Here is a 115,343-nt window from a genome sequence, read left to right on the forward strand (position 1 = left end):
TTTGGTATCAGCGTTAATAGGAGAAGCGCTGCACTTGTCGCCAATAACACTCGACCAAGTAAAATGTACTGTTGTCTATCAGCTTCGAAGCTTTGAGGCGAATCTTCTACAATTACTGGAGTTTCTGCATTACTAAAGAACTCTGCGATTTCTTCAGCACGCTTACCTGTTGGCTCTTTATAGAAAAGTTGAGTCAGCAAGAAGAAACCACCTGTGATAATAATGTGCCCTGTTACGCCCATGGTTATCGATTTCATTTCAGCGAATTCACGACTAGACAATGGTTCAGATAAATTAAACAGGCTTTCGATCATTGGTGCATTTGTTGAAGCAATAACGGCTGAAACACAAGCGCCTACGGCAATGGTTGCCCAACATGACCAATCTGGAGTCTTCTTGATAAAGAAACAAAGCAGTGACGGAATAAGCACAGGGAACGCGACAAGCGTACTCACCATCATAAGTGCATCAAATAGACCAAAATCTTGCAGTTTGCTCATGAACAAGCCACAAACAATAATCAACAAGCCGAATACCACGGTAGAAACTTTACTTGCAAACAAGATCGATTTATCTGATTTGTCTTTTGCCATGTAAGGTTCATAAACGTTTTTAATGAATATGCCGGCATTTCTATTTAATGCAGAGTCCATTGACGACATGGTTGCAGCAAACATAGCTGACATCATCAAGCCAACCATCCCAACGGGCATCTCGTTACGAACGAAGACAAAATAGGTGGCATTAGAAATATCTTTGCCTAGAACATCGAGGCCCCATGTAGACATATCTGGGTAATTTCCGCTTACATACCAAGCAGGAAGGAACCAAATGAAAGGTCCAAACGCCATTAGACAACACGCTAGGATTGCAGCTTTACGTGCATTATTAGTATCTTTTGCTGCAATATAGCGGTAAGAATCAATCATATTGTTTGTACTGAAGAACTGTTTGATGAAAATACAGATAAACCAGCCAACAAATAAGTAGGTATAGCTATACCCTTCTCCAACAAACCCTTGATCAGGCAAACCCGCTTCTAGGATTGGTGCTACACCACCAGATTTGTATATCGCTACGATTGTCGCTATGAAGGTAACAACAGTAATGATGATCATCTGTATAAAGTCTGATGCAACTACAGCCCAACTTCCGCCGACCAGAGACATAAGAAGTACAACCATACCCGCAGCAACTATCGTTGTTTCAATTGGGATATTAAATACCGCACTTGCAAAGATCGCTAATGCATTCAGCCATAGCGCAGCCTGAAGTACACTCGACGGTACCGTCGCCCACGTTACAACTTGCTCGCTAACAGGACCAAAACGTTTGCGAATGCCTTGGATTGGACTGATAACTCGCATCTGTCGAGCTCTTGCAGCAAAGAATAAGTAGTTACAAAAGTAACCAAGAGCATTCGCAAAAAAGATAACAGAGATGGATAAGCCAACATCAAGAGCTTTTCCCATTACGCCAGTAAACGTCATAGCACTCAGTGCTTGAAGAAATGCTGTGGACCCAACCATCCACCACAACATTTTGCCTCCCCCCCTAAAGTAATCACTTGTCGATGACGTTGCTGATCGAAACATCCAACCTACTCCGAGGAGGAAAACGAAGTAGCCTATAACTATAAGTATATCGATATTCATAATGAGCCCTAACCGTGATATTTAAAAACTAAACACCTTTCGCTTTCTTTTATATCGCCCCTAGATATTGGCTGTCAAAATTGGTCTACCAATTGGTTGACGCTTCTCACAAAAAAATAAATCTCTGATGATATGCCGTTTAAATAATACAAATGAATGTTACTCTCTAATGGTAATTTTTATAGCCGTCTGATTTTAAAAATTGGAGTGAGAGTGCGGAAGTATGAATAAAAATGTTTTAAATCAATACTTAAAAGAAGAACAGAGAATTGTTCACATTGGCTTAGGGGCTTTTCATCGAGCTCATCAAGCTTTATATACAAGCGAATTGTTAGACAATAAAAAGTCTAACTGGACAATCTGTTCCATTAACTTATTTGGTTCACAATCGCTTATTCAGCAGTTAAGAGAGCAAGGTCATTGCTACACTGTTTTGGAGAGAGGTGCGACAAGCGAACAAATAAAAATATCAAAGGCAATCACTCAATCCTTACATCCAGATCTAGACGGTCAGTCGACTATCATCGAAAAAATTGCGAATCCAAACGTTCGTATAGTCTCAATGACTATCACAGAAAAAGGCTATTGCATTGAACCAAGTACTGGCTCTCTTGATGTTAACAATCGTCTCATCCAGCTCGATCTCGACTCACCTTCTCGTCCAGTGTCCGCCATCGGTTATATCGTTGAAGGTTTAAGACTCAGAAAAGAAAGGAATATTAACGCGTTCACCGTATTGTCTTGCGACAATATTCAAAACAATGGAGAAGTAGCGAAGTCGGCTATTCTTAGTTTTGCAAAATTGGTCGACTTGGAGTTGTATTCTTGGATAGAGGCTAATGTCACATTCCCAAACACTATGGTAGACCGTATTGTTCCAGCGGCAAGTAAAGAAAGCTTATCTTATATAGAAACAGCTATCGGCTACTCGGATCCATGTGCCATCGCTTGTGAACCTTTTCGACAATGGGTAATAGAAGATAAGTTTGCAATTGGTCGACCAAATTGGGATGAAGTGGGCGCGCAATTTGTCGATGATGTCATACCTTTTGAAGAGATGAAGCTACGCATGCTAAATGGTAGTCACTCACTTCTTGCGTACTTGGGATACTTGAGTGGTTATAAGTATGTGTCAGAAGCGATTTCAGACCCATATTTTAAGAAGGTGATTCTAGACTTCATGATGAATGAGCAAACGCCTTCATTGTCGTTACCAAAGGAAACTGACATTGCAGCTTACGCAGATTCGCTGATTGAACGTTTCTCTAACCCAAATTTAAAACACCTTACCTCTCAGATAGCAATGGACGGAAGTCAGAAATTACCACCACGATTTTGTGAATCTCTCAAATATAACCGTGAAAATGCTGTTCAAACAACTTGGTTAGAGTTGGGCATTGCAGGGTGGATGGCTTATGTGATTGGCATGGATGACAACGGCGATGCTATCGAGGTTCATGATCCAATGGCTGGCGTGTTCAAGCAAATCAAACAAGAAAGTAAAACGCCTCGTGAAGCTGTCATTTCTTTATTAAGCATTGATGGTATTTTTGAATCTAGCCTTCTTGCAGATGCCGAATTCGTAAATAAGATAGTCGACCTTTTCGAATGTATTCAAGAGGTTGGTGCAATGCAAACTTTACATAACTTAACAAAAACACTGAACTTAAAGGGCTAGGCATGGAATACAAAAATAAGTTGATTCGATTTGGTCAGAACCGCGTTTGGCGCTCTTACAGTGGTGGTAAGGTTTTAGACCAAATTAATAACGAAAGCGTTCCGGTCGACTCTCATTTTCCTGAAGACTGGATTGCATCGGTCACTAAAGCCGTTAACCCAGGTCGAGAAACAATCAGTGAAGGTCAATCAACTGCGATTATCGGCGATCACTCACTCGATTTCGCCGAATTATTAGATCTAGATCCTGAGTATTTTTTAGGTAAAGAGCACTTCAGTAGATTCGGTCCTAACCCTATGGTTTTGATTAAGTTTCTAGACTCTTCAATTCGCTTACATTTCCAAGCACACCCAACCAGAGAGTTTGCCCAAAAGCACCTAGATTCAAATTCAGGCAAGGCTGAAGCCTACTATATTTTACAAGTTCGTGAGGAGATTGATGATCCTTATATTTATCTCGGATTTCAGACGCCTCCGACTAAAGAAACGTTGAAAGAGATCATTGTTGAACAAGACATTAACCGACTGAAAACTTGCTTCGAAAAAATCAAAGTATCTCCTGGTGAGTGTTACTTTATTCCAGGAGGAATGCCTCACGCGATTGGCGAAGGCATTCTAATGATTGAGATAATGGAACCATCGGACTGGGCTGTTCGATTTGAGTTTGAACGAGCTGGTTATACACTTCCTGAAGAAGCTCGCTACATGAAGCGAGATTTGGACTTTTGCCTTGATGTTTTTGACTATTCAGAGAAGTCGGTTGAAGCTGTGGCAACTCAGAACAAAAAGACACCTCAACTATTAACAGCTTATGCTGACGGATCGGTAAAAGAGTCTCTCATTGATGACAAAACAACCGACAGATATCGAGTTTGTCGCACAAAAGTCATTAGCAGCATCACCAAATCTGAGAACGACTTTTATGTCGGTGTTATTGCTGCTGGCAGTTGTACGATTAAATTAGACGAAGAAATTTTAGTACTCAATAAGTACGATAAATTTTTCTGCCCGGCTGGCATTGAAAATATCACGATAGAAACAGACGATGGCGTCGAGATTATTGAATGCTACCCACCATTAACGAATTAATCCTGAGTTAACGTATTGAAATGGAAACAATAAAACTTTATTACGACGCCTTTATCTTTGATATGGATGGAACATTAGTAAACTCCGAGCCGCTCAAAGGCCAAGCATTAGCGCTGACCTGTAAAGACTATGGTTCCATCGTTGACCACCGTATTTATCAAAATGTAATGGGTATGAAATGGGAAAATGTCGTTCAGTATTTTTTCAAAGTTGGAGAAATCGAACCAGAGAGACAAGAGTTTAACGATAAATTTAAGGAACATTATCAATTACTCCTTTCACAAAGATTATCTATCAATAAAGGTGTCGTTGGCCTCCTACAGCAACTAAAATCTTCTGGGAAGCGATGTGCGGTTGTAACTTCTGCGCAACAGTGGATGGCTAACCAAATACTGGAAGCTTGTAAACTTGAGCACTTGTTTGATCTTGTCATCGCTAAAGAGCATGTTTCAATGCACAAGCCAGATCCGGAAGCTTATTTGTTGGCGCTATCTAGATTAAATGTAACCGCAAGTAAAACCATTATCTTTGAAGACTCGGCTCCAGGACTTCAGGCTGGTTTAGCTAGTGGTTGTGAAGTCATTGCATTTCAACATTCTTTCAACATAAACAATGATTTTTCAGGTGCGTTAAAAATCATTGATGATTTCTCACTTGTCAGTTAAGACCAAAATGCTCACCCTAAGTTTATTTGACTTATTGTATGACATATATCACAGCAACTTGTACCCAAATGATATTAAAATAGAAATCCCCCACTCAAAGATAAAGAGACGAATGAACACTACCACCACTCTTGTTTATGACACTTTGAAAAGCCTTGCTGCTCACGCTCCTGAGCAACATGCCGAGATTCGCCAGCGTTTATATGAGCAGTTGAGCCTGCCATTTAACAAGCAGCTCTCGTTATACGCTAATGTGCTTGGTCCTATCAGCTCAGGTAAGTTAGCGGGATGCGACAATATTGATAAAGCGGTTGAACTGGCACTGGATGTGCTGGAAGGCCGAAATAAGTAGTCCCCCCTTTAATACGTAATATAACGGCCCAGATCTTCCCCCAGATCGGGCCGTTTTTTTATTCTCGTCATTTATCTATTTGAATTTCAGGCACAAAAAAGGCGTAGATGATCCACGCCTTTTGTTTTAGTAAGTTCTATGTTGTTTATGAAGTCTTGAACTGCGCGACCGCTTGGTCCATATCGTTCGCTTGCTCTGCTACCTTGTCCACTTCAACTAAGCAATGCTGCGCCGAAGCGTTATTGTCGTTCGAGATAGTGTTCAGCTCAGTAATTGAGTCACTCACTTGCGCCATTACTGCGCCCTGCTCTTCAATCGCTGAAGCAATACGTTCTGAATTACCTTGGATGCTTTCCATGTCGCTCAAGATAAGTTGCAAGCTCGCATCCAGCTCTTCCGAATCTTTCAGCGTTAGTTGACCTTGTTGATTACACTCGCCAATCTCTGCCATCGACGCCTGCATCTGGCTTTGAATTGCACTCACCACTGAAGTTATCTCTGTGGTCGATTGATGCGTTCTGCTTGCTAGTGCGCGTACTTCATCGGCAACTACCGCAAAGCCACGACCTTGTTCACCCGCACGTGCTGCTTCAATTGCTGCGTTCAATGCCAATAGGTTAGTTTGTTCTGCAATGCCTTGGATGATGTTTACTGCATCGCCGATCTGGTCAACATGATGGTTCAGTGAACTGATCGAATCTTGGCTGCTTGAAAGACGTTCAGACAACTGGGTGATGTTGCTGATGGTTTCAACCACCACTTCACGGCCTTTATCGGCATTCACTTTCGCTTGATGTACACCTTCAGCGGCAACCGATGTGCTTTCAGAGATCTCGCCAATGGTGAGTACCATCTCTTGAACTGACGTTGTCATTGTAGATGTGTGATTTGCTTGAACTTCAAACTGTTTGATTACTGACTCTAGCTCATCATGCATGTTCGATGTGCTTTGTGTCAGTTGCAGTGACTTAGATTGAGAGGCAGCGATAAGCCCTTCCAGTTGATCCAACAGTTGGTTGAAGTATTGGCCTAGCGTGCTGAGTTCGTCTTTACCATCTAGGTGAGAGCGAATAGACACGTCGTTTGAGTTAACGATATTACGGATAACCGAAAGCAGTGACTCAATTTTGCCAATGATAGAACGGACGATTAACCAGCTGAACAGAATGATCGACACAAGTAGTGTGACGCAAAGGATGTTGTTGATCAGCGATAGTTTGTCCATCTCTTGCTGCGTTTGTTGGTCTAGCACCGCCGAGAATTCTTTAAACTGAGTCTCGATAACGTGCGAACCAGAACGCGCTTCGCCTAGCAGGCCTTCGTTATGCTTCAAACCGATCACGCGCTTTTGCTCAACCACTTGGCGAGCAGCGTCTATCAAAGCAGCTGAGCTACTCATATTTGAAGTTATAGAAAGAACACTCGGGTCAAACTCCCCCTTCTCAATTAAGTCATTGAACAGGTAAAGCTCGATTTTTTGTTCCGCACTGGCTGTCGCGCTGATGTTATCGAGCAAAACATGAAACTCGCCTAGCATACCTTTGTCACGTGATAGCCCATAGACTTCGCTCGCTTTAACTAAGTTAACAAAGCTGGTGTGGTAAGTTTCGATGTCTTCACGTAGGTGTGTGCTGTTGGCTAAACCTAAATCACTGAGCACTGTATCTAGCTCAGATTCAGACGCTAAGAATTTTTTGTAGTTTACGTCGAACTTGTCGAGGTATTTCATATCGCTACGCAGTAAAAAATCTTTCTCGTTACGGCGAAGGTTGAGCAAACGCACTTCAAGCTCTTTGGTAATTTGTTTGGCTTCGCTCATTTGAGCGGTGGTGTCTGCAAATTGTGATGTGGTAAACAGCAGTGAAATCATGCCGAAGATGGAGAATATCCCCAACGAATAGAGCTTTTTCTTTATGTTCATATACGTGGCTCGTCTTTACTAAATTAACTATGAGTATCCAAATAAATCGCATCAAAGAATGGATATCCAACTTGCGCGACCTGATTATTGTTATATTTTTTGTATCAGTAATGAGCACTAAATCTAGCGACTGTTCAGCCCACCAGCAGTGACATTCTCAATGGTATTCAAACAGAGAATGAATCTTTTCACTAAAGATAAAAGCATCAATAACACAAATTGAATACATGTACATTAGTTGAATGATAAAAGTGAGAGACAGCTATTTGACAGAACATAAATGGCTTGAATGTTATGGTATACAAGGCATTGAATTAAAAGACTTTGACGCACATTTGGATGCATTATTTATGATGACATTTTTTTGGCTCTCCAGAAGAGCACGAGCGAAGCGCAATATTGGAGGTTTTGACTTGGTTTTTAAACAGTGAATCCGTCTATTGATGATTGTACAGTAGAGCGTAAACGGCGAAAAAAATGGACCTACTCAATTCGAGTCAGGTCCATCTTTTGATTTTCTAGTCAATCGCTTTGCAGCTAAAGAGTTAGGTGCGAATTCAAGGCTGGCTAAAACGCTTTTACCATCTTGGTTAGGCACTTCAATAACACCGCTTTCTCGTCTTCTTCGATATCTTGCGTCAGCTCATTAACCAAATTCAAGTGAAGCTGATTGTGGTGAACGTGTATCTTCTGCCCTTCATCCGTCAAGGCAACCACAATCGCACGACGATCTGTTGGGTGTTCATGGCGCTCAATCAATTCAGCTTTAACCAACTTTTCTATTTGAACAGTAAGTGTACCCGTGGTAATACCCAATTTTTCAGCGAGCTCTTTCATTCTTAACGCACCATGCATACCAAGTACTTCAATGGTGTGTACTTGAGCCAGGGAATAACCCGTCTCTTTGACAACAGACTGCTCCCACGAAGACATTTTATCGTAGAACTCAGTCAGTATTTGGTTAAGCTGTTCTATATTTCGCATGGTCGTTTGAATGCACTTCAAGAGTAAGATGATTAATCTTATCAAACTTGGCGAGCATTTGTTTATATTCAGAGACGGTTTTATCACTGTTTGATTCAAGAGTAATCGCTGCTGAATAGTGATGTCCACTCACCTTCCACATATGGAAATCAGTGACCGATGCATATGGCGTTAAGGTTTCGGTCACTGAGTCACGATAATCTTGGTCGATATTCTCATCCAGTAAGATTGGACTGGTTTGTTTCATAAGGTTCATCGTCCACTTAGCAATCACGAATGCGCCAACCATTCCCATTGCTGCATCTAACCAGTTCCAACCGTAAAACTTACCAAATAGCAGCGCAACAATCGCAAGCAGCGAAGTTAGAGTATCCGCCAACACATGCATGTAGGCTGCGCGTAGGTTGTGATCATGATGGTGTCCGTGATGCTCGCCATGTTTATGACCATGGTCGCTGTCGTGCTCATGGCTATGTGAATGACCGTGATTCTTACTATGATTGTGGCCATGCTCGTGTCCGTGATCATGATGATGATCGCCGAGTAAAAACATACTTACCACATTTACGGTTAAACCAATACAAGCAACGATGATCGCTTCATTGAACTGAATCGCTTGTGGGTTAAACAAACGATGTACTGACTCCACCAGCATCAACAATGCCACAATCCCCAATGCAATCGCGCTGGTGTAGCCCCCTAACACGCTGACTTTGCCAGTACCGAAAGAGAAACGTTCGCTCTCGGCATGTTTCTTCGCATATCGGTATGCAAATAAAGTGATACCAAACGCTGCAGCATGCGTCCCCATGTGCCAACCATCGGCAAGCAATGCCATCGAGCCGTAAATAGTACCTGCAACAATTTCGACAACCATGGTAACGACGGTCAATAACAGGACATAGAACGTGCGTTTCTCACCTTGACTGTTATGTGAAGAAAAGTTGTGTTGGTGACGTGTTGGAAAACTCAAAATGGCGTCCTTAGCTTGTGTTTGTGGTTAGATGATCGTTGCAAATAAAAGCCCTTTGATTGACAAGTAATTTGACAATCAAAGTAATAATTTGAAATTTAGTTTGATTATCAAACTTTGTCAACGATGAATTTTGAAACTCTGATTTGCGGGACGAATAGTTGATGGTGAGCGCTAGTTTGTTCCAAAGATTATTGATTCAGTAAAAACGAGGCTTTCCAGGGACAAAAAAGCCCACTCGAGGTGGGCTGATTGAGTCAAACTCAATGATTGTATTTATTTGTTTTGCAATGAAATAATCTCATCATTCACCCAACCTAACAGCTGCTTGGTTGCTTTCGACAAGACTTGGTTCTGCCGAACAATATAACCAAGACTGGTGCTCGAGAAGTTGGTCAATGGTGTCACTTTCGAATGCAGGTACTGCTTGGTTGATACCGCAAACTCCGGGACAATAGCCACACCAAATCCCGCTTCTGCCCAGTCGATTTGAGCATCGACACTCCCTACTTCCATCACCCTATAATTAGGTAGATTAAGGCTTGGTAAACCTTCATCAATAAAGTCACGCGTTCTCGTATCATGACCTAGTAGAATCAAAGTGAGCTCTGCATCAGAGTCTCGGATATCAACCCCATCGCCAAGCGCACACCAAGAAAGCTCTTGCAGCTTAGTGAAATACAAAGACTCGTTGTGCTGCTCTTTGGCGATAACAAAACCAATATCCGCTTGAGCATTTTTAACTAAATTCGATGCCTGAGATGACGTGGTATTCAAGAGCGTAAGGTCAATACCGGGATACTGCGCTTTGAACTTCTGGAACGGACGAATTAGCAAAAATCGAGAAATGATGTCACTTACGGCAATGGTTAACGTCCCTATTTTAAGGTCGTTAATGGCATTGAGATCGGCCTGACAAATCTGCAGTTCGAGTAGCGTTCTTTGGCTTGTTTCCAATAGCCGTTCTCCCGCTTGAGTCAATTGAAAAGGGCTTCTCTCTATCAACTTTATGCGTGTTTGTTGTTCCAGTTGTTTTAGGTGCAAACTCACATTGGGTTGTGTCATGTGCAGTGCATTGGCCGCTTTCCCAAAATGCTTGTACTCCGCAAGCGTCACAAACGTCTTCAACAAATTAATATCGAGCATCATGTCCTCTCTCTCGTGTCACTAATATCATTCCCTAAAAGTAAAGAATGCCCCATCGTCATTCCCTACAGTGAGGAACGAACGTGATAGGGAATCTCGTTTGTAGCTTAAGACTTTAAGGATATATGAAATCCTTATCAAGATAATAAAGATAATTAATTTCTCTTATCCACCTTGTAGGCCTAACATGATTCCTCAATCAGTTAGGAGAAAAATTATGCCATCTATCGTTGTTGTGGGCGCAAACTGGGGTGATGAAGGCAAAGGCCGCATCGTCGATTTTTTAGCAGACCAAGCTTCTGCTAGCATTCGTTTCCAAGGCGGAAACAATGCAGGTCATACTGTGGTAAATGACTTCGGTACATTCAAACTGCACCAACTACCTAGTGGTATTTTTAATCCTAATTGTACGGCGGTTCTTGGCCCTGGCATGGTGATCAGCCCTGCTGCGCTAACTGAAGAGATTGCAGAAGTTCAAGAGGCTGGCATCAAAGTGAAAATGGCGATCTCAGATCGTGCGACACTGTGTCTCCCTTTACATGCTCTTGAAGATACGCTTGAAGAAGAGCGTTTGGGCGATGGCGCTTACGGCTCTACACGTCAAGGCATTGCACCAGCGTACGGCGATCGTGTAATGAAGAAAGGCATTCTTGTCGGTTGGCTGAATCAACCTGAAATTTTAGAGCAGCGTATTCAATTCCTACTTGATTGGAAGATGCCTCAGCTTAAAGCGCTCTACCCTCAATGTGACTTCTCCCAGACTGCTTCTGAAATGACAGAATGGCTACTTGAAGTAACTAAAGCGTGGCGCCCGTTCATCTGCAACGTAACTGAGCCGCTTAAAGCGCTGCAATCACAAGACGCAAACCTACTGTTTGAAGCTCAGTTAGGCGCAGGTCGCGACCTTGTCTACGGTGAATACCCTTGGACAACATCTTCGAATGTAACCGCAGCTTATGCTGGCATTGGTAGCGGTTTACCTGCACTTCGTCCTGAACGTGTTATCGCTGTTGCTAAATCATTCAGCTCGTCTGTTGGTACTGGCACGCTAGTAACTGCAATGGAAGAACAAGACAGCTTCCGCGAAAGCTCTAACGAATACGGCGCAACTACGGGTCGACCACGAGATATGGGTTACTTTGATGCAGTGGCAACTCGCAACGGTGTTGACCTGCAAGCTGCAACGGAAATCGCACTGACTAAGATTGATTGCCTGTCTGGTTTGTCTGAGCTTAAGATCTGTACTGCTTACTCAGGAGAGCACACAGAGAACCCGATTTGGCCACAAACGGCTGAGCTAAAGCCCGTATATGAAGATATGGCTGGCTGGGATGAAGACATCACGGGTTGCCGCACGTTTGAGAGCCTTCCTCAAGCAGCGCAAGATTACGTTACTCGTATCGAAGAGCTGATGGGTGTGCCAATCGTGATGGTATCGGTAGGTCCTGAGCGCGAGCAAATGATCATTCGAGCTTAGCTTAGAAGACGACAAGATCTACATCAAAGCCCACATTCAGTGGACTTTTTTGATTGTTCATAAAGAACGAGATAAAACAAGGAATTACAGGCACAAAAAAGCCCACACTAGGTGGGCTCTTTCGTATAATGTGGTGCCCGCTACTGGACTCGAACCAGTGACACCTTGCATGTCATGCAAGTACTCTAACCAACTGAGCTAAGCGGGCGATGTTCAAATTTCTTATTACTACCATTGTGACAAACTCAATAGTTATGCAATAAAAACTAAAGAAGGAATGGTGCGTCCGAGTGAACTCGAATCACCGACCCCCGCCATGTCAAGGCGGTACTCTAACCAACTGAGCTACGGACGCATTCCCTTAGAACGCCAACGATGATATCCATGATAAACAGATGGTGCAAGTATTAACTGGCATCTTGCGATTCGTTTGCTCACTTTGCAATCAAAGACATAACAACATGTCGATTTTACACCCAGATTATCGTCAAACCGCTGAAAAACAAAGTTTAGTTAGAAAAATTCTAATCCTTGATGACAACCAATTAACTAACCTAATGTGTTCAATTTGGGATTTTTGTTATCTATACCGTTTTTCTTGGCCTTTACAGTAACCATACAGGTATAGATCAATGCCTATATTTAGTGTCAAAAATTTTGCTTGCCCACTGGGTTACCGTAGTATTTTGATCATTATAAGTGAAAGGCACGCAGAGGCTTTGTAACTCACTGAAATACATCATTCATAAAAATCACCACGATTTTGTAATCGTCGTCATCGAATTACTAGGCCGCAATGACTAAATTCGGATTTTTCATATAAAGTGGCCGGGTTATTACCAACATACATAAATACGATAGCACTCTATAGTCGAAAAACATCAGCTACAATTAATCTCCCTCAAGAGCAACAATCTATAAGCAATTCAAAACCCAACCCCACACATCATAGCTATTTTGAATACATACAGCACAGTAATACATAATGAAATTTGCATAATGGTAAAGCGCGCCTATATTCATAACCTGTAGGAATCAATAATCTAAATTCAATGCCATACGTGAATCTATGGTTTGCGATAAATACAAGTGTGAAAAATAGGGAATAAATTATGAAAAAATCACATATCGCCATTGCAGTGGTGAGCATACTATCGACATCTGCCGTATCGGCGGCGACCATTTATGAGACAGATGAAACAGTATTCAATATCGGCGGCCGCGCAGAAGTTCGAGGGAATTTCTCTGATGCGAATAAAAGTGCTGGTAATAGTAGCACCTATAGTGATAGATCACGTGTCCGCTTAAGTGTCGATGGCACACAAAAAGCGTCGGACGATGTTTCCTTTTTTGGGAAATATGAATTCGAACTAACAGAGTCTGAAGATGGCGCATCAGATGATATCGGCATTAACACTCGATTCTTATATACGGGTGTTCAAACCAATCACGGTAACGTCTATTATGGCCACCAAAATAATGCCGTTACCTACTTAACCGATTGGACGGATATGGCTGAAACCTTCAGCGGCTATATCAATGAATACACGGTGTCGACTGCTGATCGAGCAAAAAATGTTTTACGTTATGAACTGACAAGCGACAACATCACCTTTCAAATTGATGGCAATTTCAATTCAGATAGTGAATCAGCACAAAGTGACGGCTTCGGTGCAGTTGTCGCCGGCAGCACTTCGATTGGGTTAGATATTGGCGTCGGTTATGCGTCAAGTGATGAAACCTATGGCGTTGGGACAGATACAGAAACTTCTGATGCCTATATTGGTGCGGTTAAGTACACCAACGATCAGGGGGTTTGGTTCGCCGCACTCTATCAATTTGGTAGTATTTCAGGTCTAGGCGTAAAAGATTCAGACTACGATTCTGCCGATGCTTACTTGGGATACTCGTTTGGTGTCAACACCGTCAACCTGACCTACAGCTACTTTGAAGCTGACGATATTGCAGATTACGACATTAACTTTATCGGTCTAGAATACGCACGTTATATTGGCGATGTGGCCTTCTTTGGTAGTTATAAGTTTAACATGTTAGACGAGGGCGAAGGTGGGCAAGGCGATAACGACGAAGATGAGCTACAGCTCGGTATGCGTTACGCGTTTTAGTCTAAACCAATCCACTTAATATTAGTAAAGCCGAGCATAATCAATGCTCGGCTTTTTAGTTTGTATAACTTATTCGTATCTAAGCGATTGAATCGAGTCCAACCGGATGCATTACTATCGATACCAACTATTCTTCAACATCGAATACAACGTTGTAGTTTTCGGTATAGGTGCAGTTTGGCTGGCGGCTACAAGTGAAGAAGCGTCGGCCTTTGTAATCGCCTTGGCTTGCCAGTTTGATGATCATTGGGCTACCACACTTCTTACAAAATCGCACTTCTTTTGATGGCTCGATTAAATCGATGTGTGCTGCCAGTAAGCTCTTCAAACGGCTCACTTGGTAGCTGTGTTTAATAGATGCACCAATCAGAGGTAAACCTGCCGATTTACACACGTGAATTAGTAGCTTTTCGCGATCGACTTTCCCTTTATTGAGCTCTTTGCCGTTATCAAGTTCGATAATAACGCGGGGCTCTAGCGTTCGCGGGTCGCAAACAACAAAGTCGAAGTAACTACGTGAGATCTTGTTGTTGGCGATAAACCAATTCTTCTTATTGTTCGTCTTAGCAGGAACAAGTACGTTCGACATGCTGACTTTAGCAAACACTTCCCCATGGTTGCCCACAGCTGATTTTAGCGCATTATAGAATGTCGCCTGTTGCGCCGACATCAACGCGCCTTTCTTCTGATAAGCGTGGTCTTTGGTGTCATCGTGTTTCACCACATACTTTTGAATAAAGTAAAAGAACACAACCAGAACAATTACAACGATAAAGATATTAGTCATTTTCCAACACAATCAAGTCTGTATAGGGATTAAGAGAGTAGCTAGCGTATGTAGAAAAGCATCACCTGGCAAGCAAAAGAGCGAGAGTTGCCAACCAGAATCACGACCTTTGAGCGCAGTGCCCAACGAGAGGTCGCTCCTTCGCTAGACACACCTCTCTTATTTTGATAATTAAATCATCAATTACACTCTAGATTGATTTAGATCAATTTACCTAGATTTGTGATCAACTAGTCTGAAAAACGTTAGGTAAATGTTAATAAGGAAATTGATATGGAACTTAAACAAGACCCAAGATGTTATACCGACGTATGTGTAGATGGTAAATGGTTCCACTATGACCACTGCGGAACCCAAGCCTACATGTTAAAGGGAGGAGCTTCGGCTGTGATTGAACTCGCTAGCGAACCAGCGACAGAAGGCGAATTGGTTGAAATGCTTCAAGGTGTCGCTAAGTAACTCATTTAGAAAATGTTGATATAGATAAACTCGACATATCGCTAAGTAAACCCCACTTCTCACTCAAATTTTGATATTAGCGATCTCAGAGTGTTCCAGAAGCCATTCTTATCTCACGAAGATCAGAATGGCTTTTTGTTTCCAGATTAGCGATTAACTTTCAGCAATGATGACTTGATTCCTACCCGACTCTTTCGCTTGATATAGTGCATCATCCGCGGCTTTGAGGTACTTCTTGTAAGTATCTTGATTGAGTTGCTCATGAACAATACCAATCGACGCTCCTATCGATGTGGTGAGGTCTAAAGAGCCGGAGTGCGTATCAATGGGTGTTTCAGAAATAGCTAAACGGATAACGTTCAACTGTTGCTCAGGATCAATGGAACCAGACAGCAACAAAACAAACTCTTCCCCACCCCATCTTGCCACTACATCGTTTGTTGATAAGATTTTCTCTAAACGCTTAGCGACTTCCACCAGCACTTGGTCACCAATATCATGGCCATAAGTGTCATTAACTTGTTTGAAGCGGTCTAAATCTAGAATAGCGAGCGTATACCCAAACGACGACAAATGATGTGGCATCGGCTGAGTTAACCGTTGCTCTAAGTAACGCCTATTGTATAAGCCTGTCAGTTCGCATCTTGTTGATTGCTTAAGTAGTTCTTTGTTGGTCTTCTGGATCGAGCGTAACCTTATCAATAGTAACGTGGCGCTTATCATCACCATGATACCCAAAGCGACGACGATTCGATTCCGTAATTGCTGCTTATCTAATGTCAGCTCACCCAACTCTTTTTCTGCGTTAAGCAGTTCGTTTTCTTGAGCTAATGATGCCGTAGCGAAATCTTGCTCGAGTAAAAAGATATCACTCTGGCGCTTATCAAATAGCAGCGCTTTATTACCCTTGTAATAGAGCTTGAAGTAGCGAAGTGCGTTCTCGCTGTCGCCTCTTGAATCATAGTATTCAGCAAGTGTTCTTAAGCCGAGGACCTTCCAGCTGCGAGTCCCCACAACATCGAACATTGCAGACGATCGCTTTAGATCAGCAAAAACAAAATTATCTCGGTTCAAACCAATGTTCGCTAAGGCTCTATTTAGGTAACACTGCCCCAATTGAAGTGTGTATTTGTCCACGCCTGGGTATCTAAGACACAAGTTTGCGACTTGTCGTGCTGACTCAAAGTTCTTTTCCGCCAACAACACATCACTCTCTGCTTTTAATAGGATGATTTTGTATCGTTCACTCACGTTATCGCCATTTAGCTTAGCCGCACTTTGATATGCTTCTCGGCCTTTGACTAAATCACCACTGCGCAGATAAGCAAAAGACTCATTCACATGCAGCACGCCGATGGTAGACGCTTCGAGTAGTCCACTCTTGTAATAGAGCTTTTTGGCTCTTTTAATCAGCTTGAGCGCTTTAGGCCAGTCTTCCAAATAGATATAAAGCAGTGCCATATTTGACACTAACTTGCTGTTGTAGATGTGATGAGGGTACTTCTTACCAAGGTCTAAACCTTTATGGAAAAAGTATTGAGCTTCAGGAAAGTCATTGCGGATGTTATTGATGACACCAGCCGTGTTATAGGCCTTAATCAACAACTCTTCATAGTGAAGCGATTCTGCGATATCTATCGCTGCTCTGATTTGGATTTCAGATTCCGCTAGCTCACCCGTACTGATGTATTCGATCGCTAATTCAACGAGAGATTGGGCCTTTAACCAACCCATATGTTCGTGTTGTGCGAGTGCTTTAATCTGCCTGACGTATTCGGAAACCGCTTTGGTATCCAACTTATGTTGCGCGAGGTTCGACAAAATCATCAATTCGTAAGCACGATAGATGGCTTTATCTTGGTCTGGGAACTTGGCTTGGAGAGCCTCAAGTTGTAGGGAAGCTAAATTAGGGTCACCACGAGATACATCGAGAATATCGATCAACGCAGATCCATATTGAGAGAGTGATAACTCTTTCTCTGGACTATAAACACTCGGGTTTTCAGGGCGAATATGCTTTAAATCGTCGTCATAAGTTGGATAGAGCAAATACAGCCCCAGCACAATACTCATCAGCACCACGAAAAGGAATGAACCTAACACATTGTTTCTATTCATTTATCAGGGCCATTATTGATTGAATTCCAATTTTATTGACGTTTTTTAAGAGCGGTCAAACATTATACCCGACAGATATACAGATTAAAATCCTGCGCACTGGTGGATCTGAATTGGGTTTTTCTCATTAATTAGAATAATCAGGTAACTTTCTTGATTTAACTCAGACAATCATCTACCTCATTGGCGTTATAGTGATTTTCCTGTTCCTACCTCCGCGGCTTCTTTTTGAACAAGCGGAAGCATAATGAGAATTAACAATGACCCAAATTAATGAACAACGTCTTGTAGAACATTTCTGCGATCTAGTGAAAATTGATAGTGAATCTCGTAACGAAAAAGCGATTGCTGAAGCTTTGGCTGAGCAACTCGGTGAACTAGGTTTTGAAGTTCACAAACTGGCGGTTCCTGAAGAAGTGTCTAATGGTTTCAACATCTACGCTCGTCTAGATGGCACTCTTCCAGGTAGCACAGTGTTCAGCTGCCACATGGACACAGTAACGCCAGGCATCGGCATTGAGCCAATCATCGAAGACGGTATCATCCGTTCAAAAGGCAACACAATTCTAGGTGGTGACGACAAGTCTGGTATCGCAGCTATCATGGAAGCGGTTCGTTGCATTAAAGCTGAAGGACAAGAGCACAAAACTATCGAGATTGCATTTACTGTATTCGAAGAAGGCGGTCTGTTCGGCTCTTTGAACTTCGATATGTCTTACATTCAATCTGAGCACGCAATCGTACTTGATACAGGCGGTCCAATTGGCACTATCGTAAACGCAGCGCCTGGCCAGCAGAAGATTGTTGCTAAAATCAAAGGTCGCCCTGCTCACGCTGGTTTAGCACCAGAAGAAGGCATCAGCGCAATTCAAGTTGCTGCAGACGCTATCACTAAGATGAACCTACTTCGTATCGATGAAGAAACGACAGCAAACGTTGGTATTGTTGAAGGTGGTCAAGCGACTAACATCGTAATGCCAGAGCTTAAAGTCGTGGCTGAAGCACGTTCTCTAAACGGCGAAAAGCTAACGGCTCAAGTTGAACATATGATCTCTACATTCCAAGAAAGTGTTAAGCAGTTCGGCGCTGAAGTAGAAATCGAATCAACTCGTGCTTACGATGCATTCGTTATTGCAGACGATCATCCGCACATTCTTTCTATCAAATCGGCGTTTGAGAAGCTTGGCGTCACAGCGAACACTAAACGCACTGGCGGCGGTAGCGATGCAAACAACTTCAACGCAAAAGGCCTGACAACAGTTAACCTTTCTACTGGTATGGCGAAAGTTCACACCACTGAAGAGTACATTGCAGTGAAAGACATGGTCGCAATCACTGAGTTTGTTGTGGCTTACGTAACGCAATAATCGAATCCATTAGTTAGGTAGTCACTTCTATCTAGCACAATGAAAAAAGCCGAGACATCATCACGATGCTCGGCTTTTTGTTGTTTAGGTGAACATAGAAGGTCGAACCTAAAACCCTCTACGCTTCCAGAATTGGCCTTCGTCTTTTGCTACTAGGTCGAATGTCTTGTCGGCGATGATGTTGCCTTTTAGCTCAACCGTCATGCGCCACTTTCCTAGCTTGTTCGTGACAGGAGCCCAGATAGTGTCACCTAAGTAGAAATCCCAGTCATTGTTACCGACATACTCCTCACCATCAAACGGTTCGAGCACTTCACCTTTGTCTGTGGTGATGTTTGGGTGATAAATGCAGTAACGGATCTTCTCACCTTTGGCTTTTTTGATATTCAGGATATAGCCAAACTCTACGTCGATTTCAGCATCAACGGTGGTGGTGAACTCTTGGATTTTTGGAAGATCTTTAGATTTTGAATCCCATGTGGAATAGATACCATAAGAAGTCATGTCGACCACAACAGAGCGCTTTGCCATTTCAATCGTTACCTTGAAGTTGTTCTATTAATTTGATTCAATTTTCCATTCAGCCAAGCTGGATAAGCACGAGGCTATTCTTGCCAGTCTTTCGCCATACGTTTAATCACCGACGGCTCAATGTCGTGAATCGTGCCATATTGCTCTCGGCACACTTCGATAATTAATTCTGCTTTATATTTGCGTGCAAGTTGGCGGTAGGCTCTCATTTCCCAATGCTTAATAAAGGTATTTGAAACAACCACATCAAGCCCTTGCTTTAAGCCGTTTTCAGCTGTGTTTTGACACCACTCATGAGCTTGTTGCAGCTGCCTAGGATCAAAATGGTACTCACCTTGCTCATTCACATAATACATATCGGCTTCGACATGCAATACATCGTAGGTTTTTGCTTTTGTTGATTTGCCAGAGCCGGGCAACCCTCGAATGAGTATTAACTTCATCTGTCACTTTACAGGCTAATTTGAAAACATGAGTTTATCGTAAATAGTAACGAGTTGCTCTGATAACTGCCTCTGCTCAGCATACGAAAACCAAGTACTTACACACGACTCAGACAATCACTGAATACAATGAGACTCCCCTCGAAGCGCGTGGATTGCTTCTGATAGAAAACACAAATAATTTACATCTATCCATTTTGCATATCGACAAGCGTATCAAACTACTATAGATTTAGATGTATAGACGTCTACATATCTAGCTTAGGGAGAAAGCTGTGCCTATTCGCATTCCAGACCAATTGCCAGCATCCGATGTTCTTCGTGAAGAAAACATCTTCGTTATGCCGTTATCAAGAGCATCGACACAGGAAATTCGTCCACTTCGAGTCTTGATCCTCAACCTAATGCCGAAGAAGATTGAAACTGAAACTCAATTTTTACGCCTACTATCGAACAGCCCATTGCAAGTGGATGTAGAGCTGCTGCGCATTGATGACCGACCAAGTAAAAACACACCGACTGAACACCTTGATAACTTCTACCGCCAATTTGAAATGGTCAAAGAAAGAAACTTTGATGGATTGATCATCACTGGTGCGCCGCTTGGCTTGGTTCAATTTGAAGATGTGATCTACTGGGATCACCTGAAAACCATCATGGAATGGGCAAACAAGCACGTTACTTCAACGCTATACGTGTGTTGGGCGGCTCAGGCTGGTTTGAAGTTATTATATGATTTGCCAAAACGCACTCGTAAAGAGAAGCTGTCTGGTGTTTATAACCACGAGATACATAACCCATACCACCCTATTTTACGTGGCTTCGACGATACATTCTTAGCTCCGCACTCTCGCTATGCGGACTTCTCTCAAGAGTACTTAGCGGAACATACTGACCTTGATGTTCTTGCAACTTCTGATGTTGCAGGCGTATACCTAGCAGCAACCAAAGATAAGCGAAACGTGTTTGTAACGGGTCACCCTGAGTACGACTCTCACACACTTCACAATGAGTACATTCGAGATTTGGGTGAAGGCATGGAGCCTGTGATACCAATCAACTACTACCCGAATAACAATCCAGACAACAAACCGGTTGCAAGCTGGCGCAGCCACGGACACTTGTTGTTCTCAAACTGGCTAAACTACTGCGTTTACCAACAAACGCCTTACGATCTGGATCATTTCAGCGAAGACAACTTTACCAAAGACGATTAAGTTCTTTCTTCCGATTCACAAACACATAAACCGTGTTCAGTATGTTGTTGATAAAACGACGAATTGGACGCGGTTTTTTTATGGTGTGTGGGTCGCATTCCATGATAGATTTACGACTTCAATGGGTTTGATTTCATATGATGGGTTGGTGTTCATAAGGAGCTTCACATGCCTGCCAAGCCATCATTTTCAAATCCGATTTCGTTGTCCCGCCCTCTTTCGTTATCAAGTGTGGTACTACTTGCCTCGCTTTCCTTGGCCGGTTGTGTCTCTGTCACTGAAGGACCGCCAAAGATTGAAAGTGATCCTATCGCGATGTCTGAATCTCGAATCGAATTAGGTTTGGGCTATATGGGACAAGGCAATATGGTGAGAGCGCGTGAAAACCTTGAGCTCGCGATTAAACACGCACCTAGCTACTACCGTGCTCGGCTTTCAATGGCGCATTACTACGAACAAGTGGGTGAAGTAGATGAAGCGAGAAGCACTTACCGCAAAGCACTCAGTCTTGATTCAAGAAATGGCAATGTATTGAACAACTACGGTACCTTCTTGTGTAAACAGGGCGAATACGAACAAGCCGATAATTACTTCAATCGCGCCATCGACCAACCCTACTACTACTTGGTGTCTGCAAGTTATGAAAACGCCGCGTTTTGCGCATTTAAGGCTGGCAATACCGACCAAGCGAAGTACTACTTCAGCAGAGCGATTGACCACGATCCAAACCGCGTAAAATCGATACTACAGTTATCAAAAATTGAAGTGAGTGACGCCGATTACAATGACGCTCGAATCCGTTTATTCAAATTCCACCAGCGTTATGGCTATCAAATTCCATCGCTTAAAATCTTGGTCGATCTCGAAAACAAAGCAGGTAACAAAGCTCTAGAGCAGAAATATCAGAGTAAGTTAGATGAGTTGCTTTCTGCTTAGGTTATATGCAAAACACAAAAAAAACGGGCTTGTTGCGTTAACAACAAGCCCGTCCGTATTTCAGCTTAATATCTTAACTAAGTGCAGCCGCTATTTTAGCGCGATCCACTCTTGTCTTTGCTCATCGTCCATAAAGGTCCATGCGATAAAGCGACTTACCTTCTGGCCTTGTGACATCTCGACGACTTTCACTTGTTTAGCTCTAAGCTTGCCAAGCTCTGAACGAACCATATCGACGTTATCTTTCTTAGAAATCAATGTCGTAAACCACAAAACTTGAGTAGCAAAAAGTTGACTCTCTCTCGCCATCTTCATAATGAAAGCGGCTTCACCACCTGGGCACCAAAGCTCGGCTTTTTGACCACCAAAGTTTAAGGTTGGTTTATCTTGCTTAGTTGATTTATCTAACTTAACTGGCTTCTTGTTCGTTTCAGGCTTGAACGACTGACCGGCTTTCTTAGCACGGTTCGCCGCTAGATTATCCAGTTTACGTTGTGACCCCTTTTCAGCCTCTTCAAGAGAGCTGTGGAATGGCGGGTTACAAATAGTGACATCGTAACGTTCATTATCCTTAATCACGCCCTTAAAGATAGATTCAGAGTCAGCTTGTAGGCGAGCGCGGATCTTACCTTTTAGATTAGGGTTGCTTTCCGCTATGAAGTTCGCTGTTTTGATGGAGACTGAATCAACATCTGTCCCTGTACAACGCCACTTATACTCTGTCGCACCAATGATTGGGTAGATACAGTTTGCACCGACACCAATATCTAATGCTTTCACAGACGCGTGGTTATAGGGTTCACCTTGGCCATCGCTATTAAGGATGTCGGCCACTCTGTGAATGTAGTCTGCACGACCAGGAATTGGCGGGCACAAGTAACCAGCAGGAATATCCCAATGTTTAACGCCATAGTGATGCGCCAACAAAGCTTTGTTGAGTAGCTTAACGGCCAATGGATCAGAGAAATTAATGGTGTCTTCGCCAACCGGATTCTTGATCAGATGCTCTTTTAGCTCAGGCAAGGCTGCAACTAGTAACTCGAAGTTATAGCGGCCAGTGTGCTGGTTTCTTGGGTGTAATCCACCTTGAGGTTTTTCAGCCGAGCGTCTTTTCTGAGCTGCGTTCTTGTTAAAAGCCGTTTTATTGAAAGAACCCTTATTCGATGATCCTTTATTGGCACCCGGTTTACCTCTGCTATCTTTTGCAAAAGGTCGCTTTGCTTTGTTATTGCCCGCGCCTTTAGGTGCACTATTCTTGCGGCTTTTATCAGATGTGTTCTTTGTAGAAATACGCTTGTCGCTGCTTGGCTTAGCTGTACTTGGCTTAACATCAGCTTGGTTGTCTTTTGTTTTTGCTGATGAAGTGCTGTTTTTCGACAGGCTTAGCGTCGTTCTATTTTGTGATTGGCTCATTGGGCTACTTCTTTAAATCTAAATACATCATGAATAAACGGGCATCCAACTCAAGTTGATGATATTCCGGTTCCATGTGACAGCATAGTTGGTAAAAGGCTTTGTCGTGCTCTTTCTCTTTGATATGCGCCAGTTCGTGTACCACCAGCATTCTTAGCAAAGGTTCTGGTGCATTTTTAAAAACACTGGCGATACGAATTTCATTCTTTGATTTGATCTTTCCACCGTGATTCTTAGCAACGTAAGAATGCAGACCTAACGCATTATTGATTAGGTGTATCTTGCCGTCGTAAATCACTTTTCTGATCGGTGGTGTTTTTTTCATGTAGCGATTTTTTATCTCAATCGCATAGTCAAACAGGGCTTTCTCGCTTTTTATTTCATGATTCTTTGGGTAGCGAGCTTCAAACCAAGGCACCAATTTACCCGACTCTACAAGTTGAGTAACAGGATCAAGAATGTGCTTAGGATAGCCTTGAATATAGCGTAAAGAAGGATGCATGCTGAAAGACCGTACAAGTTACACCACGACAATACGTTGTGGTCTTGAAAATTGAGCCGCATAGTGTAACTGATCACACTTTTCTAATCACCTAGGATTCGTTACACTTTAGCGAGATTCACCAAGAGAATGAAAAAATGAAACGTGTTGTATTGTACGTCGCAGACAAATGCCCGCACTGTAAAGATGCCCAAAGGTATTTAGACTCTAAGAAAATTGTTTACCGCCTGACGAATGCAAAGATGCAGCGTGGCCGTAAAGAATTGCAAGCAATGGGTGCTCGTTCTATCCCCGTGCTTAAAATCGGCGATCAAGTGATGGTCGGCTGGAATCAGAAAAACTTCGATAAGATGTATAACTCAAAGAACACCTAACGTGCTCTGAGCCAGTCATACTTCTATACAACAAAGCCCGAATATCCAATCTAGGATGTTCGGGCTTTGTTTATTTAAATCTTACTAAATCACACATACCGCTTAACGAAATCAATAAAGGTTCGGTCTGCTTTTGACAGATACCCTTCCTTTCTCCACGCCAAAGATAGGTTCAGTTTCACAGGGTCTTTAAATGGCACGCCTACGACATCTTCCTCGTATTCTGTCACCAAGCTAAGCAACGCGGTGATGGCAAACTCTCGCTTCACGATAGAAAGAATCATTGGCAATAAATTGGTTTCGAACGCAATGGTCATATCGAGATTGTACTTCTTACAAGTCGCATCGATAAAATCGCGGTGGAAGTAGCCCGATTTGAACATGATCAGCTCTTGAGCAAAAAATTCTTCAAAGGTGATGGATGGTTGCGTTGCCAGTGGGTGATCTTTGCCAACTACAGCTAACATTTCTGAGCTTAACAGGTGGTCAGTTTCAAGATCATCAGGCACGTTTTCATGGTTGATTACGCCAATATCGAGTTCGCCGTTTAACAGCATTTCACGAATAGATGCGGTGCCTGCATCAATCAAGGTCAACTTTAGGTTTGGGTATTGGCTTTTAAAGGCCATCACGACTTGGGGAAAAAAATAACTGCCCATCATACTTGGAGCGCCTAATCGAACCTCGCCTTTCTCTAACCCCTTTAGCTCATTCATCGCGAGTTGAGCGTCATCAAACTGCTGGGCGATTCGCTTCGCATGCTCAAACAGTACCTTTCCCTCTTCCGTTAAGGTGGCGGATTTATCTCCTCGACGGAATAGAATCAACTCAAGCGTCTGTTCTAGTTTTTTAATAGAAATGCTCAATGCGGGCTGCGCGATATGCAGCGCTTTGGCGGCCTGAGTGAAGTTACCAAACTGCGCAACAGCCAGAAAATGTCGAAGAGGTTTTGATTCAAGCATGGCGATATATTTAATATATAGAGGTGATATTTTTAATATATTTCTTTAATCACACTTGTGCTGATAACTTGTTCACAAATAGCTTACTAACTCGTGCAGGCACAACGTAAATGTTTGATAAAGGCAGTCTTCAATACAAACGCATCACCCAATCATTGGCGATTGGCTCGTTTATCATTTTCTGTAACCTTTACCTCTTTCAGCCAATCTTGCCGCACATGGCGGAGCACTTCCAAGTATCTGAAACTCAGATCAACTGGTTGTTTGCTGCTACAACACTCGGCCTTTCGATTAGCTTGGTACCTTGGGCAATTGCCTCTGAAACCTTTGGTCGTAAACCCATTATTCTGTTCAGTCTGTTCGCTATCCCATTAATAGGGTTAAGCATGGTGTTCACGACTACCTTGTTGCAACTCGTTATTGCCCGCGCATTTATGGGCATCGCTGTGGCGGCGTTTGCTGGTGTGGCGGTTGCCTATATGGTTGAGGAGTTAACACCCAAAGCCTTTGCTGTCGCGATTGGAGGTTATATTGCGGCCAACTCATTGGGTGGAATCTTCGGACGTGTATTAGGCGGCTTAATTACAGACTATTTCGATTGGCATGCAACTGTACTGTTTTTCGTTGTCGGTTCATTGCTTGGTGCACTCTTTATTGCCTATCGCCTACCTGACCAACAGAACTTCAAACCTCAAAAAGGGCTGTTCTTTCATCACAACCGCTCCGTTGTAATGCACTTAAGAAACCGTACCTTGTGGCTTGCCATGTTGATTGGTGGTGCTAACTTCGCGCTGTTTGTTAACCTGTACTCTGTAATGGGCTTTAGGCTAGTATCCGAACCTCACTCGGTACCCGTTGGTTTAGCTTCACTGATATTCCTATGTTACTTGGCCGGTACGGTAAGCTCTAAGCTCTCCAACAAATGGACACTTCGCTTTGACCCGTTAAGCGGAATATTGATGGGCGTGTGTATTAGCTTAATCGGAATGCTAATTTCTGCAGTCGACAAAGTTCCGTTCATGCTAGCAGGCTTGTTATTGATTAGTGGCGGCGCGTTCTTCGCCCATACCCTTGCCTACTCTTGGGTAAGTCAAAAAGCACCGAGCGCTAAGGCAACGGCAACCGCTCTTTACTTAGTACACTATTACATAGGCGGGAGCTTAGGTGGTTTCTTACTCTTGTATTGCTGGCAACTGTTCGGTTGGAATGGCGTGATTGCGGGCGGTTCAATCTTCTATGTCGCGATATTTGCTTGGGTCTACCAGTTGAAACAGCTACAAGTATCGGCGTCTAAACTTGCACAAGCATAAGTACGACTAAGGTTGTAACTCAATTATTGCTTTTGATTGACGTCCGTTCTGATATCCTACGCAAAATTTCATTTCGGAACCTGTTATGTCGAACACTCAAAGCACAGATCTTCAAACCATCCACGACCAAGTAAAACAGTGGTTAGACGATGTCGTTATTGGCCTAAACCTGTGTCCATTCGCAGCCAAGCCACAACGTAATAAACAGATTAAGATCTTTGTGAGTGAAGCAAATACGGAAGAAGCGTTGTTGCAAGACATCATGATGCATTTCGTAGAGTTAGATAACACGCCAGTCGCTGAATTAGAGACGACTTTAGTGGTGGTTCCTAACATGCTGCAAGACTTCTTCGACTACAACATGTTCATTGATTGGGTTGAAGCGTTGATCAAACAGCAAGATTGGGAAGGCGTTTACCAAGTGGCAACCTTCCATCCAGACTATTGCTTTGGTGGTGCAGATCCAGAAGACGATGAAAACCTAACGAACCGTTCTCCGTACCCGGTTTACCATTTGATTCGTGAAGCAAGTATGGAAAAGGTGTTAAAGCACTACCCTAACCCTGAAGCGATTCCTGATACCAACATCGCGAGAGTTGAGTCTTTAACACCAGAAGAACGCCGTAAACTGTTCCCTTACTTGTTTAGCTAATAGTTCAGTTAATCGCTAACAAGATGGTTCAAATTCCTGAGCGCTCTTGATGATATGGACGAGAAATGAACTGATCTCGTCCATTTTGTTTCGCAATGTACAGACATTCATCGGCAACTTTGATCAGCTTATCTAACGCCGACATCCTTTCCCCTTTGGTATCCCCGGTACTCAACTCAAAATGACACGCACCGATTGATATAGTGACAGGCTTTCTATCGAGTGTGATTTTCTTCATCTCTTGCAAAAGAGTCATGAACTTATCTTCAACACAACTTGGTGTTTTATTTGGATACCAAAGAATGAACTCTTCACCACCAAAACGCGCCACAAACTCACCCTCTTGAGTGTTATTGCTCAGCACGTTCGCCACTTTCTTTAAGACAACATCGCCCATTTGGTGGCCATAAGTGTCATTGACCTGTTTAAAGAAATCGATGTCGACAACGGCCAAGGTTCCCTTTCCTAAAGAGCCTTTTAATTGCTCCACTTCTGCATTCAATGTTTTGAACAAGCAACGTCTATTTGGTAAGTGTGTCAGAGGATCATACAGAGCTTGATACTCCAATTTCTCATTCAGTTCTTTTAGCTTTCTTTCTTGCTGCCTTCTAACCAGCTCCACTTCGATCCATGACGCCATTAGTCTCATCACGTCGACATCGAACTCTTTGAACTCACGATGATAGGGTGCTGGGCTTGAAAAGTTTAAGGTGCCATAAAGCTCATCATTAACGAAAATGGGAACCCCAATATAAGACTCCAAGCCAAAAGACTGGTAAGCAGGATGCTTCGCATACTTATCGTGTTTGCCACAATGCTCAATACAGATAGGACCAATCGATTTACAGGTAATTTCGCAATAGGTTGAACGATAATCAAAAGTGTCACCGCTATTGAGTTCTACCCTTTCAGGCGTAACACAATGTTCAACAACATAAGTATTGCCATCGACTTTCGATAAGATACCAATATCAAGGTTGAAGCGTTCAAGCCCCATAATAAGCAGCTGAGCGATCTGAATATCGAAGCCCTTTCGATAATCATTGGTGATTTGATACAAGCGGCGTATAACAATTTCGCTTTCACTGGCTTGGTTCATAAATGGGATTCCACTACTGCTGACATTAATGGCAACATTAATATTTCGTATATTAAGAAGAGTAAAGTGTAAAAAAACATAATAATCAATTAGTTTGTATGCAAAATACCTCATTGGTCCAATGAATAAAAGTCGCGTTCTTCCACTTTGCGTTAGCACCCCATTACTACCTTTGTTAAAATGGTCCATTAACGAAACAAAATGGATAGGAATATGAACCTTTCTCAACTAAACCAAGAAATCTACGATCACCTTTACCGCGACATTGAAGAGTTCCGCAGTACTTTTGATCTGCCGGTTGCTGCTCCTGAAACAATGGACGAAAAAGGCGATACGCTACATACCTCTCTAGCGATCGAAGAGCTAACAGAACTTGCAGAAGCTGACTCTAAAATCGAACAAGCGGACGCTATTGTAGACAGCGTTTATGTTTTGATGGGACGTTTGGTTCACCTTGGCCAATCCAAAGTAGAAGACAACCTAGCGATCAGCTACTTAATCGACTTACTGTTGAACGTTGCCAAAAACCGTTCAATTGACTTCTTACCTTGCTGGGACGAAGTACACTCAAGCAACATGAGCAAAGTATGCCGTAATGAAACAGAATACGCAGAAACAGAAGCATTCTATGCTGAGCAGAACATTAAGCTAATGGCGGTTCAAAAAGGTGAATACATCATTGCTAAATGCGCTGAAGATTTTGTATCGGAAGGTAAAACAGTTCGCCAAGGTAAAGTACTAAAATCTGTACACTACCGTCCTGCGAACCTTGAGCCTCTTACAGCTTAAGTAGAGTTAAAACTGAAGCGCTTCAAAGCATCAGTTGACTGAAATAGAAAACGCCACGTTATTGTAACGTGGCGTTTTATTATCTATTGAAGAACTCTAGCTGTTTTAATTGTAGCCTTGGTTAGAAGCCGAGCGCTATACTAGTCGAGCCATATGATAAGCCGCCACATATTCGCCATTTCTGAAAGCGAATCCTGCGGACTCTCCTTCAATCACGAAACCAAACTTCTTATACAGACTGATCGCTCTTTCGTTATCGGTATACACCGTTAACTCCATTCGCTTGATGTTAATCCAGTTATCACACAAGTCGATTGCTGTTGCGAGCAGTTGGCTACCGACACCTTTGCCTAGCACATCGTCCTTAACACCCATACCAAATGAAGCCACATGTCGTCTTCTTGGGTTCACACACACTTCCATTCCCAAGTTGCCAACAATCTCATCGTCGATCATCGCGACATACGAATACACGTTATCAGGCATATTAGAGATTCGTTTTTGCCAGCTTTCCAGAGATGGATTTGGGAGTTGCAGCGTACCGGTATAAGCATTCGTGCATTCGTAAACTTCTTTTATTCCCTTCGCATCTGACGGCTCAGACCGTCTCACTATAATACTCATCGCAACTCCTAATATTTCTTCGCTAAATATGAAACACATCCTCAATGTGCACCTAAACACACTAACAAATAGTGAATATTTAACAATAGGTTAGATGAACTTATCTTATTGGGCTTAATTGATACTGAGTAAACGCCCTCTCTCAATATCTTGCTCAAGTACCTCCGGCGTTAAATCGCCATGTCCATGGTGGTCATGATTATGGTGATGCCCATGATCGTGGCCGTGTGAATGACTTTGATGTTCATTTGATCTTTGAGCTAACTTATCTGAATCCAAATAAGTGTCAGTCAAATCAGCACAATAATCTTGAGTCCATAAGCGACGAGCGTCGTCATCACTCATGATTTGCTCAGCTTTAGGGCCCAACTTATCCATGTAGTACATCCCCAACTCCTCACCTTCTACATTGGCGTGGTTGATAAGATTCATGAAAGCAGGTTCTTGATTCTCATCTGATAGATGACCATTTTTGTAACACACGGTTAGACCAATAATGTCGTCGCCAAGTTGCTCTAATTCAGGGTTAAAATGATTGTGACTGTGATTATGTTCGGCAGCGGCGACAAGCATTGGAGTAAGTAAAACACATGCGATAGCCAGTAGCTTAATGGTATTTTTCATGGGATAGACCTTCTGTATTTTCGAATACAAAGTTGATTAGTTGGCTGACTTAGCTTCTTGTGAGCTAAGTTAAGGGGAACTTCAAGACCATTTCAGCCTGAGTACCCCTCTGTCTCACTACAAATAATCAATATGGTTGGATAACGAGGCTCGATATAACGAGCGTTCTGTAGACAAAAATCACTTATCAACTACGATTCTTGCTGGTGCGATGGTGTAAGTCATTGGCTCCACCTCCCATTCACCTTTTGCTTCCAATGCAACCGCTAGTGCTTGCGCCTCTTCACATACCTTCGCTGGTTTTCCGTCAGCCCAGTACGATGGACCCGAGGTGTAGCCGCACATCACTGAAAACGTGTGTTGGCCATTCTTTGTGGTGTATTCCGTCATAATGACACCACCTTCTCCATGCGTTATTTTTAGTGAGCCTTCATCGGCGACATGCATTGCATCGGAAGGATTCGGTTTAACATACGTTGTGTAGGTCCCGCCATCTGACATGGATTGGTTGTCATACATGGTGTAGCCTTCTTTTTCTGAAGGTAAGGTCAGTTCGTAGTTAGGATCAATATCCGCTAAACGTTCTGAGTTATTCGTCGCACCAGGTTGATAGTTGTGAGCATTGGATTGTCCGTTAGCGAAAACAGACGCTGACACTAAAGATAGAATGACGACCGCTAAAATTGATTTTTTCATAATGAACTCCAGATATTCTAAGCAAAGAAGTGGTAAGCAATAGTTTTATGATTGAGTAAGAGAATGGGTTTATTTACCTAACTTTTTAGGATGTGAGGGCAATATCAGCCCTCACTGCAAATACCCTATTTGTTGTCGGTTCCTGCTCCTTCACCAGGCTCAGTTGGACGACTTACCGACTTGCGCTCAAGGTTGTGGTGAGCACGCACTCTATCCATGTATTCTTGCTTGGTGTTCATACCTTGCTTCATTGCTTCTGGTACTTGTTCAGCTGGGATCACGATGTCACGGTCGACTGGCCACTCAGTTAACAGCTCTGGATGGTAGCCTTCTGGGTAGTACAGTTTAGGATCTAACTCTAAATCACGAATCTCTTGTTCTTGTATGTCTTCACGGCTATTTTTCGGTAATGGAATTCTAAAATCAGACCCATCTGCCATATCAAATTGTGGCGCTCGCGCATTCGGGAAATCAGGTAAAATACCTTCACGAACCCACGCATTATCTTTAGTCATGTTAACGACAATGCCATCTGGCGCACCGAAGTGGTAAGGCCCTTGCCAATGGTGGCGAACCTCTGCAACGGTTTCCTCATTAAGATATGGGTCGAATGTCATGTGCGTTGTCATGAACAAACGCGGTTGTACTTCATTCGCCACATAACCCGCCGCGTACGCTGGTGTATGGTGAGTATCAACGGTGTAACGTGCTAAGAATGGCGGCACACCTTGAATAATCGAAGACACACCAAACGTTTCGGTTTGCAGTTCAGTAATGAACAAGTCTGCGCCTTTTGCGTATTTCAAATCCAACTCTGTTGGGCGACCGTCTCCTGTCCAAACAAATGAAAGCACTCGGCCGTCATCTTGAGTCCAATTCAAGCGGTAACCAGACGCGCCATCTTTTGCGTGACTGCGTCGCCAGTGAATCACTTCCACATTGTCTTGGTCATAGATAACGCCACCGTCGTCGCGGAAATCAAACTCGTGTACCACTATGTCGTTGCCTGATGGGAACACATCAAATGCATCGGTGTGCCAGTTCAACATTTGCTGCATGCCTTCAATCATATGACGAGTGCCATATTCTGGAGTCGCACCACTCGGGCCATAAATGTTAAGCGGCTTTTCCCAGCGACCATTCCAACCACCAAATTGATACAGGTAAGGTAATGATCCGTAATGATCTACGTGCAAGTGAGTAATGAAAATATGGTCGAGTTCATTCATCGCGACACCCGCCGCTACGTAGTTCGCAATTGATCCTTCACCTAAATCAAAGACAAAGTTAGAGCCGTTACCCAGTTCTACGTATATCGAGGTGTTTGCCTGCCCCGGGCGAATCATTGGTGATGTTCCCATGAACGTGACACGCATTTCATCCGGTTGAACTTCTTCAGTGCGTGGGAACCAGTTGGCGCCCGACACCATGTGATCGCCATAAGGTGCAATGCCCTCAAACATCAGGCCTTCTTTCCAACCTGAATTGGTTTCTTTGCGATAGTCACCATTGTTTACACCGCCCATTAACACAGAAAGCACTTCTTCTTCTGAAGAGTACAAGTTCCCCTTAGGTTGAGTGCTCAGATACTCTTCAAGAGTTTCACCCTCGTGATATTCAAATTTCTCGAGTTTTTGAATATCAGAGTTAGTCTGCTTGGTGTTGTATTGCATCATTGGGTCAGCAGCAAAAGCGGTTGTCGTGATGATCATTGCTGTAGAGATGATTGATAATTTTGCGAAAGTTCTCATAGTTTCACCTATCGGTCTGAGTATTTAGTAAATGAATGAAGTTCCTTCCTCACTCCGATGCAAACAAGTTTATTAATAAACAGAACCTTGATATATAGTGTAAACTTTACTTAAAACCTCCATTTCATTTATGAGTTAATAACGACTCCACCATGATTTGGATGAGTGGCAATAAGAATAGAGGGAACTGAATTTGGACCTTAATCTACTGACGACATTTTTGGCCGTTTACAAACACAGCTCTATCACCGTGGCATCAGAGCAGCTCGATATTTCTCAACCCGCGGTAAGCGCGGCGATTAAGAGACTCGAAGGTGTCGTGGGCAAGGCTTTATTTGTGAGAGAAGGACGAGGTATCGCGCCCACTGGAGCAGCGGTATCACTCGCTAATAAGATAGAAGACCCATTGAACATCATTGGAACGGTTGAGCAGCAAAAGAATGACCTTAAAGTCTATTGCACAGAGAGCTTGCTTCATTTCGTTAGCCAGGTTGAAGGCGTAAGCTTTACGGAAGCGCCACTCGAAGAGGAAGAACTGTTTGATGCGCTTACTGCACAAAAAGTAGATATCGTCATTGATGTACTTTCGAGTAAGAAACACTCATTGATTGAAGAAACCATCGTCGATGAGGAGCCCGTGTGTCTGACTCGAATCAACCACCCTCGAATTGGTGAGACACTAAGTAAAGAAGAGTATTTCCAAGAGGAACATATTGCGCTCAAGATCAAACGCGCCAACATGAACACGGTCGAGTTTTTATCAGAGAGCGATATCGAGCCGAGAAAAGTCAGAATTGAAACCAGCTCAATTTCAAGCATGCTGATTTTGGCAAGCACGACAGATTATATCGCCGCTTCTACTCGCTCTTTTGCAGAAATGCTTGCACCAGCGCTTGGCTTACGCGTTCACCCTATCCCCATCAAATTAAGACCGATCACGTTTCGAATGCTCTATCACCGCCGCTACGCTAAAGACGAACAGCACATCAAAACCCGTGAAGCAATCAAATCAGCATTAAGGAAACATAAATGAAACTGAGGTTTTAACTAAAGTTAACCCTATTAATATAAATTCAGTTTAATCACATACTCTCCAGCAAGTTAATTCAATAGAACGACACTGGAGAATCCATGAAAAAACTTAACCTTATTGCTCTACCACTTACGTTACTCAGCAGCGCAGCGTTTGCGACTTCGACTCAAGTTTACATCGAACAAAACGTTGCCTCTAATGCTGCTGATAACGGTGTCTACACCACAGAAGCTGGCGCATTAATCGATACCTCAGAAAATGGACAAGTCTATATAGGTTTTGATGACCAAGGTTGGTTAGCAGCGGGTTACGGCCACGACTTTCACATCAGCGAGTCCTTCACGTTCAACCTATACGGTGAACTCGGTAAATGGGACAACGGTGAAGAGTTATTAATCGAAGGTATTATTGATTACCAAGTCAATGATAACTTCAATGTATTCAGTGGATTGGGATATAACCAGTCAGGGCAAGTACTCGAGAATGTAAGCGACACCACGATCAACACTAATAAGTTCATCGCCGGTGCGGGGTACTCACTCTCAGGCTGGGATTTAGCTTACCAATACACTCACGAAAACAGTGATGGATCCAATGGCGGGTTTACCCACAACGATGACAACGTAATCTTTCATCAAGGCGACTACCGTACCAATGAGCACGAAGTCGTTCTCTCTAAAAGCATCGACGACTGGACACCCTACGTGAAATACACCTACTTCAATACCAACGAAGGTGACCTTTACTTGAACGGCCAATCGATGGGCCCGATCGACAACGACAATATCATTACGCTTGGTTTGTCTTACGACTTCTAAACATCTCAGATTCAATTCTCATAGGCAGATGGATTTGCCCACCTTTCGAGGGCACTACTATGAAAATGACTCCTCAACGCAACAAAGCCATTAATATCGCTGCAGCGATCAGTATCGTTTTGTTTTCTGCGATTCCCACCTACGTAAGTGCTGATCACTTAGACCCCCATTATCTAGAGCCGAGTTATCTAGAAACCAGCTATCTAGACTCCTCCTCCGTCGAATTTATGACACCAGATTTTGATCAGGGGTATCTTAACGATGAGATTAAAGAAAACCTTATTCTGAAATAATTCGTCAACACATTACAAAACGTTATATAGCTCTTGTTTTCTATATAACTCTCATCTTCTTATAGAGCCGTGCTGAGTGATTAAGACTCCGTTCTTGAATCACTTTTTCTAGGCTGATGACATTCAAAACCGCAAATGCAGAGGCTAGGAATAAGCCTAGTATCCAAACAAAATACCACATGAAAAACTCCTTAATACAGTGAATGGCCATTACGTTCGACATACTCGCTATCGAGTCGCCCAAACATGGTTCGATAACTGAACGCGGTATAACACAGAATGATTGGCACCATCACAAACGCCACGCCAGTCATGATGTTCAAGGTCAGTTCACTCGATGTCGAATCCCACAGCGTTAGGCTATTACTCGGGTTAACGCTAGACGGGATAATGAACGGGAACATCGAGAAACCAGCCGTTAAGATGATGCAAGCGTTAGTCAGGCTTGAACTAATAAAAGCTATCGCATCCCATTTCAACCTTGCGCCAATCAAAGCCAGTAATGGAATGGTCACGCTGCCGATCGGTGCAAACCACATCCAAGGGTACGTATCGAAGTTGGTTAACCAAGCGCCCGCTTGTGTGACGACTTCTTTGTTCAAAGGATTCGAAGCCGAGCTATGATCCATCGCACTGACTATCAGATACCCATCAATATGGTTTATCGCCATACAGCCAATCACCATAAGGAAAGCGACAAATACAGCACTCGCCTGCGTCACTGTTCTTGCCTTTTTGTACACTGCGTCTGTGGCTTTCATCATCAACCACGCACCGCCTTGTAACAGCGCCATCAATAACCCGACTAGACCACACAAAAGCGCGAATGGGTTGATCAAATCGATAAACGAACCATGGTACTCAACCATCAAGAAGCTATTGAGCGTAAAAGGTAAGCCTTGCATCAAATTGCCAAACGCCACCCCAAACAAGATAGGTGGGAAGAAGCCTGAGAACGAAATTGCCAAGTCACATACTTGTCGCCACTGATCGCTGTCGATCTTTGCTCGATACTCAAGCGCCAAAGGACGCAACCACAATGAAATAAGCACCAAATACATCGCCACATAAAGGCTTGAAAACGATGTCGCATAAACCAGAGGCCAAGCCGCAAACAACGCACCACCTGCGGTAATTAACCACACTTGGTTGCCGTCCCAATGGGGCGCGATAGAGTTAATCATGACTCGTCTTTCAGCGTTCGTTTTACCAATAAACGGTAACAACGCCCCCACTCCCATATCAAAACCATCGGTGATCATAAAACCAATCAGCAGTACACCAATCAGAACCCACCAAATTAAACGCAATGTGTCATATTCGAACATGAGTCAGTCACCTTATTGTTGAACTTGTTGTGCCAATTTGGCTTCAAGTGAAGTTGTATTTTGTTCATAGTGATAGCGACCCGTTTTTAAACTGCTTGGGCCTTTTTTAGCAACGGTAATCATCAAGTAACTTTCAACAATGATAAATACGATATATAGGCTGATAATGAGAGCAAGAGACGTAAGCAGGTTTTCAACGGTTTGAGAAGAAGCCGCGACGGTCACAGGAAGAATTTCACCTACTGCCCAAGGCTGACGGCCGTATTCCGCAACAAACCAGCCAGCTTCAATCGCAACCCAAGGTAATGGAATTGACCATAGCGCCGCTTTCAGTAACCAAGGCTTTTGCGTAATGTTTTTACGGTAGGTTTGCAGGAAGGCCGCACCAAAGACAAACAACATAATGAAGCCACAACCCACCATGATTCGAAATGACCAGAAAAGTGGCCACACTGTTGGAATGGAATCATCTGCCGCTTGTTGGATTTGCTGTTCAGTCGCATCGGTTACGGTATCTGTGTAACGCTTAAGCAATAAGCCATAGCCGAGATCGTGCTTAGTTTGATCGAAAGCTCGTTCTGTCTCATGTGAGGTATCACCAGATCGCAAACGCTCTAGCAATTCATAAGCAATGATTCCGTTACGAATACGGACGAGGTGCTGGTCACGTAGGTCATGAAGACCAGTGACTTGCTCATCCAAAGATCGCGTTGCAATAATTCCCATCACATAAGGGATTTTGACCGCGAAGTCGGTTTTGCCCTCTTCTTGGTTTGGTAATCCAAACAAGGTAAACGCCGCAGGTGCAGGTTCTGTATGCCATTCCGCTTCAATTGCAGCGAGTTTCACTTTTTGAACGTCACCCAGTTCATAGCCCGACTCATCACCTAATACGATCACCGAGATAATAGAAGCAATGCCGAACGAAGCTGCAACAGCAAACGAACGTTTTGCAAAAGCAACGTCTCGCCCTTTCAACAAGTAGTAAGAGCTCACACCAAGGATAAACATCGAGCCACAGGTATACGCTGAGGCCACGGTATGCAGGAATTTAACTTGCGCGACAGGGTTAAGCACCACTTCTGCAAAACTGGTCATTTCCATACGCATAGTTTGGTAATTGAACTCTGATCCAATCGGGTTTTGCATCCAACCATTGGCAACCAAAATCCACAGTGCAGAAAAACTCGAACCCAGAGCCACCAGCCAAGTCACCACAAGGTGTTGGCGTTTCGATAGCCTTTCCCAACCGAAGAAGAACAATCCAACAAAGGTGGATTCTAGGAAGAACGCGACAAGCGCTTCGATGGCTAAAGGTGCACCGAAAATATCGCCGACATAGTGAGAATAATAAGACCAGTTGGTGCCAAACTGGAATTCCATGGTTAAACCGGTCGTGACACCCAAGGCAAAGTTAATGCCGAACAGTTTGCCCCAGAAGCGGGTCATGTCTTGATAGATTTGTTTACCGGTGAGTACATAGATCGACTCCATGATCGCCAGTAAGCACGACATACCGATAGTCAGAGGGACGAAAAGAAAGTGGAACATAGCGGTTAGCGCAAACTGTAAACGCGACAATTCAACTACATCAAACATTTAAGCTCCAAACATCATAATGATGGCTTTCATATTAAGAATTGGAGCGTATTTCAGCACAGTTCTCACGAACCAAACTAGAACAGATTGATTATTAAAAAACAGAACAGATTTACTTATTAGACGAACGACTAGTCAGAGTTTAGCTGCAACTATTGGCTTGCAATTCCATTGCCTGAATCAAGCCGCCTAGCGTTCGAATGGCTTCTGCTATTTTGTCGTCACAAGCATACGAACAGTTGAGTCGAATGTGATGAGAGAACTTTTTGTCACTGCTGAATATGATTCCCGGTGCGACAGAGATGTTTTGTTCAAGGGCTAGCTCATACAGCTTCTCAACACAAACAGAGTGCGGCAGTTCTATCCAAATGAAGTAGCAACCTTGGCTTTTATGAATCAGAGCACTCTTAGGCAAACTGGATTCTAACAATGCTATATGCGCCTTCTTCCTTTCATTCAAAAGCTTGCGAAGTTTTTTAAGATGGTTGTCATAACTATAAAATGTCAGATAGTGAGACAGTCCAAGTTGGATAGGAATACTGCTTGAGAGCGTCGAAAGGTGCTGCAATCTCTGAATTTTTAACGCTTGTTTCCTTGCAACTACCCAACCGATTCGAAAGCCGGGCGACAATGATTTAGAAAACGAACCACACAACATGATTTGCTCGCCAGTGTCATAGGCTTTAGCAGGCAATGAGCTTTGATTACCAACGTGCAGTTCTCGATACACATCGTCTTCGATCATCGGAATCTTATGTTGGTTCACCAACTCGGCCAATCGCTGCTTGTTTCCATCACTCATCGAATAGCCTACTGGGTTTTGCGACTCTGTCATAAACCAGCACGCTTTGATGTCCATTGAAGCGAACACCGACTCCAACACATCTAAATCAATCCCTGTTGTCGGGTCTGTTGGAATCTCTACGGCAGTGAGGTTAAGTCTTTCAATAGTCTGTAACACACCGTAAAACGCAGGATACTCGATAGCGACCAAGTCACCCGGCTCCGTGCAAGATTGCAAACAGAGATTAAGCGCTTCCATCGCTCCAGAAGTAATTACAATATCGTCAGGCAATGCATCTAACCCATGCATTTGGTAACGCTGGGCGATTTGCCTACGAAGTGTTTCACTGCCTGGAGGCAAATTGGTGAGCATGCTGTTGTCGGGCATTTGGCGGCTGGCATTGGCTAAACTGCGCGACAAAGCTTGATGCGGAAACAAAGCAGGATCTGGGAATGCCGAGCTAAGTGGAATGATGCTAGGGTCTTTGGCACGCTGAAGTACATCGTAAAGCAAATCACTGATTTTAACGGGATACGGCTTGATGGCTTTTTGTTGTGCGAGTTCTGAGGTGAACACATTTCTACGCGGTAACACGAAATAGCCGGACTTGGGCTTTGAGCGCACATAGCCTTGATCCTCAAGCTGCTGATAGGCTTGCAGTACCGTCTCGATACTGAGTTTATAGCGCTTACACGCATCTCTAATTGATGGGATCTTCTCACCACTCAACCAGATGTTTTGCTCTATCTGATTCTTAATTGTATTGGCGAGTATCTGTGATTTTTTCATCAAAAAGTTCTTTCTTATCCAGTGCGCTTAAGCTTCCCGAACTCCCGATATTCAAAGCATTCGAGGTGAACTGAGCATTCGAGGTAAACCAAAGCCCTACCCTAAACGCAATTCTCTTCACGGTCGACTTGTTTATCTCTCCCATAAGAAAAGACACCACACTCATCAATAGAGTGTGGTGTCTTAGTTATTACTTTAAAGCTAACTAACTAACGTTAGTTAAGATTAGTTGGCTGGACGCCACACGCCCCACTGATCATTTTCGTAGGTCGCTTTAGGGTTTGTACCACCTTGAATCCACCACTGTGCTTTCCAAGACTGGTTCGAGTACGTTACTACTTCACCGCCTAGGTAAGTCGCTGATGAGTCCCACGTGCCATTGTCTGAGTCAGGAGTCGGATCTGGATCCGGCGTTGGATCTGGGTCTGGTGTTACGCCACCGTCATCAGCAATCACTTCAAAAGTGAAGGTTTCAACACTGTCGCTTTCAATCGAGCTAGCCATAAACGATAGAGTTTCGTTTGCAGTGATGCCAGTGGTATCAACTACGATAGAATCCGTGCCATTGTTTTGAATGCTTACTGCAGAACCTTGAGTTTGAGTCAATGTCGCCGCTTCACTTGTTGCAATCACAACTTTGTCGCCAGCATTCACTACGTTGTCACTCTTCACTAGCTCGTAGATGTCACCTTTCAGTGGTTCAACACCACCGTCGCCACCATCAATCAGCGTTAACTGACCAGAAGCACGGCTATCTTTTGAGTTGAAGAAGTTACGTGAAGGGTCGTTTTGGAAATACATGTAGTGCTGCATTTCAGCGTGCCAGTCACCAATGAAGATCGCGCCATCCTTAAACTCTTCGTGCCAGCCGTTAATTTCTGAAGCCAACAAACGAGCCCAATCGTTAACGTTTGAAGCGTCGATAACGATATCGAAGCTACGTGCTACTTCACCGTACTTGTTGATGATGTCGTACTTAACGGTGTCGCCAACTTGTGGAGTACCAAATTGGTCTGAAACAAACAGATCACCACGTACTAGATCGGGCTCAGGGCCCGGCTCTGGTGGAGGGGTTGTACCACCTGCGATAGTGATGTCTGAACAGTTGTAGAAACCTTCACCTGCGGCATCGTCACGTTGCCAACGTACGTATAAGATTGCGTCGCCAGAACGGTCTGAAGGAATAGTGACATTAATGCGGTACTTGCCGCCATTAACCGGAACGTTACCCTCTTCTTGGATAAGATCTAAGTCTCCCCACGCTAGGCCTTTGCTTAGGTCCGCGTTTGGTTTCGTTAGGTAGAACTCCCAGAAAGAAGGGTTGTGTGGCGCTGTCGCATTGAATACATATTCAAACGTACCAGTATTTAGCTCGGTACGAGTCCAACCAGTATGAGGCGCACCCATGCCGCGTTTTTGCGAATCGTTGGCATAACATAACGTGCCGTCAGGAATCGCCGCTTTTACAGCATTGATATTATTGAAATCTTGGACATTTTTCGCGTACTCGTTACGTTGAACAAACGGGTATGAACCCGAAATGTCTTTTGCTTGAGCACACGCAGCATTAGGTGGTGTACCCGACCAAATCCCGCCTTGCTCGTAACACGTGTTCTGACGCGCGCTTGGAAACTCAGACCAACCATGAGCATTTGCCACTGACGGCACACTCGATAGCATAGCCATACCCACTGCTATTTTTAGAATATTATTATTTATTGTTGTCACTTTCCCACTCTCTATTATTTTACCCTAAACACAAAACCAATTGGTTACTAACCAACCAGCACTGTAATTCGAAGGTTTATAATTTCTGACTTAAAGAACAACGAAAAATATATACGTCAATTTTATCAATAACAGCGGGTTTTATATTGATAGGAATCAGCATCACACAACTCAAACAAATGCGTTGTAGATAGATGATGTTGCTTCGAATTATGACATTTCAGTATTCTATGTTGATTGAGGGAACATTATTCGGAATGAATAAAAAGGCGGCTTTATGATTAAGCCGCTTTGGGGATATAAAGGCGTTAGGTAGTAAGAAGATATTTAATAACGGCTATGCATGCCCATGCGATGTGACATGTCATCGTCGATACGACCGCCCTTCCAACCGCCGCCACCCAATAGATTAAGTACATCTCGCGCTGTGTAGTCTTCTCCGCCAAAGAAGTCATTAGACACATCATTACGCAGCAACTGAATAGTTGGAGCTAATTCAACAGCAAGATCTTGTGGATCCGCAAACAAGGCTAAAGCAATCTGTTGTTGGCGTTTACTCAACTCACGAGAACTTGTTTCAACCTGCCCAATAGAGAAGAAATCACGGCTTCCGTAGCTCTTCACCATCTTTGCAGACAATGACTTAATCACCTTTTTGATTCTTCTTCTTTGGATGTATCTAAACATATTTGCTTCCTTTACTAACTCGCCTTAAACCCAATGAGCAGCTTAACTAATTAGTCTTTTAACCAAACAAAAGATAGGTCTGATTATCGACTGAGATACTTTTGACTTCAGTGTTGAACACGGACTCTAGCTGTTCAGGCGTAAGAACTTGTTCTGCACTACCTGATGCTTGAAGTACGCCTTTGTCGAGCAACAACACTTGGTCTGCATGTCTTAAGGTCCGGTTTAGGTCGTGGTTAGCCATGATCACGGCGATGCCCTTCTCTGCCACTCGTTCAATGAGTTTGTAGAGTAAGGCTTCTTGCGCAATATCTAGTGGAGCTGCGGGTTCATCGAGGATCAGCAGCTTTGCGTAAGGATTAAGCGTCGGCCAAATTTGCAGGCACATTCCGGCCAAACGAACGCGTTGCCATTCACCACCAGACAGTGTCTGAATTGAACGATGAAGTTTGTCTGTGATGTCTAGCATCTGACTAATTTCTTCCAAAGCTGCGTTGATTTCAGCATCAAGGCCGTGTGATGAACTTGGCAGTGACAACGCAAGGTATTGGAACACTTCTAAGTTGAAGGCAGGTCTTGCGCTTTGGCACAAGTAAGCACGATGTAATGACAAGTCTTGCAGTGATAATACTGACAAGTCTTGTCCGTCGAGCTTTATATCACCTTTGTAGCCATCACCAATACCAGATATCGCTTCGAGTAAGGTACTTTTTCCGCTGCCATTAGGACCGATGACATGAGTCACCTGCCCTTGCTTGAGCTCAAATGATAACGGTAATAAGCGAGCGCCGACGCTCAGGCTCTTAATTTGAATCATGATTTTTAATTAACATCCAAATGAAGATAGGCGCACCGATACTGGTGGTCATCACACCCAAAGGCAGCTCTGCTGAATCTAATAAAGTTCTTGCACAGATATCAGCAAATACAAGCAATGCTGCACCAGCAACAGCAGACAAAGGAAGAAGGTATCGGTTGTCAGTACCAATCGCTAAGCGCAACAAGTGTGGCACAACCAAGCCAACAAAGCTGATCACGCCGCCCAATGCCACCGCGCAACCTACTAAAATAGACACGGCGAAAATTAGACGCCAGCGTAATCTCGGAACGTTCACGCCTAACTGTGCAGCATGAGTCTCGCCAATCATTAACTTATCTAGCTTACTACCTTGCAGGCACAGCCAGATAATAACGGGGATCATTACTAACGTGAGCGAGTGTTGGTACCAAGTTACACCACCCAAGCTACCCATCAGCCAATACATCAATAAGCGTAGGCTTAAGTCATCACTAAAATAGAACGCCCATGTCACCATCGCACCAGAAAGAATGCCCAACGCGACACCGACTAACAGTAATTTAGCCGTGGTGAGTCGCATGGTTTTTACCATGCTCACTAGAATCACGGTAAAACAAAGTGACCCTAAAACGGCGGCAATCATGAACAGTTCTGGTGTAGGAGCAAACGGCAAGAAGAACAGTACGATAACCATCGCCAAGCTTGCGCCACCAGAAATACCGAGCACACCTGGCTCTGCTAATACATTACCCAATAAGACTTGTAGGCTTGCGCCAGATACAGCTAACCCTGCCCCGATGGCAATAGCCGCCAATAATCGAGGTAAGCGTAAATCAACCAGTAGTTTTTGTTCTAACGTGGACAAGGTGCCCAGAGGGGAAATGAAAAGATCGCCAACCATTAGGTAAATCGCACTCAGCGCGACAAGCAGTGCTGCCATCAGATAAATGGCTCTAGTCCATTTGCGCTGTTTTTGGTGAAGAAGTTGTTGGAAATCCATATCAAGCTACTTTGAAAATGTTCGCGTAACCTTACCTGTATCCCCAAATAAACTCAAGGCTCACACCGTAATGTGAACCTTGATATTTCAACCAGTTGAGCGGTTGTTTTCGTCGTTTAAACCCGAGTCGATATTAATCGTACACAAGCTGACCATGGTCGAATCGCGTTTCAACTTCACACACCATTAAGGCTGCTCGTTGACCGATAGCAACATTACGATTAGGGAACACCACCGCTTCGTTTTCATTCTTAGCCATTAACGGTTTATCACCATCATGACCGAATACTTCACCGTGCTTGAACGCGGTAAAGTTCTCTACAGAATCTGAGAACATGAAATCGAAGTCATCATGTAAACGAACAATGGTTCTGCTCACGCGATAAGTGATGGTTCGCTTAGGTAAATGCTCTGGCTCAACTTCAGCAATCAAGTTACGCATCGCCAAGTCAAAAGCCGTTAGCTTATCAAGTTGGTTCTCACCAATTCTCGCGACCTGCCCTAGTTCCATTGTCAGTGCTTGCGCTTCGAAGTTTTCAGCACTGTACCAACTGAATGTACTGGTTGGCGCATTTGACAACAACACTGCTTCCACGTGCGCACTGTTAATGAAATCAAACAGCTCTTTACTGCGTACTTCGTGGCGAACTTTAGGGCTCACTGCAAACGAGTAATGCTTAGATAAACGGATTGCACAGTGCAAATCTAGATGCCAACGAGTGGCAGGTTCCGTTTCTTTGTAAAACTCAGTCACCAAGAACTTCAAGTTCTTCGCGATATCCACTTCTCGATTGCTCTCGTACTGCTTTTCATCAAACAGACGATTCATGTTCACATCAAGAAAACGAGTATGCGCGTTAGTGGCTTCTGGGTGAGCTATGATAAACAAGCATCTCGCGTTTACTACTTGGAAACCTGTTTCAATATCCTCAATGAGCTTATCGATCAGCTCCATTGGTGAGGTTTCGTCGCCATGAACACCGGTTGAAAAAATGATGTTCTTGGTTTCAGAATTAAAATCCGCGGGAATCACTTCCAAGACACCGCGTTGATGAAGCTTAATTTGAACACCGTTACTCAGTACGGTCTGTCCTGCAAACACTTCTTGCTCAAGATCTAGGCTGTCAAAAAGAAATGATTGGCGAAAGAGGGTCTTCGTCATGCGCTACTCCTTAATTGCACGGCCGTATGTTAATAAATTGTACATAGAAATTGTGTTGCTAGGATCGCACTTATCAACAGAAACTCCGTTATCACTCACAAATACTACCCATATATTTTTATATTACCTGCTGACTTTACTAACCGACATCTGTTCCAAATAACTTTCTCTATTTAAAGAGACTTTTGGTTGTTTCGGCTTATCTCAGGTTATGCCAGCAAGATAAGAGCCACGTAAGCTAACACAGCTCTTACCTGCTATGAACAGATTGAGATCAATTAATCTTCCTGATCGAGCAATCTTTCAAATTCATCGATTTGAACTTTGACCATGTCGATGCTTTGTTGCCAAAAATCAGCTTGAGTCAGGTCCATTCCTAAGTGCTTTTGAACGACTTCTTCCGCCATCATGCTGCCCGTATCACGAAGCAACGAAACGTAATCGCCGTAGAATTGCTCACCTTTCGCATCGCGCTGAGCGTAAACACCTTTACTGAACAGGTAACCGAACAAGTATGGGTAGTTGTAGAAGCTTACTTGAGAGATGCTGAAATGCAGTTTGCTCGCCCAGAAGTAAGGGTCAGCTTCTGTCATTGCATCGCCATACCACTCTTTCCAAGTCGTTTCCATCAAGTCACACAGCTGCTGAGCCGTTAGCTCGCCTTTTTCACGCTGCTCGTAGAAGGCTTTTTCAAACTCAAAACGAACGGGAATGTTCACCATTAATGCCAAAGAAGAAGAAAGCTCTTCCCACAGCATTTCAAGTTTCTCATTACGTGTTTGTGCTTGTTTTAACAAATGGTCTCGAACGATATTTTCAGCAAAGATCGAAGCGGTTTCTGCTAGCGTCATTGGGTAGCGTGTTTGGCACAACGGCATGTCTTTCATCACCCAGTTGTGGAACGCGTGGCCTAACTCGTGCGCTAATGTCATTAAGTCTGAGCGGCTACCGCTCCATGTCATGAACACAAGCGGAGTGCGTGTAGCAGCAAACTTGGTGCAGTAAGCGCCTAAACGTTTGTTGGCTGCTGGTGCGGCATCAATCCAACCATTATCAACCATCAAAGCGACAAAATCAGCCATCTCTGGATTTACTTCAGCGAACGCAGTTTTGATCACGTCGATCGCCTCATCAAATGGGTAAACCTTAGATTCAGCGTCACCCAGCGGCGGCATCGCAGCTAAGTGATTCCAAGGCTTCATTTCATCTAGCCCGTGAACTCTTGCCATTAACAAACCTGCTTTCTGACCAACAGCTCGATTAGCTTTCGCTACCGACATCATGGTGTCTAGCGTTTCTGGCACAATGCGGCTGCCGTGTAGGCTTGGATCTAGGAAATGCACATCGCTAATCTTCGAACGCTTTTTGTTTTCAGTCAGTCGCCAACCCGCCAATGCATTTAGAATCGAAGCAAAAGACTCTTGGTGCGTTTTCATCGCACCTTGAACCGCGCGCCATGCTGGTTCTTGTTTGTCGAATTCGCTGCCGTACAACAGGCTCGCGGCTTGTGAAAAGCCTAGGGCTTCCTCTTCACCGTCCAGCTTTAGCGACAGTTTTAAAGATCCGGTTAGGTTATCGTATAAACGACCCCATCCGTCACGACCATCAACCTTCATCGCTGCCAATAACTGCTCTTCAGCAACACTGAGTCGGCTGCTTGATAACTTACGAGAGCTTTCAATCGCAAAGCGCTGCCCTGCTACGTCCGCACTATCATGCTCTAATACTGCATCAATAAATTCTGGTTCTGCGTGAATTAGCGTATCTTCGTAAGGGCTGAACGCTTGAGACATTTCAGAGTTCAGCTTCGCTACACGACCAAGCAGTGCTTTGGCTTCTGTGTGCGTCGCGTCTACCGATGCGTGACAATTAGCGAAGGTGTTGATTGTGCTCAGTAACGTGCCTGCCGCTTCAGAAGTTTGAATGGCGTTTTGCATCGCTAGAATGATATGACGCTTTTCAACGTGTAGGTTCAACAGCTCAATGCACTGCTGAATGAGTTCAATGTCCTGTTCGATTTTTGCATCATTAAGATCGCTATAAGCAATGCTTAGATCCCAACTCGGTGTTGTCATGACTAAATTCCTTTCACGTAGGTAGTAATACCAATCTGGTATAGCGGCTGTAAACGCCGCTTTATACTTCTATTTCTATTTCTATTTACAGTTCTAATAGATTGTTAATTCTTAAACTGTGTTTTTTGAAAACTCAGAGAACAGGTAGCCCTATCGATTTAACGCTGATAAAGCTCTGCGCAAACTGAGTGATTTGAATATGCGTTATCGATGCGTTTTCTATCGATAACTTCGAGTACAAACTCGGGTTTTTCCAATCAATATTAAGGCAGTGCGCTAGCAGTATGCGAATCACACCACCATGAGTAACCAACAATATGTTGTCACTTGAATCATTCAAAAGTTGCGACCAAGCTTGAGTTACTCTGTCGTGGAAGCTCTGTAAACTTTCTGCGCCAGTTAATTGATGATTAGCAGGGTCTTTCCAAAAGGTTTCTAACATTCCCCACTTGTCTTCAAGTTCATCAAATGGGACACCATCTACTTCACCGAAGTTCATTTCCTGAAAACCCGATGCAACTGATAAAGGCACAGACATACGCTCTGCAAACAAGCTCGCGAGATCACCACATCGTCTTAGTGGAGAGCTAACCACGCTATCAAAGGTAATGTCTTGTGTAGTTAGTGCCTCACATATCTGTTCTTGAAGATCAGAGTTGACCAGCACATCAGATAAACCATTGAGCGCAGCTTTTCCTTCGACTTTGCCATGTCTTAACAAATAGATGTTTTTGGTTGTTCCATTGACCATGTGTGCGACCTAGCCTTGAATATCAAGCAAGTGATTAGATGGTTTTAAGTGCAGCGGCAATCCGGCAGCAACCAGCGTGACGCGCTCAACGACGCGAGCTAGCGCTTGGTTCATTCGTCCTGCATTGTCCACAAACAAGCGAGACACTTTACCCAGCGGCACCACACCTAAACCGACTTCGTTAGAGACCATGATAATTTGCGCCGGACTTTGCTCGACGCTTTTGACCAATACTTCAACCACGGCTTCAACCTGTTCATTAGTTGCGTCATCACCCAGTTCAAAGATGATGTTGTTCAACCACAAGGTTAGGCAATCAATCAATACCACATCTTCTTTCTCAAAAGACTGCAGTTTTTCGGCTAATTCGACGGGTACTTCATGCTCAATCCACTGCTCGCCACGACGTTGTTGATGGTGCGCGATTCGTTCTCGCATTTCATCATCAAGATATGTCGCTGTCGCAATATAATTGAGGCGTCCATTTGAACATGCTTCAAGCGCACATAATGCTTGTTGCTCTGCAAAACTAGACTTACCAGAACGAGCCCCGCCCAATACCAAATGGCTGTTTCGCTGGCTTGCTTGATTAATTTGATTAGCTTGAATAGTTTCACTCGTGTTGATCATAGGAAGCCGTTATAGAAAGCCATTGTAAAATGCAGTAATGAATACAAGGTAAGTCAGCAACTCCATTAACTGTTGAGCCGCACCCAAGCAGTCCCCAGTAAAGCCGCCAATTCGAGCCGTTAACCACGTTTTAAAACCTGTTCTGAACAGATAGGCGACGACAGATAAAACCAAAGCGAATTCAAGACCAAACCACAGGCTAGGCAGCACGCCTACCAGCAACAAGAAGACAAGTTCGCCTTTGGTTTGCTTGTTGGCCAATGGTTTACTTTTACTGGTATCTAAATCACTGACATAAGGCATGTCGTAAATTAGCGATGCAGCAATCGCGCGGCTAAAGGTATAACTGGTCACGATTACCATAAACAGTCCCGTCATGCTTATGAGTTCATTCAACAGCACCCACTTGCCAAGCAGAGCCATAATCAGAGCAGACGCACCATAAGTACCGATTCGACTGTCTTTCATGATGGTCAAACGGCGTTCTAGGGTCATGCCGCCACCAATGCCATCGGCCATATCAGTCAAACCATCTTCATGGAATGCGCCAGTGAGCATCAGGCTAAAACTCATCATCAAAAAGATCGCTACTGCACTCGGCAGTACCACATCAAGTAGCAAGAACACACCGCCACATAGAGCACCTAGCAACAAACCAACCGTTGAAAAGTAACGACCCGAACGATTCATTCGCTCTGATGAATAGGGCATATTCTTCGGCATTGGCAAGCGAGAAAAGAAACCCATCGCCAGTGCAAACAGCTCCCACTGATAAGTGACTCGACCTTTCAACGATCTTTCTGATGCATCACTCATTAAACCGTGACTCCAGCACTTTCGAAGCTCGCCATGTTGTTATAGAACTCGGCTGCCGTACGAATAATGGGCATAGCTAGCGCAGCACCCGTGCCCTCGCCTAATCTCAATCCAAGATCGAGCAGTGGCTCAGCGTCTAGCAGTTCTAACAGAATTTTGTGCCCTGACTCTTCAGAGCGATGAGCAAAGATCATGTAATCACGGCAGTTCGGTTCAATTAAGGTCGCGACATACGCTGCAACAGATACGATAAAACCATCGACTAATATTGGTGTTCTGTTCTGGTAAGCGCCAAGGAAACCACCCACCATTTGAACGATTTCATAGCCACCGACTTGTGCTAGTACCTCTTTAATATCTTTAACTTCATTCGCATCTAAACCTTTGCAACGCGCGACACCTTGCTCAACCACAGCCACTTTAAGTGCAAGCTGTTCATTGTTGATACCAGTGCCTAGGCCAACACACTCCGCTGCAGCACGATTCGCTAATGCACTTAAGATCGCTGATGCGCTGCTGGTATTTCCGATACCCATTTCACCAAACATGATGATATTGGTGCCATTCGAAATGGTTTTAGATACAAGATCTGTACCCAGTTCAATCCCACGTTCAACCGTTTCTAAACTCATTGCCGCTTCATTGGCAAAGTTATTGGTTCGCGTACCCAAACGCTGAGAGATCAACATGTCACTGTCTGATTCCACAGGCAACAATATCCCCGTGTCGACTACCGTGATATCGATATTATTCACCGCACAGAAGCAATTGATCGCCGCGCCATCGCTTAAGAAGTTCAACACCATCTGTTGTGTTACCGCGCTTGGAGCAATACTCACGCCTTCGTCAGCAATGCCATGGTCGCCAGCAAAAATGATGATACTTGGCTTATTCAATTCGATGTGTTCAACCGCAGCTTCTTTGCCTTGGCTCTGAATCAAAGCCAGTTGATGTGCGACTTTTTCTAGTAAGCCAAGTGCGCCAAGTGGCTTGGTTTTTTGGTCAATTCGGTGTTGGATGTACTGCGAGTATTGGGTATCTAACATAGTTTTTAAAAACGCTTATTCTGGGTACGTTGATATAGGGCTGCTACTTAGGTATTGCTACTTAGGGCGTGCGACAGAAAACACATTGGAAAGCGTGGCGTATTCACCGCCACCCAATCGAGATAAAGGATCAAGTGCTAACGCGTCGATCTTAAGACGCTCACTGTCTTTGTCGATCACGTCTTCGGAAATGTACACGGTTTCGACTTGAGCAAAGATAAGGCTTTGTGGCACTTCTCCAACCTCTTTTACTTCGTACAAGGTGCATCCAAAAGCGACCGCGCACTCTTTCAATCTCGGTAAAGAGAAGCCTTCAAATTCAACCAGATCAATGTTATTCGCGGTGACTTCCGAATCACCATGTTCAAGGGTAGCTGCTGTCGCCGTCATGGTTTCGGCAGAACTTGAAGAAGCAATGTGAATCACTAGCTTACCCGTTTCTAGGGCATTACGAGTGGTATCTTTGATTTCGCCGGACGGCTTCTTCCCAACCGATAACATCAGTAACGGCGGATTACTAGAAACAGGCGTGAAATAAGAGAAAGGCGCGAGGTTGTACTCTTGGTCAGAAGATTCCGTCAATGCCCACGCAATCGGGCGAGGAACAACGGTTTGTGTCATCAGGTGATAAATCTGAGTGGGAGCAAGAGTATCAAGCTTGAGGTTCATAGCACGTCCTTGGTCTATGTGAATTACGACTCAGTTTACGTGTTAAGCAAGGCTGTATCTATGGCTATGTGGCAGAAACCGCAGAGAGTGTTCTTAATTTAAACAGATCACACTGGTTTTTTCTCAGATTGACAGTCAAATTGACGAACCCTAAAACACAAATAATACTGATAATAGATTTATCAATAACTTACATTTTGGCATCGTTTATGCCTTATCTAAATTACTTATTAATCTCTCCATTGATAAGTACCCATACAGTGAATGCCCACAACACTGACGCTACACGAAGAAAGACAATCGATTGAAAGACAAAACAGAACAACGATTTAGGAGGTGTAATGATTCCAAATTCAAGTAAAAGAAAACCAAATAAATCAAGTAAGAAAGCTAGCAAAAAGGTAAGGAAAATCCCACTGTCCTTTACCTAGTAAGAAGCAAGAAAAGTAACAAAGCCCGTCGCCCAGCGGGCTTTGTTATGTTTAACGCCTAACTTAAGTTTCAAACCGCATTTATCTTTCCCACCGCCATTATGTTTCATATCGTACTTATGCTTCAGACCGTACTTATGCGTCGAGCCAAACTAAATCATCTCTTTTTCCATAAACAGGCGACTCCCCACATACTACTGACCACTCGTTTAACAAACTTTTATTCGCTTAAAATTCAAACACTGTTTATATTAAACAAGCACTTGTGGAGTGAAGAAGGGATTAAAATGAGCATTTCTGGAGACAAAACATCGGTCGTGGTGGCTGGTGCAACCGGGTTAATTGGTCATCATGTGATGAAGTTGCTCATCGATGAACCCGCCGCTGATCATATCTATGCCCTATCTCGCCGAGCGTTAGATTCACAGTTTGATTCCAACAAGCTCCACACACTCATTCACAGCGACCTGCAAGTTACCAGTTGGGATGACACGAATGCGACGCCTAATCTTGGCGTTATCTGCTTAGGTACGACTAAGAAAAAGGCAGGATCAAAAGAAGCGCTTCGCAAAATCGATGTGGAACTGGTTAGCCAAGTCGCACAGTCGATGAAGTTTCTTGGGGTTCAACGCGTAGCGGTCGTTTCTAGCTATGGCGCTTCACCAGATTCCTATTCGCACTACCTTCGCTGTAAAGGACAAATGGAACAAAATTTAAAACGTATTGGCTTCAAGCAGCTTTTCATCGCACGCCCTGGGCCTCTGGTGGGTGAGCGTGATGAACCTAGAGCTGATGAAAAACTCCTGCAAAGTGTCTTTCCTCTGCTGTCTCCATTTATGCTTGGTAAGTTCAAAAACCTACGCCCTATTCAGTCGGAAGACGTAGCCAAAGCAATGTTGTTCCGGTTATTCGAAAATAATTTCCAAAATATCGAAATTTACTCGTCAAGTGACATGCTCAATTTATTGGCAAAATATCGCTAAAAAGCTCACCTATTCATCACAATGTTGAATATCCACCCATACCATTGAGTGGATATTACTAATCGTTCTAATAAATTACTTTTCCTTATTTTACGTTTTGTAACAGAACGTTATTTTAGCAGCAGTACTGACACCTATACATCTAGGTGCCTAATTGATCTAGAGTTATTCATAAGGAAAACAAATGTCATTTTCAGCTATCGCTGCCTTGGCGGTATTCACTGGTATCCTCTTTTTTCTCTACGGACAGCAGAAAAAAGAAAACACACTTTCTCGCCTCGTTTTACTCGGTTTAGTTTTTGGTAGCGCATTTGGTCTTGGTCTACAGCTGTTATTTGGTGAAGGCAATCCGGTCATCAACGAAACACTAGACTGGGTAAATATTGTTGGCCGTGGTTATGTTGGCCTACTGAAAATGGTGATCATGCCATTAGTATTGGTTTCAATGATTGCGGCTGTAGTGAAGCTTGAAAAAGGCGGTTCACTGGGCAAGATTTCTGGTATCACTATTTCTGTACTGCTAGCAACAACCGCGATCTCTGCAATTGTTGGTATTGCAGTGGCTCAAGCATTCGGCCTGTCTGCTGAAGGTTTAACAGAAGGCGCTCGCGAAACAGCACGTATCGCAACACTTGAAAGCCGCATCGGTAGCGTTTCAGACCTAACAATTCCACAAATGCTGATCAGCTTTATTCCGACTAACCCATTTGCAGACCTAACGGGGGCTCGCTCTACGTCTATCATCGCGGTTGTTATCTTTGGTGTGCTAACGGGCATCGCTGCTCGTAAAGTGATGGCAGAGAAAGAAGAACTAGAATCTCCAATCCGTACTTTCGTTGAAACGTCACAATCTATCGTTATGCGCTTAGTTAAGATGATCATGGCACTAACGCCATACGGCATCGCAGCGTTAATGGCGAAGGTAGTTGCAACATCAAGTGCTTCTGACATCCTCAGCCTACTGGGTTTCATCGTTGCATCTTACGTTGCGATTCTACTGATGTTCGTCGTACACGGTGTGTTGGTTTCTTTTGTTGGTGTAAACCCGAAAGAGTACTTCCAAAAGATCTGGCCTGTACTGACGTTCGCTTTCACGTCTCGTAGTTCTGCAGCAACAATTCCACTGAACGTTGAAGCTCAAATCACTAAGCTAAACGTGCCACCAGCGATTGCTAACCTGTCTGCCTCTTTCGGTGCGACGATTGGTCAAAACGGTTGTGCGGGTATCTACCCTGCAATGCTAGCAGTCATGGTTGCGCCTACAGTTGGCATCGACCCAATGGACATCAACTTCATTCTGTCTCTGATTGCTATTATCACAGTGAGCTCATTCGGTATTGCTGGCGTAGGTGGCGGTGCAACGTTCGCGGCGCTTATCGTACTTCCTGCTATGGGCCTTCCTGTAACGATTGCAGCACTGCTTATCTCTATCGAGCCACTTATCGATATGGCACGTACGGCGCTTAACGTATCTGGTGCTATGACAGCCGGTACGATCACAAGCCGCCTATTAGGCAAGAAAGACAAGCAACAAGATCTGGAACAAGCGAACGCTTAATGGGTTCGATTGATTCAAGCACTTGAGTCTCGTTACACAAAAAAACCGATGCACATGCATCGGTTTTTTATTATCTGTTACTTCTAACTTCCATTACTTCACGAGCAACAGCTTAGAACACAAGTTGAATGACTTTTTCGGCAAGTGCTTCATCGTCGTCTTCACTTAATCCGCTGACACCAATAGCGCCAATCACCTGCCCATTTAATTCAATGGGAACACCGCCTTTAAAGCCAGTGATCTTTGGGTCAGTCCAGTAACTTAAGTCTTTACCAGTTTCTCTCGCCCAAGCACCTAAGTTACCGCTTGGCTGTCTATCTCTTGCAGATGTATAAGCTTTGTTCTGTGCTAACAATCCGGCTTGAACACTCACATTATCCATGCGAATAAACGCCAGTAACTCACCGTGCGTATCACACACGCTCACCGCGATTGCTTGTTGATTACGCTCAGCAATGTCTAGAGCGTTAGACACCAGTTGTTGCGCGATCTTTTGATTCAACATATTCATTCCTTATGGCAGTGCTTGACCACGTGAGTACACGTATAGGTTGTACCACTTTTCACGAGACAGGTTTATCTGAGTCGCGACTGCCGAAGCTTTGATTCGCTCTAGATTTGTGGTGCCAATTACAGGTTGGATACGAGCAGGGTGACGAAGCAAAAATGCCAACACAATCGCTTCACTTTCTACGCCATATTGGTTCGCTAACTGAGCCACGTAGTGCGCTGTCTTTTTCACGTTTTCATGTTCTGAATACAAACCTTGCTCAGCAAATCGGCCTTGTGCCAAACAGCCCCAAGCTTGCAGTTGGATGTTATTCAATTGGCAATGTTCAAGAGTGCCTGCGGCGAAGTCTGATTGATGGTGCCCTTGCGAGTTAATCATCACCCCATCATTCAACCAATCCAATTTGGCTAAGCTCATCTCAACTTGATTCGCGACGATGGGTTGCCCAAGCGCAGATTGCAGGTACTGAATTTGATGGCTGTTCATGTTCGACACACCAAAATAATCGACCTTACCTTGCGCTTTTAAGTTCTCTAACGTTCTTGCTAGCTCATCGAGTTCCATCAAAGGGTCAGGGCGGTGCAATAACAGCACATCAAGCTTTTCAGTATTCAATCGATTGAGAATACCGTCTACCGATTGGCCTACCCAATCAGCCGAGAAATCATAACGACCAACATTGCCCTCGCCTTCAAAACGAATCCCACACTTAGATTGAATGAACATCTGTTCACGCAGATCAGGCGCTTGTTGTAATGCTTGACCAAAGGCTTGCTCAGCTTTGCTGAAGGTATAGATATCCGCATGGTCGAATAAGTTAATGCCCGATTCTAGTGCGGTGCCGATTACGCTTCGTGTTTGAGCAACATCCGCACTCGTCACTGGATTATCATTCCAGCCACCACCTAACCCCATGCAGCCATAGGCAATTTGCCCAACATTCGGTAGATAATTTGATAATGGGATACGTTTTTTGTCATTCGTTTTGTTTGTAGATTCAGTGCTGTTCGTCATATCGATTCTCGCTTAGAAGATTTGCTGACCGGAAATATGCCTCTATCATATTGTTCTTTTTAAAAAACAGAATATGCTAGTTACGAAATGATTGTTTGATATGACGAACAATAGATTAGTAGGAACGCGCGAATGAACGAACACAAAAGAATAGAACGACTGATCCTGTTTGTAGAACTTGCTCAGCAACTCAACTTTACCAAGGCAGCCGAAAAGCTCGGTATCTCTAAGAGCTACCTTTCTGAACAGATCAAACGTTTAGAGAACGATTTACAGTGCCCGCTTTTGGTCAGAACCACTCGCAGTGTTCGTTTAACCCAAGAAGGCGAACGCGCGCTACAACAAGGCTTAACGATTCGCTCGCAAGTCTTACAGCTTGAACGCAGTGTTTCTGAGCAACACGACATCGTCAAAGGCCTATTACGCCTCACTGCGCCAAAGATGTTTACTGAGGTATATCTATTCGATATCTGCCAACAATTTAGGCAGCAATACCCTGAGATTCGTTTCGAGATAAACAGTAGCTACACCAACTTTAATCTCAATCAAGATGATATCGATATCGCGTTTCGTGCCACCAATACGCCACCTGACAACATGGTGGCGAAACACTTGATTAGCTATCAACATGATTTAGTCGCGACTCCCGGTTATCTTAACCAATTTGGTCGCCCTACCAATGTGAGTGACTTAAGTGATCATCAATGCTTAGCAACTCTGCACCAAACCGAGTGGCCTTTAAAATCGGTAAATATTGATGTGTCCGGCTGGCTTTCAAGTAATGACAACCACCTGCTTAAGCAACAAGCCATGGCAGGCAGTGGCATCATCCGTATTGCAAGTTACTACGTTGCGAAAGAGGTCGAACTGGGAGAATTAGAGCGAGTGCTGCCTGATGAATGTCTGCAACAAGGCAACAGTATTTATCTGTTCTATCCGCAAGTTATTTATCCGGCAAAGAAACACCAAGTGTTCGTTAAATTTGTTCAGCATTACTTTGAAAACTTGAGAGCTTGATAACTTGAAAGCTTGAAAGCTTGAAAGCTTGATAGTTTAAGATCTTGAAAACTGGAGAGCTCGATCATTTAAGAGCTTGAAGATTTGGTAGTTTAAGAATATGAAAGCTGAGTTAACGAGTTGAAGAAACGGAAACCGATGAACAGATAAATCAAATAACACGAAATAAGGTTTAAATAACCCTCTTGATTTATATACCTATATTTAAAATGGGATTATCGAACAATAATAAAGCGATTTTTCGAATGCTCTCATCGATGATTGTTCTTGATAGAAAGAAATCGTGCATTTGTTCAATAATACAATGAGTTACCTATAAATGATTAACATAACTGATATATGATGCACCGCTTCAGTATGTCACATCATCTTGGCACCAGTTCGATAACAGGATCCTCATGAGCTTTATTATATTATTACTTCTTCTGCTATTCGTAGGCTTTACACGTTTACTTCAGTGGCGAAAAACCTCTCTGTTTTTATCTCTTGTTCTTATATCGTCATTTGTGCTGATTGGTTCAGGTTTAATTCCTCGTTATTTACTGAACGATCTGCAAGCCGATTACGAAAATAAGCCTGATATCCAATGGTCTGACAATAACGCCATTGTTCTTCTGGGTGCGGGAACGCAGTTAATTAAAAGCACGCAAGAGTTCGAGCCAGCCTTTTTCTCTTTTGGCCGAATCAGTGAAACCGCCAGCCAATATAAAGATTGCGCCAAAACCCAAACCACATGCAAAGTGATCATCAGTGGTGGCGATGCACAAAATAACGGTGTTGCCGAAGCAGAAGTTTATCAGCAACAATTGCTGAGACTTGGCGTTCCGATGGGTGACATCATTCAAGAGCCAAATAGCGTCAACACTTGGAAGAACGCTCAGCTCACTAGTGACCTAATGAAATCATCATAAATTCGACAACATTGTGTTGGTTTCATCTGGCCTACATATTCGTCGTAGCGAGCTCTACTTCAACCACTTCGGCTTGAATGTTATTCCAGTGAGAGCCGACTATATGGCTGCTCAAATTTCATGGTTGCCATTGTGGTACAACTTTGCGGTCACAGATTTTGCTTTGCATGAACAGATTGGCTTTGCTCGTTACAACATTTACAACTTTATGGGTTGGAACAGCAAACGCGAAAAACCAGGTGATGCTTAATCTCTTCCAATTAAGTTAACTCGAACAATAAAAAATGCAGCAGCAATCGAACGGTTGTTGGCTGCATTTTTCGATTCTTGCTTATCACAACATCCCTCCTTATTTGGCTTACTCAGTACTTCCCCCTCCTTTAAACAATAAACCTATCTAATCCATCTTGCTGGCCTAAATTTTCCAAGCCAACATACCAAATAACGAGGCTTCAAAAACAGAAACGTTCAACAATTAATCACCCATAGATTGGATTGTTGAAACTAATTGAAGTCATCAAGATAAGTCTTTATCAAACAACAAGTTGATCAGTACAACCTCCTGATATCTATAAGTATTTATTTTCAATTCATTTCAGTATTTTTGGCATTGTTTTATATGACAAAGTACACCCCGCTAGAGCCCCTCGGCTTTAAATAATATCAATAAAATCTAATAACTCGATTCTAATAAAAATAGCCAAATAATGGCATTTAGGAACTTATTCATGCTTAACGTCAGTAAAACCGTTCTATTTAGCTCTGCCCTCTGTTTCATCTCTTTTGCCACTCATGCCAAGATATATTCAGACCAAATCGTATTGGATAACCTCGGTGAAGATATCTGCCGTTCCGATTATCGTCCGCTCAGTAATACAGAAGCTCAAGAACACAAAACCGCCCTACTATCTCGCATGAATGTGTGGGACATTGCTGGCCTTAAAAATGACTGGGTGATCATGGGGTCTGGCTACCACGGGCTCATCAAACAAGGACAACCAAGTGACAATACTTGGTGCTACCCCAATACCCCAGACGCAGGCCTGCCTTACTACGAAGCGCAAGCTATCGAAACGAACAATAACCTTGATATTCAACGCGCCTTAGTCAGCGACAACACGAACTTTATCAGGCCACTGAGTTACTTGGCCCATAACCTCGGTTACGCTTGGGTTGGAGGCGATAGCGCGCGTTACGTCGGCCAAGACATGGCAATAAAACCGCTTAACAATGGTTGGGAGATTAAAGGCAATAACGATGGAAGCTGTACCGGTGAGCGTTGTAATGAGAAGGCAACCATCACTGTCGATAACTTCTCTTACGTACTCGATAACACTGCGTTTTGGCACGGCTCGGTAGAAGAAACTGACCAAGAGCTGATCAACACCCTTACAGCTTATGCTATTAACAAGACTGATCAGTCTAAACAAATCGTCGTTGACCTTCATTTTGAGCAATCCACACAATGGAGTAAAACCCAACGCTTCGACCTTGCTGATTCAGTCGTCATTGATGAAACCTTTCATTGGCCACAAGTTGGAAAGACAGAAGTAAGAGTAGCGCTAGAAGATGGCCAACGTTTCTCCGATACCAACAATGGTGCTCGTTTTGAACCAACAGAACTGGAAGCCATCATCACCGTGCCTGCTCACTCAGTACTTCCTTTTCAAGTAGAGTTCTTACGCTCTACCATCACTTACCCATACCGTATCAAAACCAGCATGAGTTACGACGTGAACTTCACAGGTTTCCTTCGTTATAGCGGCAATGCGCTAAGCTCACACCCAACAAACCGCCCGACGGTCTCTCACACCTTTACCATGGGAACCACCAGCGAAGATCAAGCCAATATCCGCTACCAATGGGATCACCGTTATATTCCTGGAGAGATGAAATGGTGGGATTGGAGCTGGGCAATCAACACCAATGGTTTAAGTAGCATGCAGTACGCCGCAGGTGCCAGTGTCCGTCCTTTCTACACCTATGTTTCAGGCCAGTTTAGTGCGGAGTCACAATATTCTGGAATGATCGATATTGGTACCGAGCACTCTATTGATTCATTTAACGCCATGACACCTTCAGGCGATTACACACCCTACTACGCTGGTGACATCAAGGTTCTGACTGACTTCGACCCTGCAGCCCTAGCGCAACTGGGTTATAACAGCGCTCAGCTAACGCTTACCCCAATGCAGCCATAAGCCCATAGAAAGTTTCAGCTGTTATTCCAAGCCCATTGCGTCTGCTCTGGGCTTGATTCGTCTTACATTCTCTCAGTCATACATCTGTATTAGCCGCTAAGTATTCACTTTCTGAATCGTTTTTCATTGACTTAAAAATGAAATCATAACGACACACTAATTTGCGTAACTTAGGGTGCAAATAGGCAATCAGATTACAGTGCCTATCAGGAGGATGTATGAAACCAAATCGATCTACGGTACTCACTGGACATGTAAAACACTGCCCATGCTGCTCTACCGAACTGGTCATCAAAGACCACATTCACGTTTGCCCGCGCAATGAAATTGGCGACTGTTACTTCGATGGCTATGACCAACACGAACAGCGCGCTAATACCGATTTTATCGATCATGCAAGTGCCAATGATAGCCTTGTTTACGGCATGTCAGAACACTAAGCTTTATTCAAGATTTGTTGAAGTCATTTCGCGCCAAAAAAAATGCAGCGCCAATCGAGTGATTGTTCGCTGCATTCTTAGATCCTGTAAACTTAGCTAACCATTAAAATAGAGCTAGGTAAAACGGATTACCACATTAGATCATCTGGGATCACGAAGTCTTTGTACGGGTCATCTTCGTCTACTTCGTCTGTGCTACCTGCCTGCGTATCAACGATAGATTCTTCGTCGCGCATAGCAATCTTGTTCGCTACTGCTGTTGGAATAACAACATAGCTCTCGCCTTGACGAGCAATACTTAGAATGCCTTTACTTAGTTGCTTTTGAGTCAGCTCTTCTACGTAAAGATATTTAACTAGCGTACCGTCGGTGAAGTTGTATTTGATCTCACCGTTCTTCTGTTCGATCTTGTTCATCTCAATCAGTTGCTTCACTTGAGCTTTAATTTCTTTGCTCAACTGTTGTTCTTTCAACTGTTGGTTTAGCTCTTTGTCTTTCGCTTGCTGCGCCAGTTTAGTTTCTTCAGCTGCCGCTTTTGCTTCACGAGACTGAACGCGAGACTTTTTAGAGCCTTTCTTCGCCTTCTTTAATTTTTTCTCATTTACCAAGCCAGCTTTAAGCATCTGCTCTTGGAGTGTTAACTTTGCCATGACTTTCCCAGTTCAGGATTAAAAACGGCACTATCATACCTGTTTTTGAGGTTTCTGTTTACTGAACAAGAGTAAATTACAGAACAATCGCAAAATTTATGCTGATAGCTCTAAGCTGTGTCCATATTCCCTTCTTGTTGCTCACAACCTCCACTTTACCGCGACACACAGTTTTCACTTAAGCACGCCAATATTGGCTGTTCCACCGACTCGAAAGCATTAACTGACCCTATTATTATTCGCGCGCGTACCACTTATCATTCCGATAAGACAATATGTTAATTTTCAATGGTTAATCAATTTTATAAAACCTTGGCATATATCTCATATTTGAATAAATGCCATAGAGTTATAACTCCAATGTCATAACTCTTGACTACGTTATTCTAGACATCAATCAATAAGGATAACGTAAACGATGAAAACTCAATGGACTTGGTTAGCTGCACTTGTGGCATCCACATCAATCGCTTCGACCTCTGCGATCGCAGACACCGACGTGTATCTCACCAATAACACCAATCAAGTGATGACCATTCAAGCCAACCACACTGGTACCGACCTGCTTCAACTCGGTGATGAGTGGCAACAGCATGTTGAACAGATTGGTCCTTGGGAGACGAAGAAGCTGATAAGTTTCAACCGCTGGACTGGTGTGAAATCTGGGAAGACCTATGAGTTTGATACTGTGGTATCAAACGCTGTGGGCGAAAGTGTCACGCTCAACCAAACCATGAAGGGACATTGGTATAACTCGACACTGCAACATGGTTTGAGTGCCGCAGACGTCAACCTAACATTGCATGACGATCGTAATATTCATCGCAGCACAACCGATGCGTTCGGGGTCAATGCAGAGCTAGCCCTCAAATCCGATTCTACAGCGCGCTATGATGATATTTATTACACCATCACCCCACCAAAAGTGGATGAGCAACCAGAGCCGGATGCCAATACACTCAAGGTCATGACTTACAACATCTGGGCGCTGCCTGCCATCGCTTCACATATTGGTGACCGCTATGACCTACTCCCTCAATATGTAAAGGGCTATGACGTGTTGGCGCTTCAAGAGGTGTTTGCTAACGGCAGAGATGAGTTCTTGCGTGAGCTTGCGAAAGAGTATCCTTATCAAACTAAAATGCTCGATAAAGATGGGATTAACATATACGACGGTGGTGTGATCATTGTCAGCCGCTATCCTATCGTTAATGAAGCGCAGTATGTTTTCCCTGATTGCACGGGCACAGATTGCTTTGCTGATAAAGGTGTTAACTACGCGGAAGTTATCAAGAATGGTCAGGCTTACCATGTTTTCGGTACCCACACGGCATCATTCGATACGGACACCGCTCGTGATTACCGACAACGTCAATTCAAGCAGATGCGTGCACTGGCGCAGTCTCTGAATATCCCGGCATCAGAAACTGTGGTTTACAGCGGTGACTTCAACGTGAACAAGCTCAAGTTCCCAGACGACTACCAACAGATGTTCGCTAACCTGCAAGCTGACGAACCAACCTACTCAGGTTACACCGCTTCTACCTTTGACCCACGCATCAACAACTTTGCGGGTGAACCTATGTCGGGTGGTGAAAACGTTGAGTATCTCGATTATGTGGTAGTGAGCTCGGAATATGCCGCCAAAGCTCATAACGACAATCGTGTGGATGTCCCAAGATCAACAAGCAGTGAGTTATGGAAGCACTACAACCTTTCAGACCACTTCCCTGTTAGCGCCGTGATCAAGTAACTCGGTGAACCAATAATGCATCGAGTTATATTAATCCAAATGCTCGTCTTAACGGCGAGCATTATTTGCTATTCGTGGTCATCAAAAACGAACGAAACAGCGCTATCTTCTGCTCAACACACAGAACCTAAGCCGCGTGTTTCTACGACAACTAATGACGATAATTCCACGCCTACTGCAACCGCTAGTTCGGAAAACTCCGCATCGCACAGCAATCAAGCCCAAGCCGGAGCACTGGACGGTAAAATTCTTGCTGAAAACTTGAGTGAGCTTGAAGGCAAGGCTTTGTTCGATGAACTCGATGGGTTCTGGAAGCTTTGCCAACAACGCGATGACTGCGCAGAGCAACTCGCACGATTGAAATCAGAATTGCCGGGCATATGGTTTGAGTTACTGAGCGACTATCCGCAGCTATCGGCTGACTGGCAATTAACACAAAGCACTATCCCACTTGAATCCATAGAGACTCTTGAAGATCGTGTTGCCTTATTCAAGCAATCTGCACAACAAGTATGGGGAGAGTTGGCCCACCAGCTATTCGCTGACCAGTTTGCTCATCTGGATTTTACGCTTGACGCTAACACCCTTGAAAAGAACGAAGCGAGCCAGTTTTTGGCCAACTATCAAGATTTGCTTAGTGAATGGCAAAACAATACGGGCACGTTAAACGCCGAAACACAGCTTCAAAAATATGAACTGGCAGTATCTTTGATACCCAGCAGCTATAGCCCTGCTGAAGTAGCATCAGTCAAAGCCGACCTTCAAGATGCCTACTTAGATGAAGCGCAGGCCAGCAACATTGCCGCGCGAGAACAACAAGTCGCACAACAGCAACAAACCGTGATGAGTTATCACGAGCAACTGGATCAGCTCAAAGCGACCTTAGACTCTCAGCGCTCATCAAGTTATGCCACTTGGACTCAACAAGATTGGGACAGTTATTATCAACAGCAAGTCACCGATTTCAGGGAGCAGTTCTTTAGCAAGTAACGCCTTAACTTAAACCATCACGAAACTGAGCGGGCGTTTTATTGAGCCAACCTTTAAACGCCCTTCTGAAATTTGCAGGGTCGCTATAACCGAGCCTTTCACCGATGTCATCAATGCTCATGGTTGTGCCGAGTAATAGCTCTTTGGCCAGCTCCACTCGAACTTCGGTAAGCAATATTTGGTAACTGGATTCATGGGTCACTAGCTCTCGCCTGAGTGTACGAGAGCTACAACCAAACTCATCCGCGAGTTGTTCAATATTCGGGAAACTGCCTGCGGTTTGATAAAAGATCGTTTTGATCTGGTTAGTCAGCAGATGCTCAGAGTCCAACGTTTCCATTATCGACTGGCAAGGCGCAAGATAGCGCTTCAGTGTCGCTGCATCATGAGTCAATAAGGTTTGCGACAAAACCGATACATCAAAACGCAGTTCACAATGGCTCTGCTCAAAAACTACAGGGCACTGGAAACGATCGTCATAGAGCTTGGCGTAATTAGTGCGTGTATAAGGCAAAGCCAAAATATGAATATCCAACTCATGACCAGTCAGCTCTTTGAATAAAGAGACGATTGAACTCAAGAAATATTCACTGCAGAAAGGAAGCAGATCGCCCACTTCCAATGTGTTCTCAATCTGAATCACTGCTTGCTCGGAATCTAGAAACAATTTAACCGAGAAGATAGGACCGTTCAGGCGCAAATACTTGAAGCCCGACTTGATGGCCTCCCCGACATTTTGACTGGTTGATAGCGCATAACCCAACACACCAAAGTGGCTCAAGCTAGCGTGCTCTCCCAACCAAAGCCCCAAACCATCGTGAGGAAAACTCTGATTAGCCGCGCTAAACAACGAAAGCTTGTCAGCGTAAGTCAGTTTTCCATTCGGATCTCGCCAATCCATGTTCGGCAAACCCACATCATTGAGTAGCCTTTCAATATCGATACCTCGTTGCTCTAGCGTATTCAACAGCAGCGCGATATCTAATGTACCCAACTGGTGCCTATGTCCGGTTGGCTTATACTCCGCGATAATCTCCAATCGTCTCTCCTTATATCGAGCCCATTCCCATCAACATGACTACTCAGCCTTAACAACACATGCTGACAAAATCGTGATTGGTAACGCGCTCTTGTCCGAATATGACCTCCCAATTCTACGCTACTCATCGCACAATGGCTTTAGTTGTTAAAATAATGTGAACCATCGCAATGATAAAAACCAACCCAGCCCCACACAGTTTGATTAATTCTAATGGTCAGCCGATCATTGGGCATTTCGATGGCATCCTTAAACACCTAAACATCGAGAACTTTGACTACCGAAACTCGATGGATTCAAAAGCAAACCCTTGGCAGAAGCACTTCCACTATAAGCAATTCCAGTTTGTCAGCATCGTCACCGACACACACATTATCGGCGTCGCTATCGCGGATATTCGCTACTTAGGCTCGGCATTTTGTTATCTGTACGACATAGAAAACAACCATCTGCAAGAGTCATCTTGGTTGAGGCCATTAGGGTTTGATAAGCATGTAACGCCTTCACCATTTGAAGGAAAGACAAGCATTGCAGATCAAAGCATTGCTTTCTATATCGAGGGCGGACAATGGCGAGTTCGCTTGAATACGAAATTCATCAAGGCCGATATTTCTTTAGAGCCTGAAACCGACAGCTTGCCCATGGCGATGTGCAGCCCAACGGGTTATTCAGGTTGGACTTACACCCAAAAGCACAATGCTTTGCGCATCAGCGGTGAAATCCAAATCAAGGGAGAATCACTCGTTCTCGAACAAGCTCGTGCCGGTTATGACTTTTCAGCGGGTTACATGAGACGTGAAACCAGTTGGCGCTGGGCAAGCATCAACACGCAATCCAATGGGACAGATATTGGCTTGAACCTCGCAGCAGGCGTCAATGAAACCGGAGGCTGCGAGAACGTTTTATGGATCAATGGAACTCGGCACTTACTTAACCCGGTACAGTTTGCGTTTAGTCGCCAAGACACCAATTTACCTTGGCAGATAACATCACAAGATGGACGTATAAACCTGACCTTTACGCCCTTAAATAATCGCAGCGAAAAGCTCAATTTATGGCTGTTAAAAAGTAACTTTCGTCAGTTCATTGGTCACTTTTCTGGCTCGATTGAAGACAACAATGGAGTGACACATCAACTCGATGGTGTTCTTGGCCTAACAGAAGATCACTTTGCTCGCTGGTAGCGAAATTTTGCTAACTGAATTTCAGGCGAGCAAGTCTAAGTAAACTTGATACTAAGAACGCGTATGGCGTCTCAACAAGGATAAAACATGAATATCGACGCATTAATCAATTACCCAGAATGGCTACTGCTGGTATTAGCGCCCTTGTTCGTGGTGTGCATGTTGGCTGAGTATTTTATCGGTCAGAAGCAAGGTCGACTGCCTGATAACTCCAGCTATAAGCTTTCAGAAGTGATGTGTAATTTCACGCTGGCGGGAATGCATCAACTCTCCGATTTGCTCACCGGGTTATTGGTCGTGCAGCTGTATCTCTGGATGTTTGGTTGGCGCTTAATGGACATTGAAATGGGCGTGCTGAGTTTTGTTGTATTGATGGTGTTGCAAGACTTTTGCTATTACTGGTTCCACAGAGCAAGCCATCGTGTTCGCTGGATGTGGGCTGCACACGTGGCACACCACAGTTCAGAAAGCATGAACTTCAGTACGGCTTTCCGTCAAAGCTTAATGTATCCACTTGCTGGGATGTGGCTTTTCTGGATACCGTTGGTCATCATAGGTTTTGCCCCTAAGTGGGTCATCTTTGTGGTGCTTCTCAATCTAGGTTTGCAGTTCTTCGTCCATACACAATGGATACGAAGCTTGGGGCCACTTGAATACATCTTTAATACCCCTTCGCATCATCGAGTACATCACGGCAAAAACCCGCAATACATTGATAAGAACTACGCCGGCGTTCTTATTATCTGGGATAAGTTATTTGGTACATTCGAACCTGAAGTTGAAACTGTACGTTATGGCGTCACCAAACCCGTGAACAGTTTTAATCCGATAGTGGTCACCTTTCAAGAATGGAAGGCCATATTCAAAGATTTGAAGAACCGAGAGTTAACCATGAAGCAGAAAGTCCAGTTGATACTCTCGCCTCCATCGGATTAAACGGACGATAGACAGATTGTATTAACTAAGAAACCGCCTCAATTGGTTTCAAAACCTTCCCCACTGACTCGATTGAATAGTAAAGCACCGTTTTCCGGCAATTTATTTGTGATCTGGGTTGCACGCGTACCGCATACTATCAGATACTGAACAAAACTAACCTTCAGCCACAGTAAACGTTCCGCGCTTGCTGTTCAGGAAATTCAATGAGTTCAGATAATCAGCCAACCTACTTCTTTTTCGATTACGAAACATGGGGCGTTAGCCCAGCAAAAGACCGTCCGAGTCAGTTTGCGGGTGTTCGTACCGACCAAGATTTCAATGTTATTGGAGAGCCTCTGGTTATCTATTGCCAACCTCCCGCTGATTACCTCCCTGCGCCTGAAGCTGCACTGATCACCCGTATCACACCACAAAAAGCGGCTTCACAAGGTCTCCCTGAGCCAGAGTTTATCGCTAAGATCCATGCTGAGTTAGCGAAACCTAACACCACAAGCCTTGGCTACAACAGTATTCGATTTGATGATGAAGTAACGCGTTACACCTGTTACCGAAACTTCATCGACCCATATGCGTGGAGCTGGCAGAATGGCAACTCTCGTTGGGATTTATTAGATGTAATGCGCGCTGTTCACGCACTGCGTCCTGAAGGCATTGTTTGGCCAGAGAACGAAGAAGGTTACCCAAGCTTCAAACTGGAACACCTATCTGTGGCAAACGGCATTGAACACGAAAACGCGCACGATGCGATGGCCGATGTTATTGCGACCATCGAGTTAGCGAAGAAGCTGAAAGCTGCGCAACCTAAGATGTTCGATTACCTTTACAACATGCGTCATAAGCGTAAGCTGAATGATCTGGTTGATATCGTAAACATGACACCATTAATGCACGTTTCAGGCATGTTAGGCCGTGACTGCAACTACACCAGCTGGATTGTGCCTATGGCTTGGCACCCAACCAATCAAAATGCGGTTATCGTGGTTGATTTAGCCAAAGATCCAAGCCCACTGTTAGAACTGGACGCTGATGAACTCAGAGAAAGGCTCTATACCAAACGCAGTGAACTGGGTGAAGACGAACTACCCGTACCCATCAAATTGGTTCAACTGAACAAGTGCCCTATTCTTGCTCCAGCCAAAACGCTGACGGCTGAAAATGCCGAAACCATCGGTATCGATCGCCAACAATGCCTGAAAAACTTGGCACTGCTACGCGAACACCCTGAGATCCGCGAAAAACTGATCGGCCTGTACTCACAAGAACGCGAGTACGAAAAGAGTGATGATGTTGATACACACCTTTACGACGGTTTCTTTTCACCTGCTGATAAAACAGCGATGAACATCATTCGCGAAACTGACCCGAACAACTTGGCAGCTTTGGATATCACCTTTAGTGACGAACGAATTAAACCGTTACTGTTCCGTTACCGTGCGCGTAACTTCCCATGGACGCTCGACGAAGCTGAGCAATTGAAATGGGCGAACCATTGTCGTGAGTTTTATGAGTGCCGTTTAGAAGAGTACATGCTCAACCTTGAAAACCTCGCGCACGAACATGAAAGCGACGAGAAGAAAATGGCTATCTTGAAGGCGGTTTATCAGTACGTAGAAAAGTTAGCTAGCTAATTCCATTATCAAGAGACGTAACACTTTGAAAGAAAGATTGATCCAACTGGTTTACTGCTTAATCTCCTTCACCTTAATCATAGGTGCACTTACAGCAGGTAACGCGTTACAGCACTTTTTGGATACCTCAATTCCAGGCAGTATTTTTGGCATGTTGATTCTGTTTGCCGCCATGGTGATTGGTATTGTTCCTTCGCACTGGGTACAGCCCGGTGCAAGCTTGATTATCCGCCTAATGATCTTACTGTTTGTTCCGATCAGTGTTGGGTTGATGGATCATTTCGACATGCTCATCGCGAACGCATTGCCAATTATGGCGAGCGCCGTTGGTGGCACATTATTGGTGTTAGTATCCTTATCATGGTTCTTAGACCGCTTGCTTTCGAGAGGTAACTGATCATGTGGATTCTACTCACCATCGTGGTATTCCTATTTGCTCGCTGGGTAAGTCAAAAAGTAAACTCGCCGCTGTGTAACCCCCTGCTTATCAGCATTGGTATCATCATTCCGATTCTCACGTTCTTTAGAGTACCGTTTGAGACTTACTATGCTGACAACACTTGGATTACCTACATGCTGCAGCCTGCGGTTGTTGCACTTGCTTACCCACTTTATGAGCAGCTACCTCAAATCAGAGCCAACTGGCGCATCATTACCTTTGCGTGCACGCTAGGCAGTGTGATGTCGATGACAACAACGGCAGTGATCGCAGTAGCATTTAAAGCGGACTTAACTTTGATTGCGAGCTTGTTAGGCAAATCAGTCACCACGCCAATTGCAATGGAAGTATCGAGCCATTTAGGTGGTGAAGCAGCGATTGCGGCAATACTGGTATTGATTGTGGGTCTATTTGGGGCAATTTTTGCTTACCCAATTTACAATCTCATTGGTATTAAGAGCCCTATTGCTCGAGGTTTAACCATGGGTACCGTGTCTCACGCTTTAGGTACGGCAACCTGTGCTGAAAAGAATCAGGAAGATGCAGCATTCAGTTCTTTGGCTCTTGTGCTTTGTGGCGTCATTACCTCAATCATCGCACCGAGTATATTTTCGCTCGTGGTTTGGTTCTATTCTTAACCTAAACGATCACTACGCGATTCAGCCCAACCAGAATGCTGTTTATTACAGTGTCTGTTTGGGCTTTTTATTCGCAATTATTTAGCAATAGCAGTCAAGTCACGGTCTTTTACGAGCAATAAGTGCGATATCAGCTGTATAAATGGCGCTTGTAATCGATTTCAAGTGTGACCTCACTCTAATTATGCAAACCAATGTAACAACAACAATTCAATAGTGATATTTATCACAGAAAATTCCTGAGCATTGCATAAACTTAAAGCCTAAGGTCAATTAAGGATTCAACATGAACAGTCGTATTACCCTGGCGCTGGAAAGTGCTCCATCATCAATGAAAGCGCTTTTGAGTGACATCGTATTAGCAGACAACTTTGACGCGACATTGTCTCCAGAACAATTTGCTAGCCTACTGCAAGCAAGTGGTCTAGCGGATGACGAGCTACGTATTGCGCTACTTCCTTTTGCCGCAGCGTATTCTTACGCTCCGTTATCTGACTTTTATGTTGGTGCAATCGCGCGTGGTTTGTCTGGTACTCTGTATTTTGGTGCAAACCTTGAAATCGCTGGTGCTCAACTTGGTCAAACCGTTCACGCTGAGCAATCTGCAATCAGCCACGCTTGGATGAAAGGCGAACTCGGTATCTCAGATATCACCATCAACTTCAGTCCTTGTGGTCACTGTCGTCAATTCATGAACGAACTGACAACAGCAAAAGAACTTAAAGTTCAGCTTCCACAACGTGATGAAATGTCTCTGCAAGAGTACCTACCAGACTCGTTCGGCCCTGCTGATTTAGGTGTAACAACAGGCCTAATGACGAAGCTTGATCATAAGTACACGACCGAAGAAACAACGCCTATTGTTGTAGAAGCGCTAGCGGCACTAAACCGTAGCCATGCTCCTTACACCAAAAACCTAAGTGGTGTTTCATTACAACTGACGTCAGGTGAGATTTTCACGGGTGCTTACGCAGAAAATGCAGCGTTCAACCCGAGCCTACCTCCTCTACAAGTCGCGTTAATTCAACTTAAACTGGCTGGCTTCGATTTCGAACAAATTGAAAGTGCTGCTTTGGTTGAAATCGCAGAAGGTAGCATCAGTCACCTAGCGGATACGCAATCTACATTAGAAGCGATTAATCCCGACATTCCAGTGACTTACTTAGCAATCTAAGTACATCTGATTAACAAAAATTTAAATAAGCAGCCCTATTTAGCAGGGCTGCTTTTTTTATGCCTGCAATTAACGCAACAACTTGCGCAAACGTTTGCTTTTGTCATTGAAATAAGTATGATCACCCCGTTTTCAATCAATCGTTCAAAAGATCGGAAGGAATTTCTATGTTTGGTACTGCTACTCGTGAAAATGCTACTCGTGTACTTCTATTAGGTTCAGGTGAACTCGGCAAAGAAGTTGCTATCGAGTGCCAACGTTTAGGTTTGGAAGTTATTGCTTGTGATCGTTATGCAGACGCACCAGCAATGCAAGTTGCGCATCGTAGCCATGTATTAGACATGTTAGACGGCGATGCACTTCAAGCGATCATTGAACTAGAAAAGCCAGATTATGTGGTTCCTGAAATTGAAGCTATTGCCACTAGCAAGTTAGTTGAACTTGAAGCACAAGGCTTGAATGTCGTTCCAACGGCTAATGCAACCAAGCTAACGATGAACCGTGAAGGCATTCGTCGTTTAGCCGCTGAAGAGTTAAAACTAAGCACTTCGCCTTACCGCTTTGCAGACACTTTTGAAGATTTCGCCGCTGCTGTTGAGTTCGTAGGTATGCCTTGCGTTGTTAAGCCGGTAATGAGTTCTTCAGGCAAAGGCCAAAGCGTTATCAAAACCGAAGAAGATATCCAGAAATCTTGGGACTACGCACAAGAAGGTGGCCGTACTGGCGCGGGTCGTGTAATCGTTGAAGGCTTCATCGACTTTGATTACGAAATCACGCTTCTAACCGTTCGTGCTGTCGACGGTGTTCACTTCTGTGCACCTATCGGTCACCGTCAAGAAGACGGTGATTACCGTGAATCATGGCAGCCACAGGTCATGTCTGACAACGCACTTAAAGCGGCGCAATACACGGCAGAGCAAGTGGTTAACGCATTAGGCGGTCACGGCATCTTTGGTGTTGAACTGTTCGTTAAAGGCGACCACGTGATCTTCAATGAAGTCTCCCCTCGCCCACATGATACAGGCCTAGTAACATTGATGTCTCAAGACTCATCGGAATTCGCACTGCACGTACGCGCCTTTACCGGTATGCCGATCAAATCCATCACGCAATACGGCCCATGTGCATCAGCGGTTATCCTTGGCCAAGGTACTTCAACCAACATTCGTTTTGAAGGTCTTACAGAGGCGCTAGACGCACCACAAACACAAGTTCGCCTGTTTGGTAAGCCTGATATCGATGGTCGCCGTCGTCTTGGTGTGGCGCTTACTCGTCGCAACAGCACTGAGACAGCGATTGAAGATGCAATTGAGAGCGCGTCAAAAGTAAAAGTGATTTACTAACCTGCTATTCAATTCTGAACAATCACGAGTTCAAATCTGAACAATAAAAAAGACGGGCTATCGAGCCCGTCTTTTTGTTGGTGTTATCTGTTCGCTTAACTAAGCAGACTGAACTTAAGCGTCTGACTCAATCAAATACACTTCTTCACAGAAGCGAGACAAACCTTTCTTAGCAATCTTCGGATGTTCATCGTCTGCGATGTCCTGATTCAACAATGTGATCTTATAACCTGCGAACAACTGATCGATTTCTAGCTTAGGCACGCTAAACGGAGGCCCAGCCATTTCGTTTTGGTCGTAATCCAGTGTTACCAAAAGAATCTTACCACCCGGTTTCAGTAGTTGTTTCAAACGCTCGACATACTGCACTCGCATCTCTTCAGGCAATGCCACTAAAGAAGCTCGGTCATAAATAATGTCAACAGGCTGAATAGGCGCTGTGAAGTAGTCTCCCGTATAAACACTCAATTCATCGAATTGGTAGAGCTCGTGCTGACCGCTAATTTGAGTCACAGTCGGGGTATAAAGGTGCTCTGCAAAAAATGCGCGAACCGCAATCTGGCTTAACTCGACACCTTGAACATCTTCATGCTTTGAAGCTAGCCAAATCAGATCTTCACTTTTGCCACAAAGTGGAACAAACACACTCTTCTCGTAGCTAGGCTCAGTATTTTCCCAAAATTTAATCAGAAGTGGGTTTACATCTTCGAGGTGGAAACCAATTTGGTTGGCTGCCCATTTATTGTGCCAAAATTCAGGATTATTCATCTTTCGTTCATGTTAAACAGTCATAATGCAAGGGTACAGTATAGAGAGGTAAGAGCAACCTTAGCTTGGTTTAAAGTACTAAATTGATTTCGATAAAATCAGAAACTGGCTAAGTTCAAAGTTCTGATAATTGCGGAACTAACGGTTGGATTATTTGTCTATATCTTCACATTTTAAAGCAATATTAAACGTTAGAGTTGGTTTCTGTCTTAGCTAGCCCCATTAAATATGTAGTGAGTTTAGTTAAGCTGTTTTTACTCTTGTGCGTTACTGGTTACCCCTTTTGACTACCCGTTTTTTGTAACCTTGTATTTTGGAGTTTGAATGAGTGTATTTCTCCGTACGACGGCCCTAATGCTTTTGGTATTGAGCCGAGCGCCTGCATTCGCAGCAGCACCTGTTTCAACAAGTTCAACAAATCAAACGCGCACTCCTGCGCAAAACCAAGTATCTTCAAACGTATTCCGTCATAGTTTGAGCGGCCTTTACGGCATCAAAGCCTTCGACTCACGCCCGACTCAGCCTTACACCGACTTCGATATTTTGTACAGCAAAGCGCATCAAGGCCAAGCTGAACTAGAAACTATCTGTAAAAGTACTGCCCTACTCACCAATTCTGAAGCGCTATTTGCTGGCGTTAAATCTCAAGCTCGCGCAGAAGAAAAAATCGCCCTTGAGCTTGATGGTGATGTGACAAAAATTACCGACTTAGCCCGTGCAACTATCATCGCGAACGATGTAGAGAGCTTGGTTGAAGTTTACGAAGCGCTAAGCCGTGAAGCAGACGTTGTTAAGCTGAAAAATAAGTTTAAATCGCCGGCTGACTCTGGTTACCGTGACCTTAACTTGTTGGTTCGTTTGCCTAAAACCAACATCATTGCAGAGGTTCAACTTCACTTAAAAGCGATTGCTGATGTGAAAAGTGGTCCTGAGCACGAGCTGTACGAAATTATCCAAGGTATTGAGCGTCACGCAATTGCAGAACATCGCCCAATCAACGATATCGAAGCGGCACAAATCAATAGCCTACGACGCCAATCTTTAGAGCTTTACCAACAAGCATGGCAACCGTACATTACAACGCACATTAAAGCGGCTTAACACATAGATAGGCTATTCCAATAAACATCACAAGGGCTGCACTCGCAGCCCTTTTTAGTACTTGTTGAGTAGCCTCTCCACTTCCTATCCCAAATAATCAGATCGTTTAAATTTAGATCTCAGTCTCTTTTCTCCGTCGAACATTTCTGTTTCTATAGCGAATAAGCTTCTGACAAGAAAAGGAATTACGTCAATGCAGAATAACAAATCCATGCTTTCCATCGCGCTACTTGCTGCGTTTTCTGTACACGCTAGTGCTGACGAATGCGGAAAGATCACCATTGCAGACATGAACTGGAACTCGGCGAGCCTATTGCTCATGTCGACCAATTCATTTTGAATAACGGCTACGGCTGTGAAGCGGACTTAATCCCCGGTGATAGCGTCCCTACGGGCACGTCAATGATTGAAAAAGGTCAACCTGATGTTGCGCCAGAGCTTTGGACTAATGGCATCAAAGAAGCGTTGGATAAGGGTGTTGCGGATAAGCGTCTACGTTACGCGGGCAAGTCTTTGGTCAACGGCGGTGAAGAAGGTTTCTGGGTACCAAACTACCTTGTTGAACAGTACCCAGAGCTTACAACCATTGAAGGTGTGATTAAAAACGCAAAGCTGTTTGAACACCCAGAAGATGATGAGAAGTTTGCGTTTTATAGCTGCCCTGCGGGTTGGACTTGTCAGATTACCTCCGGTCACCTGTTCGATGCGCTTAAGTTAGAAGATCACAATTTTGAAATGGTTGATCCCGGCTCAGGCGCCGCTTTAACAGGTACGATAGCGAAAGCTTACGAACGCAAAAAAGCATGGTTTGGATATTACTGGTCGCCTACGCCTGTGCTAGGTAAGTATGAAATGGTGAAGGTTGATTTCGGAAGTGGTACTGACATTGAGGAATTCCGTAACTGTACGACACAACCTGATTGTGAATCTCCTAAAGTGACCATGTATCCACCAGCACCGGTTCACACAATCACCACAGAAGCCTTTGCTAATAACGAACCTCTTGCCTACCAATACTTTGAAAAGCGTGGTTTTACCAATAAACAAATGAGTGAGTTGCTGGCCTGGATGGAAGACAACCAAGCCGACGCCGAAGAAGCCATGTATTACTTTCTAGAAAGCTCACCACAGGTATGGAAGCCTTGGGTGTCTGAAGACATCGCAAGTAAGGTTCAACAAGCCCTTTAGAGTGAAGATTCAAAGTCAGAGGCCTAGCCTCTGTTTTCGCATCTAAAGCAAGTTCTTACCGGACAGTAAATAGATGGAGTTTGAGAAAGGTTACTAAAAATTAAAGAAATGCGTTTAGCTTAAACTCTATGCAGATACAAAAAGACCACGCTAGGCGTGGTCTATTGCTTGGCTACTTCTCGATTTTAATATTTTCGACACGGGCCTTTAGTTTTTGTCCCGGTCTAAAAGTAACAACACGTCGAGCAGAAATTGGAATGTCTTCACCAGTTTTCGGGTTACGACCAGGTCGCTCGTTTTTCTCGCGAAGATCAAAATTACCAAAACCAGACAGTTTTACCTGTTCGCCATTTTCGAGCGCTTTACGAACTTCTTCGAAAAACACTTCCACCGTTTCCTTGGCATCCCGCTTGCTGTATCCGAGTGTCTCAAACAGGTTCTCAGCCAAATCGGCCTTCGTGAGTGCCATAAAACTTTCCTCAAAGCTATGTTAAACATTGCTACCATCGCCAGTAGCGCCAAAGCATTTACCCTATTCAATCAATGAGATAAGGTCATTTACAAGGAAAGTGTATGCCAAGCTTCTGATTTTCGCCAACTTTTTTATCTTAACTATTTAATTATTCTTTCAAATCAGAAAGATAACTCGCTTCAAATTTCACATATATAGCTAAAAACCATCTACTCAACAGTAACGAAATGGAGTTATATTCCATACAAACAACCATTAATAGAATTTAAAACTTTAGCGAACTATATAATAATTTTTGAGACTTTTCTCCGATACCCAATAAAATCAGCCACTTGATTTGATATGGGACTCAACAAAGGTTACTAAATAAGCGTTATTAAATATAAGATTTGTATCATTTCAGAATTTAATTCGAATTCACTTATAAAAGCCTATGTTCTTTTGAGGTTTTCGGTTACAACTTAACAGAGGATGGCTTGACGGAATCAGAACTCGATGAGTGTATCGAAATCAGAATAGAAATGATCGGTCTAGAAATAGAATATGATCTTGAGAGCCAGTTACTTGCGTGTATGGTTAGTTGATTGCTTAGTAAGTTGGTTATTTAAATAACTTCACTTCTTCGACATAGAATAAGACCTCACAAGTGCGAGGTCTTATTTGTCATTCAAAGCTGCTCATGCAATATCAGCTTTCTTCAATCATTTTTGTTCAGCAAGTGTTTGTGTCGCTTTGGTATTCGTTACATTCGCAGGTTTCACAATCAAACCAATCCCGACAAGAAACAGTATTGATGCAACAACCTGAGCCACAGACAGCACCTCATCATACATAAAGTAACCGCTAATCAATGCGAAGATAGGCACTAACAAGGTTAACGGCGCGGTCGTACTTAACGGGTATTGGATTAGCAGCTTATTCCATACCCAATAACCAAATAGCGTGGTTGGGTAAGCTTGAAACAGCACCGCAATCGTCGTGTTCCAATCCCATTGTTCGATGCCCTGCCAGATTATTTGGTCACCGTGTAACATCACGGCAAATAACACTAATGGCACTGGAGCAAACAGCATCCCCCAGACATTGAACGCAAAAGCTTGAGTGGTTTTCGATGCCTTAACAATCACGCCCATCAAGGTCCAACAGCACGCCGCAATCATAATCAAGATCACGCCATTAACGGTGACATTACCCGTAGCTGCAGATACCAATACCGCCAATGCACACATAGCTAGCATCGCACCCAATAATTTACGAATAGAAGCACTCTCCTTGAACAACCACACGCCAACCGCCATGCCGATTAATACGTTGGTTGAAAGCAAGACCGATGAAAGCCCAGACGATAAACCAGCAGTGATCGACCATGAAGCCATACCCCAGATACCCACACCGAACACAAAGCCATAACTGACTAAGTAGCGCCAAGCAACAGGCGATCAGCATGTCGACCGTGGTGAGCTGCTACCAAAAACTGGAATCACAAGGTTGGATTCATTCTCGACCGCAAGCGGGATATTTTGTTTCTCCTCATAAACCTGCTCACTCAACCCCAGAGTGGGCACAGTTTGAGAGTAAGGTGTCCAGCGTTAGGCAAACCTCATCGACTCACAACTCAATCAATGGGCCTTTAGGGGTTTCGAGCACCACTAATGATGAGCAGTCGATCGTTGAACTGGAACGAAGTTTTCGTCGCGCTATTAGGCGTATGAGCAACAGGCTTAACCATTACCCAGATACACAAGGTGAGCCGATTTTACGACAGGCATTATCCACTCATTTTGCCAAGCTCGATGTGCACTTTTCACCTGAAGAGATGGTGATTACGGCTGGCTGTATGTCTGCGATTAAGGCCGCACTTGAATCTTACACTAAAGAAGGCGACACCATCGCTATTAGCTCGCCATGTTTCAACGGTATTCTGGAATTGCTCGGACAAATGTCGCGAAAAATCATCGAGATCCCGTCTCTAGATGATGGTGTCGACTTGCAACAACTGGAAGCGCATTTGAAAAATAAACAAGTCGATGCCGCGATCTTTTGTACCTCTCATATGAACCCTCAAGGGATCAACATGTCAGCCACTCAAAAGCAGAAACTGGCTGAATTAGCGAATCACTATCGAGTGCCGATCATTGAAGATGATGTGTATCTGGAACTGTCCTACTCCTCACACACGCCGCTCCCCGCGAAATACTACGACAAAGGCGGTTTTGTCTTATGGTGTGGATCAGTATCGAAAAATTTGTCACCGAGTTACCGTTTGGGATGCTGCTTGCCGGGCAGGTTTATCAACGAATACAAGGCTCAGTTCTCAGCTGCGAGCTACGGCGTTGCCCTGCCCACTCAGCTTGCGGTTGCTGACTTTATTGGATCTGGCCAATACGCTAAGCACGTGAGGAGAAGATGCACTCAGATCTTGTCTTTGCGCCAACAATACCTAAGTTATTTGGCTCAGCACCTTCCTCAAGATGTGAAGATAAGTAATCCACAAGGTGGCATGGTGCTTTGGCTGCAAATCCCAAGCTTGAACCAGTCAGCCTTTGCTCAGGGCATTACCGAGAAGAACATTGATATTAGGCTTGGACACCTGTTCAGCACTCTCGACCTTTACAGCAATTGCTTACGCATCAATATTGGGTATTCGTTAGAGGGTGGAGCCAAGCAGCAATTGGATGCCTTAATCGAGATTATCCATATTCACAGCTAACAGCACGTAGCACGTAGCACGTAGCCTTTCAAAATCCGCTTTTTTAAATGCCTTCGAATGCCGAATTCTAATAGCCTTTTGTCATAAAAAAGAAGGCTATTATTCCTATCTTAATTCGGGTAAAGCCCCGAACCGTAAGGAAACCCACTCGCCTCAAAACCCTTAAATGCTGAGTTTGCAAGCACCCACAAAATTATGCAACTTGGCTAATGACACATCACTTTTTATCGTCAATATACAGCCGTCAGCGCTGGCGTTTTCCTGTATTTGAAGAGAACTATTATGAGTGATAAAACAAAAAACAAACCACTACCTTCCTTTATCGAAGAACGCTTGAACTTCTATATTCAAGACCTGATTACCCAGAACCAAAGCCAGAAGCATTTAGTATTGGGTAAACGCCCCCAGCGTAATTCCGTTGTGATGCAGAGCAATGATTACTTAGCGCTGTCAAACAACAAACAGATCCAACAAGCCCATCAAGCGGCGATCTGTGAGCACGATGACAACGTGGTGATGTCTGCCATTTTCTTACAAGATGATCAGTCTAAACCTGCGTTCGAAACTAAGCTTGCGAACTATGTTGGAATGGAGAGCTGTTTGCTTTCTCAATCGGGCTGGGCGGCCAATATTGGGCTATTGCAAACCATCTGTCCAACGGGCACACCTGTGTATATTGATTTCCTTGCACACATGTCGCTATGGGAAGGGATTCGGGCTGCCGGCGCAGTTGCCCATCCGTTTATGCATAACAATATGAATCACCTACGCAAACAGTTAGAGCGCCACGGCTCAGGTGTCATTGTTGTCGACTCGGTTTACAGCACAATAGGCACCATTGCCCCACTGCGCGACATCTACGAAATGGCGCAAGAGTTTGATTGTGCGGTCGTCGTTGATGAATCCCATTCACTGGGTACACATGGAGAGAATGGTGCAGGCTTAGTGCAAGCATTGGGGCTCACCAACCAAGTCGACTTCATCACCGTTAGCTTGGCAAAAACCTTTGCTTATCGCGCCGGGGCAATCCTTGGTCCTAAACAACTGTCTAGAACCTTGCCGTTTGTCGCGTACCCTGCGATTTTTAGCTCGACGGTGTTACCACAAGAGGTGGTTCGTTTAGAGAAAACGTTGGAGGTGATCAAAGGTGCGGAAGACAAACGAGAAGCCTTATTCAATCGGGCAAAATCGCTGACTACGGGGCTAAAGCGAATTGGCTTTAATATCCGCAGTGAGTCTCAAATTGTAGCGCTAGAGTGCGGCAATGAAAGAAACACTGAACGTGTGCGTGACTTCCTAGAACAGCGTGATGTGTTCGGTGCAGTATTCTGCCGCCCTGCGACTGGCAAGAACAAAAACATCATCCGTTTTTCAGTGAATGCCGACATGACGCCAAGAGACATTGACCATGTGCTCACGGTTTGTCACGAAGCGTACCATCACCCCGAGTTAGAGTTCGTGTAACCTTTTTCGAACCATATTTATAACCAACACCAACGGCAGGACTGAATGGACGCTATCATGTCGCGATACAAAAAGAGCCCAGCAATTCGCTGAGCTCTTTCTTGAATCTATGTCTACCCAATGGCCGTGAACTTCAGACTATTACACCCGCTAAATCCAGTGAGCAATTTTATCAAACAGTCGGTTTTTATCGGCAGGTTTAACAATAAAGTCCGACATGCCTGATGATTCCATCTTTTCCAAGGTAACGGGAGAACTGTCACCCGTGTGAGCAATAATCGGCACCGAAGAGTATTCTTTGTCGGCACTGCGAATTCGGCGAGAAGCTTCAACACCGTCCATGATTGGCATTTCAATATCCATTAGGATCAAGTCGATTTCGTCGGTATCAAGCGCATCTAAGGCTTGTTGTCCGTCTTCTTTTTGCACAACATCAAAGCCCTGTTTTTCCAATAACATTGCCGTAAATCGGCGTAGAGATTCATTGTCATCGACCACCATAATCGTACGTCTAGTGGTGGCCTCTAGCGGTTTTACAGCAACCGATGGCATCACGTAGTTGGAGTCAAACAGTAAACGGTCAATGGTCGCTTCAGTATTTAGTAGCCAGACTTGTGTTTCCACCCAAATAGGCTCGAAAGAAATGTTACGTACACGCTTGATAGGATGACGCTCATACAAGTAAATGATTCGCGCCTCAGTGAACGAAAGTAACGATTCAATCTTATCGAGGCAACTAGCTCTTAAATTCAAGCTCTCCATATCAACGAAAATCAAGTCGAACTCAAATTGATATTCCTTATTCTGAAGCGCTGATGCCACATCCAAAATCTCTAGGTCAAAACCCATAAAGCGAGAGATTTCAGTCATTTTACTGGAAAGCACTGTCTGATCACTGATCATCAGCACCGTCTTGAGTTTAGTCAGTTCGCTCTTGATTTCCTCTACCGAATTGGAAGTCAAAGATGGGAAAATCATCGTGAACTGTGTCCATTGATCCACTTCAGACTGGCATTTAATCTCACCACCAAACGAGCGCATGACCTTCTGACAAAATGGCAAACCTAAACCGTAATTACCCGACTGGCCTGTGGTGTAAAAGTCTTGGAAAATACGACGAATGATATCGCTCGAAATACCAGAGCCGTTATCCGTCACCATTATCTGGTTCGTCACTTCATCACTGAACATGGTGACATGAATATGAAAATCTTCAGGGCTACGATGATGGAACGCATTCTTGAACAGATTATACATGGCGTATTTCAACAAGGTGTCGCTACCCAAGAACTCAAAGTTACTCTGCACATCCAAGGAGATTGCTGACTTATCAGCAGAGCGCTTGTAATTGAAACTGTCTATCGCATCCTCAACCACCGCTTGCGCTGAATGCTTCTTAAACGTAGATCGAGAGACTCGGTTTTCATCAATTGAAGTCAGTAACAGATCTATCGTTTCGTTACCGGAATGAATGATCTCCATCGCTTCATCGCCCACTTCACGCAACTGAATCACTTCTTCATTGCTTAACGCATATTGCCCTTTTTGATCGCCACTTTTAGGGTTCGGCAATATGGACTGCATGACATCAATAGAGGTAAGTAATCCGCTTAGAGGGTTTCGCATCTCATGGGCAATACCCGCACCAAAAGACTTCGCCAATGACACCTTGTTTTCATGTTCCACCTGATTGCGGAAGTAGAACAAGTTGCCGAATAAGTAGATAAACAAAAAGATTGGCACATGCGTCCAATCCATTGTGAGTTCGAGGTAGAAGCCTTGTGCAATCCATGCGCACAAGGTAGCAATCCCAATACCGGCAAAGGTTTGTGCAAACATCACTCTCGTCACGTGCACCAATAAAATATGGAGGAAAATAGCCGACATGAATGACATAACCCAAACGTTGGACCAATTATTCATTAGCAGCATGTAGAAGAAGAAACCTGGCAAACAGATAGTTACGGCAACTTGATAATAAGCCGGAAGGTATTTTCGCCATTCAAATGGGACGCGATTGCGAAATATAATGCCAAAGAACAATACCGAGCAAAACAGGCGAAGCGCTAAGTTTTCGTAGGGTTGCGGGAACAAAAACTCCCACACAATGTAGTAAATTGGGAAGCCGACAAAGCCCATCCAACCCACGAGGGTTAAATTCGGTTCTGCGTACTGGTAAACTTTACGAATCGCGTTCATACGAAATACTTTGCTCTCTAAGCCCTGACGTTTATTAATTCTATGATTTGGTTTTTATACTTATATTTTGGCGCCGATTATATTACACATCACGTCCGAGCAGTGAGGTTTCAATCAAATATGTACCAACGCATTTGTTTTTATTATTAAGCGTAGATGAATGATGCACCCTGCTGACGCTTAAATTTAAGTACGAGTGCTTGGTTCAGGGATGGGCATGCGCGGTGTTCTTTTGATAACTGTGTTCAGCTTACCGCTATGTCACTGTTACTCGATGCATTTTTCTTGGAGTATCCCCGTAATCTATCACTGCGTAATGTTGCGTTACCCTGTTATCCCAGATCGCCATTGAGCCGTTGTCCCATTTGAAACGAACTTGAAACTCAGGGCGTCTCGCAATTTCAAACAGTTGGCTGAGTAAAACATCACTCTCTTTGCGGTCGAGTTCGTTGATATAACGAGTAAACTGTTCATTGATACAGAGCGTTTCTTTATCCGTTTCAGGATGAACTTGAACAACAGAGTGAACCACTGGCGGATTCTCCTGTGCTGTTTTAATCAAGGATTTGTGCCAATCGAGATCAATGTCTTCTGATTCTATACCTTCAAAGGCCACAAGCGAATGAGTCGCCGACAACCCTCTCAACTTAGCTTTCATATCTTCATGTAGAGATTCAAAAACCGCAGTCATAGAACACCAGATAGTGTCACCACCAATGCTTGGAATGTGTTGAGCATGCAACAGGGAAGCTTTCGACGGCAAGCTGCGCCACGTTAAGTCGGTATGCCAATAACTTTCCTTTGGCGCATTACCACGGGTTGTTTCAATCACACTCACCTGTGGCGCACTTTCCACGCGAGGGAAGAAAGGATGTGCAGGTTCTAACGTTCCAAAGCGCTGTGCAATCATCAAGTGTTGTTCTGGAGACAAAGTCTGCCCGTCGAGAAAGATCACTTGATGGGCAATAAGTGCCTGATACACCTTATCGAGTTCATCAGCACTGCATGTAGAAAGCTCTAGTTCGTGAATACGAGCGCCGATGTGAGGAGTAATGGGTTCTATTTTCAACATACTTTCGCTTATTGGTGATATTGAGTTGCAGGGCGGATCTGGCTACTAGGCTAATCTGACTACTAACTGTAAACCGGGTAAATGCTGATTTTCTTTCTCACTTGAAATAGAAAGTCGTCTCTCCGAAACAAAAAAAGAGCTCCTAAGCTGGAGCTCTTTTCGTTTTTTGATACTTCCTGTATCCATAGACAAGTCCAATCTGTAGTACTTTCACTGAAAGCCAGATCATCGATATCTCCAGTTGTGTATCACCAATAAATCTAGCATACAATCTTCAGACTGTTCTGGGACACAACCGAGATAATCAACTCTAGTGCCAAGCCATCTCGCCGCTTAGCACTTTCGCGCCAAGTTCTAAATCGCCTTCCGTAGCCTCAAATTTCGGGTAGGCTTTCTTCATGTAATCACTGATCTCGACCGATGTTGGATTACTTTTGCTCGCCAACGCTTTTTCAATATCAGCCACATAATCCTTCGTGAAGTGAACTGCATTTATTCCTGTTGGCATTTCACCTAAATAGTGACCCGGAATTACAACCTCTGGCTCTAGTGCTTTCATACGCTCCAACGATTGTGACCACTGGCTACGAATCTCTTTCGATGCAGTATCTGCCATCCATACATGCACACCGCTATACACCGACACGCCACCAAACACCGTTTTTTCAGACGGAACCCATAGGTAAGCTTGGTGTGTATTTATCTCTTTCACTTCGATGGTTTCACCTTCGATGCTTAATGTTGTGTCGTTCATCACCATTGGAACAATCACCTTAGAGGGCGCGTTGCCTTCTAATATAGGCCCCCAGTATTCAAGCTTTGCATCTTTGGTGCGTTTGATATGCGCGACAACGGCTTCACTGGCAACGACTTTAACGTTAGGAAATGCCGAAACTATCGGTTCCAAACCAAAGTAGTAATCTGGGTCGCCGCTGCTGATGTAAACCATCGATAAATTTTTGCCTGTGGCTTTGATTTGCTCCACCAAATTTTGTCCGTCTGCGACACTGAATTGTGCGTCAAATAGAATCACTTCTTTCTCACCCGAAACCAATACCGAGCTTGCAGGGAATATCGCGTTCTCACCGGGGTTATAGTGAGTGATGTTCAGATCCACAGCTAAAGCAACACTTGATGCCAGCACGGTTCCTAGGCTTATGGTTCCTAAAAGCATGCTTTTTGATAACAGGTTTTTCGATAACGTATTCATGGCTTTATTCCGATACTTGGAGTTGAACACCTGCCAACTCGTTGAATGTCCAAATATCTTATTTGATTGTTTTTAGATGAAATAGATATCAAATTGACTTTAACTATTGCAGTTTTCGGACATATACTGAGGTCGGTTTAATTCTCTAGGCAATAAAACAATGGATAAACTCGAGGCAATGAATGTCTTTGTCACCATAGTGGAACGTGGCAGTTTGAGCGCAGCGGCAGAGCACCTTGATCTCTCACGAACCAAGGTCACTCGTTATTTGGGTGAGTTAGAAACATGGATGGACACACGCTTGCTTCACAGAACAACACGAAGCTTGAGTTTAACCAGCGCAGGTAAAGAAACACTTGAGGTCGCCAGAGAACTTTTGGCACTGGAAACATCCCTAGCTGGGATCAGAAACCAAAACCGAGAGCATTTCAAAGGTCAGCTGCGTATTACTGCGAGCTACTCGATTGTCGATAGCTTCTTGATGGAATCAATTAGTCGCTTCATCGCCAAATGGCCAGAGGTTTCTATCGACATTATCTCGACTGATCAGACCGTCAACCTGGTTGAGTCACGCATCGATTTGGCCATTCGCATAACCAACGAACTGACGCCCAATATTGTCGCGAAGCAGATCGGTGAATGCCGCTCCGTGATTTGCGCATCGCCTCAATATCTAAAAGAGAAAGGCACACCCACAGAAGCCCAAGATCTAGCGCACCACAACTGTTTATCGTTCAGTTACTTTGGCAAAACCGCTTGGACGTTCAATGGCCCCAATGGGCTCGAATCGGTTCCGATTAAAGGGAATATCAGTGCAAACACCTCAGAGGTTCTGCTTTCTGCCACACTCAAAGGCAACGGTATCTGTTTACTGCCCTTCCCTTCAGTGGAAACCTTGATGCGTGATGGTCTATTAGTGCCACTGCTTTCTGAATGGCAACCTAAAACGCTCGGTGTTCATGCTATTTATGGAACGCGTAAACAAGTCACACCGCTGTTAAGAGCCTTTATCGACCATTTATCTGACGAGATGGAACAATCGACAAGTTGGTAGAAGTACGATGCCATCACTAAGGAGGAAAACTTGCCATTAGTAAAACTGATGCAGAATTAAAATCATTAATTTTACTTAACTGTCAGTTGCTTCTATCGTGACTGCATACATCATCAATTAGCTTATTAACGCAGGGAAACTGACTATGACTGCCATTACCGATTTAGACATTTTGTTAAAGTCCATGTCACCAGAACTCATTGAAGGCAACTATGTTTTCTGTACTGTCGACGGAGCGTTAACAGACTATGTTCAGCTCAATCCAATCTCAACTTTTCGTGAGAAAGAAGGTTTAACGCTGGTTCTGGAAGAAGACGTTGCGACCAAAGCTCAGCTAAACTTCGACGGTGTATTTAGCCTTATCACTTTATCGGTACATTCGAGCCTTGAAGCGGTTGGATTAACGGCGGCGTTTGCGACAAAGCTTGGCTCTTACGGCATTAGCGCTAACGTGGTTGCGGGCTACTATCACGACCACATCTTCGTTCAAAAAGACAAAGCAGAAGCTGCAATGAGTGCGCTGAAAGAGTTTTCAGAAGTAGATTAGTAAAGAATTCGATTACTCACAAATACAAAAAAAGCGACGTAATCTACGTCGCTTTGGCTTATTGCTTAACGTGCACTCACTGATCAGGCATCAGTGAGCGAACCAGTTAAGCAAGCTTAAAAGTCGCCACTTTGTCACTTAAGCCAGCGGCTTGGCTCTTAAGTTCGTTCGACTCAGTTAAGCTGTCCTGTGCGCCCACAACTAAGTGGTCGGTAACATCTTTAATGGTCGTCACGTTCTGGGTAATTTCACCCGTCACATGTGTTTGCTCTTCAGCAGCCGTCGCGATTTGAGTCGCCATATCGCTGATCAAAGCAACTGCAGTATTGATCTCTTCAAGCGCATGCGAAGCTCGATCGGCATCTTCTACTGAATGTATTGCCAACTTAGAACTGCTCTCCATCAGCTCAACCGCCTGAGCTGTCGTGCGTTGCAGGATATCAATCGTTGATTTGATCTCTTCTGTTGAAGAGTGAGTGCGCTGCGAAAGCACACGTACTTCATCAGCAACCACAGCAAAGCCACGACCTTGTTCACCAGCACGAGCCGCTTCAATCGCAGCATTCAAAGCAAGTAAGTTGGTTTGCTCTGCAATGCCTTGAATCGTTGCGAGTACAGTCGAGATCTCTTGAGCATGCTTGTTAAGTTCGCTAATCACATTACCTGCTTCGTTCACTTCATTGGCTAGGTTATTGATAGAACCTTTAGTGTCGACGACCAGAGCGTGACCACTGTTAGTGCTTGTCGCTGAGTCTTGTGCCGCTTTTGCTGTTTGCTCGGCATGCGATGCAATCTCTTGAGTTGCACAGGCCATTTCCGTTACAGCCGTTGCCACCATTGTGATTTCTTGCTGTTGATGGTTAAGCTCATCCACAGAACGGTTCGCACGTTGAGTACTTTGCTCTGACTGGCTGTTTAGCTGTTCTGACTGCCCACGGATATGGCCAATCAACTGCTGTAAGCTTCCAACAAAGGTATTGAAGTTATGAGCCAACTCGCCCACTTCATCTTGGTTTTCAACATGAATGCGTTGAGTTAAATCACCACTACCATTCGCGATTTGCGCCAGTGCTTGAGATACGTGGTTCAACGGACGGAATAGAATCGTACACAACAGGTTAAACAGTATGGTACATACGATCACCACAAGTAGCGTCACCAACACTTGACCAATCACTGCATCAAATAGTGGCGCAACCAGAGAGTCATGGTTAACAACGCTCACAGTAATCAGGCTCGTTCCATCAATCGCACGTGCGTACAGAACATAGTCGCTGCCATTCAACTCGATAGAAGTGTCTTTACCGCTAGTCAGCGCCTTTTGTACGTCCGCAAAATCTAACCCAAGTGAGCTGATGTTTTTGTTCAGTAACTTAGTGTCAGGGTGCGTATAAACCGTGCCCTTATTGGTCGCGATGAACATGTAACCTTCACCTGGAAGAATCACCTGCTCTAGACTGTTTAAGATGTCTGTAATTTCTACATCAGCACCCAACACAACCTGTTGCCCATGCAGTTGCATTGCTGTTCCTAATGAAACAACGTTCGCCCCAGTTGCTGCAGCAACCGTTGGGTTATCCATGAACACCTTGCTTGGGTTCGCAACCGCATTGGTGTACCAACCCCATACGCGTGGATCATCATTGCCCGGTGGCAACACAACACCGTTCGCGTTCTTTTGCGAACCATCAGGAAATGCCAAGAAGACATTATCAAAAGAGGCTGAGTCACGAACCTGTTTTAGATGAGTCACCAAGCTTTCTTGTTTGGACTCTTTCGAAAGAGAAGTAAGCGCACGCTCTTTGGATAAGATCCAATCCGATACATATTGATTGTAAGAAGCCGATGCGCCTTCTAAGCGCTGTTCAACTTCAATATCCAACCTTTGCAATGAAGCACGAAAAGACAATGCCTCGACCAAGATCCCCCCCAGGATAATGGCCATACTGGCTGAAATCGCCAGTTTATTTTTAAGCGAGAGTTTCTTGAACATAGGAAACCTATAATGTGGAAGTAAAAAACCGTGGCGAACAAATTGGTTGCCAAAGAGGTTTGCAAGCGGGATATATTTTACGCTTTAAAATAAATTAAGAAACCGATGAGGAACTGAAATATTGATATATGTGAGTAAGTGCACGCATCGTAACCCATTGATTTAGAGAATGGTAAACTCTAAATTTTGAATTAATGTGCTAAACATGGTCAGCTGATGAGTGTCTCTGCTTGAGAATAATAACGGCACAGATCGCGCTATACCGTTAGATCATTAGGAAGGTATTTAAACGTGTTGAACGTCTGAATAGAAACAGGTTGCGGACAAAGTAGTCAAAAGTTGATCAACCAAAGTCCAACGTTAACAGCAATCGTGTTTCGTCAGATGAAGTGACTGGTGAACGGTGAACAAGGCCTCTATTCTCATTGCCACTCCAACGCTCCCCTTTTAATAACGCAACATCACCACTGGCCATTTTCTGGATGTCAGATTCGTCGTTGTACAGGCCTGAAACAGAATCAAGCTGTCCGTTAGCCCCTAGCCCTAGCTTAGAACGGTCGACTAAGTCGTTTGGCAACCATTGAGTCGCAACACCATGATAAGTTGTCACCAAGCGGCAAGGCACTTGATCAAAATGGAAACGTGGGCACATCGCTTTATTCAGAACGGCTAAACGTAACCCGACTTCTTCAAGCTCAAACAAACAACAGAACATATCCACCAGCTCTGCCATGTTTTCTAACAGCGCTTTAGAGGCGGTGCCATCGGTGGCAAATTCCAACTTATCGAAAGCATTTTCAGGTGACACGCTAACAGACTTACTAAAGTTTGGATTCAAGGCGATAAATTCACTAATTGCCGTCGTTAAGCCTTCATCAAACTGTCGCTGCCATACCGCTATATTAATATCACTTTGGTAGATATCCGCTAATACCGTTGGCTGCTCAGAAGCACTCGAGCTTGGCTTGTGATTTGCCTTATCCTGAATACTCACAGCTGAACTAATGTTGAGTGGCTGGCTGCTATTGGTAGCCAAAGGCTTGGTTAACACGGCATTCATTACGTCGTCTCCTTGATACATGCTCATCGCTTCCCTTTTACCAACAGAATAATTATTCTTGGCAAGAGTGATTTTAGTTGTGTTATAACATAACTAAAAATAAACAAGTCACTTCGTCGATCATGATTCCAGTAATACAGCGACGCTCTTCTTTTCCTGCGGTAATTTTTCGAATGCTGAACTAAGCTTCTCTCAATCACTCTTTCCAAAAAGTCATTTTAAAAACGTACGACTCAAGAACGTAAACCTGTGAATTCATCAATCTGGTGACAACTTATGAAAAAACTAATCTCTACATTCGGCCTCCTATGCACCGTTATCTCCGCTCAATCTTTCGCGGAGTCGGGCTACACATTAGATCCGAAGTTATCGAACATCACATTCGCGACAATTAAAAAGCAGTTTGTTGTCGAGCCCGCATCCATCAAACCTATGTCTGGAGGGCTTACCGAAGAGGGCCAGTTTTCAATAGTATTGGACTTGAAAAGCGTGAGCACCGGAGTCGCTATTCGTGACCAGAGACTGAATGAACTCTACTTTGAATCGATGACTTTTCCTGAAGTGAAGATCTCTGGGAAGGTTGAACCGTCGATGCTATCTGGTGATCCAAAAAGAACAACAGTAGCAGCGGAAGTTACTTTACACGGCGTAACCAAAACGATCGACTTCCCAGTTGTGGTGGTTCCATCCTCAGGGTTTGTCATGGTTAGCTCAGCTTCGACAATCATCGTCAACGGCGCTGATTTTGGGATATCTACAGAGAATCTAAACAAACTTTCAGCGACCGTGGGTGGATTAGCGATTTCCGACCAAATCCCTTTGAGCTTTAACCTACTTTTCGACGAATAATGGGCTTATAACTCTTCCTTTCTGTTCTGCCTCATTTCACATTCATCAATCGTTTAAGAGCGGTGAATGTGAGTGAGAGTACGCGACAACGCAATAAACTGAATTAGGTTTGAATAAACTAAACCAAAATTTCCACTCGATTTCCCCAAGTCGGCCAGATAAACATCCCTCACAAAGTATTAAATTGAGCGTTATATAGGCTCAGAGATGTCGTTGATGTCACATGTCGTTACACAGCATGACGCCTTAAGGCTTTACATCTTGGGCGAGGTAAACAACAATCCCTGAGAATAAATCCATAACATAATGTATTTAGAAATTATGAGTAACACAGAAAACAAAAAATCGAGTCCTCTTTTCGAAGTCGTGTTTAACGTCTTTCTTCCTTCATTCATTTTAATGAAGTTCAGTGGAGATGAGCATCTCGGAACAGGCTTAGCTTTGCTTGTTGCCCTTGCCTTCCCTATTGCTTATGGTGGCATGGAGTTAATCCGCAATAAGAAGTTCAACTTCATCGCTGCGCTCGGCTTTGTAAGCGTGCTATTGACGGGCGGTATTGGTTTCTTTGAGCTAGACACTCGTTGGTTAGCACTAAAAGAAGCATTAATCCCTGGTCTAATTGGTTTGGCGGTTCTTGGCTCAACCTTCACCCGCTACCCGTTTATCCAGAAAGTTATCTTCACACCGGCCCTGTTAAATATCTCTCTTATTGAAGAGCGCCTAAAGCAGTTCGGTAACCAAGCAAAGTTTGATCGTTGTCTAATGACATCCAACTACCTATTCGCGAGTACTTTCGCATTTTCTTCAGCTATGAACTACTTCCTAGCGACTTGGATTGTGACTAGCCCTGCTGGCACCGCTGCCTTTAATGAAGAACTTGGCAAGCTGACACTTTACAGCTACCCAGCAATCGCCATCCCAAGCATGCTGATGATGTTAGGTATTTTCTACTACATTTGGCGTCAAGTTCGCACGATGACATCACTAGAAACAGAACAAATTTTTATTACTAAATAGTTCTGAATTAACAAATCGCTCTGACAGCACAACATGAAGCCCAGCAATTAAGCTGGGCTTCTTTGTTTTTACTCTTTCGTTATCAACGTGATAGATGACAGCTTCGATTTGGATTATGAATCGAACGGGCAACCCTAATGCTCTTTTCTCAAGTAAATTTGGGCAACATGTCTATAAACCAATAATAATCAATGAATTGCATTGATTGAACCGACAGATGCTTTTATAGTCAATTCTGTTGGTTACTTTACAAAGCTCTACCCGCTCACTGACATTATTTCAATTGCTGTTGATAAGATTGCATAAGCTAGGTGCTAAAGGTAGACGCCAGCCGTACTCAATAAGGAATATAGATTATGAACAAATCTCAATTAGTTGAACACATCGCGACTTCTGCAGACATCTCAAAAGACCAAGCAGGAACAGCACTAAATGCGCTAGTTGAAGGTATCTCTACTTCGCTTGCGAACGGTGATGACGTATCGATCCTTGGATTTGGTAGCTTTAAAGTTAACTCTCGAGCTGCTCGCACTGGTCGTAACCCGCGAACCGGAGAAGAGATTCAGATTGCCGCATCAAAGACGCCAGCATTTAAAGCGGGCAAGGCACTAAAAGAAACGTGCAACCTGTAACACAAAAAACACAAGGAAGATTACGATGACGACTAAGGAAAAAGCGAAAACGAGCCGAAGCAAAAAAGCAGGCAAGTCGACTAAAGCGCAAGCCGAAACGCCTAAGACTCGTCAACGCATTGAAGAGCTTCTCGAAGAGCGTGAACTGGCTAAACTGTTAGAACTTTAGTTTATATAAGAACTAAAGTTTAGGTTTAAGCAAGGTGATAGTTTGTTATCGTTCTAATGCCACTGCAGATTTGTAGTGGCATTTTTGATTTAGGAGCAAGCGCCTCTAATAAATAACATTGATACCCCTCCCCACTAAAGCGACAAACACATCTGTCCAAAATCTGAACGCTAAGTAACTGATTGAGTTACATAGCTATACATATCCATACTTACCCAAATCACCTTTTTCACTATCATCATTTTCTTGTTATTGGTGAGATTATTGGAAGGGTTCATGACACGACTGTGTTCGAGCAATCCTTCTTCTTTGAGGTGATTATGAATGTCGTTCGCATGGGGATTGAAGCAAATACCCATAAAAATAAGGGTAAGTACAAAGCGATAGTTAAGTTTACTATTCGAGCCCTGTTTTATTATTCAGCTACTCGAAAAATGAGTAATAGTTTCAACTCTGAAGAGAGAAAGTTATTATTTATCAAGCAACCCAACTTCCTTTCTAAATTTGTGACTCCCTACTTATGTACTGGCTTTAGCAATAAAGAAAAGATCGATATCTTATCCAAACACTACGACTGGTTTGAAAACACCTTCGCAACAGAAGCTAGACACCAAATCTATAACGAAAGGCTCAATCTTTTAAAACTTGAGATAGATGACAACGTTTATCTGGTTAATCTCAGCTTCGAAAGAAACGCGAGAAAAGAAGGTGAACTGACAATTTCATTGACCAACTCTCAACTCGAAAAAATGTATACCATTTCGTTTACTGTTTTCGACAACAACATCTACATCGGCGGTATACAGGGTGGCGCCAATGACAATGGATTTAGCCGCACATTCACCAAAGCTTTTTACGGTTTAAGACCTAAATCCTTCATGGTAGAAACACTACGACTGCTCGCTATTAACTTGGGTATCGACAATATCTATGCGGTAAAAGAGTCTGGTCATGTCTCGAACTCATTACGCTACGGTAAGAAAAACAAAGACATCAGCCTTAAATACGACAGTCTGTGGGAAGAGCACGATGGACAGGTGCATGATAACTATTTCTATCGTCTCCCGACAAACCCGAACAGGAAAGATCTTGAAGCTCTAAAACGTCAAAAGCGTAAGTTGTATCGCGAGCGTTATGCCTGGCTAGATCTGTATGAACAAGATCTGAAGAACGTAATCAGTCAGCACATCCATGATCCTGTTCATTATGCTCATGACAGTTAATTTGGCTAACCTGTACTCGACTCGCTAACGCGTATTACCTTTACTAGCGTGCTTTAGTCTAATCACAGCCCTTGGACCAAACGCTCAATCCCGAGGTGATAGCTTTAAAATAAATATTAGACAATGCTAATTTACATCTTTATAGTATCTAGGTATTTCGAAAACTACTCAATCGCCGGCGACCAGCCAGTACTGATCATTAAGAAGATACAAGCTCTATGCTCGGCAATTTGTATAGTTAAACTTAGAGACAGTAATAGGTAAACGTATGACTAAAATTGTAATCATCGGTGGCGTAGCTGGAGGTGCTTCAGCTGCTGCACGCGCTCGTCGTCTTAGTGAAGAAGCCGAAATCATAATGTTTGAACGAGGACCATTCGTCTCTTTTGCCAACTGTGGATTGCCATACCACATAGGTGGCGATATCGAGGATAGAAGCAAGCTTCTGTTACAAACACCTGAAAGCTTCTTAGCTCGCTTCAACGTTGACGCACGAGTGATGAACGAAGTTACCTCTATTGATCGCACCAATAAAACCGTTACAGTCAAAAATCTTGTTGATGGTAATCACTACAGCGAGAGTTACGACTTCTTATTACTCAGCCCTGGAGCCGGTGCCGTCGTTCCTCCCATCTCAGGAATCGATAACCCCCTCACCCATTCACTACGCAATATTCCAGATATGGATCGCATCATCGAAACAATCCAAATGAATAAACCTGAGCACGCGACAGTTGTTGGCGGTGGCTTTATCGGCTTGGAAATGATGGAAGCGTTTCATCAGCTTGGGATCAAGACTTCGTTGATTGAGATGGCTGACCAAGTAATGACGCCAGTAGACCGGGAAATGGCCGGCTTTGCCCATGCGGAGATTCGTGACAAAGGCATCGACCTAAAACTCGGCGTCGCGCTTGAGTCTGTGAAATATATACCTAACGAACACATCGCAAGTTTTGATTCAGGCGAGAGCGAGAAGCACCAACACATAGAGGGTGAATTAGAATTAACACTTAATAATGGCGAGTCATTAACTACTGATATCTTAATCATGGCTATCGGTGTGCGTCCTGAGACTAAGTTAGCAAAAGAAGCAGGACTTCAAATTGGCGAACTAGGTGGTATCTACACCAATGAAATGATGCAGACTAGCGATCCTAGCATCTACGCTGTGGGTGATGTGGTCGAAGAAAAAGACTTTGTCACAGGTGCACAAACTCTAGTTCCGCTTGCTGGCCCTGCTAACCGTCAAGGTCGTATGGCTGCCGACAACATGCTCGGACGCAATGAAATCTATCAAGGTACACAGGGCACAGCTATCTGTAAGATTTTTGACCTAGCCGTTGCCTCAACAGGGAAAAACGAAAAACAGTTGAAGCGTGAAGGCGTCGACTATGAAAAAGTCTATGTGCATACCGCAAGCCACGCTAGCTACTATCCTGGCGCTGAGATTGTCTCGTTCAAGATGTTATTCGCCCCTAAGACAGGGAAAATACTAGGTGCGCAAGCCGTCGGTAAAGATGGCGTTGATAAACGCATTGATGTTATGGCAGTAGCTCAACGTGCAGGTATGACCGTTGATCAGCTTCAACACCTTGAATTAACCTATGCACCACCTTACGGGAGTGCCAAAGACGTGATTAACCAAGCCGCATTTGTTGCCAACAATATTATTAAAGGTGACGCGACACCTATTCATTTCGATGAGATTGCAACATTAAGCGACAACCAACTCCTACTCGATGTTCGTAACCCTAGCGAACTAGAAAATGGTGGCTTTATTGAAGGCGCAATCAACATTCCTGTCGACCAACTGCGTGATCGAATGAGTGAGCTCCCAGCAGACAAAGAGATTGTAATCTACTGCCAAGTCGGGTTACGTGGTAACGTGGCTTATCGCCAACTCGTCAACAACGGCTTTAAAGCACGCAACTTAATCGGTGGTTATAGAACTCTCATGTATGCAAAAGCTTAAGGATTAATACTTAGTCGCCGGTAATGGTGCGCGGACACTTACGGGCTAGTTGCTAGTTGCTGAGAGAAAGTCGCTCATAAATAGATGCGAGTAGTTACTAGTAAACATTGAAAAACCGAGCTTGGCATTTAGGTAAGTGCCAAGCTCTTTTATTATTCGTAGGAGTCAATAAAAGCTTGCAGTGCTCGCTGATCGACAATTTCTAACCCTTGATCTCCTTTTCTGATGAAACCCTTGTCTAATAGGTCTTTAACCGCTCTTCGATACACTCTGCTCGATGTACCAAATCGTTCTGCTTCTTGATTCACTTTATCGAAACCGCCTAACACAGTGTTAGTCTCGCTTTGAACCAATAAATCATACGCAATATTGTAGGTAATTGAGTGTAAAAGACGGTTAGTGTAAATACCCATAGAGTCTTGATAATCTTCCGCCAATGCAGAGGCAAAGAAGAACATCATCCCCGGATTTTCAAGTAGTGCTTCTGCTAATCTCTGAATGCAAATAACATCAACTTGCATGTGTTCATCAGCCACTACGTTCCACTGACAAGGGGTCTGCGTGAAAAACTCCATCTCACCGAAGATATGGTAATCACAATTCACTTCGCCCAATTGAAAGCGTCGCCCATTAGCCGCGGAAATACTCATAGAGACTCTTCCTGCGGGCACTACATAAAGATACTGAAGCTGCTCACCTTGACGTAGGATTTCATCATTTTGATTGAAGTAACGAGAGTTAACTTGGTGTTGGTAGATGAGATCTCTAAATTCAGAGCTTTTTTGTTCTAAGTAGTTTTTAAAGCGTCCGCTTGAGTATGGTGCAATCTTCATACTTACTCTCTCATTGCATTACTGCTGTTTATATTCAAACGATTGTAACCACTTAAACCACAGGAGAGAACCCAATAAAAAAGCGACGGTCTCCCGTCGCTTTTATTGTTGTTTTTCGCCAGAACCTTATTGTGCAATTAATGCTTCCAGTGCCGCTAAAGATGCTAGCCGCTCTCCTTGCATCATTGCCTCAGCCTCATCGACATATTGCCCAACGCCCTCTTTTACATCTTGTTCATACAAGACAACATTGTTCAAGATAGAAGCTACATTAAGCCCTCTCAAGCGTCCAACGGTAAACAACGCGGATGTTTCCATGTCTGCACCTAAAATGCTTTTGCCATTCCAGTACTGACAAAGCGCCTGTTCATCATCGGTATAAAAGCTATCGTGTGAGCGCACTGTTCCTAAATAGTAAGGTGTTGACTGCTGCTGCAAGAACCCATCTAGCTCTTTGAGCAGGGAGAAGCTTGCATAAGCGGGATACGACGGTTTAACGTAAGCCGCAGATCCCCCCTCATCACGAACCGCGCCCTCTGCAATAATTAGCTCACCAAGCCCGATATGTGACTGCATTGCGCCTGTAGACCCTACTCGGACAATATGAGTCACACCACAAAACTTAAGCTCTTCTACCGCAATGATCATTGAAGGTGCACCAATGCCCGTGCTGCAAACCGATATCGCTTTACCTTGATATTGACCAGTGAAGATTCGATATTCACGGTTTTCAGAGACCAGTTCAGCATGTTCAAGCAAGTTAGCGATTCGATTCGCTCTATCTGGCTCACCACAAACAATAACTAACGGAGCAATTTGCGTTTCATCAACGCAGATATGAGGTTGCTTTGCCATCTTCACTCCTAAGAAGCCGTTGCTTGAGTTAACGATTTATCACTGTTTCGTTTAGCTGTGCGTGCCCACTCACGAGTACCGTTTGCCGCAATAAACATTAAGATTGCGTATTGAACAGACATTGCGTACACACCCTGCGTCGCATAAATACCAACGCTGATAATGTTAATCACAATCCACAGTATCCAGTTTTCAACATACTTACGTGTCATAAGAACTTGAGCAACAATAGATAGAATGGTCATCGTGGCATCCCAGAATGGGAACGCATCCGGTTCAAGCACTGGCTCCGCTAAATCCGCACCAAATAGATTCAAGCTATCTACCGCGATGTTTGCTAGCGCAAAAAAGAATGGGTCGATGTACATAGTTAACAAAGCAATAGAAATCGCACACGCTACGGCCGTTGCTACTAGTTTATTTTGGCTCAACCAACGAACTTCTAGCGTTTCACCTTGCTCATTAGGACGTGTCCATGCGTACCAACCGTAAATGTTGGCGCAAAAGAAAAAGAGTTGTAGAAGTAACAGTCCGTATAACTGAATTTGGAAAAAGATAACCGCGAATAAGGTGACATTCAGCAATCCGAACAGGTAGTTAATGGTTTTTTCTTGGCTTGCAAACCAAATACACAACAAACCAAACACGGTGCCGAATGCTTCAATCCAGCTCATTGCGTAGCCATCCCCTATTGGGATATTGACTAAAGTATTGTTGATATCAAGTAGAGCGAATAGGTCCATAGATGTGTCCTTTATTATTTGTTTTAGTGGCACCTATTTTATTGCGCCTCTCCAAATAAAAATGAGGACATTTGTCCCCCTAGAATGCATGCGATCATAAATCAGAATATTAAATCCGGAAAATCAATTTCACGGGAAGATGTCATAGCCCTTCCACAGTCTCGAACTCGAAACTCCAGCACCAGAACAGCCCCCTTCCAAAAACGAAATTTTAGCTTACTGGCTTAACGCCGATATCGCATTGACGGTTACGTTTGAGAAGCGCATGATTTTATCTCGAGCAGAATCGTTGTCTGGCGTGTTAACCGTGTAATCGCCCCAAAACTCGTTCTGTGCAACGTACTCAATTGAATGGCAGGTCACATGAATAAAGTAATTATGTTAGTAATGGGGCTGCTTTTTACCAGTCGATTGTTTGCCAGTATTGTTCCTCATGTTGGTCAACTTGAGCATGATGCGCCTATTCTCCTTCGCTCGGCATTGATTGTAGGGGTTGCGGCTTACGCGGTTTGGAGTGCATTTAAATACTTCAAAAAGATCAAGGCCTCAGATTCAGATCAACTGTAACGGCGAAAGTCCAAAAGCTTTTGAATAAGCCTCTAATTTCGATTACTGATCTGCGAAATAATCGACCAAGATTTTACGCCACTTTCGTGACTCACGAATCTTCAACAGGGCGCGGTTAATCTCTTCTTCGTACACGTTATTTTCAGTGATTATGAAACCGTAGTTGGACTTTTATAACTGATAAAACAACACCGCTATACCAAGCTTAAGTTTGATAGCTAGAAACTGACATAAACTGACTTTGTGCCGACGAACATAACTTTCCGCACTGAGTAATTTGGCTTTCTAGGAAGTAGATATTACGTCTACTTTTCACCCACTGGGCACGAACTTCCAGTTCTTGACCAATCAAAATCGGATGATGAAAACGAGAGGTTAAACTCACCGTCATCGCCTTGATATCATTCTGAAATAGACAATGCAACATCGCGCTGTCATGCAGTGTAGTGACAATGCCACCTTGCATGATGCCATCGTAGCCCTCAGCTTTATCTGTTGGTACAATCTTGGCTCTGGTTTTATATTTAGCTACTGCCTCATGCTTAGTTAAAGTGTCATGCTCGCCAATAGCTTCAAAACAAATGGCGCTGTCGTTGAAAAAACCTTGGCTGCACACTTGGCAACGCCGATGATTGTGTGGAAAGAAAACCTTCATACTTACCTTTACCCATAGATTGCTAGAGATTGATATGGCTCGACCAAAAAAACATCGCCAGTTGTGTACCCGTACGGCTTACTCTTGTTTTAAGCCCAATGGTGTTCCTATGGACGAGCTTCATAAAGAAGAATTGCTATTGGAAGAGCTCGAAGCCTTGCGCTTGGCTGATCAAGAAGGCCTGAGCCAGCTTGAAGCCGCTGAACAAATGCAGGTGTCTCGCCAAACGTTCGGCAACATTATCAAGCGTGCACGAGCTAAAGTCGCCAAGTGCATCGTCAATGGTCACGCGTTGGTGATTCAAAGTAGTTAATTAACGTGTTAGCCAGAAGTTATTTAACTCAGTGAGCGAGAACTCTGATGCTTACTTCGATACTTAGCTTGATGGCTCAGTAATCTGATACAGCTTTTTGCTTTGCCCTTCACACACATCCTTGCAATTGCATTCACGCTCAATATCTAACTGCGCCAATCCTCCACAGCTGCCTTTGATTGGCTTGCGCGAAAAAATCACGCCTATCGCCATCAATGTAACGACTCCGACAAACCCCAATAGCGTCAACAAAAAGGTCATTGTCGGAACCCTCGAATAGCACCTAGCTGATTAGGCTGTACCATTAGAATCGAAGCTTGTTTTTTGTGCCCGTTTTCGCCGCACGTTTTATTGCCACACCCACTATTTCTCGGCTCGCGACCATAATCGAGATCGGTCACTTCCCGTAGATTGTCGAAATCCAAAGCCCCGATTTCTGCCTTACCTGTCGATGCCAAGACTCGAATATCGTTATTGAACAAGTGCGCCAGCATCTTCTTACCAATATAACGAACCACCACAGATTTCACATCGTAAGAACGGAGAACCGAAATCCATTGCTTCTTTTTATTGCAAGAGGTGTCGGAGTCAATCAAAGGAACAATCTGTTTTATCTGTCGTTGTTCATCGACAATCGCGATCTGTGGGGAACGAGCAAAGTGGTTGCCAACATGAAGGTCGCGACAAGGTACTGCGTATAACATAGTAACTTCCTGTTATTGATGATCAGGAGTTCAGCATACGCCCAATTATTGGCATATGCCAATAACTATCATGTGAAAAATAAGATTTACTGGATCGATAACTAAGATCACAAGCACCCAAACTTACCGTCATATTCAGCCTATCTCAGTTACCTTTCAAATAACCATATATACTAGGGGGTAGTTTTTTTACTGGGGGTATTTTTTGCGTTGTTAATGCCTGTTATCAAGAGCCAAGCTCAAACCCATTACAAAAAGGCCTCGCACAACCGAGAGCTTAATCGACTATTCAACGTCACACACTAGTCTGAATAATGTCGAATTAGGGACCAATCAAAGATGTTTATAGGAAAAATAGGTTGGATTGAAAATCAAGAATTGCAGTCGGCTTCAATGTAAACAAGCTTATAATTTGAAGAGAACAACGCATCGGGTTGTTATAATATAACATCACACTAAATTACCATCATTTCTCATGAAACAGCCATTTATTCTAATCGATGTCATCAATCGCCTCTCCACACGCTATGTAAGCCGTTTCTCGACATGCTTTCGCTCTCTCAAGGGCTTGACTGTTGGCCTAGCATTATTGTGTTTTGCGCCAAATCTATATGCCCACCCTCACTCTTGGATAGAGATGAAAACTCATATTGAGGGAGAGAATGGCATGATCACCGGTCTCTCTATGGAGTGGTCTTTTGATGCAATGACCTCGATGTACATGTTGGATGGAGAAGACGTCTCTGCCGATACAGAAACTGAAACATTCAAAAAGCTCGCTGCGTCTGTAATCGAAAACATGATGTACGAGCACTACTTCACGTACTTTTATGATGGTGAAGAGCCCATCAAATATCAGGTGGTTGAGAACGCAAAGTTTGAGCGTGATAAAGCCAAGATGGTTCTAACATTTGACCTACCACTTTCTAAACCTAAGCCTGTGACACGAAACTCGCTTCGCGTATTGATTTTTGACCCTAGTTACTTTGTCGACATGTCGTGGCTATCCAACAGCGACGTGACATTGTCACCTGAACTAGCAAGACAATGCCATTTAGAATTAATCGAGCCTAACCCGACGCCAGAGCAAATGAGTTATGCAATGTCTTTACCTGTCGATGCAGATCCAGATAACACGCTAGGCCAACTGTTTACACAATCGGTTGAGCTTCATTGTGCGGCGGTTCCCGCTTCTTAGTCGCAGTGGTTCGTTTCAGCCTTTAAGTCAGCGTCTAGCTGATTAAGCATGGCAACTAATTAACAGAAAGATTTCAGATATAGGTTCTTGTTAAATGAAGAAAAATCAATCCAAAATCAATCACTACCTCATTGGTGCTGGCGCGTTCGTGCTTATTGCTATTGGTGCGTATCAACTGTGGTCCATGTGGCCATCGTTAGTTATCTCTAGCATTCAATGGCAAAGAGAAGTCAATTCAGAACTTGCAGACCTGCTCTATGAAGCTAAATCCAACCCTTGGGGCGCAGGCAGTTACCTTATCGGGTTCAGCTTTATCTATGGCATGCTTCATTCTTTGGGGCCTGGGCACGGCAAAGTTATCGTGTCGACTTACTTAGCGACTCACCCAACCAAAGCCAAGGCGAGTTTAGTGCTTACGGTCGTCTCCGCTTTTTTACAAGCATTGGTCGCAATCTTACTAGTAAGCGTGTTGCTGTGGGGCTTTAGTGCTTCCATGCGAGTAGTGAATGACAAAGCGAATATGTTTGTTTCATTAAGCTTTGCCTTAGTCGCGGTCGTCGGCGCACTTATATGTTGGAAGGCTTTGAAAAACATCTACACCGCTATGCGTAAGCCTAAGCTGAAAGTGAAAGCCATCACTACACTCGCAACAGACACAGCTGCGACAATTTCAGCGCGTTCGCCAATGGCACTTCGCTCATCAATATCAGCCCCTTCTCCGATAATCGACGCTACTAGCACAATGCAAGCCGCAGCTAACACTCATGCAGATCATTCTCATGCCGACTGTGGGTGCGGCCACCAGCATGTAGCCGATGCAGACGCAATCAACAAAGCCTCAACGCTCCGAGAATATGCTGGAATTATAGTGACGATTGGCGTAAGACCGTGCACCGGAGCCATCATGGTACTGCTTTTCGCAAACATGGTTGGCCTATATTGGATGGGTGTTGTCAGTGCTTTTTCCATGGCGATTGGTACTGCTTTCACAACCTCGACGATTGCTATAATGACACTAACAGGCAAGAACTTGGTAAAACGCTATTTGGCAGCAGGTAACAAGAATAACAGTGCTTCACTAAAAGCCGCAGGTCATTATTTACAGCTATTCGGTGGTGTTTTACTTGTCTTAATTGGCTTGTTGCTAATGAGTGGACAAGACAGCGGTATGTCGCCTGTTTTCACTATGTAGCGAACGATGTAATAACAAACCTCAGTTTATTGCGACCTTTACCATTTTTACTAAAAAACACTAGCCCTTATCTCTCAAATCTGAATTAACAGCCACATAATTTCTACTAACCTAACTTTGCACAGCCAGTTAGGTTAGTAGTCAGCCATTCAGAACAGCGCGCTCTATGTAGTTCTGTAACAAACCTACATCCAACTTTGATTTTCCTATTCTTAGCTACTCTTTCATAAACTAACTTAGATTGTTCTAACAATATTAGAGCACTATCCCCCTCCTTTTGAAAATAAGGACATAACTTCCGCAATCCAGAAACTGCGATCGCACTCTTCCTATTTTGAAAAAAAATAGAGCAGCAGTTTTATCAATTGAGTAACAAGCCGAAATTATACCCAATAAATTTCACATCAAACTCCTAGCCTTTACCTTACAACTACAGATAGAGCTTTCTTCAACCAAATTCTTGGATAACCTATACTCAAAGGTAAACAAATGAAACTATACATTCCGAGCGCCACGCTCAGTGTTTTGTTACTTTCTCCGAGTTTCGCGAGTGCCGAAGATATACCTGATTCACACGAATTGCGTAATTTCTCGATGCGTTCACAAAGCTCTGGGATAGCCCCACCGCAAGAAGTACTCGGCGTTTATGTTGTCAATTCTGGTTCTGGTCTGGATACCGGTTGTACCTATGCTTCTGGCGGACCTCTACTTATCTCTTTACCTGTTCCTATGGTTGTCAGCCCCAACGTTTTACAAAGTGACGGGAGAATTGCTCCGAGTAAACTGGGCGATATGCAGCAAAAAGGCGTTATCGGTTCTAACGCAAGGATCAGCATGCCGGTCTTCGACATAGACTCCAATGCCAACGTCAGTAATATTGCTCCAGAAATAGATATCGTATCTTTTAACGGAAAGTCTTTAGGTACGCTGCAAGGCGCTGATAACCGTTGGACGGATACTAACCTTCAAGTCGATATCAGTGATGTCAAGTTCGGCCAAAACAATGAGATTCGCGTCGATATTGATACTGGCAATACGGGAGACAACTGGTGTATGTCTGTCGATTGGGTCTCAATCGAGTTTGATGTTGCCATTCCTGTGATTCTTGCTCATGGCATTGCTGCACAATCAGACACTTGGGATGATGATACGGCTCCAGGCGTGCTTTCTACACTTGATGACTATGGCATTCGTTATACTCGTTTCTCTGCTGACAAAAATGGAACCACAGCGACTAACGCTAATATCTTGAACAACAAAATTCAGGGTTTTCTCGATGAGTTGAAATCCGACAAAGTTCACGTCATTGCACACAGTAAAGGCGGGCTAGATACCCAAAACCTCAAAGCACTTAGCCCTTCCTTTGAGATAACCTCCCTTTCTACTTTCTCCACACCTCACCTTGGTAGCGTCGCAGCAGATTTGTCGGTGATAAAAATGGACCACTACGCCGATATCTACAGTAACGTCAGTACCGATCCAAATAATTACGCTGGCAAGTACATGCAACTCCCAAATATTCCGTTTGCGGGTCCTAAAATGCCTGGTATCCGTGATCTAACAACGGATACAGCATCAAACGCGATCCAAATGCGTACTCGCGGCAATATTGCAAATACATTTTCTATTGGGGCAAATGCCGATCTCAACCAAGACGGTGTTATTGAGAAAGATCCTGATATCGTTGGCCTATTCCCGTGGGGATCGCGTTGGGCAGGCGTTACCGCTTGGCAGGCGCTAAGAAGCTTTAGTTCTGCGGCCTACCTCGATACTCAAACTCAATCGGTCACAATGCCAAGTGTGCATGGACCACAAGCTCATCCAATCACCATAGTCAGTTACCAAGCCATTCAAACAGTACCGCAAGAAAATGATGTTGTTGTGACCTTGGCAAGCGCTAACCCAAGTTATACCAATGCATTGGGTAACGTATTGGCTAACCACTCAACAATGAAAACGGGACAAAACGTTGAACGTTTTCTACAACAAATTATTTCAATGCGCTAAGGAGTGGCCACAATGAAATTCATCAAGCAATTAGTGATGGTGTTCAGTCTTTTCTGTACCTTCATCACACCGGCTATCGCCAGTAATGCAATACCCGTTGGGATGAGTACAAGCACGACACTATCTCAACCAGTGACTAGTAACGATAACGAAGTCACAATGCTATTTACCATCGACAAAGCGGAAGCCCTAAAAGCAGAAATCATCGTGCCGTTGGATGATGCAACCGTATATTTAGTCAAGCCTAACGGGCAAGTCGCAACATCATCCAATGATGTGCAAGCGAACATACTTTCAGGTGACACACAAAGTCCGCCGCTACCGGGCAGCTATTTATTTTTGCCTGAAGTAACTAACCCTGAACCTGGCGAATGGAAGATCGTCGTTGATTTTCCAAACCCAAGTTACAACACAGTAATTATTGCTCAGGTTGCGATCCAATCCCCTATTGCGTTTGGCATGGCGATAGCTGCAAACCAATTTGTGGTCGGTGAACCAGTTCCCGTTTCTGCATTACTGACAAACAAAGGGAATCCAATCACAGGTGCCCAAACCAGCGCAGTGATCATTGATGAAGCTGGAATAAAAACACGCCTGACGCTTAAAGATGAGGGTGTCAATTTCGATGCTATTGCTAAAGATGGTGTCTACAGCAATATTTTCGTTCCACCCGCTGAAGGGGATTATCTAATTGAAGGCATAACGTCTTTTGAAGAATATGGAACAACTATCACTCGCCAGACAAGTAAAAAAATCCACGTACTACCCTCTGACATTGAATTTGTCAGCCTCTCACTCGCTCCACTGTTTTCCTCTGAAGGCTGTGTTATTGCCTTAGAGCAGCGCTTGGAACTTGATGTTAAATCCGCGGGGGATTTTGCCATTCATGGTTACCTCACCGATGGAATTGACGAGCTGAACACAAGCAAACGTCTGCAACTCAAACCTGCGAAGCAAATCGTCACTCTACAGTACTCAACTGAAGATATTTTTGGCGCATTTGATTCAGCGTCTACTTTGACCTCCAACCCGACGATCATCTACGCAATCACTCAAGATGACATACGAATTTCAGCCCCTCGAATTCAGTTTGAAGAATTTATTGATTTAGCATCTTTTGAGCGTTGCCGCGAACCGATTGAAGTCACGGGGAGTTTAGTCACCACACCGACTATGTCGCAAGATGGAACCTACATTGATTCGCTGAGTTTTGAGTTTCCTATCCATGTTACGCGCAGTGGAACTTACACAGGTTCGGTAAATATCGTTGGTGCAGCCGGAGAGTATTTAGAGCTAGTGAGTTTCCAAGAACCGCTTGAGGCTGGCGAAAACACCATCAAGTTTACCGTTCCTGGTGACACGTTTAAGCAAGCCGATGGTCCTTATGAACTGAACGCACTGCTAATCTACAGTGGCGTTGACTCCTATCGACAAGGAGTTCTCGGTCAAACTCCACCATACCAAGCCTCTGATTTCAGTCCGCCAGTGAATGTGACCCTCCCCTCTAACCTATTCGGTTTGGAAAGAGAAAACTGGCAAGCAACCCCGGCAACACATGTCACGCAACATCGTGTCGGTGGTTACTTAAGAGCGGAGGCTTCAATCCCATACGACTACGAAACACTAGCGAGTTTTGACTTAAGTGAGGTTCGAGGGAAAATTAAACAGGCAACGCTTATTGTTGATTTCGGAGATTCAACTCTTCAATTTCCATTCAACAATGTAACTGCGCATATCGTTAATCAAACTTGGTCTCCAAACACACTGGATTACGACACGTTCTGTGAGTCTTTTACTATATGTGCAGCATGGAGTAATCCACTCACTACATTCAACAACGTAGAAGCCGGTCAAACGCTTAGGTTTACCAACTCTAAACTATTAGAAGCATTAAATGAGAAGAGAGTGTCTGGGTTGAACAAACTAGATATTGCTCTTACCTCTTCTCCCTATGAAAGAAGTTTCTTCATTAACGTTAAGCAGGTGTCATTATTCATCGAGTACTGATCCTAAAACTGAAATAGAATAAGGCCATGCCCAAGGTATCGCTTTGGGCATGGCCTCTCAGAGTGAACAGTGATGAACTTTGCAAGCTTCATATGTTTATTCTGTTAGAGCAGACTATGCCAGCCCCTCAACAGTAGTGATAAAGCACGCTAATCACTATAGACTCCATCAACCAACAAAATGAGATCGAAGTTTTATCCAAAAAGGCCAGTAGTCCCAACAACCGGGTGACTCCACAGATCTATCCATCCCATCACCAATTTTTTAGGTGACTTTAAAGATGCCCCTACACTAGTCTGATAGCTAAAGTTAGAATAGACCCGTTAAGTATCATCGATTTACAAAACAGAGCCAAAATATCTAAATAAAAACAGTGAGAAGCGATACAATAATCAAGTTGCAAAATTGCAGCGTGGGACACCTGCCCACTGACAGCCCATTCACAGAGAACCATAAAGTAGCCTCACATGTCTAAAGAACCCGGTTTCACTACAGAATACAAACTCGACAAGACGTTTTTCGCGGAGTGTTATGATCAAACTAGCCTTCCGACTCAATTTCCAAAAGCCTACTTAAAAGGAATACTGTTTCTTATTTTTGGTGTGGTTCTACTGGAATTTGAACTATTACCTAACGGCTATGTTGGCTGGTTCTTTATTGTTTTGAGTGTGATTGAAGCATTCAGTGTGTACTGCAAAAGAACCTGGTGGTTATGGCGACAAAAAATCAGCTCAGGCGCAGGCAGCAAAATTGTCTTTCAAGGTGACGCTAACGGAGTAAGTTACAAAAACCACAAAGCGACCAACACCATCGCGTGGAGTGACATCGACCAACTTGAGCAGACCGATCTTGGTTTTATCCTGCATATCGGTAAACAGCGCCAATATGTGAGTAAATCTTGTTTAAACGATGAAGCTATTGCCTTCATGATTGAACACCACGCCGCATCAAAAGCGAAATAACACCAATAAATGCCTGCTGACTTAGCAGGCATAATCGAGAAAGCTAAATACGGAACATTGTTATATAGCGTATGTGAGCGCTTATTTGCCGATATGCATGCAGGTTACACTTTAACTAGGGGCAATTTCCTTCTCGAAATTGCCCCTTCCATCGATTGCCCCTATTCATGAAAACCCTTGTTCATGTGCATCCCCCCCCTGTTGCAGGGCGCGAGCACACTTTGTTCAATTTATAACCCAAAGAAGACTCGTGCCCGATAATCATCGTTCCAAGCAGCCTTCTTCAACTTCACTTTTTGGCTTGGTGCACCACATTCGCATTGCTTCAGCATGTGACAACCAGAGTCAAAGAAATTGATGAACTTTCCGAAGCCATGATGGAAATGATGGCTGAGATTCAATTGCACGAAAAACAACAAGAAGAATTCATCGAAGCGTTTATTCGCCTTATTGCTCAAGCGATCGATGATAAGTCACCGTACACAGCAGGACACTGTAATCGCGTTCCAGAAATTGGCATGATGCTGGCAAGTGCAGCTGAGAAATGCCAAAGCGGTAAGTTCAAAGACTTTGCTTTCCAAAATGATGCCGAACGAAGAGAGTTTCGTATTGCTGCCTGGTTGCATGACTGCGGAAAAATTACGACGCCAGAACATATTGTTGATAAGGGCACTAAACTTGAAGCGAACTACAACCGAATCAATGAAATTCGAACTCGGTTTGAAGTCCTACGGAGAGATGCAGAAATCGATTACTTAAACGTGTTATTGCACAGTGAGGTAAGTAAGGATAAAGCAAATGCCGAGTTTAAAGAAAAAGTACGCCAGTTGAACGATGACTTTGAGTTCCTTGCCAAGGCTAACATCGGTGGTGAATTCATGAGTGAAGATAAAGTTGCTCGAATTAAGCAAATTGCTGAGAAAACATGGTTACGTTACTTTGACGATCGCTTGGGTTTGTCGCCATTTGAAGAAATGAACAAACCCGAACAGGATTCGTCTCTACCAGTCATGGAAAAACTGCTAGAAGATAAACCTGAGCACATCATTAGACGTGTGCGACCCGTCGAATTCGAACCTGAGCATGGCATCCAAATGCAAGTTCCTGAGCATCAATACAACATGGGTGAGGTATACAATCTAACGATTTCACGTGGGACTTTGACACCTGAGGATCGTTTCAAAATCAATGAGCATATGATTAGTGGGATAAGAATGCTTGAAGCTTTGCCATTTCCACCTGAACTGAGCAATGTACCGCGCTATGCTTCCACGCACCATGAAACACTCAAAGGTAACGGTTATCCACGGAAATTGAATGCCGAGGATTTATCGATACCAGAACGTATATTGGTGATTGCAGACATATTTGAAGCGTTAACCGCAGGAGACCGGCCATACAAGAAAGCGAAGCCTGTGAGTATCGCTATCGATATAATGTATCAAATGGCAGTGGATGAGCATTTGGATATGGACTTATTCTTACTGTTCTTGGAGAGCGGAGTGTACCTCGACTACGCGAAGAAATTTATGCCGGAAGCACATGTTGACGAGGTCGACATTCAAAAATATCGATCTGACTAAGCCGAAAAGGTGTCTAGTGGCATAGTAAATTTAGCTACCCAATTCAAAGGTGATGTATAATCAGCGCAATACTTAAAGCAGCGACCTGATCCATAAAAAATGAATTGTTTGTCACTTCAGGAAGAGGCATCGCGCCTACGCCAAAGGCGGGAGAACTTATTGAAAAAGCCAGAGAAATCGTAATAGCGATGCAAGCCTTCGCAAGCTCACAACAATACAACCCACTAATAGATGATAAAGTTTTTTCCATCGCGGCTAACGACTATGAAATAGAAACCGTTATAAAACCTATGTTTCATGATTTCCAGAAAGCAGCGCCGATGAGTTCGCTGCACATAGCTCCAGCCAGAACTCAACTTCAGTGGGCTTCATTACTTCGGTCTGGCGATGTAGATTTTGTTTTGTCACCTGAACTAATGAGTAACGAGTCGGATTTAATTCAAACTAAGTTGTTTTCTGACCAAGAGGTCTGTTTTTACAATCCTCAAAAGCAAACACCGCCAACAACGATAGAGCAATATTGCTCCAAACCTCACGCCATCATGTCTTTTGAGCATTCTCACCAAACCGAGATAGACACAATACTTAAAAAACGAGGAGTGAAGAGAAAAATCGTGGCTAGTGCGCCGAGTTTTGGGGCGATAGCGTCTTTAATTAAAGGACCCTAGCCAACGTTAATTGCAGCTTCATTGAGTGGAAAAAGTGCTCAACATCAGTGTTGTCCAAAAAACTACTTTTTCCACTCATATTTGCCTTATGTTATAAGAAATGAATTACCCATATTCTACGAGTTAAAGGCTATTAGGTGATTCATCGATGCATTTTTCTAAGATTTATTCTAGATTGGTTTATGTTATTACTCGAAAACCAAAAGGCCTCGTACATGCGAGGCCTTACGTTTTTCATTTAACGTTTACAGCTAACCTACTTCGCTGACTTCTCTTGTTAGCTTTCCTTACTGACCTAAGTTACTGACTCAGCTGACTGAACTTCGGCAAGCTTTTCACAAACTTCTGGTGTACATCCATATAAGTTTGCATATAGATTTCATCGATATTGTCACCACTCGGGAAGCTGGATGAGAAATCTACGTGGTTGCGGTCAATCGACAATTTAGCCGCCTCGACAATATGAGCAATGAACATTCGAGGATCTTCCAAGCCAATAGAGATACGCATTGTCGTCGGTTTGATACCGGCTTCATTGAGCGCTTCATCACTGAGTTCTGAGTGCGTAGTCAGTGCTGGACACAGCGCCACTGTATTGGTTTGCCCTAAACTTACTTGCATGCCGATAGCGGGCTCAAGCATGTCGAAGAACTGTTTGAAGCCATCTCGATTGATTGGCGCACGGTCGCCATTGCCTTCCATATCGATAGTGAAAAGCGCCGCTGGTAGCCCCAAGTACATGTTGTTCTGGCAGTGTTCATAGTTATCACTATCTGGCAAAGCAGGACACGACACATTGATGTCTGGGTGAGCATCAAAGATCTTCGCGAGAGTCAGTGTATTAATCGTTTTTTGCACCACTCGCATCTCATACGTTTTCATACCATTGAGCACTTCAAACGCTTTATCTGCATCTAGGAATGCACCCTTAATGTAGTACACATTCCAAAACAGCGTTTCGTTCCATAGGATTTTGGCCTCATCACCGTTGGGCTTGGTGAAAGTGACCTCCTCTCCTTTTGGCACAAACATAGTCTCATTGCGACCAATCACAACCCCAGCAGTTGTGGTGCCAGAACCCGCCAGTTCTTTGGTGTAGGAGTGAATCACATAATCTGGTCTTTCCATCACATCGTCACGTTTTAGTACTGGGTGCAACAATGGTGTACCCACTGTTGAGTCAACAATCACATCCCAACCACGAGAGTGACCAGCTTTACTGATGCTAGCAACATCCAACACGTATCCATGCGGGTTACACGGTGACTCTAGGTAAACGTAGATTTTCTTACCTGCAGCGATGCGATCTGCGTATTTATCAGCAACCTCATCAAGGCGCGTCGCAAACTCATCAAGGCGCGTCGCAAACTCATCACCGGAGTAACCATCCACCCACTCTACCGCGACATTCAGATTAGAAGGTTTTCCAAACCAATCTTCCAACAGCTGGTAAGAACCACCGTAGATATTGCGTGAAGCCAAAACAATGTCTTCATGCACGAGCAAGTGGCTCAACAACCCATCAATAGCCGCCATACCCGAGTTAAAGTTCCATGCGAGGTATTCGTTGGCTCTAGAGCCTGCCTCGATATCAACCATATGGTTAGCCAGTGAAATCGATGTAGGGTTAAGCAGTCGAGAATATATATCGTGCAACGGCTCTTTACCGTTAAACGCATCTTCAATCCATTCTGTACACGCAAACAAATAGGTCGCGGTACGTGTAATCACAGGGCTTGCAGAAAATATAGCAGCGACATTATCGAAAATTGGATACGCACCTTTAGACGCAAAATTACCATTATTGGTGGCAATAGACTGGTAAGTGGCGCGCATTGGGTTTTGCAGATTATCGAGGATCTTAGCGATCTGGAATGACAAAAAACGTTTGGCGTTAAACCAAGCGATTCGGTCACTTTTATCGAGCTCTGAAAGTCCATCAACCGTCAATGCCCAAAGATCGTGTGTCTTGGTATTGACTTGGTACAGTGTCGTCGCCAGTTCAATCAGCGTGATGCCGTAATCGCTATTTGGGTCGATACCAAAATGCTTTGCTTGCTCAACGGCAAGAGCTTCTGCTTGTTCGTGTTTGGTGGTTTTACGCAGCGGGCTAAGTTGAGTTGAAGTATTCATAATTGCTAAGTCATTCCATGCTTGTTGTTCCTCCTTTAATTTTAGTTTTGGGCAGATGTTAAAAATTGCTATTTGCAAAGTAAGACATACACTTTGAGCAATAATATTGCCAAGCTAAACCCAATATTGATGGAATATGCCAATGGACGAGATCGACAAGAAAATACTGGCTGAACTGCAAAGCAACGCTCGGCTCACCAATCAAGAGTTGGCCGATCGCGTGGCACTGTCGCCATCTCCTTGTTTGCGTCGAGTTCGGTCATTAGAGAAACAAGGGATTATACGTGGCTATCACGCCAGCGTTGACCAAGAAGCGTGTGGCCTGCCCGTTAATGTGTTTGTGTTGGTGAAGCTTGAAAAGCCAACTGAAGAGAATATGCGAGACTTTGAACAACACATTGAAGTGATTGATGAGGTGTTAGAGTGCTTTCTGATGACAGGCAATCACGACTACCTTTTGCATGTGGTCAGTGAATCGCTCAAAAGCTACGAGCAATTTATCCGCAAGCAACTAACCCGCCTACCCAATATAGCTTCTATCGAATCCAGCTTCGCCTTTGGTCAGGTAAAAACAAAAACGAAGCTGCCAGTGAGATAATTAGAAACGACTTAATTTGTCTATATAGAAGACATTGGATAGTCATCTCCAATCATACAGATAAGTGCGCCGCCAAAAGCTTTGTCGTAACGTACTTTTCCGGTCGTATTCGAACTTTCTATATCCGTGTTGCCGTCCACAATCTGATTAATTTCTTGTGCCACTTTTGTTGGTACCAACCATATACAAGCTGCAACAGAGCAAGTGGATGATGACGATTCGCAACCTGTCTCGGAGCTTCCTCTTATCCAAAGACTATCCTTTTCCTTAAGCAGTAATTGCGTTGCTATGTAATCTGGGTGGTCGATGTACTGATTGCCACCTATCCATGTATCTTCATAAGGTAGGTACGGCCCTTTCCATGTGGATAAGCCCGGATTTGCAATTAAGTGATTGATGTTTAAGTAGCCGAAGTTCGTATCGGTATCGGAAGCAATAGGAGGCAGAGAGCCATTATCACGAGAATATTGCTAAGCGGCATCCAAAACAGTATTCAGCTGGCCGATTAGAAATTTTGCCTCGTCGACACGGGACATACGGTTCCCGAACTGGTTGTAGATAAAAAAAGCGGCAATGAGCATCAGTAAGCCAAACGTTACAAGTTTCCATTTTTTTATCTGACGCAGAAGTTTCAACATCTATTTTATCTCTCATCAAGAAGGTTCTAATAACGCTAAGGTCGTCCCTATGAGAAAGATTATACCAGAGTAAAATCAAGCGTTTTGCATTGAAACTTACTTGTCCATGTCTACGGAAAATAAGCCTAGCTCTAATGTGCCCAACTTCGATTTAGAGCCTCCCTAAAAACAAACAATCATCACACCCGACTTCACTGACTTAACCCTCAAATCAACCTTGTATTGAATTGCTCCGTAAAACAAACCAAAGCGATGGAAATCGATTCGAAGTGATCGTTTTATCGGACTGTCATCTAATTTTTGTACTTTGATATAACAAATAGCTCAAAAGTTACTGAGCGATCGTTCAATTATATCAAATTTTCCACTATAGTTGATTGGTCAAACAACTCACAACAAGGAAAAGTTATGAATCCAAATACCGAATCTCAATCAACGCCGACTCGATCTATCCCTCAAGAAGCATTTGATTGGTACGACGAATATGCACACGGCCTGATTGATCGCAGAGAGTTTATGGCTCGTCTATCTGGGCTAGCTGTACTTGGCTTAACCATGACGACGCTAACTTCTGCACTGATTCCTAATTATGCGCAGGCAGAGCAAGTCTCTTTCAATGACCCTTCCATCAAAGCAACCTACGAGAAGTTTCCTTCACCTAAAGGACACGGCGAAGGCTATGGTTACTTGGTTGTACCCAAAGAGTTAGAGGGCAATGCGCCTGTTGTATTGGTCATTCATGAAAATAGAGGCCTCAATCCATACATAAAGGATGTGGCAAGACGACTCGCAGCGGCGGGGTTTATTGCGTTTGCACCTGATGCACTCTATTCGCTTGGCGGGTATCCAGGTAATGATGATGAAGGTCGAACGATGCAGAAGTCGCTATCAAAAGAGAAAATCGAAGAAGACTTTATCGCAGCGGCAAACTTCTTGAAGTCCCATGAAAAAAGTAACGGTAAGCTAGGCGCAGTCGGTTTCTGCTTCGGTGGCTATATCGTGAATATGTTGGCCGCTGTCATGCCAGAGCAACTCGATGCAGGCGTTCCATTTTATGGTACTCCTGCCGCACCAGATTTAAGAAAAAATGTAAAAGGCCCCTTGCTCATCCAATTTGCGGGAATCGATAAACGCGTGAATGCGACTTGGCCAGATTATGAAGCCGAACTCAAAGAGAACGAAGCAGACTACACAGCTTACATCTATGACGGCGTGAACCATGGCTTCCATAACGATTCAACTGGCCGCTATGCTGAAGAAGAAGCAGAGTTAGCTTGGAAACGTACACTTGAGTTCTTTAACCAAAAGCTTTCTTAATAGTTAGCTTTACTGAACCCGTTTTCTTTAGATTCCGAGTGACTGCCCTATTCCCTACAAAACCCAAAAGGCCTCGCACTCGCGAGGCCTTTGTTGGTCGGTAATCAGTTCCTCCTTTTTCCATTACCAACAATAGATTTGAGATGTAAACCAAGGGGGTTAGAAGGGGATTGTCGGTCGAGTCTCACGTACAGAAGCCTCGTTGATTCACTGACTTAACCGCTCATCAATGTAACTTCGCTTCAAACAAACCTATTGACCCGATCGCGCAAATAGATAATATAGATAGCTAGACGTCTACATGTCTTTTATTTATTAAATGGAGTTATCATGAACAGCTACAAAAAAATCACAGCATCCCTGTTGGCATTAGCTTTCGTATTCGGTGTAACAGGATGTGGAAAAAAAGACGAGGCTGTCATCAAGATTGGGGCGACAGTTGGCCCACATGCACAAGTTGTACAAGCTGTTGCCAAAGAAGCAGCAAAGCAAGGGATAAACATTGAACTCGTCGAGTTCTCAGACTATATCACCCCTAACGCAGCATTAGATGATGGAAGTATCCAACTGAACAGTTACCAGCATCAGCCATTCCTCGATAACTTTAATGCCAATCACGATAGCCAGTTAGTTTCTATCGGACGTTCAATTTTGATGCGTATGGGCATTTACTCGAACAAGTACACTTCGCTTGATTCTATTCCCGAAAACGCTCGAATCGCGATTCCAAACGATCCAACGAATGGCGGGCGTGGACTATTACTGCTTGAAGATGCAGGGCTGATCTCATTAAAAGACAACGCTGGTTTCAACGCGTCTTTAAACGATATTGTTAGCAACCCGAAGAACATTCGATTTGTTGAAGTGGATGCCGCGCAGCTACCCCGCTCTCTTGACGATGTAGATGCTGCTGCAATCACCATGAACTATGTAATGTCGGCTGGACTCGACCCTAAGAAACAAGGCATTTACTTAGAGAAAAAAGACGCACCTTTAGCAGTGATGGTTGTTGCGGCGCGAGAAGAAGACAAAAATAATGAAACGTATAAAAAGATTATCTCAATTTACCACTCACAAGAGATCAATGACTTTTTAGACAGCACTTTCAAAGGCACCATCGAAGCCGCAAATTAAGCTAAATCGTTTCAGATTTGGCGTTGCATGATACTCATAAAGCAACGCCAGATTTGAGTTGGCGGGTTGTCGTTGACGCATTCCAGCTTCTTTTCAAATTAGAGAGCAAAGCTTTAGTTACTTGAATGGAGGTTGAAAACCATATCGTCAGAGCAGATTATGTAAGCATAAAATTCAATTAAATCTGGGGGCTTTGCATGAAAAAAGAAGTGATACTTTTTGATATAAACGAAACGGTTTTAAATTTGGAGTCATTACAGCCTAAATTTAAAGCGGTGTTTGGAAAGGAGGATGCATTATCACTTTGGTTTTCAAAGCTTTTACACTCTTCAACGGTTTGCATCGCAACAAACGTAAAATCTACTTTTTCTGAATTAGCGAATGCAGCGCTCAACGCTATTGCACAGCGATACAAGTGTGATTTAACGGCAGAAAGCAAAAGTGCCTTGTTAACTTCTTTTGCCAATCTACCAGCGCACACTGATATCAAAGCATCTTTACTTAAATTGCGTAACAACGGCTTTAAAACCGTCGCTTTTTCCAACTCATCCCTCGATCTCATCACTTCTCAAATCAAGAACTCGGGCTTAAACGATTATTTCGACACCGTCATTTCTGTTGAGGAAACAGGCAGTTTCAAACCAAATTCAGACGTGTATAAATTTGCAGCCGAAACCTTACAAGAGCCTGTCGAAAACCTTCGTCTTGTCGCTACTCATGATTGGGACACTCATGGTGCGCTATCCGCTGGCTTACAAGCAGCCTATATAGACCGCACAGGCGTTGAGTATCATTCCTTGTATTTGAAGCCGGAGATTAGCTCAAAGACGATGGATGGTGTGGTAGAACAGATAATTAAGCACAATTTAGACAAGTAAAATCTCAAGAGACTTTTCTACTCCTGATTCGATACAACCACCCTGTAGTGGTCAACAAATTCCGGACACTGACTTAACCGCTTTGATCA

At 43.8% G+C, this 115,343-nt stretch carries 102 protein-coding genes, 2 tRNA genes and 9 pseudogenes (1 of these 113 running past the window's edge); 58 read left to right on the top strand and 55 right to left on the bottom strand.

What is annotated here, in order from left to right; genetic code table 11:
• Positions 1 to 1,655 carry the 5' portion of a sodium:solute symporter family transporter gene (locus LMH68_RS01050; protein ID WP_065583619.1) on the bottom strand. 118 nt of this gene lie to the left of the window's left edge, so only the first 1,655 of its 1,773 coding nucleotides appear in the window; it begins with the start codon at positions 1,653 to 1,655; its stop codon lies beyond the left edge, outside the window.
• 223 nt (positions 1,656 to 1,878) lie between these two features.
• Here LMH68_RS01050 and LMH68_RS01055 point away from each other — a divergent pair, with 223 nt between their 5' ends.
• From LMH68_RS01055 to LMH68_RS01070, 4 genes are all read left to right on the top strand, one after another.
• Complete coding sequence (locus LMH68_RS01055) at positions 1,879 to 3,333, top strand: mannitol dehydrogenase family protein (RefSeq protein ID WP_102333272.1); 1,455 nt, start codon at positions 1,879 to 1,881, stop codon at positions 3,331 to 3,333.
• A gap of 2 nt (positions 3,334 to 3,335) precedes the next feature.
• Positions 3,336 to 4,421 (top strand): class I mannose-6-phosphate isomerase, encoded by a 1,086-nt coding sequence (locus LMH68_RS01060; protein WP_065583617.1) that lies wholly within the window; start codon positions 3,336 to 3,338, stop codon positions 4,419 to 4,421.
• Between the two features lie 20 nt (positions 4,422 to 4,441).
• On the top strand, positions 4,442 to 5,086 hold the full coding sequence (locus LMH68_RS01065; protein ID WP_229647284.1) for an HAD family hydrolase: 645 nt from the start codon (positions 4,442 to 4,444) through the stop codon (positions 5,084 to 5,086).
• Between the two features lie 112 nt (positions 5,087 to 5,198).
• The gene (locus LMH68_RS01070) at positions 5,199 to 5,438 is read left to right on the top strand and encodes a PAS factor family protein (protein ID WP_004733935.1); all 240 of its coding nucleotides are present in this window, start codon (positions 5,199 to 5,201) and stop codon (positions 5,436 to 5,438) included.
• Between the two features lie 145 nt (positions 5,439 to 5,583).
• Here the strand turns inward: LMH68_RS01070 and LMH68_RS01075 are convergent, their stop codons facing one another.
• The 4 genes from LMH68_RS01075 to LMH68_RS01090 form a co-directional block, all read right to left on the bottom strand.
• Positions 5,584 to 7,308: a methyl-accepting chemotaxis protein gene (locus LMH68_RS01075; protein WP_029236381.1), complete on the bottom strand. Its 1,725-nt coding sequence runs from the start codon at positions 7,306 to 7,308 to the stop codon at positions 5,584 to 5,586.
• 618 nt (positions 7,309 to 7,926) lie between these two features.
• Complete coding sequence (locus tag LMH68_RS01080; protein WP_017059185.1) at positions 7,927 to 8,343, bottom strand: MarR family winged helix-turn-helix transcriptional regulator; 417 nt, start codon at positions 8,341 to 8,343, stop codon at positions 7,927 to 7,929.
• Entirely contained in the window at positions 8,321 to 9,316 is a 996-nt protein-coding gene (dmeF, locus tag LMH68_RS01085) for a CDF family Co(II)/Ni(II) efflux transporter DmeF (protein ID WP_229647283.1), read from the bottom strand. The genes LMH68_RS01080 and dmeF overlap by 23 nt, the downstream gene beginning before the upstream one ends.
• 276 nt (positions 9,317 to 9,592) lie before the next feature.
• Complete coding sequence (locus LMH68_RS01090) at positions 9,593 to 10,465, bottom strand: LysR family transcriptional regulator (protein WP_229647282.1); 873 nt, start codon at positions 10,463 to 10,465, stop codon at positions 9,593 to 9,595.
• A gap of 214 nt (positions 10,466 to 10,679) precedes the next feature.
• Between LMH68_RS01090 and LMH68_RS01095 the strand changes: the two genes are divergently transcribed.
• Entirely contained in the window at positions 10,680 to 11,939 is a 1,260-nt protein-coding gene (locus tag LMH68_RS01095) for an adenylosuccinate synthase (protein WP_017059182.1), read from the top strand.
• Positions 11,940 to 12,070: 131 nt separating this feature from the next.
• On the opposite strand, the gene LMH68_RS01100 is transcribed toward LMH68_RS01095, so the two are convergent.
• Both LMH68_RS01100 and LMH68_RS01105 read right to left on the bottom strand, forming a co-directional pair.
• Positions 12,071 to 12,147 (bottom strand) — tRNA-Val (locus tag LMH68_RS01100).
• Between the two features lie 70 nt (positions 12,148 to 12,217).
• Positions 12,218 to 12,294 (bottom strand) — tRNA-Val (locus tag LMH68_RS01105).
• Positions 12,295 to 13,051: 757 nt separating this feature from the next.
• Between LMH68_RS01105 and LMH68_RS01110 the strand changes: the two genes are divergently transcribed.
• On the top strand, positions 13,052 to 14,065 hold the full coding sequence (locus LMH68_RS01110) for a porin (protein ID WP_229647281.1): 1,014 nt from the start codon (positions 13,052 to 13,054) through the stop codon (positions 14,063 to 14,065).
• A 127-nt stretch (positions 14,066 to 14,192) separates the two neighbouring features.
• Here LMH68_RS01110 and LMH68_RS01115 read toward each other — a convergent pair whose 3' ends face one another.
• Positions 14,193 to 14,852, bottom strand: coding sequence for a DUF2726 domain-containing protein (locus LMH68_RS01115; RefSeq protein ID WP_229647280.1), 660 nt, complete (start codon positions 14,850 to 14,852; stop codon positions 14,193 to 14,195).
• Between the two features lie 273 nt (positions 14,853 to 15,125).
• Between LMH68_RS01115 and LMH68_RS01120 the strand changes: the two genes are divergently transcribed.
• The gene (locus LMH68_RS01120; RefSeq protein ID WP_017059179.1) at positions 15,126 to 15,311 is read left to right on the top strand and encodes a hypothetical protein; all 186 of its coding nucleotides are present in this window, start codon (positions 15,126 to 15,128) and stop codon (positions 15,309 to 15,311) included.
• 153 nt (positions 15,312 to 15,464) lie between these two features.
• Here LMH68_RS01120 and LMH68_RS01125 read toward each other — a convergent pair whose 3' ends face one another.
• Positions 15,465 to 17,429, bottom strand: coding sequence for a GGDEF domain-containing protein (locus tag LMH68_RS01125; RefSeq protein WP_229647279.1), 1,965 nt, complete (start codon positions 17,427 to 17,429; stop codon positions 15,465 to 15,467).
• Positions 17,430 to 17,689: 260 nt separating this feature from the next.
• On the opposite strand from LMH68_RS01125, the gene LMH68_RS01130 reads away from it, so the two are divergent.
• Complete coding sequence (locus LMH68_RS01130; RefSeq protein WP_229647278.1) at positions 17,690 to 18,796, top strand: M20/M25/M40 family metallo-hydrolase; 1,107 nt, start codon at positions 17,690 to 17,692, stop codon at positions 18,794 to 18,796.
• Positions 18,797 to 18,904: 108 nt separating this feature from the next.
• Here the strand turns inward: LMH68_RS01130 and LMH68_RS01135 are convergent, their stop codons facing one another.
• Both LMH68_RS01135 and LMH68_RS01140 read right to left on the bottom strand, forming a co-directional pair.
• Positions 18,905 to 19,327 carry a DUF3859 domain-containing protein gene (locus tag LMH68_RS01135; RefSeq protein WP_229647277.1) on the bottom strand — a complete coding sequence of 141 codons (423 nt, stop codon included), beginning with the start codon at positions 19,325 to 19,327 and terminating at the stop codon, positions 18,905 to 18,907.
• A 74-nt stretch (positions 19,328 to 19,401) separates the two neighbouring features.
• Positions 19,402 to 19,770 (bottom strand): ATP-binding protein, encoded by a 369-nt coding sequence (locus LMH68_RS01140; RefSeq protein WP_017070899.1) that lies wholly within the window; start codon positions 19,768 to 19,770, stop codon positions 19,402 to 19,404.
• Positions 19,771 to 20,045: 275 nt separating this feature from the next.
• Between LMH68_RS01140 and metA the strand changes: the two genes are divergently transcribed.
• Both metA and pilW read left to right on the top strand, forming a co-directional pair.
• Entirely contained in the window at positions 20,046 to 20,987 is a 942-nt protein-coding gene (gene metA / locus LMH68_RS01145) for a homoserine O-acetyltransferase MetA (RefSeq protein ID WP_017066439.1), read from the top strand.
• Positions 20,988 to 21,155: 168 nt separating this feature from the next.
• Positions 21,156 to 21,923: a type IV pilus biogenesis/stability protein PilW gene (gene pilW / locus LMH68_RS01150; protein ID WP_017065536.1), complete on the top strand. Its 768-nt coding sequence runs from the start codon at positions 21,156 to 21,158 to the stop codon at positions 21,921 to 21,923.
• A 90-nt stretch (positions 21,924 to 22,013) separates the two neighbouring features.
• Here pilW and rlmF read toward each other — a convergent pair whose 3' ends face one another.
• On the bottom strand, positions 22,014 to 23,336 hold the full coding sequence (gene rlmF / locus LMH68_RS01155) for a 23S rRNA (adenine(1618)-N(6))-methyltransferase RlmF (protein ID WP_229647276.1): 1,323 nt from the start codon (positions 23,334 to 23,336) through the stop codon (positions 22,014 to 22,016).
• Positions 23,337 to 23,340: 4 nt separating this feature from the next.
• Entirely contained in the window at positions 23,341 to 23,838 is a 498-nt protein-coding gene (locus tag LMH68_RS01160; RefSeq protein ID WP_229647275.1) for a YgjP-like metallopeptidase domain-containing protein, read from the bottom strand.
• Positions 23,839 to 23,975: 137 nt separating this feature from the next.
• Here LMH68_RS01160 and LMH68_RS01165 point away from each other — a divergent pair, with 137 nt between their 5' ends.
• On the top strand, positions 23,976 to 24,212 hold the full coding sequence (locus LMH68_RS01165; protein WP_016786183.1) for a glutaredoxin family protein: 237 nt from the start codon (positions 23,976 to 23,978) through the stop codon (positions 24,210 to 24,212).
• A gap of 89 nt (positions 24,213 to 24,301) precedes the next feature.
• Here LMH68_RS01165 and LMH68_RS01170 read toward each other — a convergent pair whose 3' ends face one another.
• The gene (locus tag LMH68_RS01170) at positions 24,302 to 25,174 is read right to left on the bottom strand and encodes a LysR family transcriptional regulator (protein WP_229647274.1); all 873 of its coding nucleotides are present in this window, start codon (positions 25,172 to 25,174) and stop codon (positions 24,302 to 24,304) included.
• 110 nt (positions 25,175 to 25,284) lie between these two features.
• Between LMH68_RS01170 and LMH68_RS01175 the strand changes: the two genes are divergently transcribed.
• Both LMH68_RS01175 and LMH68_RS01180 read left to right on the top strand, forming a co-directional pair.
• The gene (locus tag LMH68_RS01175) at positions 25,285 to 26,484 is read left to right on the top strand and encodes an MFS transporter (RefSeq protein ID WP_017070902.1); all 1,200 of its coding nucleotides are present in this window, start codon (positions 25,285 to 25,287) and stop codon (positions 26,482 to 26,484) included.
• An 85-nt stretch (positions 26,485 to 26,569) separates the two neighbouring features.
• Complete coding sequence (locus LMH68_RS01180; RefSeq protein WP_229647273.1) at positions 26,570 to 27,136, top strand: DUF1415 domain-containing protein; 567 nt, start codon at positions 26,570 to 26,572, stop codon at positions 27,134 to 27,136.
• A 28-nt stretch (positions 27,137 to 27,164) separates the two neighbouring features.
• Here LMH68_RS01180 and LMH68_RS01185 read toward each other — a convergent pair whose 3' ends face one another.
• Positions 27,165 to 28,235, bottom strand: a complete 1,071-nt coding sequence (locus LMH68_RS01185) for a diguanylate cyclase domain-containing protein (protein WP_229647272.1) — start codon at positions 28,233 to 28,235, stop codon at positions 27,165 to 27,167.
• 213 nt (positions 28,236 to 28,448) lie between these two features.
• Between LMH68_RS01185 and LMH68_RS01190 the strand changes: the two genes are divergently transcribed.
• A complete protein-coding gene (locus LMH68_RS01190; protein WP_008217561.1) occupies positions 28,449 to 29,024 on the top strand; it encodes a nucleoside triphosphate pyrophosphohydrolase family protein in 576 nt (191 codons plus the stop codon).
• 135 nt (positions 29,025 to 29,159) lie between these two features.
• On the opposite strand, the gene LMH68_RS01195 is transcribed toward LMH68_RS01190, so the two are convergent.
• The 4 genes from LMH68_RS01195 to gntH all read right to left on the bottom strand — a co-directional run bounded on the left by LMH68_RS01195 (position 29,160) and on the right by gntH (position 32,719).
• Positions 29,160 to 29,648 (bottom strand): GNAT family N-acetyltransferase, encoded by a 489-nt coding sequence (locus tag LMH68_RS01195; RefSeq protein WP_017068284.1) that lies wholly within the window; start codon positions 29,646 to 29,648, stop codon positions 29,160 to 29,162.
• 114 nt (positions 29,649 to 29,762) lie between these two features.
• A complete protein-coding gene (locus LMH68_RS01200; RefSeq protein WP_102511367.1) occupies positions 29,763 to 30,272 on the bottom strand; it encodes a hypothetical protein in 510 nt (169 codons plus the stop codon).
• 180 nt (positions 30,273 to 30,452) lie between these two features.
• Complete coding sequence (locus LMH68_RS01205; protein ID WP_229647271.1) at positions 30,453 to 30,968, bottom strand: hypothetical protein; 516 nt, start codon at positions 30,966 to 30,968, stop codon at positions 30,453 to 30,455.
• 125 nt (positions 30,969 to 31,093) lie between these two features.
• On the bottom strand, positions 31,094 to 32,719 hold the full coding sequence (gene gntH, locus LMH68_RS01210) for a guanitoxin biosynthesis MBL fold metallo-hydrolase GntH (protein WP_017068281.1): 1,626 nt from the start codon (positions 32,717 to 32,719) through the stop codon (positions 31,094 to 31,096).
• 193 nt (positions 32,720 to 32,912) lie between these two features.
• On the opposite strand from gntH, the gene LMH68_RS01215 reads away from it, so the two are divergent.
• The 3 genes from LMH68_RS01215 (at position 32,913) to LMH68_RS01225 (ending at position 34,863) form a co-directional block, all read left to right on the top strand.
• A complete protein-coding gene (locus LMH68_RS01215) occupies positions 32,913 to 33,752 on the top strand; it encodes a LysR family transcriptional regulator (RefSeq protein WP_017068280.1) in 840 nt (279 codons plus the stop codon).
• A 98-nt stretch (positions 33,753 to 33,850) separates the two neighbouring features.
• Positions 33,851 to 34,570 carry a hypothetical protein gene (locus LMH68_RS01220; protein WP_229647270.1) on the top strand — a complete coding sequence of 240 codons (720 nt, stop codon included), beginning with the start codon at positions 33,851 to 33,853 and terminating at the stop codon, positions 34,568 to 34,570.
• A gap of 59 nt (positions 34,571 to 34,629) precedes the next feature.
• Entirely contained in the window at positions 34,630 to 34,863 is a 234-nt protein-coding gene (locus LMH68_RS01225; protein WP_171733535.1) for a hypothetical protein, read from the top strand.
• An 80-nt stretch (positions 34,864 to 34,943) separates the two neighbouring features.
• On the opposite strand, the pseudogene cydX reads toward LMH68_RS01225, so the two are convergent.
• The 15 genes and pseudogenes from cydX to LMH68_RS01300 form a co-directional block, all read right to left on the bottom strand.
• A pseudogene (gene cydX, locus LMH68_RS01230) lies at positions 34,944 to 35,044 on the bottom strand (cytochrome bd-I oxidase subunit CydX).
• 10 nt (positions 35,045 to 35,054) lie between these two features.
• The gene (gene cydB, locus LMH68_RS01235) at positions 35,055 to 36,191 is read right to left on the bottom strand and encodes a cytochrome d ubiquinol oxidase subunit II (protein WP_102483266.1); all 1,137 of its coding nucleotides are present in this window, start codon (positions 36,189 to 36,191) and stop codon (positions 35,055 to 35,057) included.
• A 12-nt stretch (positions 36,192 to 36,203) separates the two neighbouring features.
• Complete coding sequence (locus LMH68_RS01240) at positions 36,204 to 37,790, bottom strand: cytochrome ubiquinol oxidase subunit I (protein WP_229647269.1); 1,587 nt, start codon at positions 37,788 to 37,790, stop codon at positions 36,204 to 36,206.
• Between the two features lie 142 nt (positions 37,791 to 37,932).
• Positions 37,933 to 39,363 (bottom strand): PLP-dependent aminotransferase family protein, encoded by a 1,431-nt coding sequence (locus LMH68_RS01245; protein WP_229647268.1) that lies wholly within the window; start codon positions 39,361 to 39,363, stop codon positions 37,933 to 37,935.
• A 225-nt stretch (positions 39,364 to 39,588) separates the two neighbouring features.
• Entirely contained in the window at positions 39,589 to 41,043 is a 1,455-nt protein-coding gene (locus LMH68_RS01250) for a lytic polysaccharide monooxygenase (protein ID WP_229647314.1), read from the bottom strand.
• Positions 41,044 to 41,418: 375 nt separating this feature from the next.
• On the bottom strand, positions 41,419 to 41,778 hold the full coding sequence (locus LMH68_RS01255; protein WP_229647267.1) for a DUF6559 family protein: 360 nt from the start codon (positions 41,776 to 41,778) through the stop codon (positions 41,419 to 41,421).
• A 58-nt stretch (positions 41,779 to 41,836) separates the two neighbouring features.
• On the bottom strand, positions 41,837 to 42,595 hold the full coding sequence (btuD, locus tag LMH68_RS01260; RefSeq protein ID WP_229647266.1) for a vitamin B12 ABC transporter ATP-binding protein BtuD: 759 nt from the start codon (positions 42,593 to 42,595) through the stop codon (positions 41,837 to 41,839).
• Positions 42,582 to 43,577, bottom strand: a complete 996-nt coding sequence (gene btuC / locus LMH68_RS01265) for a vitamin B12 ABC transporter permease BtuC (protein ID WP_017083474.1) — start codon at positions 43,575 to 43,577, stop codon at positions 42,582 to 42,584. The genes btuD and btuC overlap by 14 nt, the downstream gene beginning before the upstream one ends.
• Before the next feature lie 133 nt (positions 43,578 to 43,710).
• A complete protein-coding gene (locus LMH68_RS01270) occupies positions 43,711 to 44,739 on the bottom strand; it encodes a succinylglutamate desuccinylase (RefSeq protein WP_017059157.1) in 1,029 nt (342 codons plus the stop codon).
• A gap of 278 nt (positions 44,740 to 45,017) precedes the next feature.
• Positions 45,018 to 46,814 (bottom strand): M3 family oligoendopeptidase, encoded by a 1,797-nt coding sequence (locus LMH68_RS01275; RefSeq protein WP_017066161.1) that lies wholly within the window; start codon positions 46,812 to 46,814, stop codon positions 45,018 to 45,020.
• Positions 46,815 to 46,947: 133 nt separating this feature from the next.
• A complete protein-coding gene (cobC, locus tag LMH68_RS01280; protein WP_229647265.1) occupies positions 46,948 to 47,565 on the bottom strand; it encodes an alpha-ribazole phosphatase family protein in 618 nt (205 codons plus the stop codon).
• A gap of 9 nt (positions 47,566 to 47,574) precedes the next feature.
• On the bottom strand, positions 47,575 to 48,195 hold the full coding sequence (gene cobU, locus LMH68_RS01285; protein ID WP_229647264.1) for a bifunctional adenosylcobinamide kinase/adenosylcobinamide-phosphate guanylyltransferase: 621 nt from the start codon (positions 48,193 to 48,195) through the stop codon (positions 47,575 to 47,577).
• A gap of 9 nt (positions 48,196 to 48,204) precedes the next feature.
• A complete protein-coding gene (locus LMH68_RS01290) occupies positions 48,205 to 49,011 on the bottom strand; it encodes an adenosylcobinamide-GDP ribazoletransferase (protein ID WP_229647263.1) in 807 nt (268 codons plus the stop codon).
• A complete protein-coding gene (gene cobT, locus LMH68_RS01295; RefSeq protein WP_229647262.1) occupies positions 49,011 to 50,057 on the bottom strand; it encodes a nicotinate-nucleotide--dimethylbenzimidazole phosphoribosyltransferase in 1,047 nt (348 codons plus the stop codon). Before cobT ends, LMH68_RS01290 begins: the two co-directional genes overlap by 1 nt.
• Before the next feature lie 57 nt (positions 50,058 to 50,114).
• A complete protein-coding gene (locus tag LMH68_RS01300) occupies positions 50,115 to 50,726 on the bottom strand; it encodes a flavin reductase family protein (protein ID WP_017065519.1) in 612 nt (203 codons plus the stop codon).
• Positions 50,727 to 51,444: 718 nt separating this feature from the next.
• On the opposite strand from LMH68_RS01300, the gene LMH68_RS01305 reads away from it, so the two are divergent.
• Positions 51,445 to 52,140 carry an NAD-dependent epimerase/dehydratase family protein gene (locus LMH68_RS01305; RefSeq protein ID WP_102393875.1) on the top strand — a complete coding sequence of 232 codons (696 nt, stop codon included), beginning with the start codon at positions 51,445 to 51,447 and terminating at the stop codon, positions 52,138 to 52,140.
• Positions 52,141 to 52,324: 184 nt separating this feature from the next.
• On the top strand, positions 52,325 to 53,698 hold the full coding sequence (locus tag LMH68_RS01310; protein WP_229647261.1) for an L-cystine transporter: 1,374 nt from the start codon (positions 52,325 to 52,327) through the stop codon (positions 53,696 to 53,698).
• 112 nt (positions 53,699 to 53,810) lie between these two features.
• Here LMH68_RS01310 and LMH68_RS01315 read toward each other — a convergent pair whose 3' ends face one another.
• A complete protein-coding gene (locus LMH68_RS01315; protein ID WP_017066157.1) occupies positions 53,811 to 54,203 on the bottom strand; it encodes a GlcG/HbpS family heme-binding protein in 393 nt (130 codons plus the stop codon).
• A 9-nt stretch (positions 54,204 to 54,212) separates the two neighbouring features.
• Complete coding sequence (locus LMH68_RS01320; protein WP_229647260.1) at positions 54,213 to 55,223, bottom strand: aldo/keto reductase; 1,011 nt, start codon at positions 55,221 to 55,223, stop codon at positions 54,213 to 54,215.
• Positions 55,224 to 55,355: 132 nt separating this feature from the next.
• Between LMH68_RS01320 and LMH68_RS01325 the strand changes: the two genes are divergently transcribed.
• The 4 genes and pseudogenes from LMH68_RS01325 (at position 55,356) to LMH68_RS01340 (ending at position 59,792) form a co-directional block, all read left to right on the top strand.
• Positions 55,356 to 56,240, top strand: a complete 885-nt coding sequence (locus tag LMH68_RS01325) for a LysR family transcriptional regulator (protein ID WP_017059145.1) — start codon at positions 55,356 to 55,358, stop codon at positions 56,238 to 56,240.
• A gap of 398 nt (positions 56,241 to 56,638) precedes the next feature.
• Positions 56,639 to 57,401 (top strand): annotated as a pseudogene (locus LMH68_RS01330) (YdcF family protein).
• A 478-nt stretch (positions 57,402 to 57,879) separates the two neighbouring features.
• Positions 57,880 to 59,352: an aerolysin family beta-barrel pore-forming toxin gene (locus LMH68_RS01335; protein ID WP_229647259.1), complete on the top strand. Its 1,473-nt coding sequence runs from the start codon at positions 57,880 to 57,882 to the stop codon at positions 59,350 to 59,352.
• 218 nt (positions 59,353 to 59,570) lie between these two features.
• Positions 59,571 to 59,792, top strand: a complete 222-nt coding sequence (locus LMH68_RS01340; protein WP_017059142.1) for a hypothetical protein — start codon at positions 59,571 to 59,573, stop codon at positions 59,790 to 59,792.
• Positions 59,793 to 59,920: 128 nt separating this feature from the next.
• Here the strand turns inward: LMH68_RS01340 and LMH68_RS01345 are convergent, their stop codons facing one another.
• Positions 59,921 to 60,442, bottom strand: coding sequence for a DUF2058 domain-containing protein (locus LMH68_RS01345; RefSeq protein ID WP_010441213.1), 522 nt, complete (start codon positions 60,440 to 60,442; stop codon positions 59,921 to 59,923).
• A gap of 418 nt (positions 60,443 to 60,860) precedes the next feature.
• Between LMH68_RS01345 and LMH68_RS01350 the strand changes: the two genes are divergently transcribed.
• Positions 60,861 to 62,195 carry a sphingomyelin phosphodiesterase gene (locus LMH68_RS01350; protein WP_229647258.1) on the top strand — a complete coding sequence of 445 codons (1,335 nt, stop codon included), beginning with the start codon at positions 60,861 to 60,863 and terminating at the stop codon, positions 62,193 to 62,195.
• 39 nt (positions 62,196 to 62,234) lie between these two features.
• Positions 62,235 to 63,185, top strand: a complete 951-nt coding sequence (locus LMH68_RS01355) for a hypothetical protein (RefSeq protein ID WP_017065511.1) — start codon at positions 62,235 to 62,237, stop codon at positions 63,183 to 63,185.
• 4 nt (positions 63,186 to 63,189) lie between these two features.
• On the opposite strand, the gene LMH68_RS01360 is transcribed toward LMH68_RS01355, so the two are convergent.
• Positions 63,190 to 64,224, bottom strand: a complete 1,035-nt coding sequence (locus LMH68_RS01360) for an AraC family transcriptional regulator (protein WP_229647257.1) — start codon at positions 64,222 to 64,224, stop codon at positions 63,190 to 63,192.
• Between the two features lie 170 nt (positions 64,225 to 64,394).
• Here LMH68_RS01360 and LMH68_RS01365 point away from each other — a divergent pair, with 170 nt between their 5' ends.
• From LMH68_RS01365 to purT, 7 genes are all read left to right on the top strand, one after another.
• Entirely contained in the window at positions 64,395 to 65,408 is a 1,014-nt protein-coding gene (locus LMH68_RS01365; protein WP_017070924.1) for a DUF2804 domain-containing protein, read from the top strand.
• 87 nt (positions 65,409 to 65,495) lie between these two features.
• The gene (locus tag LMH68_RS01370) at positions 65,496 to 66,344 is read left to right on the top strand and encodes a sterol desaturase family protein (RefSeq protein WP_017059137.1); all 849 of its coding nucleotides are present in this window, start codon (positions 65,496 to 65,498) and stop codon (positions 66,342 to 66,344) included.
• 206 nt (positions 66,345 to 66,550) lie between these two features.
• Complete coding sequence (gene sbcB, locus LMH68_RS01375; RefSeq protein ID WP_229647256.1) at positions 66,551 to 67,975, top strand: exodeoxyribonuclease I; 1,425 nt, start codon at positions 66,551 to 66,553, stop codon at positions 67,973 to 67,975.
• Positions 67,976 to 68,000: 25 nt separating this feature from the next.
• Positions 68,001 to 68,372 carry a CidA/LrgA family protein gene (locus LMH68_RS01380; protein ID WP_004734867.1) on the top strand — a complete coding sequence of 124 codons (372 nt, stop codon included), beginning with the start codon at positions 68,001 to 68,003 and terminating at the stop codon, positions 68,370 to 68,372.
• Between the two features lie 2 nt (positions 68,373 to 68,374).
• Positions 68,375 to 69,052, top strand: coding sequence for an LrgB family protein (locus LMH68_RS01385; RefSeq protein WP_017059134.1), 678 nt, complete (start codon positions 68,375 to 68,377; stop codon positions 69,050 to 69,052).
• Between the two features lie 286 nt (positions 69,053 to 69,338).
• Entirely contained in the window at positions 69,339 to 70,226 is an 888-nt protein-coding gene (gene cdd, locus LMH68_RS01390; RefSeq protein WP_229647255.1) for a cytidine deaminase, read from the top strand.
• A gap of 167 nt (positions 70,227 to 70,393) precedes the next feature.
• Entirely contained in the window at positions 70,394 to 71,569 is a 1,176-nt protein-coding gene (gene purT, locus LMH68_RS01395) for a formate-dependent phosphoribosylglycinamide formyltransferase (RefSeq protein WP_017070928.1), read from the top strand.
• Positions 71,570 to 71,683: 114 nt separating this feature from the next.
• On the opposite strand, the gene LMH68_RS01400 is transcribed toward purT, so the two are convergent.
• Positions 71,684 to 72,337: a thiopurine S-methyltransferase gene (locus LMH68_RS01400; protein WP_229647254.1), complete on the bottom strand. Its 654-nt coding sequence runs from the start codon at positions 72,335 to 72,337 to the stop codon at positions 71,684 to 71,686.
• Positions 72,338 to 72,661: 324 nt separating this feature from the next.
• Here LMH68_RS01400 and LMH68_RS01405 point away from each other — a divergent pair, with 324 nt between their 5' ends.
• Together LMH68_RS01405 and LMH68_RS01410 are read left to right on the top strand one after the other, a co-directional pair.
• On the top strand, positions 72,662 to 73,438 hold the full coding sequence (locus LMH68_RS01405; RefSeq protein WP_413755399.1) for a phosphoribosylglycinamide formyltransferase: 777 nt from the start codon (positions 72,662 to 72,664) through the stop codon (positions 73,436 to 73,438).
• Between the two features lie 193 nt (positions 73,439 to 73,631).
• Positions 73,632 to 74,626 (top strand): annotated as a pseudogene (locus LMH68_RS01410) (ABC transporter substrate-binding protein).
• A 172-nt stretch (positions 74,627 to 74,798) separates the two neighbouring features.
• Here the strand turns inward: LMH68_RS01410 and ihfA are convergent.
• Positions 74,799 to 75,095 (bottom strand): integration host factor subunit alpha, encoded by a 297-nt coding sequence (gene ihfA, locus LMH68_RS01415; RefSeq protein ID WP_004734853.1) that lies wholly within the window; start codon positions 75,093 to 75,095, stop codon positions 74,799 to 74,801.
• A gap of 449 nt (positions 75,096 to 75,544) precedes the next feature.
• Here ihfA and LMH68_RS01420 point away from each other — a divergent pair.
• A pseudogene (locus tag LMH68_RS01420) lies at positions 75,545 to 75,682 on the top strand (GTP-binding protein); the annotation flags it as partial.
• A 117-nt stretch (positions 75,683 to 75,799) separates the two neighbouring features.
• Here LMH68_RS01420 and LMH68_RS01425 read toward each other — a convergent pair.
• A pseudogene (locus LMH68_RS01425) lies at positions 75,800 to 76,531 on the bottom strand (DMT family transporter); the annotation flags it as partial.
• On the opposite strand from LMH68_RS01425, the pseudogene LMH68_RS01430 reads away from it, so the two are divergent.
• Together LMH68_RS01430 and cqsA are read left to right on the top strand one after the other, a co-directional pair.
• A pseudogene (locus tag LMH68_RS01430) lies at positions 76,522 to 77,808 on the top strand (PLP-dependent aminotransferase family protein); the annotation flags it as partial. The pseudogenes LMH68_RS01425 and LMH68_RS01430 overlap by 10 nt on opposite strands.
• A 282-nt stretch (positions 77,809 to 78,090) precedes the next feature.
• Positions 78,091 to 79,272 carry an alpha-hydroxyketone-type quorum-sensing autoinducer synthase gene (gene cqsA / locus LMH68_RS01435; RefSeq protein ID WP_229647252.1) on the top strand — a complete coding sequence of 394 codons (1,182 nt, stop codon included), beginning with the start codon at positions 78,091 to 78,093 and terminating at the stop codon, positions 79,270 to 79,272.
• A gap of 150 nt (positions 79,273 to 79,422) precedes the next feature.
• On the opposite strand, the gene LMH68_RS01440 is transcribed toward cqsA, so the two are convergent.
• The 3 genes from LMH68_RS01440 to LMH68_RS01450 all read right to left on the bottom strand — a co-directional run bounded on the left by LMH68_RS01440 (position 79,423) and on the right by LMH68_RS01450 (position 83,753).
• On the bottom strand, positions 79,423 to 81,471 hold the full coding sequence (locus tag LMH68_RS01440) for a response regulator (RefSeq protein WP_229647251.1): 2,049 nt from the start codon (positions 81,469 to 81,471) through the stop codon (positions 79,423 to 79,425).
• A gap of 256 nt (positions 81,472 to 81,727) precedes the next feature.
• On the bottom strand, positions 81,728 to 82,543 hold the full coding sequence (locus LMH68_RS01445) for a TauD/TfdA dioxygenase family protein (RefSeq protein WP_017059123.1): 816 nt from the start codon (positions 82,541 to 82,543) through the stop codon (positions 81,728 to 81,730).
• 310 nt (positions 82,544 to 82,853) lie between these two features.
• Entirely contained in the window at positions 82,854 to 83,753 is a 900-nt protein-coding gene (locus LMH68_RS01450; protein WP_229647250.1) for a Vmh family MBL fold metallo-hydrolase, read from the bottom strand.
• Positions 83,754 to 83,913: 160 nt separating this feature from the next.
• On the opposite strand from LMH68_RS01450, the gene LMH68_RS01455 reads away from it, so the two are divergent.
• Positions 83,914 to 84,807 carry a LysR family transcriptional regulator gene (locus LMH68_RS01455; RefSeq protein ID WP_229647249.1) on the top strand — a complete coding sequence of 298 codons (894 nt, stop codon included), beginning with the start codon at positions 83,914 to 83,916 and terminating at the stop codon, positions 84,805 to 84,807.
• Between the two features lie 145 nt (positions 84,808 to 84,952).
• Positions 84,953 to 85,354 (top strand): ACT domain-containing protein, encoded by a 402-nt coding sequence (locus LMH68_RS01460; protein ID WP_017069835.1) that lies wholly within the window; start codon positions 84,953 to 84,955, stop codon positions 85,352 to 85,354.
• Between the two features lie 106 nt (positions 85,355 to 85,460).
• Here LMH68_RS01460 and LMH68_RS01465 read toward each other — a convergent pair whose 3' ends face one another.
• Complete coding sequence (locus LMH68_RS01465; protein ID WP_229647248.1) at positions 85,461 to 87,347, bottom strand: methyl-accepting chemotaxis protein; 1,887 nt, start codon at positions 87,345 to 87,347, stop codon at positions 85,461 to 85,463.
• Between the two features lie 343 nt (positions 87,348 to 87,690).
• Positions 87,691 to 88,407 carry a DUF1826 domain-containing protein gene (locus LMH68_RS01470; RefSeq protein WP_229647313.1) on the bottom strand — a complete coding sequence of 239 codons (717 nt, stop codon included), beginning with the start codon at positions 88,405 to 88,407 and terminating at the stop codon, positions 87,691 to 87,693.
• Positions 88,408 to 88,683: 276 nt separating this feature from the next.
• Between LMH68_RS01470 and LMH68_RS01475 the strand changes: the two genes are divergently transcribed.
• From LMH68_RS01475 to LMH68_RS01500, 6 genes are all read left to right on the top strand, one after another.
• Positions 88,684 to 89,256, top strand: coding sequence for a YceI family protein (locus LMH68_RS01475; protein ID WP_229647247.1), 573 nt, complete (start codon positions 88,684 to 88,686; stop codon positions 89,254 to 89,256).
• Positions 89,257 to 89,577: 321 nt separating this feature from the next.
• A complete protein-coding gene (locus LMH68_RS01480; protein ID WP_017059114.1) occupies positions 89,578 to 90,273 on the top strand; it encodes a VC0807 family protein in 696 nt (231 codons plus the stop codon).
• A gap of 356 nt (positions 90,274 to 90,629) precedes the next feature.
• Positions 90,630 to 90,905, top strand: coding sequence for an HU family DNA-binding protein (locus tag LMH68_RS01485; protein WP_017059113.1), 276 nt, complete (start codon positions 90,630 to 90,632; stop codon positions 90,903 to 90,905).
• Positions 90,906 to 90,930: 25 nt separating this feature from the next.
• Entirely contained in the window at positions 90,931 to 91,074 is a 144-nt protein-coding gene (locus LMH68_RS01490; protein WP_017059112.1) for a hypothetical protein, read from the top strand.
• 320 nt (positions 91,075 to 91,394) lie between these two features.
• Positions 91,395 to 92,297 (top strand): VirK/YbjX family protein, encoded by a 903-nt coding sequence (locus LMH68_RS01495; RefSeq protein WP_229647246.1) that lies wholly within the window; start codon positions 91,395 to 91,397, stop codon positions 92,295 to 92,297.
• 268 nt (positions 92,298 to 92,565) lie between these two features.
• On the top strand, positions 92,566 to 94,269 hold the full coding sequence (locus LMH68_RS01500; RefSeq protein ID WP_017067877.1) for an FAD-dependent oxidoreductase: 1,704 nt from the start codon (positions 92,566 to 92,568) through the stop codon (positions 94,267 to 94,269).
• Between the two features lie 152 nt (positions 94,270 to 94,421).
• Here LMH68_RS01500 and LMH68_RS01505 read toward each other — a convergent pair whose 3' ends face one another.
• From LMH68_RS01505 to pnuC, 3 genes are all read right to left on the bottom strand, one after another.
• Positions 94,422 to 95,102, bottom strand: a complete 681-nt coding sequence (locus tag LMH68_RS01505) for a Crp/Fnr family transcriptional regulator (RefSeq protein ID WP_017067876.1) — start codon at positions 95,100 to 95,102, stop codon at positions 94,422 to 94,424.
• Between the two features lie 126 nt (positions 95,103 to 95,228).
• Entirely contained in the window at positions 95,229 to 95,957 is a 729-nt protein-coding gene (locus LMH68_RS01510; RefSeq protein ID WP_229647245.1) for a nucleoside phosphorylase, read from the bottom strand.
• Between the two features lie 8 nt (positions 95,958 to 95,965).
• Positions 95,966 to 96,700, bottom strand: a complete 735-nt coding sequence (gene pnuC / locus LMH68_RS01515; protein WP_017069647.1) for a nicotinamide riboside transporter PnuC — start codon at positions 96,698 to 96,700, stop codon at positions 95,966 to 95,968.
• A gap of 363 nt (positions 96,701 to 97,063) precedes the next feature.
• Between pnuC and LMH68_RS01520 the strand changes: the two genes are divergently transcribed.
• A complete protein-coding gene (locus LMH68_RS01520; RefSeq protein ID WP_017059106.1) occupies positions 97,064 to 97,267 on the top strand; it encodes a hypothetical protein in 204 nt (67 codons plus the stop codon).
• A 42-nt stretch (positions 97,268 to 97,309) separates the two neighbouring features.
• On the opposite strand, the pseudogene LMH68_RS01525 reads toward LMH68_RS01520, so the two are convergent.
• Together LMH68_RS01525 and LMH68_RS01530 are read right to left on the bottom strand one after the other, a co-directional pair.
• Positions 97,310 to 97,438, bottom strand: a pseudogene (locus LMH68_RS01525) (ABC transporter substrate-binding protein); the annotation flags it as partial.
• A 34-nt stretch (positions 97,439 to 97,472) separates the two neighbouring features.
• The gene (locus LMH68_RS01530; protein WP_017059105.1) at positions 97,473 to 97,922 is read right to left on the bottom strand and encodes a PaaI family thioesterase; all 450 of its coding nucleotides are present in this window, start codon (positions 97,920 to 97,922) and stop codon (positions 97,473 to 97,475) included.
• A gap of 34 nt (positions 97,923 to 97,956) precedes the next feature.
• On the opposite strand from LMH68_RS01530, the gene LMH68_RS01535 reads away from it, so the two are divergent.
• A complete protein-coding gene (locus LMH68_RS01535; protein ID WP_029235478.1) occupies positions 97,957 to 98,235 on the top strand; it encodes a DUF134 domain-containing protein in 279 nt (92 codons plus the stop codon).
• A 63-nt stretch (positions 98,236 to 98,298) separates the two neighbouring features.
• Here LMH68_RS01535 and nqrM read toward each other — a convergent pair whose 3' ends face one another.
• Entirely contained in the window at positions 98,299 to 98,496 is a 198-nt protein-coding gene (nqrM, locus tag LMH68_RS01540) for a (Na+)-NQR maturation NqrM (protein ID WP_017059103.1), read from the bottom strand.
• Positions 98,493 to 98,939 carry a NifB/NifX family molybdenum-iron cluster-binding protein gene (locus LMH68_RS01545; RefSeq protein WP_017059102.1) on the bottom strand — a complete coding sequence of 149 codons (447 nt, stop codon included), beginning with the start codon at positions 98,937 to 98,939 and terminating at the stop codon, positions 98,493 to 98,495. The genes nqrM and LMH68_RS01545 overlap by 4 nt, the downstream gene beginning before the upstream one ends.
• A gap of 475 nt (positions 98,940 to 99,414) precedes the next feature.
• Between LMH68_RS01545 and LMH68_RS01550 the strand changes: the two genes are divergently transcribed.
• From LMH68_RS01550 to LMH68_RS01580, 7 genes and pseudogenes are all read left to right on the top strand, one after another.
• Complete coding sequence (locus LMH68_RS01550; RefSeq protein ID WP_029235926.1) at positions 99,415 to 100,137, top strand: DUF1007 family protein; 723 nt, start codon at positions 99,415 to 99,417, stop codon at positions 100,135 to 100,137.
• A 94-nt stretch (positions 100,138 to 100,231) separates the two neighbouring features.
• The gene (locus LMH68_RS01555; RefSeq protein ID WP_017059100.1) at positions 100,232 to 101,329 is read left to right on the top strand and encodes a nickel/cobalt transporter; all 1,098 of its coding nucleotides are present in this window, start codon (positions 100,232 to 100,234) and stop codon (positions 101,327 to 101,329) included.
• Between the two features lie 489 nt (positions 101,330 to 101,818).
• Complete coding sequence (locus LMH68_RS01560) at positions 101,819 to 103,336, top strand: esterase/lipase family protein (protein WP_229647244.1); 1,518 nt, start codon at positions 101,819 to 101,821, stop codon at positions 103,334 to 103,336.
• Positions 103,337 to 103,348: 12 nt separating this feature from the next.
• Positions 103,349 to 105,343: a choice-of-anchor X domain-containing protein gene (locus LMH68_RS01565; RefSeq protein WP_229647243.1), complete on the top strand. Its 1,995-nt coding sequence runs from the start codon at positions 103,349 to 103,351 to the stop codon at positions 105,341 to 105,343.
• A gap of 467 nt (positions 105,344 to 105,810) precedes the next feature.
• On the top strand, positions 105,811 to 106,305 hold the full coding sequence (locus LMH68_RS01570) for a YcxB family protein (RefSeq protein WP_017059097.1): 495 nt from the start codon (positions 105,811 to 105,813) through the stop codon (positions 106,303 to 106,305).
• 314 nt (positions 106,306 to 106,619) lie between these two features.
• Positions 106,620 to 107,888: pseudogene (locus LMH68_RS01575) on the top strand (HD-GYP domain-containing protein); the annotation flags it as partial.
• Positions 107,889 to 107,992: 104 nt separating this feature from the next.
• Positions 107,993 to 108,556 (top strand): LysR substrate-binding domain-containing protein, encoded by a 564-nt coding sequence (locus LMH68_RS01580; RefSeq protein ID WP_229647242.1) that lies wholly within the window; start codon positions 107,993 to 107,995, stop codon positions 108,554 to 108,556.
• Between the two features lie 300 nt (positions 108,557 to 108,856).
• Here the strand turns inward: LMH68_RS01580 and LMH68_RS01585 are convergent, their stop codons facing one another.
• Positions 108,857 to 110,689, bottom strand: coding sequence for a PLP-dependent transferase (locus LMH68_RS01585; protein ID WP_229647241.1), 1,833 nt, complete (start codon positions 110,687 to 110,689; stop codon positions 108,857 to 108,859).
• A 142-nt stretch (positions 110,690 to 110,831) separates the two neighbouring features.
• On the opposite strand from LMH68_RS01585, the gene LMH68_RS01590 reads away from it, so the two are divergent.
• The gene (locus LMH68_RS01590) at positions 110,832 to 111,287 is read left to right on the top strand and encodes an Lrp/AsnC family transcriptional regulator (protein ID WP_017094327.1); all 456 of its coding nucleotides are present in this window, start codon (positions 110,832 to 110,834) and stop codon (positions 111,285 to 111,287) included.
• A 20-nt stretch (positions 111,288 to 111,307) separates the two neighbouring features.
• On the opposite strand, the pseudogene LMH68_RS01595 reads toward LMH68_RS01590, so the two are convergent.
• Positions 111,308 to 111,925, bottom strand: a pseudogene (locus tag LMH68_RS01595) (type II secretion system protein).
• A 408-nt stretch (positions 111,926 to 112,333) separates the two neighbouring features.
• Between LMH68_RS01595 and LMH68_RS01600 the strand changes: the two are divergent.
• The 3 genes from LMH68_RS01600 to LMH68_RS01610 all read left to right on the top strand — a co-directional run bounded on the left by LMH68_RS01600 (position 112,334) and on the right by LMH68_RS01610 (position 115,254).
• Complete coding sequence (locus LMH68_RS01600) at positions 112,334 to 113,242, top strand: dienelactone hydrolase family protein (RefSeq protein ID WP_017059076.1); 909 nt, start codon at positions 112,334 to 112,336, stop codon at positions 113,240 to 113,242.
• A 330-nt stretch (positions 113,243 to 113,572) separates the two neighbouring features.
• Positions 113,573 to 114,376 (top strand): MetQ/NlpA family ABC transporter substrate-binding protein, encoded by an 804-nt coding sequence (locus LMH68_RS01605; RefSeq protein WP_108202643.1) that lies wholly within the window; start codon positions 113,573 to 113,575, stop codon positions 114,374 to 114,376.
• Positions 114,377 to 114,573: 197 nt separating this feature from the next.
• Positions 114,574 to 115,254: a haloacid dehalogenase type II gene (locus LMH68_RS01610; RefSeq protein ID WP_229647240.1), complete on the top strand. Its 681-nt coding sequence runs from the start codon at positions 114,574 to 114,576 to the stop codon at positions 115,252 to 115,254.
• The last annotated feature ends 89 nt before the right edge of the window (positions 115,255 to 115,343 follow it).

The sequence above is a fragment of the Vibrio sp. F13 genome (assembly GCF_020806305.2).
GTDB classification, from domain to species: Bacteria; Pseudomonadota; Gammaproteobacteria; order Enterobacterales; family Vibrionaceae; genus Vibrio; species Vibrio crassostreae_C.

Excerpts from the sequence above, each read along its gene's own strand:
- LMH68_RS01055 (WP_102333272.1), top strand. The coding sequence starts at position 1,879 with ATGAATAAAAATGTTTTAAATCAATACTTAAAAGAAGAACAGAGAATT.
- LMH68_RS01060 (WP_065583617.1), top strand. The coding sequence starts at position 3,336 with ATGGAATACAAAAATAAGTTGATTCGATTTGGTCAGAACCGCGTTTGG.
- LMH68_RS01065 (WP_229647284.1), top strand. The coding sequence starts at position 4,442 with ATGGAAACAATAAAACTTTATTACGACGCCTTTATCTTTGATATGGAT.
- LMH68_RS01070 (WP_004733935.1), top strand. The coding sequence starts at position 5,199 with ATGAACACTACCACCACTCTTGTTTATGACACTTTGAAAAGCCTTGCT.
- LMH68_RS01075 (WP_029236381.1), bottom strand. The coding sequence starts at position 7,308 with ATGATTTCACTGCTGTTTACCACATCACAATTTGCAGACACCACCGCT.
- LMH68_RS01080 (WP_017059185.1), bottom strand. The coding sequence starts at position 8,343 with ATGCGAAATATAGAACAGCTTAACCAAATACTGACTGAGTTCTACGAT.
- LMH68_RS01090 (WP_229647282.1), bottom strand. The coding sequence starts at position 10,465 with ATGATGCTCGATATTAATTTGTTGAAGACGTTTGTGACGCTTGCGGAG.
- LMH68_RS01095 (WP_017059182.1), top strand. The coding sequence starts at position 10,680 with ATGCCATCTATCGTTGTTGTGGGCGCAAACTGGGGTGATGAAGGCAAA.
- LMH68_RS01110 (WP_229647281.1), top strand. The coding sequence starts at position 13,052 with ATGAAAAAATCACATATCGCCATTGCAGTGGTGAGCATACTATCGACA.
- LMH68_RS01115 (WP_229647280.1), bottom strand. The coding sequence starts at position 14,852 with ATGACTAATATCTTTATCGTTGTAATTGTTCTGGTTGTGTTCTTTTAC.
- LMH68_RS01120 (WP_017059179.1), top strand. The coding sequence starts at position 15,126 with ATGGAACTTAAACAAGACCCAAGATGTTATACCGACGTATGTGTAGAT.
- LMH68_RS01125 (WP_229647279.1), bottom strand. The coding sequence starts at position 17,429 with ATGAATAGAAACAATGTGTTAGGTTCATTCCTTTTCGTGGTGCTGATG.
- LMH68_RS01130 (WP_229647278.1), top strand. The coding sequence starts at position 17,690 with ATGACCCAAATTAATGAACAACGTCTTGTAGAACATTTCTGCGATCTA.
- LMH68_RS01135 (WP_229647277.1), bottom strand. The coding sequence starts at position 19,327 with ATGGCAAAGCGCTCTGTTGTGGTCGACATGACTTCTTATGGTATCTAT.
- LMH68_RS01140 (WP_017070899.1), bottom strand. The coding sequence starts at position 19,770 with ATGAAGTTAATACTCATTCGAGGGTTGCCCGGCTCTGGCAAATCAACA.
- pilW (WP_017065536.1), top strand. The coding sequence starts at position 21,156 with ATGCCTGCCAAGCCATCATTTTCAAATCCGATTTCGTTGTCCCGCCCT.
- rlmF (WP_229647276.1), bottom strand. The coding sequence starts at position 23,336 with ATGAGCCAATCACAAAATAGAACGACGCTAAGCCTGTCGAAAAACAGC.
- LMH68_RS01160 (WP_229647275.1), bottom strand. The coding sequence starts at position 23,838 with ATGCATCCTTCTTTACGCTATATTCAAGGCTATCCTAAGCACATTCTT.
- LMH68_RS01165 (WP_016786183.1), top strand. The coding sequence starts at position 23,976 with ATGAAACGTGTTGTATTGTACGTCGCAGACAAATGCCCGCACTGTAAA.
- LMH68_RS01170 (WP_229647274.1), bottom strand. The coding sequence starts at position 25,174 with ATGCTTGAATCAAAACCTCTTCGACATTTTCTGGCTGTTGCGCAGTTT.
- LMH68_RS01175 (WP_017070902.1), top strand. The coding sequence starts at position 25,285 with ATGTTTGATAAAGGCAGTCTTCAATACAAACGCATCACCCAATCATTG.
- LMH68_RS01180 (WP_229647273.1), top strand. The coding sequence starts at position 26,570 with ATGTCGAACACTCAAAGCACAGATCTTCAAACCATCCACGACCAAGTA.
- LMH68_RS01185 (WP_229647272.1), bottom strand. The coding sequence starts at position 28,235 with ATGAACCAAGCCAGTGAAAGCGAAATTGTTATACGCCGCTTGTATCAA.
- LMH68_RS01190 (WP_008217561.1), top strand. The coding sequence starts at position 28,449 with ATGAACCTTTCTCAACTAAACCAAGAAATCTACGATCACCTTTACCGC.
- LMH68_RS01195 (WP_017068284.1), bottom strand. The coding sequence starts at position 29,648 with ATGAGTATTATAGTGAGACGGTCTGAGCCGTCAGATGCGAAGGGAATA.
- LMH68_RS01200 (WP_102511367.1), bottom strand. The coding sequence starts at position 30,272 with ATGAAAAATACCATTAAGCTACTGGCTATCGCATGTGTTTTACTTACT.
- LMH68_RS01205 (WP_229647271.1), bottom strand. The coding sequence starts at position 30,968 with ATGAAAAAATCAATTTTAGCGGTCGTCATTCTATCTTTAGTGTCAGCG.
- gntH (WP_017068281.1), bottom strand. The coding sequence starts at position 32,719 with ATGAGAACTTTCGCAAAATTATCAATCATCTCTACAGCAATGATCATC.
- LMH68_RS01220 (WP_229647270.1), top strand. The coding sequence starts at position 33,851 with ATGAAAAAACTTAACCTTATTGCTCTACCACTTACGTTACTCAGCAGC.
- LMH68_RS01225 (WP_171733535.1), top strand. The coding sequence starts at position 34,630 with ATGAAAATGACTCCTCAACGCAACAAAGCCATTAATATCGCTGCAGCG.
- cydB (WP_102483266.1), bottom strand. The coding sequence starts at position 36,191 with ATGTTCGAATATGACACATTGCGTTTAATTTGGTGGGTTCTGATTGGT.
- LMH68_RS01240 (WP_229647269.1), bottom strand. The coding sequence starts at position 37,790 with ATGTTTGATGTAGTTGAATTGTCGCGTTTACAGTTTGCGCTAACCGCT.
- LMH68_RS01245 (WP_229647268.1), bottom strand. The coding sequence starts at position 39,363 with ATGAAAAAATCACAGATACTCGCCAATACAATTAAGAATCAGATAGAG.
- LMH68_RS01250 (WP_229647314.1), bottom strand. The coding sequence starts at position 41,043 with ATGCTATCGAGTGTGCCGTCAGTGGCAAATGCTCATGGTTGGTCTGAG.
- LMH68_RS01255 (WP_229647267.1), bottom strand. The coding sequence starts at position 41,778 with ATGTTTAGATACATCCAAAGAAGAAGAATCAAAAAGGTGATTAAGTCA.
- btuD (WP_229647266.1), bottom strand. The coding sequence starts at position 42,595 with ATGATTCAAATTAAGAGCCTGAGCGTCGGCGCTCGCTTATTACCGTTA.
- btuC (WP_017083474.1), bottom strand. The coding sequence starts at position 43,577 with ATGGATTTCCAACAACTTCTTCACCAAAAACAGCGCAAATGGACTAGA.
- LMH68_RS01270 (WP_017059157.1), bottom strand. The coding sequence starts at position 44,739 with ATGACGAAGACCCTCTTTCGCCAATCATTTCTTTTTGACAGCCTAGAT.
- LMH68_RS01275 (WP_017066161.1), bottom strand. The coding sequence starts at position 46,814 with ATGACAACACCGAGTTGGGATCTAAGCATTGCTTATAGCGATCTTAAT.
- cobC (WP_229647265.1), bottom strand. The coding sequence starts at position 47,565 with ATGGTCAATGGAACAACCAAAAACATCTATTTGTTAAGACATGGCAAA.
- cobU (WP_229647264.1), bottom strand. The coding sequence starts at position 48,195 with ATGATCAACACGAGTGAAACTATTCAAGCTAATCAAATTAATCAAGCA.
- LMH68_RS01290 (WP_229647263.1), bottom strand. The coding sequence starts at position 49,011 with ATGAGTGATGCATCAGAAAGATCGTTGAAAGGTCGAGTCACTTATCAG.
- cobT (WP_229647262.1), bottom strand. The coding sequence starts at position 50,057 with ATGTTAGATACCCAATACTCGCAGTACATCCAACACCGAATTGACCAA.
- LMH68_RS01300 (WP_017065519.1), bottom strand. The coding sequence starts at position 50,726 with ATGAACCTCAAGCTTGATACTCTTGCTCCCACTCAGATTTATCACCTG.
- LMH68_RS01305 (WP_102393875.1), top strand. The coding sequence starts at position 51,445 with ATGAGCATTTCTGGAGACAAAACATCGGTCGTGGTGGCTGGTGCAACC.
- LMH68_RS01310 (WP_229647261.1), top strand. The coding sequence starts at position 52,325 with ATGTCATTTTCAGCTATCGCTGCCTTGGCGGTATTCACTGGTATCCTC.
- LMH68_RS01315 (WP_017066157.1), bottom strand. The coding sequence starts at position 54,203 with ATGTTGAATCAAAAGATCGCGCAACAACTGGTGTCTAACGCTCTAGAC.
- LMH68_RS01320 (WP_229647260.1), bottom strand. The coding sequence starts at position 55,223 with ATGACGAACAGCACTGAATCTACAAACAAAACGAATGACAAAAAACGT.
- LMH68_RS01325 (WP_017059145.1), top strand. The coding sequence starts at position 55,356 with ATGAACGAACACAAAAGAATAGAACGACTGATCCTGTTTGTAGAACTT.
- LMH68_RS01335 (WP_229647259.1), top strand. The coding sequence starts at position 57,880 with ATGCTTAACGTCAGTAAAACCGTTCTATTTAGCTCTGCCCTCTGTTTC.
- LMH68_RS01340 (WP_017059142.1), top strand. The coding sequence starts at position 59,571 with ATGAAACCAAATCGATCTACGGTACTCACTGGACATGTAAAACACTGC.
- LMH68_RS01345 (WP_010441213.1), bottom strand. The coding sequence starts at position 60,442 with ATGGCAAAGTTAACACTCCAAGAGCAGATGCTTAAAGCTGGCTTGGTA.
- LMH68_RS01350 (WP_229647258.1), top strand. The coding sequence starts at position 60,861 with ATGAAAACTCAATGGACTTGGTTAGCTGCACTTGTGGCATCCACATCA.
- LMH68_RS01355 (WP_017065511.1), top strand. The coding sequence starts at position 62,235 with ATGCTCGTCTTAACGGCGAGCATTATTTGCTATTCGTGGTCATCAAAA.
- LMH68_RS01365 (WP_017070924.1), top strand. The coding sequence starts at position 64,395 with ATGATAAAAACCAACCCAGCCCCACACAGTTTGATTAATTCTAATGGT.
- LMH68_RS01370 (WP_017059137.1), top strand. The coding sequence starts at position 65,496 with ATGAATATCGACGCATTAATCAATTACCCAGAATGGCTACTGCTGGTA.
- sbcB (WP_229647256.1), top strand. The coding sequence starts at position 66,551 with ATGAGTTCAGATAATCAGCCAACCTACTTCTTTTTCGATTACGAAACA.
- LMH68_RS01385 (WP_017059134.1), top strand. The coding sequence starts at position 68,375 with ATGTGGATTCTACTCACCATCGTGGTATTCCTATTTGCTCGCTGGGTA.
- cdd (WP_229647255.1), top strand. The coding sequence starts at position 69,339 with ATGAACAGTCGTATTACCCTGGCGCTGGAAAGTGCTCCATCATCAATG.
- purT (WP_017070928.1), top strand. The coding sequence starts at position 70,394 with ATGTTTGGTACTGCTACTCGTGAAAATGCTACTCGTGTACTTCTATTA.
- LMH68_RS01400 (WP_229647254.1), bottom strand. The coding sequence starts at position 72,337 with ATGAATAATCCTGAATTTTGGCACAATAAATGGGCAGCCAACCAAATT.
- LMH68_RS01405 (WP_413755399.1), top strand. The coding sequence starts at position 72,662 with ATGAGTGTATTTCTCCGTACGACGGCCCTAATGCTTTTGGTATTGAGC.
- ihfA (WP_004734853.1), bottom strand. The coding sequence starts at position 75,095 with ATGGCACTCACGAAGGCCGATTTGGCTGAGAACCTGTTTGAGACACTC.
- cqsA (WP_229647252.1), top strand. The coding sequence starts at position 78,091 with ATGAGTGATAAAACAAAAAACAAACCACTACCTTCCTTTATCGAAGAA.
- LMH68_RS01440 (WP_229647251.1), bottom strand. The coding sequence starts at position 81,471 with ATGAACGCGATTCGTAAAGTTTACCAGTACGCAGAACCGAATTTAACC.
- LMH68_RS01445 (WP_017059123.1), bottom strand. The coding sequence starts at position 82,543 with ATGTTGAAAATAGAACCCATTACTCCTCACATCGGCGCTCGTATTCAC.
- LMH68_RS01450 (WP_229647250.1), bottom strand. The coding sequence starts at position 83,753 with ATGAATACGTTATCGAAAAACCTGTTATCAAAAAGCATGCTTTTAGGA.
- LMH68_RS01455 (WP_229647249.1), top strand. The coding sequence starts at position 83,914 with ATGGATAAACTCGAGGCAATGAATGTCTTTGTCACCATAGTGGAACGT.
- LMH68_RS01460 (WP_017069835.1), top strand. The coding sequence starts at position 84,953 with ATGACTGCCATTACCGATTTAGACATTTTGTTAAAGTCCATGTCACCA.
- LMH68_RS01465 (WP_229647248.1), bottom strand. The coding sequence starts at position 87,347 with ATGTTCAAGAAACTCTCGCTTAAAAATAAACTGGCGATTTCAGCCAGT.
- LMH68_RS01470 (WP_229647313.1), bottom strand. The coding sequence starts at position 88,407 with ATGAATGCCGTGTTAACCAAGCCTTTGGCTACCAATAGCAGCCAGCCA.
- LMH68_RS01475 (WP_229647247.1), top strand. The coding sequence starts at position 88,684 with ATGAAAAAACTAATCTCTACATTCGGCCTCCTATGCACCGTTATCTCC.
- LMH68_RS01480 (WP_017059114.1), top strand. The coding sequence starts at position 89,578 with ATGAGTAACACAGAAAACAAAAAATCGAGTCCTCTTTTCGAAGTCGTG.
- LMH68_RS01485 (WP_017059113.1), top strand. The coding sequence starts at position 90,630 with ATGAACAAATCTCAATTAGTTGAACACATCGCGACTTCTGCAGACATC.
- LMH68_RS01490 (WP_017059112.1), top strand. The coding sequence starts at position 90,931 with ATGACGACTAAGGAAAAAGCGAAAACGAGCCGAAGCAAAAAAGCAGGC.
- LMH68_RS01495 (WP_229647246.1), top strand. The coding sequence starts at position 91,395 with ATGAATGTCGTTCGCATGGGGATTGAAGCAAATACCCATAAAAATAAG.
- LMH68_RS01500 (WP_017067877.1), top strand. The coding sequence starts at position 92,566 with ATGACTAAAATTGTAATCATCGGTGGCGTAGCTGGAGGTGCTTCAGCT.
- LMH68_RS01505 (WP_017067876.1), bottom strand. The coding sequence starts at position 95,102 with ATGAAGATTGCACCATACTCAAGCGGACGCTTTAAAAACTACTTAGAA.
- LMH68_RS01510 (WP_229647245.1), bottom strand. The coding sequence starts at position 95,957 with ATGGCAAAGCAACCTCATATCTGCGTTGATGAAACGCAAATTGCTCCG.
- pnuC (WP_017069647.1), bottom strand. The coding sequence starts at position 96,700 with ATGGACCTATTCGCTCTACTTGATATCAACAATACTTTAGTCAATATC.
- LMH68_RS01520 (WP_017059106.1), top strand. The coding sequence starts at position 97,064 with ATGAATAAAGTAATTATGTTAGTAATGGGGCTGCTTTTTACCAGTCGA.
- LMH68_RS01530 (WP_017059105.1), bottom strand. The coding sequence starts at position 97,922 with ATGAAGGTTTTCTTTCCACACAATCATCGGCGTTGCCAAGTGTGCAGC.
- LMH68_RS01535 (WP_029235478.1), top strand. The coding sequence starts at position 97,957 with ATGGCTCGACCAAAAAAACATCGCCAGTTGTGTACCCGTACGGCTTAC.
- nqrM (WP_017059103.1), bottom strand. The coding sequence starts at position 98,496 with ATGACCTTTTTGTTGACGCTATTGGGGTTTGTCGGAGTCGTTACATTG.
- LMH68_RS01545 (WP_017059102.1), bottom strand. The coding sequence starts at position 98,939 with ATGTTATACGCAGTACCTTGTCGCGACCTTCATGTTGGCAACCACTTT.
- LMH68_RS01550 (WP_029235926.1), top strand. The coding sequence starts at position 99,415 with ATGAAACAGCCATTTATTCTAATCGATGTCATCAATCGCCTCTCCACA.
- LMH68_RS01555 (WP_017059100.1), top strand. The coding sequence starts at position 100,232 with ATGAAGAAAAATCAATCCAAAATCAATCACTACCTCATTGGTGCTGGC.
- LMH68_RS01560 (WP_229647244.1), top strand. The coding sequence starts at position 101,819 with ATGAAACTATACATTCCGAGCGCCACGCTCAGTGTTTTGTTACTTTCT.
- LMH68_RS01565 (WP_229647243.1), top strand. The coding sequence starts at position 103,349 with ATGAAATTCATCAAGCAATTAGTGATGGTGTTCAGTCTTTTCTGTACC.
- LMH68_RS01570 (WP_017059097.1), top strand. The coding sequence starts at position 105,811 with ATGTCTAAAGAACCCGGTTTCACTACAGAATACAAACTCGACAAGACG.
- LMH68_RS01585 (WP_229647241.1), bottom strand. The coding sequence starts at position 110,689 with ATGAATACTTCAACTCAACTTAGCCCGCTGCGTAAAACCACCAAACAC.
- LMH68_RS01590 (WP_017094327.1), top strand. The coding sequence starts at position 110,832 with ATGGACGAGATCGACAAGAAAATACTGGCTGAACTGCAAAGCAACGCT.
- LMH68_RS01600 (WP_017059076.1), top strand. The coding sequence starts at position 112,334 with ATGAATCCAAATACCGAATCTCAATCAACGCCGACTCGATCTATCCCT.
- LMH68_RS01605 (WP_108202643.1), top strand. The coding sequence starts at position 113,573 with ATGAACAGCTACAAAAAAATCACAGCATCCCTGTTGGCATTAGCTTTC.
- LMH68_RS01610 (WP_229647240.1), top strand. The coding sequence starts at position 114,574 with ATGAAAAAAGAAGTGATACTTTTTGATATAAACGAAACGGTTTTAAAT.